The organism is Kitasatospora sp. NPDC101447, assembly GCF_044767225.1.
Taxonomy (GTDB): Bacteria; Actinomycetota; Actinomycetes; order Streptomycetales; family Streptomycetaceae; genus Kitasatospora.
Genome location: NZ_JBIWNL010000006.1, coordinates 119,855 through 235,197 on the forward strand (window position 1 = coordinate 119,855; position 115,343 = coordinate 235,197).

At 75.2% G+C, this 115,343-nt stretch carries 89 protein-coding genes and 1 pseudogene (1 of these 90 cut by a window edge); 36 read left to right on the top strand and 54 right to left on the bottom strand.

All coding sequences use genetic code 11. The annotated features are described in order from the left end of the window. Positions 1-264: 264 nt before the first annotated feature. On the bottom strand, positions 265-957 hold the full coding sequence (locus ACIRST_RS11465; RefSeq protein ID WP_402801837.1) for a response regulator: 693 nt from the start codon (positions 955-957) through the stop codon (positions 265-267). A 283-nt stretch (positions 958-1,240) separates the two neighbouring features. On the opposite strand from ACIRST_RS11465, the gene ACIRST_RS11470 reads away from it, so the two are divergent. Then, the gene (locus ACIRST_RS11470; RefSeq protein ID WP_402801839.1) at positions 1,241-3,334 is read left to right on the top strand and encodes an ATP-binding protein; all 2,094 of its coding nucleotides are present in this window, start codon (positions 1,241-1,243) and stop codon (positions 3,332-3,334) included. A gap of 235 nt (positions 3,335-3,569) precedes the next feature. On the opposite strand, the gene ACIRST_RS11475 is transcribed toward ACIRST_RS11470, so the two are convergent. From ACIRST_RS11475 to ACIRST_RS11490, 4 genes are read right to left on the bottom strand one after another with little or no spacing between them, the layout of a single operon-like run. Next, a complete protein-coding gene (locus ACIRST_RS11475; RefSeq protein WP_350519057.1) occupies positions 3,570-3,797 on the bottom strand; it encodes a hypothetical protein in 228 nt (75 codons plus the stop codon). 53 nt (positions 3,798-3,850) lie between these two features. Further along, positions 3,851-4,516 (bottom strand): cupin domain-containing protein, encoded by a 666-nt coding sequence (locus ACIRST_RS11480; protein WP_402801842.1) that lies wholly within the window; start codon positions 4,514-4,516, stop codon positions 3,851-3,853. Positions 4,517-4,565: 49 nt separating this feature from the next. Beyond that, positions 4,566-4,976 (bottom strand): hypothetical protein, encoded by a 411-nt coding sequence (locus ACIRST_RS11485; protein ID WP_396547508.1) that lies wholly within the window; start codon positions 4,974-4,976, stop codon positions 4,566-4,568. Continuing rightward, positions 4,973-5,446: a hypothetical protein gene (locus ACIRST_RS11490; protein ID WP_350519060.1), complete on the bottom strand. Its 474-nt coding sequence runs from the start codon at positions 5,444-5,446 to the stop codon at positions 4,973-4,975. The genes ACIRST_RS11485 and ACIRST_RS11490 overlap by 4 nt, the downstream gene beginning before the upstream one ends. Positions 5,447-5,805: 359 nt before the next feature. Here ACIRST_RS11490 and ACIRST_RS11495 point away from each other — a divergent pair, with 359 nt between their 5' ends. The 7 genes from ACIRST_RS11495 (at position 5,806) to ACIRST_RS11525 (ending at position 14,363) form a co-directional block, all read left to right on the top strand. Next, a complete protein-coding gene (locus ACIRST_RS11495; protein WP_402801845.1) occupies positions 5,806-7,266 on the top strand; it encodes a phosphoribosyltransferase family protein in 1,461 nt (486 codons plus the stop codon). A gap of 241 nt (positions 7,267-7,507) precedes the next feature. After that, the gene (gene hppD / locus ACIRST_RS11500) at positions 7,508-8,722 is read left to right on the top strand and encodes a 4-hydroxyphenylpyruvate dioxygenase (RefSeq protein ID WP_350519062.1); all 1,215 of its coding nucleotides are present in this window, start codon (positions 7,508-7,510) and stop codon (positions 8,720-8,722) included. 42 nt (positions 8,723-8,764) lie between these two features. Next, a complete protein-coding gene (locus ACIRST_RS11505) occupies positions 8,765-9,967 on the top strand; it encodes a cupin domain-containing protein (RefSeq protein ID WP_350519063.1) in 1,203 nt (400 codons plus the stop codon). Then, positions 9,964-10,899, top strand: a complete 936-nt coding sequence (locus tag ACIRST_RS11510) for a hypothetical protein (protein WP_350519064.1) — start codon at positions 9,964-9,966, stop codon at positions 10,897-10,899. Before ACIRST_RS11505 ends, ACIRST_RS11510 begins: the two co-directional genes overlap by 4 nt. Then, positions 10,896-12,116: a fumarylacetoacetase gene (fahA, locus tag ACIRST_RS11515; protein ID WP_402801849.1), complete on the top strand. Its 1,221-nt coding sequence runs from the start codon at positions 10,896-10,898 to the stop codon at positions 12,114-12,116. The genes ACIRST_RS11510 and fahA overlap by 4 nt, the downstream gene beginning before the upstream one ends. Before the next feature lie 210 nt (positions 12,117-12,326). Then, positions 12,327-13,439 (top strand): enoyl-CoA hydratase/isomerase family protein, encoded by a 1,113-nt coding sequence (locus tag ACIRST_RS11520; protein WP_402801851.1) that lies wholly within the window; start codon positions 12,327-12,329, stop codon positions 13,437-13,439. Positions 13,440-13,577: 138 nt separating this feature from the next. Next, entirely contained in the window at positions 13,578-14,363 is a 786-nt protein-coding gene (locus ACIRST_RS11525) for an enoyl-CoA hydratase (protein ID WP_402801853.1), read from the top strand. Between the two features lie 163 nt (positions 14,364-14,526). Here ACIRST_RS11525 and ACIRST_RS11530 read toward each other — a convergent pair whose 3' ends face one another. Continuing rightward, positions 14,527-16,344 (bottom strand): NAD-binding protein, encoded by a 1,818-nt coding sequence (locus ACIRST_RS11530; protein WP_350519068.1) that lies wholly within the window; start codon positions 16,342-16,344, stop codon positions 14,527-14,529. A 175-nt stretch (positions 16,345-16,519) separates the two neighbouring features. Here ACIRST_RS11530 and ACIRST_RS11535 point away from each other — a divergent pair, with 175 nt between their 5' ends. After that, positions 16,520-17,119 (top strand): HdeD family acid-resistance protein, encoded by a 600-nt coding sequence (locus ACIRST_RS11535; protein ID WP_396547492.1) that lies wholly within the window; start codon positions 16,520-16,522, stop codon positions 17,117-17,119. Positions 17,120-17,187: 68 nt separating this feature from the next. On the opposite strand, the gene ACIRST_RS11540 is transcribed toward ACIRST_RS11535, so the two are convergent. Both ACIRST_RS11540 and ACIRST_RS11545 read right to left on the bottom strand, forming a co-directional pair. Next, positions 17,188-17,826, bottom strand: a complete 639-nt coding sequence (locus tag ACIRST_RS11540) for a DUF6461 domain-containing protein (protein WP_402801856.1) — start codon at positions 17,824-17,826, stop codon at positions 17,188-17,190. Positions 17,827-17,914: 88 nt separating this feature from the next. After that, the gene (locus tag ACIRST_RS11545) at positions 17,915-19,432 is read right to left on the bottom strand and encodes a CoA transferase (protein ID WP_402801858.1); all 1,518 of its coding nucleotides are present in this window, start codon (positions 19,430-19,432) and stop codon (positions 17,915-17,917) included. 299 nt (positions 19,433-19,731) lie between these two features. Here ACIRST_RS11545 and ACIRST_RS11550 point away from each other — a divergent pair, with 299 nt between their 5' ends. Continuing rightward, a complete protein-coding gene (locus ACIRST_RS11550) occupies positions 19,732-20,418 on the top strand; it encodes an N-acyl homoserine lactonase family protein (RefSeq protein ID WP_350519273.1) in 687 nt (228 codons plus the stop codon). Between the two features lie 127 nt (positions 20,419-20,545). Here the strand turns inward: ACIRST_RS11550 and ACIRST_RS11555 are convergent, their stop codons facing one another. Further along, positions 20,546-21,793 carry a cytochrome P450 gene (locus tag ACIRST_RS11555; RefSeq protein ID WP_402802171.1) on the bottom strand — a complete coding sequence of 416 codons (1,248 nt, stop codon included), beginning with the start codon at positions 21,791-21,793 and terminating at the stop codon, positions 20,546-20,548. A gap of 400 nt (positions 21,794-22,193) precedes the next feature. Here ACIRST_RS11555 and ACIRST_RS11560 point away from each other — a divergent pair, with 400 nt between their 5' ends. Further along, complete coding sequence (locus ACIRST_RS11560; RefSeq protein ID WP_402801860.1) at positions 22,194-23,123, top strand: hypothetical protein; 930 nt, start codon at positions 22,194-22,196, stop codon at positions 23,121-23,123. A gap of 290 nt (positions 23,124-23,413) precedes the next feature. Here the strand turns inward: ACIRST_RS11560 and ACIRST_RS11565 are convergent, their stop codons facing one another. Continuing rightward, on the bottom strand, positions 23,414-23,707 hold the full coding sequence (locus ACIRST_RS11565; RefSeq protein WP_350519073.1) for a zf-HC2 domain-containing protein: 294 nt from the start codon (positions 23,705-23,707) through the stop codon (positions 23,414-23,416). Between the two features lie 55 nt (positions 23,708-23,762). On the opposite strand from ACIRST_RS11565, the gene ACIRST_RS11570 reads away from it, so the two are divergent. From ACIRST_RS11570 to ACIRST_RS11585, 4 genes are all read left to right on the top strand, one after another. After that, entirely contained in the window at positions 23,763-24,326 is a 564-nt protein-coding gene (locus ACIRST_RS11570) for a sigma-70 family RNA polymerase sigma factor (RefSeq protein ID WP_350519074.1), read from the top strand. Positions 24,327-24,604: 278 nt separating this feature from the next. Continuing rightward, positions 24,605-26,005: an MFS transporter gene (locus tag ACIRST_RS11575; protein WP_402801863.1), complete on the top strand. Its 1,401-nt coding sequence runs from the start codon at positions 24,605-24,607 to the stop codon at positions 26,003-26,005. A 31-nt stretch (positions 26,006-26,036) separates the two neighbouring features. Beyond that, a complete protein-coding gene (locus ACIRST_RS11580) occupies positions 26,037-27,440 on the top strand; it encodes a cytochrome P450 (protein WP_402801865.1) in 1,404 nt (467 codons plus the stop codon). Positions 27,441-27,523: 83 nt separating this feature from the next. Beyond that, on the top strand, positions 27,524-28,525 hold the full coding sequence (locus tag ACIRST_RS11585; protein WP_402801866.1) for an L-tyrosine/L-tryptophan isonitrile synthase family protein: 1,002 nt from the start codon (positions 27,524-27,526) through the stop codon (positions 28,523-28,525). A 30-nt stretch (positions 28,526-28,555) separates the two neighbouring features. Here ACIRST_RS11585 and ACIRST_RS11590 read toward each other — a convergent pair whose 3' ends face one another. Genes ACIRST_RS11590 through ACIRST_RS11600 form a run of 3 tightly spaced genes read right to left on the bottom strand, consistent with a single transcriptional unit; the run spans position 28,556 to position 31,533 of the window. Further along, positions 28,556-29,356: an ABC transporter ATP-binding protein gene (locus ACIRST_RS11590; RefSeq protein ID WP_350519078.1), complete on the bottom strand. Its 801-nt coding sequence runs from the start codon at positions 29,354-29,356 to the stop codon at positions 28,556-28,558. Further along, a complete protein-coding gene (locus ACIRST_RS11595; protein WP_402801868.1) occupies positions 29,353-30,441 on the bottom strand; it encodes a FecCD family ABC transporter permease in 1,089 nt (362 codons plus the stop codon). The genes ACIRST_RS11590 and ACIRST_RS11595 overlap by 4 nt, the downstream gene beginning before the upstream one ends. Positions 30,442-30,444: 3 nt before the next feature. Beyond that, positions 30,445-31,533 carry an ABC transporter substrate-binding protein gene (locus ACIRST_RS11600; protein ID WP_350519080.1) on the bottom strand — a complete coding sequence of 363 codons (1,089 nt, stop codon included), beginning with the start codon at positions 31,531-31,533 and terminating at the stop codon, positions 30,445-30,447. Positions 31,534-31,676: 143 nt separating this feature from the next. On the opposite strand from ACIRST_RS11600, the gene ACIRST_RS11605 reads away from it, so the two are divergent. Further along, positions 31,677-32,507, top strand: a complete 831-nt coding sequence (locus tag ACIRST_RS11605; protein WP_402801871.1) for a helical backbone metal receptor — start codon at positions 31,677-31,679, stop codon at positions 32,505-32,507. 94 nt (positions 32,508-32,601) lie between these two features. On the opposite strand, the gene ACIRST_RS11610 is transcribed toward ACIRST_RS11605, so the two are convergent. The 3 genes from ACIRST_RS11610 to ACIRST_RS11620 all read right to left on the bottom strand — a co-directional run bounded on the left by ACIRST_RS11610 (position 32,602) and on the right by ACIRST_RS11620 (position 38,192). Beyond that, positions 32,602-34,908, bottom strand: a complete 2,307-nt coding sequence (locus tag ACIRST_RS11610; protein ID WP_402801873.1) for a hypothetical protein — start codon at positions 34,906-34,908, stop codon at positions 32,602-32,604. 204 nt (positions 34,909-35,112) lie between these two features. Further along, positions 35,113-36,699 (bottom strand): lipase maturation factor family protein, encoded by a 1,587-nt coding sequence (locus ACIRST_RS11615; RefSeq protein WP_402802173.1) that lies wholly within the window; start codon positions 36,697-36,699, stop codon positions 35,113-35,115. Between the two features lie 416 nt (positions 36,700-37,115). Beyond that, positions 37,116-38,192, bottom strand: a complete 1,077-nt coding sequence (locus ACIRST_RS11620) for a GAF domain-containing protein (RefSeq protein ID WP_350519083.1) — start codon at positions 38,190-38,192, stop codon at positions 37,116-37,118. Between the two features lie 422 nt (positions 38,193-38,614). Here ACIRST_RS11620 and ACIRST_RS11625 point away from each other — a divergent pair, with 422 nt between their 5' ends. The 5 genes from ACIRST_RS11625 (at position 38,615) to ACIRST_RS11645 (ending at position 44,237) form a co-directional block, all read left to right on the top strand. Further along, on the top strand, positions 38,615-39,883 hold the full coding sequence (locus ACIRST_RS11625; RefSeq protein WP_396547472.1) for an acyl-CoA dehydrogenase family protein: 1,269 nt from the start codon (positions 38,615-38,617) through the stop codon (positions 39,881-39,883). A 472-nt stretch (positions 39,884-40,355) separates the two neighbouring features. Continuing rightward, positions 40,356-42,656 carry an ATP-binding protein gene (locus ACIRST_RS11630; RefSeq protein ID WP_402801876.1) on the top strand — a complete coding sequence of 767 codons (2,301 nt, stop codon included), beginning with the start codon at positions 40,356-40,358 and terminating at the stop codon, positions 42,654-42,656. Next, positions 42,656-43,087, top strand: a complete 432-nt coding sequence (locus tag ACIRST_RS11635) for a roadblock/LC7 domain-containing protein (protein WP_350519085.1) — start codon at positions 42,656-42,658, stop codon at positions 43,085-43,087. Before ACIRST_RS11630 ends, ACIRST_RS11635 begins: the two co-directional genes overlap by 1 nt. Beyond that, positions 43,084-43,467, top strand: coding sequence for a DUF742 domain-containing protein (locus ACIRST_RS11640; protein WP_396547468.1), 384 nt, complete (start codon positions 43,084-43,086; stop codon positions 43,465-43,467). Before ACIRST_RS11635 ends, ACIRST_RS11640 begins: the two co-directional genes overlap by 4 nt. 194 nt (positions 43,468-43,661) lie before the next feature. After that, positions 43,662-44,237, top strand: a complete 576-nt coding sequence (locus ACIRST_RS11645) for a GTP-binding protein (RefSeq protein WP_402801877.1) — start codon at positions 43,662-43,664, stop codon at positions 44,235-44,237. 178 nt (positions 44,238-44,415) lie between these two features. Here ACIRST_RS11645 and ACIRST_RS11650 read toward each other — a convergent pair whose 3' ends face one another. The 9 genes from ACIRST_RS11650 to ACIRST_RS11690 form a co-directional block, all read right to left on the bottom strand. Further along, positions 44,416-44,868: a MarR family transcriptional regulator gene (locus ACIRST_RS11650; RefSeq protein ID WP_350519088.1), complete on the bottom strand. Its 453-nt coding sequence runs from the start codon at positions 44,866-44,868 to the stop codon at positions 44,416-44,418. 104 nt (positions 44,869-44,972) lie between these two features. Beyond that, entirely contained in the window at positions 44,973-46,916 is a 1,944-nt protein-coding gene (locus ACIRST_RS11655; RefSeq protein ID WP_402801879.1) for a hypothetical protein, read from the bottom strand. Further along, complete coding sequence (locus ACIRST_RS11660; RefSeq protein WP_402801881.1) at positions 46,913-50,698, bottom strand: DUF5682 family protein; 3,786 nt, start codon at positions 50,696-50,698, stop codon at positions 46,913-46,915. Before ACIRST_RS11660 ends, ACIRST_RS11655 begins: the two co-directional genes overlap by 4 nt. A gap of 4 nt (positions 50,699-50,702) precedes the next feature. Next, positions 50,703-51,848, bottom strand: a complete 1,146-nt coding sequence (locus ACIRST_RS11665) for an AAA family ATPase (RefSeq protein WP_402801884.1) — start codon at positions 51,846-51,848, stop codon at positions 50,703-50,705. After that, positions 51,845-56,956, bottom strand: a complete 5,112-nt coding sequence (locus tag ACIRST_RS11670; protein ID WP_402801885.1) for a hypothetical protein — start codon at positions 56,954-56,956, stop codon at positions 51,845-51,847. The genes ACIRST_RS11665 and ACIRST_RS11670 overlap by 4 nt, the downstream gene beginning before the upstream one ends. Continuing rightward, positions 56,953-57,810, bottom strand: a complete 858-nt coding sequence (locus tag ACIRST_RS11675) for a DUF4132 domain-containing protein (protein WP_402801886.1) — start codon at positions 57,808-57,810, stop codon at positions 56,953-56,955. Before ACIRST_RS11675 ends, ACIRST_RS11670 begins: the two co-directional genes overlap by 4 nt. 313 nt (positions 57,811-58,123) lie before the next feature. Continuing rightward, positions 58,124-59,236, bottom strand: coding sequence for a PQQ-dependent sugar dehydrogenase (locus ACIRST_RS11680; protein ID WP_402801887.1), 1,113 nt, complete (start codon positions 59,234-59,236; stop codon positions 58,124-58,126). Between the two features lie 176 nt (positions 59,237-59,412). Further along, on the bottom strand, positions 59,413-60,195 hold the full coding sequence (locus tag ACIRST_RS11685; RefSeq protein ID WP_402801889.1) for an ABC transporter ATP-binding protein: 783 nt from the start codon (positions 60,193-60,195) through the stop codon (positions 59,413-59,415). A gap of 53 nt (positions 60,196-60,248) precedes the next feature. After that, entirely contained in the window at positions 60,249-61,265 is a 1,017-nt protein-coding gene (locus tag ACIRST_RS11690) for an ABC transporter substrate-binding protein (protein ID WP_402801891.1), read from the bottom strand. Positions 61,266-61,383: 118 nt separating this feature from the next. On the opposite strand from ACIRST_RS11690, the gene fhuB reads away from it, so the two are divergent. Together fhuB and fes are read left to right on the top strand one after the other, a co-directional pair. After that, positions 61,384-63,651 (top strand): Fe(3+)-hydroxamate ABC transporter permease FhuB, encoded by a 2,268-nt coding sequence (gene fhuB / locus ACIRST_RS11695; protein WP_402801893.1) that lies wholly within the window; start codon positions 61,384-61,386, stop codon positions 63,649-63,651. A 34-nt stretch (positions 63,652-63,685) separates the two neighbouring features. Continuing rightward, positions 63,686-64,810, top strand: a complete 1,125-nt coding sequence (gene fes, locus ACIRST_RS11700) for an enterochelin esterase (protein ID WP_402801894.1) — start codon at positions 63,686-63,688, stop codon at positions 64,808-64,810. Between the two features lie 80 nt (positions 64,811-64,890). Here fes and ACIRST_RS11705 read toward each other — a convergent pair whose 3' ends face one another. From ACIRST_RS11705 to ACIRST_RS11720, 4 genes are all read right to left on the bottom strand, one after another. After that, complete coding sequence (locus ACIRST_RS11705) at positions 64,891-65,439, bottom strand: Uma2 family endonuclease (RefSeq protein WP_402801895.1); 549 nt, start codon at positions 65,437-65,439, stop codon at positions 64,891-64,893. A 68-nt stretch (positions 65,440-65,507) separates the two neighbouring features. Beyond that, on the bottom strand, positions 65,508-66,866 hold the full coding sequence (locus tag ACIRST_RS11710) for a DHA2 family efflux MFS transporter permease subunit (protein ID WP_402802175.1): 1,359 nt from the start codon (positions 66,864-66,866) through the stop codon (positions 65,508-65,510). Positions 66,867-66,976: 110 nt separating this feature from the next. Further along, positions 66,977-67,162: an MbtH family protein gene (locus ACIRST_RS11715; protein WP_402801896.1), complete on the bottom strand. Its 186-nt coding sequence runs from the start codon at positions 67,160-67,162 to the stop codon at positions 66,977-66,979. Beyond that, complete coding sequence (locus ACIRST_RS11720) at positions 67,155-74,714, bottom strand: amino acid adenylation domain-containing protein (RefSeq protein WP_402801898.1); 7,560 nt, start codon at positions 74,712-74,714, stop codon at positions 67,155-67,157. Before ACIRST_RS11720 ends, ACIRST_RS11715 begins: the two co-directional genes overlap by 8 nt. A 118-nt stretch (positions 74,715-74,832) precedes the next feature. Here ACIRST_RS11720 and ACIRST_RS11725 point away from each other — a divergent pair, with 118 nt between their 5' ends. Continuing rightward, entirely contained in the window at positions 74,833-76,098 is a 1,266-nt protein-coding gene (locus tag ACIRST_RS11725) for an amidohydrolase (RefSeq protein ID WP_402801900.1), read from the top strand. Positions 76,099-76,170: 72 nt separating this feature from the next. Here ACIRST_RS11725 and ACIRST_RS11730 read toward each other — a convergent pair whose 3' ends face one another. The 8 genes from ACIRST_RS11730 to ACIRST_RS11765 form a co-directional block, all read right to left on the bottom strand. Continuing rightward, positions 76,171-77,040: an AMP-binding protein gene (locus tag ACIRST_RS11730; protein WP_402801902.1), complete on the bottom strand. Its 870-nt coding sequence runs from the start codon at positions 77,038-77,040 to the stop codon at positions 76,171-76,173. Next, positions 77,040-77,264, bottom strand: coding sequence for a phosphopantetheine-binding protein (locus ACIRST_RS11735; protein ID WP_350519279.1), 225 nt, complete (start codon positions 77,262-77,264; stop codon positions 77,040-77,042). The genes ACIRST_RS11730 and ACIRST_RS11735 overlap by 1 nt, the downstream gene beginning before the upstream one ends. A gap of 5 nt (positions 77,265-77,269) precedes the next feature. Then, positions 77,270-77,995: an isochorismatase family protein gene (locus ACIRST_RS11740; protein ID WP_402801904.1), complete on the bottom strand. Its 726-nt coding sequence runs from the start codon at positions 77,993-77,995 to the stop codon at positions 77,270-77,272. A gap of 29 nt (positions 77,996-78,024) precedes the next feature. Continuing rightward, entirely contained in the window at positions 78,025-79,686 is a 1,662-nt protein-coding gene (locus ACIRST_RS11745; protein ID WP_402801906.1) for a (2,3-dihydroxybenzoyl)adenylate synthase, read from the bottom strand. Next, on the bottom strand, positions 79,683-80,894 hold the full coding sequence (gene dhbC, locus ACIRST_RS11750) for an isochorismate synthase DhbC (RefSeq protein ID WP_402801908.1): 1,212 nt from the start codon (positions 80,892-80,894) through the stop codon (positions 79,683-79,685). The genes ACIRST_RS11745 and dhbC overlap by 4 nt, the downstream gene beginning before the upstream one ends. Before the next feature lie 244 nt (positions 80,895-81,138). Then, positions 81,139-81,921, bottom strand: coding sequence for a 2,3-dihydro-2,3-dihydroxybenzoate dehydrogenase (locus ACIRST_RS11755; RefSeq protein WP_350519105.1), 783 nt, complete (start codon positions 81,919-81,921; stop codon positions 81,139-81,141). 181 nt (positions 81,922-82,102) lie between these two features. Next, entirely contained in the window at positions 82,103-82,726 is a 624-nt protein-coding gene (locus ACIRST_RS11760) for a class IV adenylate cyclase (RefSeq protein WP_402801911.1), read from the bottom strand. Between the two features lie 116 nt (positions 82,727-82,842). Next, a complete protein-coding gene (locus tag ACIRST_RS11765) occupies positions 82,843-83,994 on the bottom strand; it encodes a CapA family protein (RefSeq protein WP_402801914.1) in 1,152 nt (383 codons plus the stop codon). A 242-nt stretch (positions 83,995-84,236) separates the two neighbouring features. Between ACIRST_RS11765 and ACIRST_RS11770 the strand changes: the two genes are divergently transcribed. From ACIRST_RS11770 to ACIRST_RS11785, 4 genes and pseudogenes are all read left to right on the top strand, one after another. After that, positions 84,237-84,689 (top strand): dsRBD fold-containing protein, encoded by a 453-nt coding sequence (locus ACIRST_RS11770; RefSeq protein WP_402801915.1) that lies wholly within the window; start codon positions 84,237-84,239, stop codon positions 84,687-84,689. Between the two features lie 129 nt (positions 84,690-84,818). Further along, on the top strand, positions 84,819-86,189 hold the full coding sequence (locus ACIRST_RS11775; protein WP_402801917.1) for a M48 family metalloprotease: 1,371 nt from the start codon (positions 84,819-84,821) through the stop codon (positions 86,187-86,189). Between the two features lie 30 nt (positions 86,190-86,219). Next, complete coding sequence (locus tag ACIRST_RS11780; protein WP_350630433.1) at positions 86,220-86,642, top strand: MarR family transcriptional regulator; 423 nt, start codon at positions 86,220-86,222, stop codon at positions 86,640-86,642. Between the two features lie 293 nt (positions 86,643-86,935). After that, positions 86,936-88,063 (top strand): annotated as a pseudogene (locus tag ACIRST_RS11785) (PP2C family protein-serine/threonine phosphatase); the annotation flags it as partial. Between the two features lie 271 nt (positions 88,064-88,334). On the opposite strand, the gene ACIRST_RS11790 reads toward ACIRST_RS11785, so the two are convergent. Both ACIRST_RS11790 and ACIRST_RS11795 read right to left on the bottom strand, forming a co-directional pair. After that, the gene (locus ACIRST_RS11790; RefSeq protein WP_402801920.1) at positions 88,335-89,771 is read right to left on the bottom strand and encodes an ABC transporter substrate-binding protein; all 1,437 of its coding nucleotides are present in this window, start codon (positions 89,769-89,771) and stop codon (positions 88,335-88,337) included. Next, the gene (locus tag ACIRST_RS11795) at positions 89,762-90,355 is read right to left on the bottom strand and encodes a hypothetical protein (protein ID WP_402801921.1); all 594 of its coding nucleotides are present in this window, start codon (positions 90,353-90,355) and stop codon (positions 89,762-89,764) included. The genes ACIRST_RS11790 and ACIRST_RS11795 overlap by 10 nt, the downstream gene beginning before the upstream one ends. Before the next feature lie 945 nt (positions 90,356-91,300). Between ACIRST_RS11795 and ACIRST_RS11800 the strand changes: the two genes are divergently transcribed. The 4 genes from ACIRST_RS11800 to ACIRST_RS11815 all read left to right on the top strand — a co-directional run bounded on the left by ACIRST_RS11800 (position 91,301) and on the right by ACIRST_RS11815 (position 97,204). Next, positions 91,301-93,307, top strand: a complete 2,007-nt coding sequence (locus ACIRST_RS11800; protein ID WP_402801923.1) for an ABC transporter permease — start codon at positions 91,301-91,303, stop codon at positions 93,305-93,307. 373 nt (positions 93,308-93,680) lie between these two features. After that, positions 93,681-94,562, top strand: coding sequence for an ABC transporter ATP-binding protein (locus tag ACIRST_RS11805; RefSeq protein ID WP_402801926.1), 882 nt, complete (start codon positions 93,681-93,683; stop codon positions 94,560-94,562). After that, on the top strand, positions 94,562-95,233 hold the full coding sequence (locus tag ACIRST_RS11810; RefSeq protein ID WP_402801928.1) for an ABC transporter ATP-binding protein: 672 nt from the start codon (positions 94,562-94,564) through the stop codon (positions 95,231-95,233). The genes ACIRST_RS11805 and ACIRST_RS11810 overlap by 1 nt, the downstream gene beginning before the upstream one ends. 144 nt (positions 95,234-95,377) lie before the next feature. Then, positions 95,378-97,204 carry an NACHT domain-containing protein gene (locus ACIRST_RS11815; RefSeq protein WP_402801930.1) on the top strand — a complete coding sequence of 609 codons (1,827 nt, stop codon included), beginning with the start codon at positions 95,378-95,380 and terminating at the stop codon, positions 97,202-97,204. Between the two features lie 45 nt (positions 97,205-97,249). Here the strand turns inward: ACIRST_RS11815 and ACIRST_RS11820 are convergent, their stop codons facing one another. The 4 genes from ACIRST_RS11820 to ACIRST_RS11835 all read right to left on the bottom strand — a co-directional run bounded on the left by ACIRST_RS11820 (position 97,250) and on the right by ACIRST_RS11835 (position 100,500). Further along, entirely contained in the window at positions 97,250-97,552 is a 303-nt protein-coding gene (locus tag ACIRST_RS11820) for a DUF6980 family protein (protein WP_402801932.1), read from the bottom strand. Between the two features lie 13 nt (positions 97,553-97,565). Next, entirely contained in the window at positions 97,566-98,342 is a 777-nt protein-coding gene (locus ACIRST_RS11825; RefSeq protein ID WP_402801934.1) for a GNAT family N-acetyltransferase, read from the bottom strand. A gap of 130 nt (positions 98,343-98,472) precedes the next feature. Further along, a complete protein-coding gene (locus ACIRST_RS11830) occupies positions 98,473-99,264 on the bottom strand; it encodes an SDR family NAD(P)-dependent oxidoreductase (RefSeq protein WP_402801936.1) in 792 nt (263 codons plus the stop codon). Positions 99,265-99,573: 309 nt separating this feature from the next. Further along, positions 99,574-100,500, bottom strand: a complete 927-nt coding sequence (locus ACIRST_RS11835) for an NADP-dependent oxidoreductase (protein WP_402801938.1) — start codon at positions 100,498-100,500, stop codon at positions 99,574-99,576. A 149-nt stretch (positions 100,501-100,649) separates the two neighbouring features. Between ACIRST_RS11835 and ACIRST_RS11840 the strand changes: the two genes are divergently transcribed. From ACIRST_RS11840 to ACIRST_RS11850, 3 genes are all read left to right on the top strand, one after another. After that, positions 100,650-102,155 carry a LuxR C-terminal-related transcriptional regulator gene (locus ACIRST_RS11840; RefSeq protein WP_402801940.1) on the top strand — a complete coding sequence of 502 codons (1,506 nt, stop codon included), beginning with the start codon at positions 100,650-100,652 and terminating at the stop codon, positions 102,153-102,155. Positions 102,156-102,246: 91 nt separating this feature from the next. Then, complete coding sequence (locus ACIRST_RS11845; RefSeq protein WP_402801943.1) at positions 102,247-102,774, top strand: protein phosphatase; 528 nt, start codon at positions 102,247-102,249, stop codon at positions 102,772-102,774. Positions 102,775-102,779: 5 nt separating this feature from the next. Beyond that, positions 102,780-105,743, top strand: coding sequence for an NACHT domain-containing protein (locus ACIRST_RS11850; protein ID WP_402801947.1), 2,964 nt, complete (start codon positions 102,780-102,782; stop codon positions 105,741-105,743). Here the strand turns inward: ACIRST_RS11850 and ACIRST_RS11855 are convergent. The 3 genes from ACIRST_RS11855 to ACIRST_RS11865 all read right to left on the bottom strand — a co-directional run bounded on the left by ACIRST_RS11855 (position 105,724) and on the right by ACIRST_RS11865 (position 108,261). Next, complete coding sequence (locus ACIRST_RS11855; RefSeq protein WP_402801949.1) at positions 105,724-106,353, bottom strand: restriction endonuclease; 630 nt, start codon at positions 106,351-106,353, stop codon at positions 105,724-105,726. The genes ACIRST_RS11850 and ACIRST_RS11855 overlap by 20 nt on opposite strands. A 536-nt stretch (positions 106,354-106,889) precedes the next feature. Next, a complete protein-coding gene (locus ACIRST_RS11860; protein WP_402801951.1) occupies positions 106,890-107,321 on the bottom strand; it encodes a hypothetical protein in 432 nt (143 codons plus the stop codon). Between the two features lie 16 nt (positions 107,322-107,337). Next, a complete protein-coding gene (locus ACIRST_RS11865) occupies positions 107,338-108,261 on the bottom strand; it encodes an NmrA family NAD(P)-binding protein (RefSeq protein ID WP_402801953.1) in 924 nt (307 codons plus the stop codon). 86 nt (positions 108,262-108,347) lie between these two features. On the opposite strand from ACIRST_RS11865, the gene ACIRST_RS11870 reads away from it, so the two are divergent. Continuing rightward, entirely contained in the window at positions 108,348-108,830 is a 483-nt protein-coding gene (locus ACIRST_RS11870) for a MarR family transcriptional regulator (protein ID WP_350519125.1), read from the top strand. Here the strand turns inward: ACIRST_RS11870 and ACIRST_RS11875 are convergent. The 8 genes from ACIRST_RS11875 to ACIRST_RS11910 form a co-directional block, all read right to left on the bottom strand. Beyond that, a complete protein-coding gene (locus ACIRST_RS11875) occupies positions 108,827-109,879 on the bottom strand; it encodes an urease accessory protein UreD (RefSeq protein ID WP_402801955.1) in 1,053 nt (350 codons plus the stop codon). The genes ACIRST_RS11870 and ACIRST_RS11875 overlap by 4 nt on opposite strands. Further along, on the bottom strand, positions 109,876-110,496 hold the full coding sequence (ureG, locus tag ACIRST_RS11880; protein ID WP_350519127.1) for an urease accessory protein UreG: 621 nt from the start codon (positions 110,494-110,496) through the stop codon (positions 109,876-109,878). Before ureG ends, ACIRST_RS11875 begins: the two co-directional genes overlap by 4 nt. A gap of 86 nt (positions 110,497-110,582) precedes the next feature. Continuing rightward, positions 110,583-111,308, bottom strand: coding sequence for an urease accessory protein UreF (locus ACIRST_RS11885; RefSeq protein ID WP_402801959.1), 726 nt, complete (start codon positions 111,306-111,308; stop codon positions 110,583-110,585). Continuing rightward, the gene (gene ureC, locus ACIRST_RS11890; protein ID WP_402801961.1) at positions 111,305-113,029 is read right to left on the bottom strand and encodes an urease subunit alpha; all 1,725 of its coding nucleotides are present in this window, start codon (positions 113,027-113,029) and stop codon (positions 111,305-111,307) included. The genes ACIRST_RS11885 and ureC overlap by 4 nt, the downstream gene beginning before the upstream one ends. Beyond that, the gene (locus tag ACIRST_RS11895) at positions 113,029-113,586 is read right to left on the bottom strand and encodes an urease subunit beta (RefSeq protein ID WP_350519130.1); all 558 of its coding nucleotides are present in this window, start codon (positions 113,584-113,586) and stop codon (positions 113,029-113,031) included. Before ACIRST_RS11895 ends, ureC begins: the two co-directional genes overlap by 1 nt. 23 nt (positions 113,587-113,609) lie before the next feature. Then, a complete protein-coding gene (locus ACIRST_RS11900; RefSeq protein ID WP_402801964.1) occupies positions 113,610-114,593 on the bottom strand; it encodes a sirohydrochlorin chelatase in 984 nt (327 codons plus the stop codon). Between the two features lie 3 nt (positions 114,594-114,596). Further along, positions 114,597-114,902: an urease subunit gamma gene (locus ACIRST_RS11905; protein WP_363652535.1), complete on the bottom strand. Its 306-nt coding sequence runs from the start codon at positions 114,900-114,902 to the stop codon at positions 114,597-114,599. A gap of 57 nt (positions 114,903-114,959) precedes the next feature. Beyond that, a protein-coding gene (locus ACIRST_RS11910) for an urea transporter (protein WP_402801967.1) crosses the window boundary here: on the bottom strand, positions 114,960-115,343 show its 3' portion. 588 nt of this gene lie beyond the right edge of the window; the window shows 384 of its 972 coding nt (coding positions 589-972); the start codon falls outside the window, past its right edge; it ends in the stop codon at positions 114,960-114,962.

The window sequence follows — 115,343 nt, forward strand, 5'->3', positions numbered from 1 at the left end:
GGGCGGCCCCGGTCGTCCCCGGCGTGGCTGTGGGGGTGGGGGTGGGGGGGGTGCGGCGGGGGGGGGGGGGCCCCCCCCGCGCGGGGGGGCGCCGGCCCCCCCCCCCCCCCCCCCCGGTTCGGCGTCCGCGGGTCCGCCCCGCGGGTCGCCCCGTCCGGGAGGCTCGGCGCCCGCCCCGAGGCCTCGTCCCGGGGCCTCACCCCGGGCCTCGTCTCGGGCCTCGTCTCGGGCCTCGTCTCGGCCAGCCGCCCGGTCGTCGCCGTCTCAGCCGTCGCCGAGGCCCATGTCGCGAGCCCGGGCGACCGCCTCGGCGCGGGTGGCGACGTGCAGCTTCTCGAAGATGTGCGTGATGTGGTTGCGCACGGTCTTCTCCGCGACCACCAGCTCCCGGGCGATCCGCCGGTTGTCGAGCCCGCGCGCCACCAGGTCCAGCACCTCCGCCTCGCGGGCGGTGAGGTCCGGGAAGAGCTGCCCCGCCTCGCGCATCCGGGCCCCCGCCAGCAGGGCGGTGATCCGTCCGGCCACCTCGCCGCCGAACACGGCACCGCCCGCGGCGACCGTCCGCACGGCGTGCAGCACCTCCTCCCGCCCGGCCCCCTTGACCAGGTAGCCGCGCGCGCCCGCCTGGAGCGCGGCGAGCAGGTTGCCGTCGTCGTCCGACATCGTCAGCATCAGCACCGGTGGCGGTGCCTCCTGGGTGGCGAGCCGGCGGACGGCCTCCAGCCCGGACCCGTCGGGCAGCGAGAGGTCCATGATCACCACGCTCGGACGGTGCCGGGAGACCGCCTCCGGCACGTCGGCGACCCGCTCGGCCTCGGCCACCACGAGGACGCCCGCGGCGCTCTCCAGGGCCGCCTTGAGCCCCTCCCGGAAGAGGGGGTGATCGTCGACGATCAGTACACGGACGGGCGGTGCGCCGCCCGGGCCCGAGGGTGCCAACGGCTGTTCTTCATCCACACGGCCGACACTACCAGCAGCAAATCGGCTACTTTCCGTGACATGCTCGGAAGTCGTCCGCGTGGCGGGCGGTGCGGGAACCGATCCGGCACCGGAACCGAGGATCGGGGGCAGGATCCGAGACCACTGCCTCAGGCGCCCGGGACACCGGGCCGTCGAGACTGGAACCTGGCTCGGTTCGCGCCGCCGACCGGCTCGCCGACCGGGAATCCGCACCGCCGGGGGGGGGGTTCGCACCACCGGAGTCCGCCCCACCGGCCCAGCCCGTCTGCGAGGTGGTGCCATGACCACGGTGACCTCCGTCCGGCGCCGTACCCCGGCCCAACGGCAGCTGACCGCCGCCGCGTTCGCCACGGCGCTCTGCGTCGTCGCCTCGACGGTGTGGATCTGCTACGTGCTCGTCCACCTCGGCGATCCGGGCGTGCACCAACCGCGCGACGAACTCGGCAACCTGATCTACGCCCTCCCGACCGCGGGGGCCGGCATGCTGCTGCACGCCCACCGCCCCGGCAACCCGCTCGGTTGGGTGCTGCTCGTCTACGCGCTGACCGAGATCCTGCCGGACGCCGCGGCGGCACCCGTCTCGGTCGAGATCGCCGACCCGGGCATCGTCGGCGCCGTCGCCGCCTTCGCCGCGCTCTGCAGCTCGGTGAACGTGACGATCTTCTACGTGCTCCCGCTCTGGCTACCCGACGGCCGGCTGACGACCCGGCGCTGGTGGTGGTACATCGGCTCCGTCGCGCTGTTCGTGGTCCCGGAGATGTCCCAACGGCTCGACCGCCCCATGCAGTTCGGGCGGCCCAACCCGCTGGCCGGCAACCCGCCCGCGCACTTCTTCGGCGTCGTGACCGACGCCCTCGGCGGACGCGACCTGCTGGTCAGCGAATGCCTGATCGGGATCGTGACCGTCGTCCTGCTGACCCGTCTGCTGCGTCCGCGCCGCCGGACGGGCGACGAGGGCGAGATGCGTCGGCACCGGCTGCGGGTGGCGGCGATGCTCGGCGCCTACCTGCTCTGGGCCGGCATGCAGGACCTGTATTCGCGGAACTTCGAGGAGCACTACTGGCTCAGCTACTCGCTGTTCGCCGCCGCGGGACTGGTCTGGGCGGTCGCGGTGGCCGTCCTGGTCATCCGGGACCACGGCTGGCGGCTCGACCGGGCGGCCCGCAGCGTCCTCATCGGGCTGCTGCTGGGCACCGGGGTCACCGGGCTGTTCGTGGTGGCCGCCGCCGTGCTCTCCACCTGGCTGCTGCCGGGGCGCGGCGGGGCGGCGCTGCTGCTGATCGCCCTGGTGTACGCGCTCGGCGCGGCCCTGCCCCGGGCGGCGCGGCGGGTCGTCGCCCTGGTGGACCGGCTGTACTACGGCGAGCGCGCGCAGCCGTACCAGGTGCTGCGGACGCTCGCGGGCCGGGTGCGCCAGGTCGTCGACCCGGCGCGGCTGCCGGCGGCGCTGTGCGCGACGGTCGCCGAGGAGCTGCGGCTTCCCGGGGTCACCCTCGCCGTCACCACCCGGGCCGGGCGGCGCACCCTGGCCACCGCCGGACGGCTGGACGGGCGCAGCCAGGACTTCGCACTGGTCCACAACGGGCTGCCGATCGGCGAGTTGACCGTCGGACTGCGCGCCGGCGAGGAACGCCTGGAGGCCAGCGACATCGACATCCTGCGCTCGCTCGCCGACCAGGCCTCGCCCGCCGTCGCCTCGCTGCGGCTCCAGGAGGACCTGCAGGCCAGTCGGGAGCAGATCGTCGCCGCGCGGGAGGAGGAGCGGCGGTGGCTGCGGCGGGACATCCACGACGGGCTCGGTCCGGCGCTGGCCGGGTTGCGGCTGCGGGTGGACAACGCGGCCACCTCGGCGGCCGACGGGCTCGCGGACACGCTGCGCGGGGTCTCCGACGGCCTGGGCCTGACGATCAAGGAGGTCCGCCGGATCACCGACCGGCTCGGGCCGGCGCCGCTCGGCGAGTTCGGGCTGACCCGGGCGGTCCGGCAGCTGGCGGACACCTTCGGCGGGGCCGGGTTGACCGTGACGGCGGAGCTCTCGCCGGACCCGCTGCCGGAGCTTCCGGCGGCGGTGGAGGTCGCGGCGTACCGGATCACGGCGGAGGCCCTGAACAACGTGCTGCGGCACGCCCGGGCGCGGACCGCGCGGATCACGCTGCGGGCGGACGAGGAGGCGCTGACGCTGACCGTGCAGGACGACGGGGTGGGGTACCGGGCGGACGGCGGCTCCCCGGCCGACGGCAGCGGGGTGGGCCTGCGGTCGATGGCGGACCGGGCGGCGGAGATCGGCGGGCACTGCACCGTCCGCGCACTTCCGCCGAACGGGGGCACCCAGGTGCTGGCGGTGCTGCCGCGCTCGGCGGCGGCGGACCGGTGACGGGCGGTGCCGGGCGGTGTTGGGCGGTGCCGGGCGAGCGGTGCCGGGGGGCGGGCGAGGAGGTGCAGACATACCGGGAACAGGTAACGCCGAACAGATGACAGAGAACAGACGACAGAGAACAGATGACAGATTTCGAAGTCTGTCATCTGTTCCCTGTCATCTGTTATTCGTTGTCCGTCGGCCGCCGCCCGTCGGATGCCAGCCCCGACGAGTCGCCCGAGAGCGAGCCGGGTCAGGCGTCCGGTCCGGGCGGGGTGGGCGGCACTCCGCAGTTGCCGAGCTTGCAGCCGATGCCACCACCGCCGTTCGGTGTCACGACGGGAGACAGGGCGGAACGGCGACGGGATGCCGAGGCGGAGGCGGAGGCGGAACACGCGCTGCGCAGCGCCATGGCCGCCGCGATCAGGCCTGCCAGCACGCCGGCCGCGCAGATCGCCGTGGTCGTGGTGTTGGTTGCCATGAGGAGGTACTCCCGATTCTTCCGAGTGACCGGTCGTGGTCGATCGATCACGTTCAACTCTGCGGACGAACACGCCCCGAGCGCATGGGCTTGATGTCCCATTCCGGTCCCGACTCGGCGCCGGGGGCGCCGATCCGGCCCAGCACGACGGTCACCGGTTCGTGCGATCCGGCCCGCAGGCCGTAGCGCTCGTGCGCCCTGACGTAGACCAGGTCGCCGGTGCGCACGGGCACCTCGCCGAGCTCGCCGAGGAAGGCACCGGCCCCGGACAGGACCAGCAGGAAGGCGTCGGCCGCACGGTCCTCGTACGGCCCGCAGAGGCCGCCGGGGTCGAGGTCCACGACGCCCACGTCGACCTGCCGCCAGGCCTTGGCGGACTCCGGGCCCGAGCGCTGGGCCGGGATGGCACCCCGGGACGGGGTGGGACGGACGGTGAGCACGGTGGTCGGCGCGCCCCGGACGGCGGTGAGTCGGCAACTGCTGCCGGGCCGGTGGTGCATCGCCTCGCCCGGGGAGAGGATCCGGCCGGCCGCTTCCAGCCGGCCGGAGAGCACCACGGTCACCGACTCGGCCGTCTCGAAGGGGAGTTGGTCGACCCGGACGCCGGGCGGCAGGGTCTCGACGGTCAGCCCGGCGCGGACCGCGGGCCGCTGGTCCGGGTCGATCAGCCGCCGGAGGACGGGTGCCGTGCGGGGGACGGCGGCGGGTACGACGATCACGAGAGGTCTCCTCGGACGGAGGACGTACGGTCCGGGACGGGCAGGAGGGTCAGGGCCGGTCACGGCGTGCGGCGCGGCGGCGGGCCGGAACGGCCCCGGTGCCGGCGCCGCGCCGGGGAACGGCGAGGGTGAGGCAGAGCAGTTCGGCGCCGAGCGGACCGGCTTCGAGCTGCAGCGTGCGGCCCCGGCGGGCCAGCAGCAGATCGCCTTCCGAGGCCAGGTGGTCGGGCTCGTCGGAGAGCCGGCCGACGACGGCGGCGCCGCGCAGCACGTGCAGGACGGTCTCGGCGTCGGGCCGGCCGGTCAGCACGTGGTGGGCGCCCGGACTCAGCCGCAGGTGGTCGAAGGCCTCGCAGGCACTGGTGAGCATCGAGCGGCGGGCCAGGGAGCGGATCCGGACGCGTTCGCCGTTCGGGCCGAGGACGACCATGGCGGCGCCGGTGTCGGTGGTGACGATCATGCGGGTTCATCTCCGCTGGTGGAGGTGCGGACGCCGGCGGGAACGGTCAGGACGGCGTGGAAGTACTCCATCCCGGCGGTGCCGGCGGTGAGGACGGTCCGGGTGCCGAGCGGGAGGACGACGGCGGTGCCCTCGACGAGCGGGATGCCGGCGTCGCGCGGCTCGGGTTCGTACTGCTCGGCGTCGCGCGGCTCGGCGTCACACGGCTCGGGTTCGTACGGCTCGGCGTCGCACCGCTCGGGGTCGTGGGCCTCCGGCGAGGCGTCCCGCCGTACCGCGTACTCGGGCGGTTCGGCGAGGCCGGATCCGGCGGTGACGTAGAGCGCGTGCTCGACGCCGTCGGCGGCCACCTCGGTGCTGTGGCCCGGTTCGAGCCGCTGCAGGCCGACGCCGCGCAGCGGTCCCGCGAGCAGGCGGCCGGGGTCCACGGCGCCGCGTCGGCGGAGATCGGTGATGACGGTGCCCGGCATGTCGGGCGCTCCTTCCGGTCACCGGCGGACCCTTCGGTCCGCCTCTGCGACCCACGGTGCGCCGCCCGCTGTCCCGCCCACACGGGGGTTGCGTCCCGTCCCGCTCCCGACCGCATCCCGGCCCGATCCGGGCCCCCGCCCGGCCCGATCCCGGCCCCGGCCCGGCGCGATCCCGGTCGGATCCCGGGCTGCTCCTGCCCCGTCCCGGGCCGCTCCCGCCCCGGCCGGGCCCCTCCCGGTGCGCGCCCGGCCCGACCTGCCGACTGCCGTCCGCGCCGTCCCGCCCGGGGCGCACGCGTCCGCGGCCGCACCCGCGCGTGCCGCCCGGAACGACGTACGGTGGAACCGGAGGCCGTGTCATGCACGTCACCGGAGCCCACTTCACGCACTTCGCCGACCGCACCGACGCCGGCCGGCGGCTGGCCGCACGCCTCGGTCACGTGGGCGGCCCCGGGACCGTCGTCGTGGCGCTGCCGAGGGGCGGGGTGCCGGTCGCCGCCGTGGTGGCCCGGGCGCTCGACGCGCCGCTGGACATCTGTGTGATCCGCAAGCTCGGTGTGCCCTACCAACCCGAGCTGGGCATGGGGGCGATCGGCGAGGACGGCGTGCGGGTGCTGAACGAACAGGTCATCCGGCTCGCCTCGGTCACCGACGGTCAACTGGCCGAGGTGGAGCGGCGCGAGCGCGCCGAGCTGGAGCGCCGGGCCCGCCGCTACCGGGGCGACCGCCCGAGCGCGGACGTCCGCGGACGCACGGTGGTCGTGGTGGACGACGGCATCGCCACCGGGTCCACCGCCCGGGCGGCCTGCCGGATCGTCCGGGCGCGGGGCGCGGCCCGGGTGGTGCTCGCCGTGCCGGTGGCGCCCCGGGACTGGACGGACCGCCTGGAGGAGGTGGCCGACGAGCTGGTCTGCGTCGACACGCCGTCCCCGTTCTTCGCGATCGGCGAGTTCTACGCCGACTTCTCACAGACCGAGGACGCGGAGGTGCTACGGCTGCTCTCCGAGGCCCGGACCCGGGAGCAGGAACGGGCCCGGGAGCAGGAACGGGAGCGGGAGTCGGATCCGGGGAGCCCGGCTGCGGCCTCCGCCGGGGTCGACCGCGAGCTGGTCCTGCCCGCCGCCGGGGTCCTGCTCGCAGGCCGCCTGACCGTACCGCCGGACGCACGCGGCGTCGTGGTCTTCGCGCACGGCAGCGGCAGCGGCCGGCACAGCCCGCGCAACCGGTACGTCGCCGAGTACCTGAACCGTGCCGGGCTGGCCACGTTGCTGTTCGACCTGCTCACCGAGGCCGAGGAAGCGGACCGCCGCAACGTCTTCGACGTGGGACTGCTGGGCTCCCGCCTGACCGCCGTCGCCCGGCAGCTGAACCCCCGGAGCGACGCCCCGCCCGAGTCCGGCACCGTGCCCGGGAGCGACGCCCCGCCCGGGTCCGCCACCGTGCCCGAGACCCGCGGCCTGCCGCTCGGCCTGTTCGGCGCCAGCACCGGGGCCGCCGCCGCGCTGCACACCGCCGCCGAGCTGGGCCCGGCCGTGCGCGCCGTGGTCTCCCGGGGCGGTCGCCCGGACCTCGCCGGGGCCGAGGTCCTGGGCCGGGTGAGCGCCCCGACGCTGCTCGTCGTCGGCTCCCTGGACACCACCGTGCTCGACCTCAACCGGCGGGCCGGGAGTCGGCTGCGCTGCGAGAGTGAACTGTCGGTGGTGCCGCACGCGACTCACCTCTTCGAGGAGCCCGGGACCCTCGACCAGGTCGCTGAGCTGGCCCGGAACTGGTTCCTGCACCACCTCCCCGAGCGCGGTCCCGGGGCCGGGAACCCGTGAACGACCCCTCGACGGTGATTGCGCAGACTTCGTGTATCCCCGGGAAGCGGCAGCACATTTTGCGCAGTGCGAGGCGGGAAATCCTGACCAGCTTGTACACATTGAGCAGTGAAAAACCGACCTGTTGCCCAACCACCCCGACAGGAGCAAGCTCTCCGCAACCACACCGCCCACCCGTACGCGGTGCGGCCGCGATCCAGCGGAAGCCTCGAAGACGAGGCCCGAAGTGGAGGAACGAGCGATGACCACGCAGTCCCACGCCCTTGAGTTGACCCCCGAGGAGCGCGAGGCCGGTCTTGACGCCGACCAGCTGCGCCGCCTCGTCGGCCTCGTCGAGCACGACCAGGCCACCGACCCGTTCCCGGTGACGGCCCAGGACGCGGTCGTCTTCGTGGTCGGCAACGCCACCCAGACGGCCCAGTTCTACCAGGTCGTGTTCGGCATGGAGCTGGTCGCCTACTCCGGCCCGGAGACCGGCCGCCGGGACCGCAAGGCGTACGTGCTCCGCTCCGGCTCCTGCCGCTTCGTGATCAAGGGCGGCGTCCAGCCGGACAGCCCGCTGCTGGACCACCACCGCCGCCACGGCGACGGCGTCGTCGACCTCGCCCTGGAGGTCCCGGACGTCGACAAGTGCATCGAGCACGCCCGCGCGACCGGCGCCACCGTCCTGGAGGAGCCGAACGACGTCTCGGACGAGAACGGCACCGTGCGCCGCGCGGCCATCGCCACCTACGGCGAGACCCGCCACACCCTGATCGACCGCTCCCGCTACCACGGCCCGTACCTGCCGGGCTACGTCGTCGCGCAGAGCAAGGTCAAGCACCCGGAGGGCTCGCCGAAGCGCCTCTTCCAGGCCCTCGACCACGCCGTCGGCAACGTCGAGCTGGGCCGCATGGACGAGTGGGTGTCGTTCTACAACCGCGTCATGGGCTTCGTGAACATGGCCGAGTTCGTCGGCGACGACATCGCCACCGAGTACTCCGCGCTGATGTCCAAGGTCGTCGCCAGCGGCAACCACCGGGTGAAGTTCCCGCTCAACGAGCCGGCCATCGCCAAGAAGAAGTCCCAGATCGACGAGTACCTGGAGTTCTACACCGGCCCCGGCTGCCAGCACATGGCGCTCGCCACCAACGACATCCTCACCACCGTGGACGTGCTGCGCTCGCGCGGCGTCGAGTTCCTCGACACCCCGGACGCCTACTACGACGACCCGGAGCTGCGCGAGCGGATCGGCAAGGTGCGCGTGCCGATCGAGGAGCTGAAGAAGCGCGGCATCCTGGTCGACCGCGACGAGGACGGCTACCTGCTGCAGATCTTCACCAAGCCGATCGGCGACCGCCCGACCGTCTTCTACGAGTTCATCGAGCGGCACGGTTCGCTGGGCTTCGGCAAGGGCAACTTCAAGGCGCTCTTCGAGTCGATCGAGCGCGAGCAGGACCGACGCGGCAACCTGTGAGCGTCGGAGAGCTCTGACGGACGGTCGAGGAGGACCACGGAGATGGCGTACTACCGGCAGCTGGGCAGCATCCCGCCCAAGCGGCACACTCAGCACCGCACCCCCGAAGGCGGGCTGTACTACGAGGAGTTGATGGGCGAAGAGGGGTTCTCCTCGGACTCCTCGCTGCTCTACCACCGGGGCATCCCCTCGGCCGTGGTCAACGCGGTGCCCTGGGAGCTGCCGGACCAGTCCACGGTGCCCAACCACCCGCTGCTCCCCCGTCACCTCAAGCTGCACGAGCTGTTCGCGGGCCAGGAGTGGAAGTCCGCGGACGTCGTCGGCAGCCGTCGGCTGGTCCTCGGCAACGGCGACGTGCGGATCTCGTACGTCGCCGCCGGGGCCCCCAGCGAGCTGTACCGCAACGGGCTCGGCGACGAGTGCGTGTACGTGGAGTCCGGCGCGGGCACGGTCGAGACGGTGTTCGGCTCGATCGAGGTCGGCCAGGGCGACTACGTGATCATCCCGCGCGCCACCACCCACCGCTGGGTGCCGACCGGCGACGAGCCGCTGCGCGCGTACTGCATCGAGGCGAACAGCCACATCACCCCGGTGAAGCGGTACCTGTCCAAGTACGGGCAGCTGCTGGAGCACGCGCCGTACTGCGAGCGGGACTTCCGCGGGCCGGTCGGCCCGCTGGTCGTCGACGCGCCCGGGGATGTCGACGTGCTGGTCAAGCACCGCGGCCCGAACGGGATCGCGGGCACCCGCTACACCGTGCCGCACCACCCCTTCGACGTGGTCGGCTGGGACGGCTGCCTCTACCCGTACGCCTTCAACATCAGCGACTTCGAACCGATCACCGGCCGGATCCACCAGCCGCCGCCGGCCCACCAGGTGTTCGAGGGCAACAACTTCGTGATCTGCAACTTCGTCCCGCGCAAGGTGGACTACCACCCGCTGTCGATCCCGGTGCCCTACTACCACGCCAACGTGGACAGCGACGAGGTCATGTTCTACTGCGGCGGCGACTACGCGGCGCGCAAGGGCTCGGGCATCGCCCAGGGCTCCATCTCGCTGCACCCCGGCGGGCACACCCACGGGCCGCAGCCGGGCGCGTACGAGCGCAGCATCGGCGCGGAGTTCTTCGACGAGCTCGCCGTCATGGTGGACACCTTCCGCCCGCTGGAGCTCGGCGAGGGCGGGCGGGCCAGCGAGGACGCCAACTACGCCTGGACCTGGGCCGGTCGGGGGCCCGGACGATGAGCGGACTGCCGTCGGGGGGTGTCATCCCCGAGCTGTTCCACGGACTCTTCGACGACGCGGCGGTGTTCCCACCGGGGAACCTGCCGGTCGCCGAGGCCGTGCCCGCACACCGCGTCCACCGCGCGGCCTGGTACGCCGAGGCCGTCGGCCCGCTCCTGTGCGGGGCGGGCCGGCTGGGCGAGTTGGCCGCGGCGGTGGCTGCCGCGGGCGGTCCGGCGGGCGCAGCGGGCGCGACGGGTCCGGCCGCCACGGGCGGTCCGGCGGGCGCGGGCGGCGACTCGCGGCTCAGGGTCGGGCTGGTGCTGCCGGGGGGCAGCGCCGAGCTCGCCCGGGCGCTCGCCGCCGCCGCGTCGTTCGACCTGGCCGGTGTCGAACTGGCCACCCGGGACGCCGCCGAGGCGGTCGCCGAGCTGGACCGGCTGCTGCCGCCGGACGTCCCGGCCGCCGTCGAGCTGCCGCGCGAACTCCTGCGCGGGGACGACCTGGACGCCGTCCTGGACGTGCTGGTGGACAGCCCGTACCGGGCGAAGTTCCGCACCGGCGGGCTGGTCGCCGAGGCGTTCCCGGACGAGGCGGAGCTGGCCGCCTTCCTCACCGGCTGCGCGCAGCGCGGACTCCCCTACAAGTGCACCGCCGGACTGCACAACGCCGTCCGGCACACCGACCCGGAGACCGGCTTCGAGCACCACGGCTTCCTGAACGTGCTGCTGGCCGCGCAGGAGACCGACCGGGCCGCGGCCGCGGAGGTGCTGGCGGAGCGCGACGGCGAGGCCCTCGCCAAGGCGGTGCGTGCACTGACTGATCGTCAGGTTACGGTGATCCGCAACTCGTTCACCGCGTTCGGCACCTGCAGCATCGCCGAGCCCCTGGGCGACCTGGCCTCGCTCGGCCTGCTGTCGTCGCCCACTCCACCGCACCAGGAGGACCGTTGACCACCCCCCGCAGCTGGCTCGCCAGCGCCCAGGACTCGCCGTTCGGCGTGCACAACCTGCCGTACGGCGTCTTCACCGCCGCCGACCAGCCCGGGCGGCGCCGGATCGGCGTGCGCGTCGGGGACTTCGTCCTGGACGCCGGGGCGGCGGCCCGCGCGGCCGGTGCGCCCTCCGCGCTGCTGGACGCGGACTCGCTCAACCCGCTGATGGCGGCCGGGCGGCCGGTCTGGACCCGGGTGCGGGCGGACCTCACCACGTGGCTCACGGACGAGTCCTTCCGCGAGGCCCTGTCGCCGGCCCTGCTGCCGGTGGCCGAGGTCGAACTGCACCTGCCGTTCGAGGTCGCCGACTACGTCGACTTCTACGCCTCCGAGCACCACGCCACCAACCTGGGCCGGATCTTCCGCCCGGGCTCGGAGCCGCTCACGCCCAACTGGAAGCACCTGCCGATCGGCTACCACGGGCGGGCGGGCACGGTCGTGGTCTCCGGCACGCCGGTGGTGCGGCCGCACGGGCAGCGCAAGGCGCCCGCCGACCCGGCGCCGAGCTTCGGGCCCTCGCGCCGGCTGGACATCGAGGCCGAGGTCGGCTTCGTCGTCGGCACGCCGTCCGAACTGGGCAAGCCCGTCCCGCTGGCCGACTTCCGCGAGCACGTGTTCGGCGTGTGCCTGCTCAACGACTGGTCGGCGCGCGACATCCAGGCCTGGGAGTACGTGCCGCTCGGCCCGTTCCTCGGCAAGTCCTTCGCCACCTCGATCTCGCCGTGGATCGTCCCGCTGGACGCCCTGCAGCACGCCCGCGTCACGCCGCCGGAGCGCGACGTCGAGCCGCTCGCGTACCTGGACGACCGGCACGGCGAGCCGTGGGGCCTGGACCTGGCGATGGAGGTGCGGCTGAACGGGCACCCGGTCTCCCGCCCGCCGTTCGCCACCATGTACTGGACGGCGCAGCAGCAGCTGACCCACATGACCGTCAACGGCGCCTCGCTGCGCACCGGGGACCTGTTCGCCTCGGGGACGGTCAGCGGGCCGGAGCCGGAGACCCGGGGTGCGCTGATCGAGCTGACCTGGAACGGCGAGGAGCCGCTGAAGCTCCCGGACGGCACGACCCGGACGTTCCTGGAGGACGGCGACGAGGTCGCCATCGCCGCCACCGCACCCGGGCCGGACGGGGCCGTGGTCGGCTTCGGCGAGGTGACCGGGCGGGTGCGGGGGTAGCGACGGACAGCTGACGGATGACAGCTGACAGATGATGAAATCTGTCAGCTGTCATCCGTCTGCGGTCTGCCGCCTGCCGTCATCCGCTGTGCCGCACCGCGCCGGCGGCAGCGGGCGGGAACGATCTCCGGCCAGGTGATCACAACGGCCCGGCCTCCCCGGTACGGTGGGCGGCGGAAGTCCATCACCGAGGGGACGGGAGCGGGCCCGATGAGCGCAGAGGTGGCAGAGGTCCAGGCATTCCTGGAGGGCGGGATCGGGCGGATCGTGCTGAACCGTCCGCGGGCGCTCAACTCGCTGACCCACGGCATGATCGGTGCCCTGCGCGCGACGCTGGACGACTGGGCCGCCGACGACCGGGTGCGCGCCGTGGTGCTGACCGGCGCGGGCGAACGCGGCCTCTGCGCGGGCGCCGACATCCGCGCGATGCACGACGACGCCAAGGCGGGCGGAGCCGGCACCCGGGCGTTCTTCCGCGACGAGTACCGGCTGAACGCGCTGATCGCCCGGTACCCGAAGCCGTACGTCGCCGTGATGGACGGCATCACGATGGGCGGTGGCGTCGGCCTGTCCGCCCACGGCGCGATCCGGATCGTCACCGAGCGCTCCACCGTCGCGATGCCCGAGACCCGGATCGGGCTCGTCCCGGACGTCGGCGGCAGCCGCCTGCTCGCCCACGCGCCGGGCGAGTTGGGCACCCACCTCGGGCTGACCTCGGCCTCGATGGGCCCCGGCGACGCGCTGCTGTGCGGGTTCGCGGACCACTACGTGCCGTCGGCCCGGATCCCGGAACTGCTCGACGCCCTCGCCCGCAGCGCCTCCGCGAACGCCACGGCCGGCGGCACCACGGCCGGTGACACCACCGCCGATGCCGCCGCCACCGCCGCCGTCAGGGCGGTCGTCACCGCGCACACCGAGCCCGCACCGCCCGCCGCCCTGACCGGGCAACGCGCCTGGATCGACGCCTGCTACGCGGCCGCCACCGTCGAGGAGATCGTCGAGCGCCTGCTGAACTCCGGTGTCGCGGAGGCGAAGGAGGCCGCCGGGCTGGTGCTGGCGAACTCCCCCACGGCGGCCAAGGCCACCCTGGCCGCGCTGCGCCGGGCCCGTACGCTCCCCTCCCTGGAGGCCGTGCTCGACCAGGAGTACCGCGTCTCCTGCGCCGCGCTGGACGGCCACGACCTGGTCGAGGGCATCCGCGCCCAGGTCGTCGACAAGGACCGCAACCCGCGCTGGGAGCCCGCCACCCTCGCCGGGGTGACGGACGCGGACGTCGCCCGCTTCCTCGCCCCGCGCGACGGCGACGAGCTGGGCCTGGCCTGACCCCTCCGGGCCGTCTCCCGGCCCCGTGACCGGCGTCTCGCATGTCAAGACTGGCGCGGAACAGGGCACGTCGTAGATCGTTGGGTGGTCAGGGCGCGCCCGCGCGGCGCCGAGCAGCAGACATGGGAGTCGACGGCGATGACCGAGACCGAGACCTACGAGACGATCCTGGTCGAGCGCAAGGGCCGGGTGGGGCTGATCACGCTCAACCGGCCCAAGGCGCTCAACGCGCTGAACACCCAGCTGATGAACGAGGTGGTCGCGGCCGCCACCGCCTTCGACCGGGACCCGGAGATCGGCTGTCTGGTGATCACCGGCTCGGAGAAGGCCTTCGCGGCCGGCGCCGACATCAAGGAGATGCAGGGCAACCGGTTCCCGGACGTCTACCTGGACGACTGGCTGGGTCCGTGGGACCGGCTCGGTGCGCTGCGCAAGCCGGTCGTCGCGGCGGTGGCCGGGTTCGCGCTGGGCGGCGGCTGCGAGCTGGCGATGCTGTGCGACATCCTGCTGGCCGCGGACACCGCGAAGTTCGGGCAGCCGGAGATCAAGCTCGGCGTCATCCCCGGCATCGGCGGCTCGCAGCGGCTCACCCGGGCGGTCGGCAAGGCCAAGGCGATGGAGCTGTGCCTGACCGGCCGGATGATGGGCGCCGAGGAGGCCGAGCGGGCCGGCCTGGTCTCCCGGATCGTCCCCGCCGACCAGCTGCTGGCCGAGGCCCTGGCCACCGCCGAGACCGTCGCGGCGATGTCCGCTCCGGCGGCGGTCATGATGAAGGAGAGCGTCAACCGGGCGTTCGAGACCACCCTCGCCGAGGGCGTCCGCTTCGAGCGCCGGCTCTTCCACGCGGCCTTCGCCACGGCGGACCAGAAGGAGGGCATGTCGGCCTTCGCCGAGAAGCGCCCGCCGTCCTTCACCAACCGCTGACCGACCGCTGACCGCTGACCGGCGGCGGACGAACGACGACCGACGGACGACAGCTGACAGATTTCAGATGATGAAATCTGTCAGCTGAAGTCTGTCGACCGTCTCCCATCACCCGGCACACCCGCCTCTGCCCGTCCCACCCGTCACCACCCGTTCCGCGCAGTCACTCCTCCAGCGCCACCGTGTTCAGCCGGGCGAGCCCGCTACGGGTGGCGGCGACCACGATGCGGTCGCCGGGCGCGAGCTGCCGGGTGCGGTCGGGGAGGCCCCACTGCAGCTGCGCGCCGCGGGCGAAGCGGACGGCGATCACCCGGACGCCGCCCGGGTCCTCCAGGTCGTGCCGGTTCAGGCCGATCAGCCCGCTGCCGTCCTCCACCGTCAGCTCGGCGATCAGCAGCGCGTGCCGGAACACCGAGAGCGTCCCGCGCACCTCGCGCCCCATCAGCGCCGCCGCGAAGGCCGGCGCGGCCAGGTAGGAGACCGACCGCGAGGCCGCGTTGTCCAGCGTCTTGTAGAAGTGCCCGGCGAAGTCGTCGTCGAACAGCCGCACCACCACCCGGACTTCGGGATTGCCGTGCCGCGCCTCCAGCGCCGCTTCCAGGTTGGTGGCGTCGTCGCCGCTGACCGCCACCAGCGCCCGGCTGTGCTTCAGCCGGGCCCGGCGCAGCTGTTCCTCGAACGGGCCGTCGCCCATCACCACCGGGATCCCGAGCGCCCGGACGGCGGCGACCCCACGCGCCTGCGGGTCCCGTTCCATGCAGACCACCGGCACGCCCAGGTCGTGCAGCTGGGTCGCGACCCGGGTGCCGACGTTGCCCAGCCCGACGACGATCACGTGGTCCCGGGTGCCCGCCCCGGGGTTGCGCGGCTGACCGCGCCGTCCGGAGCCGAGCACCTCGACCGCGATGGCGGTGGCGACCGGCGCGAAGGTGATCCCGCAGATGGTGATCACCACCTGCGCGACCCGCTGCCAGAGCCCTCCGGTGCCCGTCCCGGCGGCGATGTCGGCGAGCTGGTCGGGTTGGGCCGCACCGGCCAGGTCGAGCAGCGAGACGTAGACGGTCCAGCCGAAGTCCCGGTTGAGGTACCAGAGCACACCGAAGGACATCAGCACGGCGGCCAGCGCGGTGAGCAGCACCAGCCGCATCCGGGCGCTGGTGAAGAAGCGCATGGTGTCGAGCAGCCGCCAGCGCAACCGACGCCGCCAGTCGATCGGCTCCCGGGGCTCGATCGGCAGCACCTGCAACGCGGCGGTGCCGCCCGGTTCCTCCTCCGGCCCGGGGCCGGCCTCGGGCACCGGTTCGCGCCGTACCCCGCCGGGGCGGATCGGCCCGTCGTCGCCGAACTCGCTCGCGAGTCGGACGAATTCGGCCGAGTCGCCCTGCTGCGCGGGCAGCAGCCTGATCCTGCTGAGGTCCTGCCGGTCGATCTGGTCGGCGACCACGCAGATCCGGTCGGAGGTGATGGCGTCGTCGAAGGCGATGTGCAGGTAACGTCCTTCGATCTCGACCGAGTTGGGCCGCCCGAGCGCGGCGGCGGCGAAGGCCGGGGCGGCGGTGGCCGATCCGGAGAGCGCGGCGCCGTTCCTGAGCAGCCGTTCGATGTTCTCGCCGAGCCGCTGGTTGAACATCCGGAACACGATGCGGATGTCCGGGTTGTGGTTCTGGGCGCTGAGCGCGGCGTGGATGTTCTCCTGGTCGCTGCCCTCCACCAGGGCGAGTCCGCGGGCGGTGCCGATGGACACCGCCCGCAGGGCCTCGTCGGTGATGCTGGTGTACTCCACGACCGCGGCGACGCCGTCGAGTTGCTCGATCCGTGGCGCGTGGTCGCGGGTCCGGTCGGCGACCAGGACGACGACCGGGACCTCGTAGTGCTCGACGAGCTCCAGGATCAGTCGGTGCGCCAGCGCGTTGCCCCCGCAGACGATGTAGTGCTGGCTGATCGGCTCGACCGGAGGGGTCCCCCACCCTTCAGAAGTCATACCGCCGGATGATATCGACGGCAAGTGTCCGGACGATGTCATTCCGGTGGCCGCGGCGGATCCCCCGAACGGCCTTATCCGACAGCCCTGAACGGCCGAATCCGGCGCGCGGCGGGGCGGCGGCGCGCAGAGGCTGGGGCTCGTCCTCTACCCCCGCCCGAGGAGTTACACCACCGTGGTCTCTCCGATCATCACCCCCGACGGTTCCCCGGTCCAGGGCCCGCTCGGCATGCTCGCCAAGGCCGCTTGGCAGGTCCTGCTCGTCGCCGGGCTCGTCTCGCTCGCCCTCGGGATCGTGGTCTTCGCCTGGCCCGAAGAGACCCTGAGGGTGGTGGGCGTGCTGTTCGGCCTCTACCTGCTGGTCATCGGCATCGTGCAGCTGGTCGCCGCGTTCGGCACCCACGCCGCCACCGCGCTGCGGGTGCTGGCCTTCATCAGCGGCGCGATCTGCGTGATGCTGGGGCTGCTCTGCTTCCGCAGCGCGGCGGAGTCGCTGCTGCTGCTCGCGCTCTGGATCGGGATCGGCTGGCTCTTCCGCGGCATCACGCAGCTGGCCGCCGCGATCTCCGACCCGCAGATGCCGGCCCGCGGCTGGCAGGCCTTCGCGGGCGTGGCCAACACGCTGGCCGGCGTCCTGCTGATGGTCTGGCCGGTCGGGTCGATCAAGGCGCTGACCGTCCTGGCCGGATGCTGGCTGCTGATCCTGGGCCTCATCGAGATCGTGACGGCGATCCAGATGCGCGGCCGCGCCAAGCACATCCCGTCCGGGGTCTGAACCCACGGACCTCCGACCGGCGGATCGCAGGGGCTGCCGCTTCCGGCCGGGGCCGCCCCCAGGCGCCGTTACGGGCGCGGGGCGTAACCGAGCCGGAAGGTGGCGGCCTCCAGCCGTTCCGGATCGAGCCGGACGTCGGTCAGCCGCTCGGCCAGGGCGAACGCGGCCTCGGTGTGCAGATCGTACCGCTCACCGCCGAGGTCGAAGCCGCAGGCCGTCAGCAGCTCGGGGATGCCGGAGGCAGCGGCGTCCGAGCCGTGCCGCTGGTCGGCGAAGAGCGGTTCGAAGTGGAGGCGGCAGCTGCCGTGCTCCCACCAGTGGAAGCTGTCCGCGGCGTTGACGTTGCGGTAGTGCGAGACCAGCCGGGTGCCGTCGGAGAGCCCGGGGACGAGGTCGTGGAGGCTGCCGAGGTACCCGTACGGCTCGACTGCGAGGGCCCAGCCGTCCAGTTCGGTGACGGCGACGAGCAGCTGGTCGTCGTCCTCGCCGAGCAGGGCCGCGGCGTCCTCGTCCTCGCCGTCATCGAACGTCTCCCAGGCCTCGATCACCGCGTCCAGGCCGGAGACCTCGCGACCGGGCAGGGCGTCGAAGCGGCGCAGCAGTTCGTCGGCGGGGATCCCCTGGACGTGGGTGAGGCAGTGGGCCTCGCCCAGGACGGGGTAGCGCTGCTCGAACCAGGTGTAGTCGGTGGCGTGTGCGGCGGTCATGCCCCGATGATGCCGGACCTCACCGACACCACCGGGGCCGGGTCCTCGGTCCCGGGCTCGCCGGGGGCCGCCCCCGCCCGCCCCCGGCTCAGAGCCAGACCGGAGCGTCCGTCCCCCAACGCCCGGGCGGGCGCGACCAGTCGGCGGGCGCGCCCTCGTAGCCGATCGGCGGCAGGGCGTGGCGCAGCTTCCCGTACGCGGAGTCGGTCTCGGCGAGCCACCCCGACGGGTCGTACGGCTCGGACGGGGCCTCACCCGGGGTCTCCGACGGGACCTCCGACGGGACCTCCCGTTCGATGCCGTGCAGCAGCCAGGACGCCGTGCCGGCGAGGGAGAGGCGCAGGTGTCGGCCTCCGGGGCGGCCGGTGTGCCGGTCGGAGAGGGCGCGCAGGACGGCGGCGGCGATGAGGTAGCCGGTGCCGTGGTCGAGTGCCTGGGCGGGCAGGACGCCGGGGTGGCCGTCGGCGGCGGCCTCGTGGGCGGCGATGCCGACACCGGCCTGGACCAGGCTGTCGAAGCCGCGCCGCCCGGCCCACGGGCCGGTCCAGCCCCAGGCGCAGAGTTGGACGACGATCAGGTCGGGGCGCCGGGCGAACAGTGCGTCGGGGGCCAGGCCGTGGGCGTCGAGGGCGCCGGGTCGGTAGGCGCTGACCACGACGTCGGCGGTGGCGAGCAAGTCCTCGAAGACGGCCCGATCGGCGGGATCGGCGAGGTCGAGGCGGGCCGAGCGCTTGCCGAAGCCGGTGTCGGCGTGCGCGTCCTCGGCCTCGGGCAGCCGGGGCGAGTCGATGCGCAGGACGTCGGCGCCGAGCAGGGCGAGGGTGCGGGTGGCGACCGGTCCGGCGATCACCCGGGTGAGGTCGAGGACCCGGAGCCCGGCGGCGGGCCGGTCCACCGGGGCCGCGCCGAGCGGACGGGCGGAGGCGGCGCCGGCAGAGCCTGCGGTGCCGGCGGTACCGACGCTGCCGGTGGTACCGACGGCGACGCCCGCGACGGCGCCGGGGGCAGCGACTTCCCGGTGCTCCACCAGGGGGTGCACGGTCTCGCTCACCGGCGCGACCGCGACCGCCAGCGCCCCCGCCGCGTACGCACGCTCCTGGACCTGCTCGGCCGGCAGACCGGCGAGCACCTCCGCCAGTCGATCGGGCCCGGCGTCCGCGGCGAGGCCGAGGGCCGACAGCAGACGGGTCCGGTGGTGCGGGTAGTTGGCGTGGGTCCGGACCCAGCCGTCGGCGGTGCGCCAGAAGCCGGAGTGCGGGGCGAAGCTGACGGGCGTGCGGCCGTCGACCGTCAGGTGCCGCTCGCTGACGAAGGCCGTGGCCACCGCGCCCTGGTCCACCCGGACGGCCGGAACCGGACCACCGCTGCGCAGCGCGGCCAGCTCGGCGGCGGCGAGCGAGCAGACGGCCACGGTGGCCCGGGCGAGGCGCCGCACCGGCAGTCGGGAGGGCAGGACGCCGTCCGGGCCGTGGAAGCTCACCCGTGACAGCAGGTCGGCCGGGCCGCCGAGGGCCGCCCAGGCGTCGGCGGTGGGGCGGTCGGCGGGCTCACCCCCGCCCGGTCCGGCGGGTCCGACGGTTCCTGCGGGCAGCGGATGATCGGTCATGTCGGCATTGTGCTCCCCTTCTTGGTCGCTCGCCGTGACGCCAGTCACGACCGTCGGTGGCCGCGCCGGAACCTCGGCAACCGGCGTGCGGCGCGCAGCGCCGCCGGGTCCGGCGCCCGGGCACCGGGGGCGCGGACCGGCCCGCCGGTCGGCGGGTGGCGGGCGGGTGAGCGGCGGGTAGGGTGCGAACGCGGGCCGACGGGAGGCCGACCGGGGGACGAACGGGAGCCGCCCGTCCGGGGGCCGCCGGTACCCGGGCAGAGCGACGCACCGCGACATGGGGGAATGACGTGCACGTGATCCGGCGCCTCGACCTGGGGTACTTCGTCCGACCGGCCTCCGAGGTGGGCGGCCCGGAGCCGCGGGTGGAGCCGGTGCTGGCGTACCTCGTCCGGCACCCGGAGGGGCTGCTCCTGTTCGACACCGGGATCGGCGGCTGCGACCCGGAGACCGAGGCGCACTACCGCCCGGTCCGCCGCCCGCTGCCCGAGGCCCTCGCCACGGCCGGGGTCTCCGTCGCCGACATCGACCTGGTGGTCAACTGCCACCTGCACTTCGACCACTGCGGCGGGAACCCGCTACTGGCCGGCACGACCGTCCTGGTCCAGGCGAGTGAGCTGGCCACCGCCCGGCGCGGCGGCTACACCATCGACGCACTGGTCGACTTCCCCGGCGCCGACTACCGGGAGCTCGACGGCGAGGCGGAGATCTGGCCCGGCGTCCGGGTGCTGCCCACCCCCGGCCACACCACGGGCCACCAGTCCCTGCTGGTCGAACGCCCGGGCGGCGGCCCGGTCCTGCTCGCCGGGCAGGCGTACGACTTCGCCTCCGAGTACGGGCAGGCACTGCTCGCCCGGCGGGCGGCGCGCGAGGGCGTGGCGGCACCGCTGCCCGGCTACCGGGCCTGGCTCGACCGGGTGGCGGAGCACCGTCCGCGCCGGGTGCTGTTCGCGCACGACCACGCGGTGTGGGAGCCGGGCGGGTAGCGGTGGGAGCCGGGCGGGTAACGGTGCCCGGCGCCGCGGTGCCGGGGCGCGTGGGCGCCTGGGCGCGTGGGCGCGTGGGCGCGTGGACGCGTGGGCGTCGCAGCCCCGAGGACCGCCGGGGGGACGTTCAGCAGGTGAAGCGCAGCGAGCGGACCCGGTGGTCGAAGCTGGACGGGACGAGCTCCGGCTCGCCGACCGAACGCGCGTCGGGCAGACGGGTGAACAGCTCCCGGAACAGCGCCGTCATCTCCTGCCGGGCCAGGTGCGCGCCGAGGCAGTAGTGCGGGCCTCCACCGCCGTAGCCGAGGTGGGCGTTGGGCGTGCGGGTGATGTCGAAGGCGTCCGGATCGGGGAAGACCGCCTCGTCGCGGTTGGCCGACCCGTAGAACAGCGCGACCTTCTCCCCCGCGCGCAGCAGCGTGCCGCCCGGGCCGCCGAGCTCGTGGTCGACGGCGACGGTCCGGTGGAACTGGATGATCGGCGTGGCGTGACGGACCATCTCGTCCACCGCCCCGCCGAGCCGCCCGTCGAGGTCGGACAGCAGCAGGGCGCGCTGCTCGGGGTGGACGGTCAGGAGGTGCAGACCGTGGGCGAGCGCGTTGCGGGTGGTCTCGACCCCGGCGACCAGCAGCAGGGTGAAGAAGGCGCCGAGCTCGCGGCCGGTGAGCCGACGGCCGTCCACGTCGGCGGTGACCAGCGCGGAGATCAGGTCCTCGGCCGGCCGGCGGCGCCGCTCCCGACCGATCCCGGCGACGATGGCCTGCATCCGGGCGAGCGCCCGCAGCCCGCGCCCGGGCGCCCGCAGCCGGTGGCGCAGCGTGCGGGCCACCCCGATCTCCGCCGAGGTGCGGTTGACCAGGTCGAGGATGGCGCGGCGCGGCTGCTCGGGGATGCCCATCATGGTGCAGATCACCTGGAACGGGAGTTCGGCGGCGACCGCGGACACGAAGTCCTCCGGCCGGTCCCGCTCGACCCGGTCGACCAGGGCGACGCTGATCCGCTGCACGTCGTCCTCGACCCGGCCGAGCAGCCGCGGGGTGAACGCCCGCGAGACGATCCGGCGCAACTGGGCGTGGCGCGGGTCGTCCAGATTGACCATCGAGTCGCCGAACAGCAGCCGGACCCAGCGGGCGGGGGCGGGGGTGGTCACGCCGGGGCCGCTGAGGAAGACGGCCGGGGTTCGGCTGGCCTCGACCACGTCGGCGTGGCGGACCAGGGCGTGGAAGCCCTTGCCGGTGGCGCGGTCGCCGAAGAACAGCGGGCCCGGGAGGCGGCGCAGCTCGGCGAAGGCGGCGGCGCGGGCGGGCGTGGGCAGCCGCCAGAAGCCGGGGTCGGCGAGGTCGGGGATCCCGGGCGCGCCGGCGGTCCTGGGGATCCCGGCCTGCTCGGCCTGCGCACCGGGGCTGTCGGCCGGCGCACCGGGGCGGTCGGCCGGCTCGGCACGGTCGGCGATGGGCTCGGCGGCCTGCGTCGGGGTCTCCACGGCCGGACCTCCCTGCTTCTGGACGGCATCGCTCCGACACGCCCGCACGGAACGCACCGGATCGTGACATCTAGTGAGCATGCGGTGACCACTTGTCAAACCGTGCGGATGGTCGTACGAGCGGTTGTTCGGGTCGGTGCAGCGAGCGGGACGGCAGCCGGGCGGACCTCCGCGCGGGCCGCCCGGCCTGTCGCCTGGCCGGTCACCGGGCGAGCGGCCGGGCATGGTCTCACGGGGCGGAACCGGCCATGACCGGAGGGTGCGGTGCGCACCGGGCGGGGTGGGTGCGACGATGAGTGCCATCGTGATGACCGACCGGATCCGCCTGCTGCGCGCCGTGGTCTTCGCCGCGCTGTGCGTGGCAATGGCCGCCACCGCGCACGTCGCCATGGCCGGGGCCGGTGTCTCGCCGACCGTGCTGGCCGGTGCGTTCGGGGCGATCCTGGGCTTGACCTGGCTGCTCGCCGGGAAGCGCCGCGGGCTCGCTGTGATCAGCGTCTGGATGGTCGCCGCGCAGATCGCGCTGCACCAGCTGTTCGAACAAGCCGGGGTCCTCGGCCGAGGCAGCGGCGGCGGCCTCGGCCGGCTCGCCACCACGGACTGGGCCGCCCTGCTGCTGTGCAACCCGGACCGGGTGCCCGACGGGCTGTCACCGGTCGAGCTGGCGCGGATGGCGGGCATCGACCCGGACGTCCCGCCGTCCACCGGCGGACTGCGCCCGACGGCCGGGATGCACGGAATGCACGGGATGCAGCACGGGGCCGCGGGCGCAGGAGCCTCCGCCGACGGGGCGGCCATGGACCTGGGCCTGCCCGGGACGGCCGGGATGCCCGGCATGTCCCACCCGATGCCCGGCGGGATGCCCGACGCCACGACGGGCGGCCTGCCCCCCGGCACCTCCCACGGGATGGCGCACGGAATGTCCCACGCCATGTCGCCGGGGATGGCCGTCGCCCACGTGCTGGCCGCCCTGGCCTGTGCACTGCTGCTCTGGCGCGGTGACGCGGCGTTGGTCCGGCTCTTCGAGCTGCTCGGTTCGCTCGGCGCCGTCGTCGCGGGAGCCTTGTTGCTCCCCCTGCTGGCGCTCTTCGCCCGGCCGTTCGGCTACCGGGCCCCGGCACCGCCCCGGCCCGTCCCGGACACGGCCCGGCCGCCCCGGTCGGTGCTGCTCACGCATGCCGTGGTCCGGCGCGGGCCGCCGGCGTTCGCCCTCGCCTGCTGACGCGCCCGCCGCCGCATCCCCCGGCCTCCCCCGGTTTCATCCGGCCGCCGGGGCCCCGCGACGGGCAGGTCGCCCCGCCGTACGGCCGCGCCTTCCGCCGCCGTGACGCCGGGGTTCGGGCCCGCGCCGCCCGCCGCCGCTCCCCGGTTTCCCCGGGAGATGTGGGGTGCCGCGCGCACGGCCCATGGACGCCGACGGTGCCGCCCTGAGCGGTGCCGTTCCAGCCTTCCCCTCGGGACCCTTCCATGTCTGACCACGACGACGCGCCGGCTGCGGCCGGCGCCACCGTCCTACCGCTCCGCGGCCTGCGGGCCCTCCGGAGCGCGGCCGTCCGCCCCCTCGGCCGGACCGGCGCCCTTCGACTCGAACCCCTCCGGCCCCGCCGGCAGGCGGACCGACCACTCCGGCGACGGCCCGACGGCGGCGGCCGCCCGGACGTGGCCGCCCAGCCGCTCCGCCCGCTCCAGCCACTCCCGACAACCGGTGCAGCGCGCGACGTGCTTGTCCAGCCGGGCCTCCGGGAGACCGCTCGGTTCGCCGTCGAGGCGGGCGGACAGAGCGGTACGGAACTGCGCGCATCTCATGTGACCATCGTCCCGCACGGCCACTGCGGCGGGACCGGCCGGTCCGGAGGCCGCCGTGGATGACGAGCAGCTCACCGCACTCGCACTGACCGCCCGCTCCGGCCGGGCGGCGGACGTCGAGGCCTTCGTCCGCGCGACCCAGCGCGACGTCTGGCGCTTCGTCGCCCACCTGACCGACGTGCAGTCCGCCGACGACCTCGCGCAGGAGACCTTCCTGCGCGCGCTGCGCGGCCTGCCCGCGTTCGCGGGGCGCTCCTCGGCCCGCACCTGGCTGCTGTCGATCGCCCGGCGCACGGTGATCGACCGGTACCGGATGGCCGCCGCCCGCCCTCGCTGTGCGGCGCTGCCGGACTGGCAGGAGGCGGCGGAGCGGCAGGGCGGCGGCCCGGCGGCCGGGTTCGAGGACGGCATCGCGCTCGGCGACCTGCTCGACCGGGTGCCCGCCCAACGGCGGGAGGCCTTCGTCCTGACGCAGGTGGTCGGGCTGAGCTACGCCGAGGCGGCCGAGGTCGCCGGGTGCCCGGTCGGCACCGTCCGCTCCCGGGTCGCCCGGGCGCGGGAGGAGTTGGTGGCGCGACTGCGGGCGGCCGAGGCCGGGGAGCTCGCGGCCGCCTGCTGAGCGGTGCCGGCACGTGGGCGGCAGGCGGACGGCAGCCGGCGACCGATGACACCCGGCGGATGACGGGGAACAACTGACAGATGACAGATGACAGATGACAGATTTCAACATCTGTCAGCTGTCATCTGTCATCCCTGCCATCCGTCACCCGCCGTCCGAACCCCGCCGAAAAATTCCCCCAAGTGTTCGGAACCGGAGCCGCCGCGCCCCCGACTGCTGTACCGGACCCCGCCGCCGAGGCGGTGTCCCGCACGGCAACCCGGGAACGGAGGGACTCCATGGCAGCACAACAACCCACGTCCGCCGTCGAGCTGACGAACAGTCAGCCCGAGTCGGTCGACCGCTGGAGCCTGGTCGTGGCCGCGGGCCTGCTCTCCTTCGTCGCGATGCTCGACATGAACGTGGTCAACCTCGCGCTCACCGACATCTCGTCCGGCCTGCACGTCTCGCCCGGCCTCGCCCAGTGGGCCGTCCTCGGCTACCAACTCCCGCTCGTGGCCCTCCTCCTGCCCGCCGGTCGGTGGTTGGACCAGGTCGGCACCCGGTCCGCGCTGCTGCTCGCGGTCGGCTGCTTCGCCGCCTGCAGCGTGCTGGCGGCCGCGGCCCCCTGGGCCGGTTGGCTGATCGCCGCCCGGATGCTGCAGGGCGCCTTCGGGGCCGTGCTCTTCGTCCTGATGCCGGTGCTCGCCGCGACGTCCGTCCGGCCCGAGCTGCGCGGGCGGGCGATGAGCGTGCCGGCCACCCTCGGCCCGCTGGGTGCCGTGACCGGCCCGGTCATCGGCGGACTGCTGCTGGACCACCTCGGCTGGCGGGCGGTCTTCCTGGTCAAGCTGCCGGTCTGCCTGGCCGCCGTCCTGATCGTGCTCCGCCACGCCCCGCGGCGCGGCGGACTGCGCCCGCCCGACCGGGCTTCGCTCGGCGACGCCGCCCTGATAGGCGGCGCCGTGGCAGCCGTCCTGCTCGGGCTCACCCTGGCCCCGGAGGCACCGCAGTGGCTGCTGCTGACGCTGCCCGCCGCGCCGCTGGTCCTGCTGTGGCTGCGCCGCCCCGGCGGCCGTCCGGTGGCCGAGGTGCTGCGGACCGCCGGGACCGCCGGGGTCAACGCCTCGGTGCTGTCGCTCGCCGCGGGCTTCGCGGCCTGCCACTACCTGCTCGCCCAGCACCTGCGCGGCCCCCGGGGCGAGAGCGCCACCACCACCGCGCTGACCATGCTGGCGTTCCCGCTCGGCATGGTGCTGGCCGGACGGGTCGGTGGACGGCTGGCCGACCGCTGGGGCGCCCGGCCGACGGCGCTCACCGGCGCCGCCGTCACCACCCTGGGCCTCGCCCTGCTCATCCCGTCGGACACCGGCTGGTCCACCGTGGACATCGCCGCCCGGCTCGCCCTCGCCGGGGCCGGGATGGGCCTCAACGGCGGCCCCACCCAGGCCCTGGTGATGGCCGCGTCCCCGCCCGGGAAGCTCGCCACCGCGGGTTCCGCCGTCCAACTCGCCCGCAGTCTCGGCTTCGCCCTCGGCCCGGCCCTCGCCACCGCCGCCGCCTCGACGGCCGGCGGCGGGGCCGCGAGCGGCACCACCACCGGGACCGGCACGGGAACCAGCGCCGGGATCGCCCTGGCCGCCCTGGTCGCGGCGACCGCCGTCGCCCTGCTCGCCCTGCACCGCCGCCCCAGGCCCTGACCGTCCGCACCCCACCGAAGGACCACCCCGGATGACCGACACGATCCCCTCCCCGGCCACGACCGACGCCCCGACGGTGAACCCGAACCCGGCCGCGACCGACGCCCCGACCGCGAACCCCACCCCGGCCGCGACCGATGACACCCAGCGCTGCCCGTACGGCCACGACCGCCTCCCCTCCCCCGTCCCGCTGTACGGCCCGGCGTACAAGAGCGACCCGTACCCGCTGTACCGGCAGATGCGCGAGGCGGGGCCGGTGCACCGGGTGGAGTTCCCCAGCGGCATCCACGCCTGGCTGGTCACCGGCTACCGGGCCGCCCACGCGACCCTCAACGACCCGCGCCTGGGCAAGAACCACGCGCTGGGCAACGAAGGCTGGCGCCGACTCGCGTCGATCATGCCCGAGCCGCAGCACTCGCAGCTCCAGGTCCACCTGCTCCACCAGGACCCGCCCAAGCACACCGCGATGCGCAGGCTCGTCCTGGATGCCTTCGCCCCGCGCCGGGTGGAGGCCCTGCTCCCCCGCCTGCAGGAGCTGGCCGACGCGCTGGTGGACGAACTGCCCGAGACCGGCGGCGCCGACCTGGTGGCCGGCTTCGCCGCCCACTACCCCTTCCGGGTGCTCGCCGAAGTCATCGGCCTCCCGGCCGACTTGGCGGGCCGCTTCGACCGCGACTGGGGCAAGGTCGTCCAGCCCGTCGGCCCGCAGGACCCCGGCCGACCGGCGTACGAGGCACGGCTGCGCGGCCTGCAGACCTACATCGCCGACGTCGTCGCCCGCAAGCGCGCCGACCGCCGGGAGCCCGGATGGACGGACACCGAGGACCTGCTCGGCCGGCTCGTCGCCGCCCACGACGCGGGCGAGTTGAGCCGCGAGGAGCTCGACTCCATGGTGTTCCAGCTGCTGGTCGCCGGGCAGGAACCGGTGACCAACCAGATCACCACCATGCTGATCGCCCTGCTGCGCCACCCCGAACAGCTCGCCCGCCTGCGCGACGGCCTCGACGAACCCGGCCGGCTCGCCCGGGCGGTGGAGGAACTGCTCCGCCACGACGCCGCATTCGAGCTCACCACCTGGCGCTTCTTCGCCGAGGACAGCGACCTGTTCGGCACCACCGTGCCGGCCGGCGACTCCGTGATCGTCTCGCTCTGCGCCGCCAACCGCGACGACGCGCAGTTCACCGGGGCCGACCGCCTCGACCTCGACCGCTCCCCCAACCAGCACCTCGCCTTCGGCCACGGCGTCCACTACTGCCCCGGCGCCGCCCTGGCCCGGGCCGAACTCCGGATCGCCATCGGCACCCTGCTCACCCGGCTGCCCGGGCTGCGCCCGGCCGAGGCCCCCGGGGACGGCCTGGCCGACCTCGTCTGGATCCCCGCCGTGCTCGCGCGCGGGGTCAACCGACTGCCCGTCGCCTACGACCGCCGCCGCTGACCCCGGGACACCCCGTCGCCGCGACCCGCCCGGCCGCGCCCACCCGAAGCCCGCACCAGACCACCATCCGTGGAGGACCCACCATGCCGCCCGTCGGCACCGCCACCGCTCCCACTCCTGTCACCGACGCCGTGACCGGGCCCGCCACCTCCGCCGGGCCCGAACGCCTGGCCGCCCGCATCCTCGGCCTCCTGCTGCCGCACCGCCGCGCCGCCGACCCGGAGTTCGCCGCCCGCCCCGAGCACTTCCCGCTCCAGCTCGCGCAGTTGGCGGACTTCATCGCCGCCGGTGAGCCCATCGTGTTCACCCTGCCCGGCTTCCCCTGCAAGTCGCCGAACCCGGCGAAGGTGCTGGGCCACCTGCCCGACGAGGGCGAACGGCTGTCCCTGACCTTCCTCGACCGGCTCTGCGCCGAGATCGGACGCCTCCACGAGCCCGGCGCCCGGATCCTGATCTGCTCCGACGGGCACATATTCGGCGACCTGATCAATGTCCCGGACGACCACATCGACGCCTACTCGGACGAGTTGACCACGATGATCGCCCGGGAGGGCCTGCGCCACCTCGCCACCTTCGACCTGCGGGCCGTCCTCGGCGACCTCCCGTACGACGAGAAGCGCGCCCGGGTGCACGAGCGCTACGCCCCCACCGTCGAGGAGTTGCGCGAGCAGGTGCTGACCGAGGAGGAGACCCTGCGGCTCTACCGCGGCATCACCCGTTTCCTCACCGAGGACGCCGTTGGCTTCACCGGCACCCGATCGGCCCTGCAGCGGGAGTGCCGCCGCCGCGCCTACGCCGTGATCCAGCGCAGCCGCGCCTGGGGCGAGTTGATCGCCGAGCACCACCCGCGGGCCGTGCGGCTGTCCATCCACCCGCAGCCGGCCGGGGTCGCCAAGTTCGGCATCCGGCTGCTGGCGGCGGCCGACGCCTGGACCACCCCCTGGCACTCGGCGGTACTCCACCGACCTGACGGCGGCTGGGAGTTGCTGCGCAGCGAGGAGGCCGCACGGCTCGGCCGCGCGGTCCTGCGCGACGGCCGGCCGAGCCACTACGAGGGCCACGCGGACAGCCACGTCGGCCGCTGAGCCTCCCCCCTCCCCCTCCCCGAGGACCGGCTACGTCACCGCCACGGAGGCCACCGCACCGGCCGGGGTGCGGTGGTCGAAGGCGATCAGCGGATCGCCGGTGAGCGGGTGATCGATCACCGCCGCCCGGACGCCGAAGACCTCCGCCATCAGCTCGGGGGTCAGCACCTGGCGCGGAGCGCCGGAAGCCACCAGGGCGCCGCGGTGCAGGACGTGCAGCCGGTCGCACACCGAGGCGGCGGCGTTCAGGTCGTGCAGGGCGACCAGGGTGGTCCGGCGCTGCTCGCGCAGCAGGGCGAGCAGTTCGACCTGGTGCCGGACGTCCAGGTGGTTCGTCGGTTCGTCCAGCACCAGGACGTCCGGCTGCTGCGCGAGCGCGCGGGCCAGCAGCACCCGTTGCCTTTCCCCGCCCGACAGTTGGCCGAACCGGCGGTCGGCGGCGCCCGCCATGCCGACCCGGTCCAGCGCCCCGGCGGTGATCCGGTGGTCCTCGGCGTCGTCGGCGGCGAACGCCCGCTTGTACGGGGTGCGGCCCATCGCGACCACCTCGCGGACGCTCAACTCGAAGTCCCCGCCGCGCTCCTGGGGCAACGCGCCGATGTGCCGGGCGGACTGCGCGGGCCGCAGCTCCGCGAGGTCCCGCCCGGCCAGCAGCACCCGGCCGGCGCTCGGCCGCAGGTGCCGGTAGACGGTGCGCAGCAGGCTGGACTTGCCGCTCCCGTTGGGCCCGACCAGCCCGGCGATCTCCCCCTCCTCGGCGACCAGGTGGACCCCGGCCACCACCGTTCGCCCGGCCAGGGTCACGCTCAGGTCCTCGACGGCGATCCTCACGTGCGCTCCAGTCGTCGGTCCAGCAGGTAGAGCAGGGTGGGGGCGCCGAGGACGGCGGTGACCACGCCGATCGGCAGTTCCTGGCCGTCCAGGGCGGTACGGGCGACGGTGTCGACGACGACCAGCAGCAGCGCCCCGGTGAGCGCGGACAGCGGCAGCAGACGCCGGTGGTCGCCGCCCAGGAGCAGCCGGCACACATGCGGCACCATCAGGCCGACGAAGCCGATCGCGCCGGAGACGGCGACCAGGACCCCGGTCAGCACGCTGGTGACGACGAACACCTCGCGGCGCAGCCGGGCGACGTCCACGCCGAGCCCGGCCGCCGTCTCGTCACCCATCAGCATCGCGTTGAGCCCCCGGGCACGGGCCTGCAGCAGGGCCAGGCCGAGAACCACGGCGACGGTGGGGACGGCGAGTTGGGCCCAGACGGCGCCGCCGAGACTGCCCATGAGCCAGAACAGCACGCCCCGGGTCTGCTGCTCGTCGCGGGTCTGCAGGACGAGGTAGCTGGTGATGCCGCCGAGGAACTGGGCGATGCCGATGCCCGCGAGGACCAGGCGCAGCGGGGAGAAGCCGCCGCCCCGCCGGGCCATCAGCCAGACCAGCGAGAACGCGGCGAGCGCGCCGGCGAACGCCGCCAGCGAGACGGTGAGACCGAGCGCGCTGCCGAAGGAGAGCTGGAGCCCGAAGGTGGTGCCGAGGACGATGGCGGCGACCGCCCCGAGGGAGGCTCCGGAGGAGATGCCGAGCAGGTACGGGTCGGCGAGCGGATTGCGGACCAGGGCCTGGACGGCAGAGCCGACCAGGCCGAGTCCCGCGCCCACCACCGCCGCCAACAGGGCTCGCGGCACGCGCAGTTGCCAGACGATGAGGTCGCGGGTGCCCGGTTCGGCGGCCCGACCGGTGAGTCGGCGGGCGACCACCGACCAGACCTCGCCGGGCGGGATGTCCACCGCGCCGAGCGAGACGGCTGCGGTCAGCGCGAGCACCAGCGCGACGGCGAGGACGGCGGCCGTCGGCCCGGCCCGCAGCGTGCGGGCCGGACGGCGGGTGACGGCGGCCTCCGTGTGAGCGGCCGGAGTCACGTTCTACTGGCCGTTCTTGACGAGGTCGGGGTGGACGGTCGCGGCGATCTGCCGGACGGCGTCCGCGTTGCGCACACCCGCGATGGTGGTCACCTCCGAGCCGAGGCGGACGAAGTGCCCCTCCTGGACGGCCTTCAGGCCCTGGGTCGCGGGGAAGCTCCTGAGGAACGCCTCGGCGTCGTCGAAGGCCTTGCGGGTGGCCTCCTCACTGCCCCGGTTGCGGACGGCGAGCTGGATCCAGTCCGGGTTCTTGGCGACGACGTCCTCCCAGGAGCCGGGCTTGAAGTCGGCGTCGCAGTCGGCGAACACGTTGCGCGCCCCGGCCTGGGTGATCACCGCGTTGGCGACCTGCCGGCCGCAGACCGCCACCGGCTGCTTGGTGCCCGCGTCGAAGTCGAAGACGAAGTAGCTCGGCCGCTGCCCCTCCGGCACGGCGGCGAGCGCGGTGCGCACCTCGCCGATCTGCCGCTCCATCCCGGCCACCAGTTCCTCCGCCCGGGCCGAGGTGCCGGTGACGGCGCCGAGCCGGCGGATGTCGTCCTCGATCCCCGCGAGGTCGGTGCGCGGCGCCTTGGCCGCCTTCGGGGTCCCGGCGCAGGCGGTGGAGAGCAGGTAGACGTGCTGGATGCCGGCCGCCGCGTACTCCTCCTCGCTCGGCCCGGTGGCGCCCCCGCCCATCATCGGCATCGCGCTGAAGGTGTCCACGTAGAGGTCGGCGCCGGAGCCGAGCAGCTTCTCCTTGGGGATCACCTTCTCCCCCAGAACCGGCACCTTGGCGCCCTGGTCGGCGAGGTCCGCCGGCAGGGTGCCCTTGCCGGGCGGGAAGCCCGTCCCGATCACCCGGTCGCCGGCACCGAGCCGGAGCAGCATCTCCAGGCTCGACGCGTTGCTGGTGACGATCTTCGTCGGCGCCTTGGCGACGACGGTCTCCTTGCCCGCGCAGTCCGCGACCTTCACCGGGTAGGCGCCGGCCGGGGCCGCCTGGGCCGCGGCGGTGACGGAGGCACCCTGCGGGCCCCCGCCCCCGCTTCCGCAGGCCGTGGCGAACAGGGCGACGGCGGCCGCGATTCCGCAGACAACGCGTGGGCGCATGACAACTCTCCTGGTCGGTGGTCCGTGCTCGGGCCCGTGCAGCGGACCCGGACCAGGTAGTCGGACGCCCCGGGCACCGGGTTCCCGGGAATCCACCGGAAAGGGCGCCACCGCCCTCCGCAGCACGGACGTAGGCTGACCGGATGGCCGACCCCACCGCCCCGCGCGACGACCTCGACCTCCCCGTCCGGCTCGGGTCGCGCCCACCCCGCCGCGTGGTCTCCCTGGTGCCCTCGCTGACCGAGGCGGTCGCCGCCACCGCGCCCGGACTGCTGGTCGGCGCCACCGACTGGTGCACCCACCCCGCCGAGCTCGCCGTCACCCGGATCGGCGGCACCAAGAACCCCGACGTCCCCGGTGTCCTCGCGCTCGAACCCGACCTCGTCATCGCCAACGACGAGGAGAACCGGCGCCCCGACCTGGACGCGCTGCGGGCGGCGGGCGTCCCCGTCTGGGTCACCGACATCCGCACGCTGGACGACGCCTTCCGGTCCCTGGACCGGCTGCTCACCGTCGCCTGCCGACTGCCGCGCCCCGGCTGGCTGGACGAGGCGGAGGCGGCCTGGGCGCCGCCCGGACCGAGCCCCGACGACGCCGAGAGCTCCGACATCTCCGAAGGCCCGACGGCGGTCGTGCCGATCTGGCGCCGCCCGTGGATGGTCCTCGGCCGCGACACCTTCGCCGGGGACCTGCTGCGCCGCCTGGGCCTGCGGCTCGTCCACGCCGACCACCCCGAGCGCTACCCCGCCGTCCCGCTGCCCGAACTGCTCGACTGTCGAGCAGAGTTGGTGGTCCTGCCGGACGAGCCGTACCGCTTCACCGCCGAGGACGGCCCCGAGGCCTTCCCCGGCACGCCGGTCGCACTGGTCAGCGGGCGACACCTGACCTGGTACGGGCCGTCCCTCGTCACCGCACCGGCCGTCCTGCGGCAGGCGATCGCCCACCCGTTCACACCAGGCGCGGCCGACGCCTGACGGACGGAGATCCGCCCGGCACCGCGGGACCGCCGACGACATGGAAGAGCCCGGGACGCGAAATCGCGTCCCGGGCCCTGTGGGGCAGGCGAGGTCAGCCGCGTGCGGCGGTGACGGCGGCGCCCAGCGCCTCCTTGATACGGGGGCCGAGACGGGCGAAGCCCAGCTCCTTCATGGCCGCGCGCAGCAGCTCCTCGTCACTCCGCTCGACGCCGTCGCCGTCCACCCACCGCACGACGGCGAGCAGCTCGTCGGCCGAGTAGGCGGTCACGGGACGACCGGGCGTGAATTCCGGCTTCACTCGACCGGCAGCGGGCTCGGCCTCGGGCTCGACCTCGGGTGCGGCCTCGGGTGCGGCCTCGGGCTCGGCCGCGGAGGTCTCCGCCTCGACGACGGGCTCCTCGACGGCCGGCTCCTCGACGACGACCTCGGCAGCGGGCTCCTCGGCCACGACCTCGGCCACCGGGTCGGCCTCGGCAACGTCCTCAGCAGCCACGGCCACCTCGGCGACGGGCTCCTCAACGACGGCCTCGGGCTCGGCCTCAGCCTCGGGCTCGGCCTCGACAACCGGCTCCTCGGCGACGGGCTCCTCGACAGCGGCCTCGGGCTCGACCTCGGCAACGGCCTCCTCGGCGACAACCTCGGTCACCGGCTCAGCCTCGGCAACGTCCTCCTCGGCCACCGGCTCAGCCAGCGCGGCCTCGGCCTCGACGACCGGCTCCTCGGCGACGACCTCGGCCACCGGCTCAGCCTCGGCGACATCGTCAGCAGCCACGGCCACCTCGACAGCCGGCTCCTCGACAGCGGCCTCGGGCTCGACCTCGACCTCAGCCTCTACCTCGGCCTCGGGCTCGGGCTCGGGCTCGGCCACCAGGGCCTCCGCCTCGACGGCGGGCTCCTCGATGACGGCTTCGGTCTCCGTCACGTCGGCCTCGGCGGCGGGCTCCTCGACCTCGACGGCCGACTCCGCGTCCTCGGCCGCCGTCTCCTCCACCGCTGCGACCTCGGCCAGGGCGGCCGTCGCCGCGGCGACCAGGTCGTCGGCGGCCGGGGACGGGGCCGGGAGGGAGACCACGGCAACCGGGGTCTCTTCCGTCAGCTCCTCCGCGGCAGCCGTCTCGACGGCGGCGGCGTCCGTGTCGGAGTCCGAGCCCGACACCGCCTCAACACCGGTCTCAGCCTCGGTCACGTCCTCGACCTCAGCCTCGGCCTCGGCCTCGACGTCGACAGCCGCATCGACCTCGACGGTCTCCCCGGCGGGAGCGGTCACCGGGGCCGGGACCTCCTCCACGAGACCGTCCCGCTGCCCACCGGCGAGCGCCTGACGCGCAAGCGCTTCAGCGTCGGCCTCGGCACCGGCCTCGGTCTCGGTCTCGGCAGCCGATTCCTCGAACGCCGACTCTTCGACCGCCGACTCCTCGACCGTCGGCTCCTCGGCGACGGTCTTCTCCGCCAGCCCGTCCCGCTGCCCGCCCGCGAGCGCCTGGCGGGCCGAGTACGCGGCCTCGGCGGCGCGGCGGTCGGCCTTGGCGGCGGCGAGTTCGGTGAGCAGTTCGCCGAGACCGGCCTCCTCCAGCGTGGCGCGCAGGCCGCGGATGGTGGGGAGGCGGTAGAGGGTGCCCTCGTCGGCCGCGAGCCGCTCGACCAGGTCGATGAGCTCGGCGAAGGGCAGCCCGTCCAGGTCGTGGTCGGGCAGGAGGCGGGAGAGCTCGCGCAGGCCGGTGTTGATCGCCTCGAAGGCCTGGGCGGTGCGGTCGATGAGGGCGCCGTCGGCGGGCGCCACCGGGAGGCTGCCGGCCGGGGCGAGGGCGGCCCAGGCGCGGCGCTCGATCTCGGCGGAAGTGAGCGCCTCGTGCAGGTCCTCGCGGCGGACGCGCCGGTCGGTGGCGAGGGCGGCGGCCTGCTTGCGCAGCGAGCGGCCGCGCAGCCAGGAGAGCTTGACGCCGTTCTCGCGGCGCCAGGCGCTGTCGGCGGTGGCGGCGGCGAGGGCGCCGAGGTCGGCGTCGTACGCGGCGGTGGTGAGGGTGGCGGAGGTGCGGTGCACCCGCTGGAGCATCTCGACGAGGAGCGCGGTCTTGGCGACGGTGTCCGGCTCGTCGAGCTTGACCTCGGCGGCCAGGGCGGTGACGGCCTCCCAGGTCTGCTGCAGGTCGCTGCCGCGCAGCTCGGCGAGCGCGGTGGAGGCGGCGCGGGCGTCCTCCGGGGTGGCGACGGTGTCGACGGCCGCGTACCAGGCGTGGGTGTCGGCGGTGAGGGTGAAGGCCCCGAGTTCGGCGTAGCGGCCGAGGTCCTCGCGGAGGTCGGGCTCCGCGGCGGCGTCCTGGGGGTCCTTGACGTCTGCGGCGTCGGCGACGTCCGCCGGGTCGGCTGCGTCGGCGTTGCGCGAGTGAAGCACTGTCATGTGAGGTCCGGTTCTGGGCGACGACGGCGGGGCTGGCGGCGAGGGGCGGCGGACCGGTTGCGCGGGGGTGCCCCGGGGAGGGGCGAGGGGGCGCGCGGGCGGGCTGCCGGTGTGGAGGCCCAGAATACGGGTGCCCGTTCGAGCCATGCACGCACCCACCGCCCCGACGGGCCGGTGTCGTGTGCCATACCGCCCGCCCGGCCGCTACTCGGGGGACCCTCCCGGGTGGTCCGGCGCTGGTCCGGACGGGTGTCCCGGCCTCCGAACGGCGGACGGACCGGGGCGGCGGCCGGGCCGTCGCAGCCGTTCCAGCGGGACCTCGCGGACGCCGCGGCGCGGCCGGCCGAGCGGTGGCCGGTACCCGGCGCGGCCGAGGGCGGGCAGGTCGACCGGCGCGAGGTACTCGCTCAGAGCGGTGCGGCGCCACCACGCGCCGGTTTCCCGCAGTTCGCGCCAATCGGTGAACCGGTAGAGGTAGAGGGTCGCCCGGACGTGGGTCGGTGGGGCGTCCGGAAAGGGGTTGTGGCGCAGCAGCCGGAGCGTGGCCGGGTCGCCGGCGAGCAGGCGGGCGACGAGGGGCAGGAACCAGGGGCGGGCGTAGCCGGGCGAGATGCCGGCGAACCACATCAGCCAGTCCAGCCGCAGGTGGTAGGGGGCGTACTGACGGGGCAGGCGGCGCACGTCGCCGGGTTTGCCCTTGAAGCCGTACTCCCGCCACACGGTGCGCGGGGTGAGGACCGCCTCGTCGGTGCCCTCGACCACGACCTCCTGGCGCAGGCGGTTGACGCTGCCGAAGGCGCCGTAGGTGTTGACGAGGTGGAGGCGGTTGAAGGAGCGGTTCATGACCTGGCCGCGGGAGACCATGTTCCGCACCGGCCAGTAGCTGAGGACGACGACGGCCGCGGTCAGCGCGATCACCAGCGCCTCGTACCAGAGCGGGGTGCCGGGGTAGGCGCGGGCGTGGACGGGCAGGCCGAGGCGGGCGGGTTCCACGGCGGCGATGGCCAGGGTCACGGTGAGCCAGTTGAGCCAGGCGAAGTTGCCGGAGGCGATCAGCCACAGCTGGGTGGCGATGACGGCGCAGGCCGCGTAGCTCGCGACCGGCTGCGGGAGCAGCAGGGCGAGCGGTACGACGAGTTGGACGAAGTGGTTGGCGGCGACCTCGACCCGGTGCAGCGGGTCGGGCAGGTGATGGAAGAACCAGCTGAGCGGTCCGGGCATCGGCTGGGTCTCGTGGTGGTAGCGGAGGCAGGTCAGGTCGCGCCAGCAGCTGTCGCCGCGCAGTTTGATCAGTCCGGCGCCGAACTCGACGCGGAGGACCAGCCAGCGCATCAGCCACAGCACCGGGGCGGGCGGTGCGGTGTCGGCGTTGCCCAGGAAGGCGGCGAGGAAGCCGGCTTCCAGCAGCAGGGACTCCCACCCGAAGGAGTACCAGGTCTGCCCGACGTTGACGATGGAGAGGTAGAGGGTCCACAGCACGGCCCAGAGGAGGATCGAGGCCCAGAGCGGCACCGCGTCGCCGAGCCCGGCCGTGACGGCGGCGGCGAGGGCGGCCCCGCTCCAGGCGACGGCGGCGAAGAAGCGGTCGCTGTAGTGGAGGTGGAAGAGGCCGGGTGACTGCCGGAAGGAGACGCGCGCGGTGAAGCGGGGCACCGGCAGCATGCCGTGCTCGCCGATGAGGGCGCGGAACTGCGCGGCGGCGTTGAGGAATCCGATCAGGTAGAGCGCGGCGAGCAGGCGTTGGACGAGCAGCCGGCTCAGCCAGTAGTCGGGGGCGGCGAACCAGTCCATGCGGCCCATGCCTACCACCGCCGTCCGGCGGGCGGGCCCGGCCGGGGCGCGGGCGGCGGACGGTTCACCCGCTCGGCCCGGCCGGGGCGCGCGGCGCCGCGGGTGGCGGAGTTCCGGCGGTACCGGGACGGCACTGTGGCGGGGAGCCTCTCATCGGGGGTGAGAGGCGCCCCGCCACGGTGGTGGGTGGTGCGGGTGGCGATGACGGCGCGGATGGTGCGGATGGTGCAAGTCGCGCAAGTCACGCAAGTGGTACGAGCAGTACGACTGGTGGACGGACTGTGCGTAGTGCCTGTCGTGCGGGGGACGTGGGTGATGCGGGTGATGCGGATGATGCGGGCCAACCGGCCCGCACGGACGGATCGGGCGGTTCGGGCGCGGGCCTCGATGCCGCACGCGGGCGACCGGTCGGCGGCTCAGCCCGGAAGGACGAGTCCGGCTCCGCCGGCGATGCCCGGACGGCCGGTCGCGGTCGCGGCGCCGTTCTGCTGCAGCCGGTCAACCAGCAGCGCGGCCAGCGTGCCGAGTTCCTCCTCCGTGCGGGACTGTGCGGTGACGTCCATGCCGACGGTGAGGACACCGTTGACCTGGCCGGTGCGCGCGGCCCGCAGCGGGGTGCAGGTGAAGCTGAAGATCTGCTGGATGCGCTGGGCGTCGGGGCTGGTCGACTGCACCCGGACGTCGTTGAGGACGGTGGTGCGGCCGGTGCGGTACGCCTCCGAGACGGCCTGCTGCAGGCCGGCCACGCCGAGTTGCGGGTAGGCCTGACCGATCGCGCCGTACGCCACCGGGGCACCGAAGGCGTTGGCGTGCTGGGCGTTGGCGTAGCGGATCTCCTGGCCGGGGCCGTCGGTGAGCATGATGGGGAACGGGGAGCCGTCGAAGGCGGCGAACATCTCCTGCTGCTGGGCGAGCAGGTTGTCGCGCAGCCGGATCTCGGAGAGCAGCGCCTCGGCGAGGTGCTGGATGTCGCGCAGCCGCTCGCGGCCCCACTGCCGGGGTTCCCGGTCGAGGACGCAGACGGTGCCGATGACGGTGTTGGTGTCGTCGACGAGCGGGGCGCCGAGGTAGGCCCGGACGCCGAGTTCGTCCACGACGGGGTTACCGGCGAACCGGGGGTAGGCGAGGATGTCGTCCAGCGCGAGGGGCGAGCGCTGGGCGACCACGTGCGGGCAGAAGCCGTGGCTCATCGGCATCTGACGGGTCGGAAGGTCGAAGGCGATGCCCCGGTCCGCCCACGAAGCTCCCTCTTCGGCCGCGATCTCGGCCGAGTTTGGCGGAATGTAGAGCCCCCGGAACATCTGGCGCTCGTCGTTGATGAAGTTGACCATCGCGATGGGAGCGCGGGTGATGCTGGCTGCCAGGTGCGCGAAGCGGTCGAAGGCCTCGTCCGCGGACGGTTCGTTCAGACCCAGGCTGCGCAGCCTGCGGGTCCGCTCGGACTCCCCGGCGGCACCCGGGAACTGGCCTTGAGTGCTCATCACATCAGTCATGGCGCACATGTAATCAGACATCCGGGCCCTTCGGTGCTACCGGTACCGGTCACCAGCGTTGCTGATGCACAGTCAAAGCCGCATGTGAACGGGCGCTCAGCCGGGTTGCGAGGAGGGGAAAGATCATTCCCCTACCCACATGGGAACGAAACCCGTGAGTAACTACGACGCGCCGAATCTCGCCATTCCAAGATCAACTAGCTGTGAAGGGGGTGTTCACATATGACAATGAGCCCTGCCGGAGACACGGACGGTATTCCTCTCCCCCCGGGAAACCGCGCCAGGGTCCGCATGCACCGATTGCAAGGGAGCGATCGGCCGCCACACCTCCACACCCCCACCCGATATCCCCGGGGCGCGGCCGGAGCGGCATCGACGGCATGAACGGAGGCACGACACCCACTGGAACGAGAGGACCAAGCATGGCTATGGACTACTTCACCGACGAGCGACACGAGAGCCTCCGGGCGGAGGTCCGTGAGTTCGCGGAGAAGGAGGTGCGTCCGCAGGTCGCCAGAATGGAGGCCGACCGGGAGGTCGAGTTCGAGCTCTCCCGGGAGATCGCCCGCCGCGGCTGGATCGGCGTGACCATCCCCAAGGAGTTCGGCGGCCTGGGGCTGGGCCACCTGGCCAAGACCATCATCGTGGAGGAACTCGCCCGCGTCAGCGGCGCGATGGGCGCCATGGCGCAGGCCTCCCAGCTCGGCGTCGCCAAGGTCATCCACTTCGGCTCGGACGCGCAGCGGCGCGAGTGGCTGCCGAAGTTCGCCTCGGGCGAGTCCCTGCCGACCATCGCGGTCACCGAGCCGGAGTCGGGCGGGCACGTGCTCGGCATGGCCGGCACCGCCCGCCGCGAGGGCGACGAGTACGTGATCAACGGCCGCAAGTGGTTCGTCGGCAACTCCCACATCGGCGACGTGCACGGTGTGGTCTTCCGCACCGACAAGGGCAGCGGGGGGCTCTCCGCCTTCCTGGTCGAGAGCGACCGGCCGGGCTTCCGCACCGGCACGCTCGGCACCCAGGGCGGCCTGCACGGCTTCAGCTTCGGCGAGCTGATATTCGAGGACTGCCGCATCCCGGTCGGCAACCGGCTGGGCGAGGAGGGGCAGGGCCTGGACGTCGCCTACTCCTCCTCCACCCTCTACGGCCGCCTCAACCTGGGCGCCGTGGCGCTCGGCATCCACGTCGCGATCGTCGAGGACGTCGTGCGCTACGCCGAGGAGCGCGTCCTGTACGGCAAGCCGCTCAACCAGCTGAACAGCGTCGCGCTGAAGCTGGGCGAGCTGCAGTCCAAGCTGATGACCGCCAAGCTGGCCGCGTACCACGCCTCGCACCTGCTGGACAACGGCAAGCCGTGCGACGCCGAGCTGATGAACGCCAAGCTCATCAACACCGAGTACGCGATGGACTCGGCTCGCAGCGCGATGGAGATCCTGGCCGCCCGCGGCACCCAGGAGGAGTTCAACATCATCCGCTACCTGCGCGACGCGACCCACATCTACGCCCCGGCCGGCACCTCTGACGTCCAGAAGCTCCGGCTCGGGCAGGTCGCCTCGGGCACCTACGGCAAGCAGTGGTCGGCCGAGCTGTCCGACCTGGCGAGCTGGGCGTGGACCGAGCTGAACCAGCTGGAGGCCGAGGGCCGCGACGAGAAGGACGGACGGGTGGTGCCGATCTCGCTGGCGGGCTGATCACCGGTACCGGTCCGGGCACCCCCCGCACCTGACCGGGCTGATCAGCGGCACCCGACCTCCGGCCAGGGCCCGGCCGGGACAGACGGTGACGATCCTTCAGCATACGATCGTTTGACCTGTTCCTGACGGCTCTCCGGGAAGCGCACCCCGCCTCCCGGAGGGCCGTCCGCATGTCACGACGAAGGCGCTGAGCTGCGGCGATCCGTCGGCGAACGCTCCGGTCGCCGAGAACCTCCCGGGTCATCAGCCGTTCACATATCGTCAGTTGATGTTGCGATGAGGCCACCTGGGACTGATAGGTTTCCTGCCGTCGGCGGCCGTGGCTGTACACCGCCCGGACGGTGACACCGCGTCACCCCGTCCGGCGGCCCCGGCCTCGGCGCCCTGAAGCCCGCCCGGGCCGCACGGGCCGATCCGTCGTTCGGACCCGCGACCCGGCCTGCAACTCGGCCCTGCAACAAGGAATCAGATGCCAGGCATATCGGCCCCCCGCACGGGCCACCGCGCCGGCCGGTCCGGCTCCCTCCGCAGCTCGCTCCTCGCCCTCGTGCTGGTCCCCAGCCTGGGCCTCGCCGCAGCCTGGGGCTACGCCGCCTACCTGCTGCGCGACGCCGGAAACCGCACCGCGCTGCTGATCGGCACCGCCGTCGTCGCCGTGGTCCTGCTGTTCAGCCTCATTCGCGGCATCCGGGCCGCCCGGGTGCTGTCCGGCCGCCTCTCCGGGCTGCGCGCCGACACCCTCGCGCTCGCCCAGCAGGAGATCCCCGAGGTGGTCGGGCGACTGCGCGCCGGCGAGCCGGTGCCCACCCCGCCCGCCTGGGCGCCCTCCCGCCGGATCGGCGACGAGGTCCAGCAGACCGCCGACGGCCTCGCCGCCGTCCGCCAGGCCGCCGTCGCCGCCATCGTCCACCAGGCCCAGGGCCGCGAGGGGACGAAGAAGGTCTTCCTCAACATCGCCCGCCGCACCCAGATCCTGATCCACCGCCAGATCAGCATGCTGGACGCGCTGGAGCGCGAGCACGAGGAACCCGAGCTGCTGCGCGAGCTGTTCGCGGTCGACCACCTGGCCACCCGGATGCGGCGCAACGCCGAGAACCTGGTCATCCTCGGCGGCGCGCTGCCCGCCCGCCGTTGGCGCAACGCCGTTCCCATGGTCAACGTGCTGCGCAGCGCCGTCTCCGAGACCGAGAACTACGCCCGCGTCGTCGTCCAGGGCGTGCCGCGCGCCTCGCTCAGCGGACAGGCCGTCGCCGACGTCATTCACCTGATCGCCGAGCTGATCGAGAACGGCACCACCTTCTCCCCGCCGTACACCCAGGTGCAGGTCTCCGCGCAGGAGGTACCCAAGGGCCTGGCGGTCGAGGTCGAGGACCGCGGCCTCGGCATGGGCGAGGAGGAGTACGAGCGGCTCAACGAGTACCTGGCCAACCCGCCGGAGCTGGACGTCTCCGCGCTCGGCGACGACCTGCGCCTCGGCCTGTTCGTCGTCGCGCGGCTGGCCGCCCGGCACGACATCCAGGTCACCCTGCGGCCCTCGCCGTACGGCGGCACCCGGGCCGTGGTGCTGGTGCCCTCGGCCCTGCTGGAGCAGGCCGAACAGCCGGCCGCGGTGCCCGGACTGCCGTCCGGCGCACGCGTCACCCGCACCCCGGTGCCGGACGCCCGGGCGACGGCGGACGGCGACCTCGGGGAGGTCGACGAGGAGCTCTCGGGCGCGCTCGCCGGAGTGCTCAGCGGACTGCTGGGCAACGGGCCGACCGGACCCACCGGGCCGGCCTCCCCGGAGACCGGGCTCGACGGTGCTCCGGGAACGACCACCGGGGCCGTCGCGGGCGACGGCACCGTGATCGCCGGCGAGCTGGTCGACCCGCGACCCGCGGACGGCGGCCGCGCGGACGGCCACCTGCCGGACGGCGGTCTCCTCGACGGTGGACTGATCGACGGCGGGCTGCTGGAGGGCGGTCTGCTGGACAGCGGGCTGATCGACGGCGGACTCCTCGACGGCGGGCCGCGGGACGGTGCTCCTGCGGCACCGGCCAACGGCGGTCTGCCCGTCGGCGCCCGGATCCCCGGACTGCCCGGTGCCGTGGTCGTCCCGAGGCCCGCCCTGCCGCGCCCGTACGACGTCCCCGGCGGCGCGGGTGGCGACGTCCCCGCGGACGCCCTCGCCGAGGGCCCGTCGGCGGGCCACTACGGCGCGGAGCTCGTGGGCGAGCCGGCCGCGGCGCCCTTCGACCCGGCGCCGTTCGACCCGGCGCCCTTCGACCCGGCGCCGTTCGACCCGGCGCCCGCCGACCACTCCGTGACGACCCACGAACGCCCGCAGGAGGACCGCGTGGAGCACGGCCCGGACGGCGAACTGCGCACCCCGCGGGTCCTGCCGCAGCGGGTCCGCAACGCCAGCCTCGCCGAGCAGCTCCGCGAGGCCAACGCGCCCGGCGCCCTGCTCCCGCCGTCTCTCGGCCACACCGGCCATGCGGGCCCCGCCGGCGCCGTCCGACCTGCCGCGCCGGGCACCCCGGCGGCTCCGGCCGCCCCGCTCGCGCCCCGGTACGGCGGTGCCGAAGCCGACGCCGAAGCCGAGGACCCGTCACCGCAGCGCTCCCGCGCCACCATGGCCGCCATCCAGCGCGGCACCCGGACCGCCCGCGCGGCCGCCACCGAACCGGGCGCCCCGGCCTCCCCGGCGCCCGCCGCCCCCCGCACCCCGGCCGCACCTTCCGCCGCTCAGGAAGCCTCCGCCGCTCAGGAAGCCAAGGAACAGCAGTGATGACGCAGCACACCGAAACCCAGCGCGACCTCAACTGGCTGCTGGACCAGCTGGTCGCACGGGTCCCCGAGACCCGGCACGCCATCGTCCTCTCGGAGGACGGCCTGCTGGTCGGCATGTCCCAGGGCCTCGACCGGGCCGACGCCGAGCACCTGTCCGCCGTCGCCTCCGGCCTGCAGAGCCTCGCCCGCGGCGCCGGGCACCGCTTCAACGGCGGACGGGTCCGGCAGACCGTGGTCGAGATGGACCAGCTGTTCCTGTTCGTCACCACCGCCGGGCAGGGCGCCCGGCTCGCCGTCCTGACCAGCGAGCAGGTGGACGCCGGACTGATGGCCTACGAGATCAACATGCTGGTCAAGCAGGTCGGCCAGTACCTCACCGCGGCGCCGCGCAGCGATGCCGGCCAGGTCGGCGTGGGTGGCGGTGCGTGACCACCGCCGACACCGACGAGGGCTGGTTCTACGACAAGGACGCCGGCCATCTGGTCCGCCCCTACGCGATCACCAACGGGCGCACCGGGCCGGTCCGTGACGGCTTCGCACTGATCACCCTGGTGGTCACCGCCGACCCGCGCACCGACACCACCCGGCTCTCGCCCGAACCGGCCGCGATCATCGACCTGTGCCGCGAACGCCCGCTGGCCGTGGCCGAGATCGCGGCCACCCTCGACCTGCCGGTCAGCGTGGTCAAGGTGCTGCTGGACGACCTGGCCGAGGCCCGGCTGATCCTCACCCGTGCCCCGGTCCAGCTCGCCGAAGCGCCCGACATCTCGCTGATCCAGGCCGTGATCGAGGGAGTCCGCAGACTCTGAGGGGCGGTGCCCCCGCCGCGGCCGTACCGACGGCCGGCGGGGGCACCGCCCGACGCGGCTCCGGTCGCGCCGACGGCCCGGTTCCCCGGTCGGCTCCGGTCGGCTCCCGTCAACCCGGGCGGCCCGGCCGGCCCCAGGCGGACCGGCTGCCCCAGTTGCCCCCGCTCTCCCAGTTCCCTTCCAGGAGACCCGAATTGACGACCAAGAGCCTGGTGCCCGGCGCGGTCAAGATCCTCGTCGCCGGCGGCTTCGGCGTCGGTAAGACCACCATGGTCGGCTCGGTCAGCGAGATCGAACCGCTGCAGACCGAGGAACGGATGACCCGCGCCAGCATCGGGGTCGACAGCCTCGACGGCATCCAGGACAAGTCCACCACCACGGTGGCCATGGACTTCGGGCGGATCACCGTCCGCGAGGACCTGGTGCTCTACCTCTTCGGCACGCCGGGCCAGTTCCGCTTCTGGTTCATGTGGGACGACCTGGCGCTCGGCGCCCTCGGGGCGATCATCCTCGCCGACACCCGACGGCTCGAATCCAGCTTCGCCGCCGTGGACTTCTTCGAGCAGCGCGGCATCCCGTTCGCGATCGGCGTCAACTGCTTCCACGGCCGCCGCGACGCCACCCCCGACGAGGTGCGCCGCGCCCTCGACCTCGGGCCGGAGGTCCCGGTCGTGCTGTGCGACGTCCGGGAGCGGGCGTCCAGCAAGGAACTGCTGCTCGCGCTGCTCGACCAGGTGCACCGCAACGCCCTGGCCTCCGGGCGGCGGTGACGGCGGTCGCCCGCCCCGCGGGCGGCCCTGGCTGCGCGTTCCGCTACGGACGTACCGGCCGCTGCGGCCGCGCGGGTGGCCGTGGCCGTACGGGTGGCCGTAGCGGTACGGGTGGCCGTGGCCATGCCGTCGGCCGCGGGCTGCGCGGGCGGTCGGTCCCGACTGCGGAGCCGTGCGGCTAGGCGTGCGCCGGGTCGAGCTCGGCGAGCGAGCCCACCAGCGGAGCGAGCTCGGGGACCTCGGTGGCCCGGGCCAGGGTCGCCTCCAGGACGGCGTCGTGCACGGGCCGGGCGACCGCCAGCAGGTCGCGGCCCGCCGGCGTCAGCTCGGTGTAGATGCCGCGCCGGTCGTCCGCGCAGAGGTAACGGCCCAGCAGGCCCCGGTCCTCCAGCCGGCTGACCAGCCGGGTGGTCGCGCTGCTGCTGAGCGCCGCCGCGCGGGCCAGCTGCTGCATCCGCATGTGCCAGCCGTCCTGGCGCGAGAGCGCCTCCAGCACGGTGTACTCGACCACCGAGAGCTTGCACTCGGCCTGGAGCGCCTTCTCCAGCGCGGTGTCGATCATGCCGTGCAGGGCGGCGAGCGTGCGCCAGCCGCGGGCCCGGATCTCGGCCGCGTCGTCCCGGATCCCCATGGCGCGCCGTCCTTTCCGCTGCACCGCGTGGTCGGTGCCTCCTGGGCGACAAGTATGCCAGTCAGCGCGGATTACCGGTCCCTGCAAGCAGTTCGGCCGATGGCTCACCCCTCCCCGGTCCAGGCCGCCGCGCAGAGCGCCGTGGCCAGCTCCTCCGTGTACCAGGCAGCCGCCAGCCAGGCGGCGGCGAAGGCGTCATGGTCGTCCACGACGACCCGACCGAACACGTCACGCCGCTGGTCGGCCGCGGCGGCCCGCAGGCCGTCCAGCAGCTCGGCGGCGGTGGTCAGCCCGGCGGCGCGCAGCAGGCCCCGGTCGGCCGCCGCCGTGGCCCCGCTCGGGCCGAGGGCGTGCCGGCCGGTGGTGACCGTCTGCTCCACCCGCCGGCCGAGCACGTGCACGGGCGGACCGTACGGCGCGGGGGCGTCGGAGCGCTCGGGAGCCGTACGGTCCGTCACGCCGGGGAGCGCGTCGGCGGTCGGAGGGTCCGTCGCCATGGGGACGGTGAGGTCGGCGGTCTGCAGGCGTTCGAGGCCGAGGTTGACCCGGCCCGCGCCGTCGGCCACGGCCAGCGGGTCGGGCGCCTGCGGCGGCGTGCCGATCGCGAGCAGACGCAGCTCCGCGCGGTCCGTGCGTTCCAGCCGGCCGACCACCCGCAGCCGCAGGCCGGGCACGGTGGCGAGCAGCGCGAGGTTCGCCCGGAACGGCAGGTCGGGGTGCTCGTGCGCCGCGCGCAGGGCGATCACCGGCCCGTCCTCCGCGCACCGCGCCAACAGCTGCGGCGCCCCGCCCGGCCCGGTGGGGGCCGGGCCCAGCAGGGTGACGTCCAGGAAGAGCAGGTCGCTCCCGGCCGACCGGCTCTCGTACGGGAGGTCCTGCGCCGCGAGCGCCCGTGCCACCTGGGCCGCTGCGGGTTCGGCCCAGAGCCGGGCCGCCGGCTCGGCCGTCCACGCCGCGCCCGCCGCGCGGACGGCCCGGACGGCGGCGCCGGCCCCCAGCCGCCCGGAGGCGGACCGGGTCGCGCCCTGGACGACCAGCCCGGCGCGGCTGAACTCGCGGTGGCTGAGCGCGGCGTCGCCCAGCCGGACCGTCCGGTTGCCGGCCCCGACCGCCTGCGGGGCGGCCGCCGCCGCGTCGTCGTGCGGCATGACCTCGGCGATCGTGCTGAGGCGCCCGTCCGCGTCCACCGCCCAACTGACCGCGCCCGCGTGGGTCGCCGTCAGCACCGGCTCGGCGAACAGTCCGTAGAGCCGCAGGCCGCCCTCCTCCCGGTAGGCCTGGCGCGCGGTGCCGCGCAGCTCGGCGACCGGGCCGACGCCCGCGGTCAGCGCGGTGGTGAGGCCGAGCAGCTCGCGAAGGCCGGCCACCAGGTCCGCCAGCCGGTGGTCGGGCGCGCCGGTCCGGGCCGCCCGGATACCGGTCACCACGGCGACGGCCGCGGCGGCCGGTCGGTGCAGGCCGGCGAGCCGGGCCCGGTGGCCGGCGCGCAGGAGTTCGGCCTGGGCGACGGCGCCCGCACCGCTCACCCCGGCGGCGAGGACGGCGGTCGCGGCCCGGTGGAGGTGGCGGGCGGCGTCGAGCTCGGCGGTGGTGAGCGGGGTGAGGGGGGTGACGGGGGCCTGCGGTTCGACAGGCGCCGGGCCTGCGGGCGCGGCTCCGGCCGGGGCGGGTGTCCCGGGCTGTCCGGGTGTCCCGGGCTGTTCGGTCGTCCCGGTCGTCCCGGGCGGCTCCTCCTCCGCGGTCGGCTCGGCAAGCGGGCAGAGGGTGACGGCCGCGGCCCGGTGCACGCAGGCCGGGGCGAGCAGGCAGCCGCAGCGGACGTCCGCCTGGTCGGCGACCGTACCGCCCGGCGCGTGCAGGACGAGCACCGTCTCCTCGTCCACCTCCACCCGCCACTCGTCGCCCTCGCGGGCCACCGGACGCTCCGCCAGCTTCGCCGCCGCACCGTCCAGCCGTTTCTGCAGCCGGGCGCTCAGCCCCGCCACCACCTCGGCGACCACCTCCGGCCGCACACCCGGCCAGTCACTCGTCCGCGCAATCACGCTCATCGCACCTTCTCCCCCACCCAGCGGGCCAGTTCCAGCGGGCTCAACGCCGCCACGGGCATTCCGGCCGCGACCAACCGGCTCGCGACCGCCTTCGAGTAGCGGGCCGTCCCGGTGTCGTCCAGCGCCGCGCAACCCAGCAGGTGCACACCGGAGTCCACCAGCGCCCGGGTCTGCGCCAGCAGCCCGGCCACCGGCCCGCCCTCCTCGAAGTCGCTGACCACCGCGACCAGCGTGCGGGACGGCACCGTCACCAGCTCCCGCGCGTAGCGCAGGCCGCTCGCGATGCTGGTACCGCCGCCGATCCGCACCTCCAGCAGCAGGCTCAACGGATCCTCGACGCGCTCCGTGAGGTCGACCACCTCGGTGGAGAACGCGACGAAGTGGGTGCTCAGCGAGGGCACCCCGGCCAGGATCGAGGCCGTCAGCGCCGCCCAGACCGTGGAGGCCTCCATCGATCCGGAGACGTCGACGACCAGGATCAGCCGCCAGTCGTTGGCCTGGCGCGCCCTCGTCCGGAACACCGGGCGCTCGGGCACGATCAGGGTGCCGCCGTCGGGCGAGGGACGGGCGGTGGCCAGGTTGGCCCGGATGGTCCGGTCCAGGTCCAGCCCGCCGCCCGGCCGCCGGGACGGGCGCGGTACCGCGATCCCGGTCAGTGCCGGGCGCAGCGTGGTCGCCAGCTGCCGGGTCAGCTCGTCCACCAGCCGCCGCACCAGCGGGCGCAGCCGCGCCAGCCGGGCCTCGGGCAGGCCGCCCGCGTGCTCCAGGACGGTGCGCAGCAGGTCGACGGACGGGCGCACGGCGGACGGGTCGATCGCCTCCAGGACGTCGGTGCGGCCCTGCGCGACGGCGGTGGCCAGCACCTCCTCCCGCAGGCCCGGTCCGAACAGCGACTCCAGTTCCTCGGCCCACTCCCGCACGCCGGGGTAGGGGGCCTCGCGGCCGCCCCGGCCGCCCCGGCTCTCCAGTCCGGGGCCGGAGCCCTCGCCGTGCCCGCTGCCGTACAACTCGTCCAGGGCGGTGGCGATTCGGGCGCTCCGGCCGCTCAGGCCGCCGCTGCCGGGGCGGCCGAGGAGCAGCCGCCAGCGGTCGGCGGGGGCGAGGGTGTGCCGGGCCGGGTCACCCACGGGGGTGGGCCCCGGCGCGTGGGCCCGCTCGGCGTCCCGCTCGGGGTCCGCCTCGGGGGTCGCCTCGGGGACCGGCGGCGCCGCCGGCAGCAGGCCGCGGCGGGCCAGCGCGGAGCGGGCCGCGAGGTCCGCCCGCACCCAGCCGGCGACCACGGCGGGGCCGGCCTCCTCCGGCAACGCGGTGAGGCGGGTGCCCAGGCGCTCCTCGACCAGGGCCAGCAGCCGGTCGCGGGCGGCCGGGCTGAGCGTGTCGAAGCCGCCGCGCAGCGCGGGTAGCCGGTCCAGGAAGGCGTCGTCGGGCAGCGAGGTGACCCGCTCCAGCACCGGCTCCAGCGCTTCGGGAGCGGAGTCGAACAGTCCCTCCGCCGCCGTCAGCAACCCGACCAGCGCCCGGGCGAGCGCGTGCCGCGCCTCCGGGCCGGTCGCGCCGTCGACCCAGGAGGCCGCCCGGCCGCCCAGCTCCCCGGCCGCGTCCTGCCCGAGCAGCACCCGCACCGCGCCGGCCGCGCCCCGCACCAACGGGCTCCCCCGCTCGGCGAGTTCGGCCAGCACGTACGCCAGCCGCACCCCGCCCAGCCGGTCCGCCCGCCGCACGAGTTCCACCAGCGCCCGGGCGTCCTGCGGGTCGTCGGACCCGCCCAGCCCCTCCAACTGCCGTACGGCAGCGACCGTCAGGACCTCCCCGGCGGCTGCCAGGGGGGCGGCCGAGAGCGGCTCGACCGGGAGGGGGGAGGAGGATCCGGACTCCTGGGCGCGATCGGCGTCGACCGCGCCACCGGAGGGCTCGGACTCCCCCGACGGACCGGCGGTCGTCGCCTCGGCCAGGGTCCGCGGAAGCGCAGCTCCGCCCGGCGCAGGGGTGGCCGCCGCCGGTGCCGTCCCCTCGCTCGGGGCGCAGCCCGGGAAGTGGCCGGCGGCGAGGCGGTCCAGGAGGGAGAGGGCGTCGAGGAGGTCGGGGAGGGTGGCCGAGGTGGGGAGGGTGGTGGTGAGTTGGGTGAGGCGGGTCGCGGTGAGGGTGGGGAGGGCGCAGGAGGCCGCGGCGGTGAGGCCGTCGATGATCTCGCGCGGGGACGGGTCGGCGGTGAGGCGGCTGCGCAGGGCGCCTTCGGCGGCCTGCGCAGGGGTGACGCCCCGGGTGCCGGCGACGGTGAGCATGGCGGCGGTGGCGGGCGTCCAGTGGAGGTTCCAGCGGGTGCCGAGGGCTTCGGTGCCGCCGGCGCCGGTGGTGGCGACGGGCTCGGCGTAGGGGACGTCGCAGGCGGTGAGGCGGTGGAGGAGGATCTCGCGGCGGCGGTCGAGGGGGCTGCGCAGCGGGTCGAGGCGCAGGTCGCGCGGGCCGGGGTCGCCGGGGCCGGGGAGGCCGAGGTCGGCGAGGAGGGTCTCGACGGCGGGGGCGAGCCCGCTGCGCGGGGCGGCGGGGGTGGGACGGCCGGTGCGGGTGCCGATCAGGACCTGTTCGAGGGCGCGGGCGACGGCCCGGCCGCGGCCGAGGGGTTCGCCCTGGGCGAGGACGGTCTGCACCGCCTCGACCAGTTCGCCGCGGCCGGGGGCGGCGTGGCCGCGCAGCCGGGCGAGGTCGCCGGCCAGGCGGACGATCTCGCGGGCGTCCGCCGGGCCGCTGGGGTGGTCCTGGGCGCGCAGGGCGGCGCAGATCCGGACGGCGGTGGTGGTGAGTGCCTCGGCGAGCCGTTCGGGGTCGCCGCCGGCGTCGAGGACGGTGTGCTGCCACTCCGGGTCGCGGATGCCCGCCGGGTAGCCGGAGCGGGCGTCGAGCAGCGGGTAGGTGTAGGGGATCAGGGACAGGACGTGGCCGGGGTCGTCGGGCGTCGCTTCGTCGGCGGCGACCGGCCCGTCCAGCAGGGCGGGGGCGTGGAAGGCGCCGATGACGGCGGCGATCCGGCGCCCGCCGGCCGAGGCGGCGCGGATGCGGGCGCGCATCCAGGCCTCGCGGCGCAGGTCGTACGGGTCGACGCCGGGACCGGTCTCGGCGTCGTGGCGCAGCGCCCAGCCCACGAGCAGGGCGGCGCGCCGGACGGCCTCCGGGCTGGAACCGGGGGCGGCGGTCTCGACCAGGCGGTCCCACAGGTCCTCGTCGGAGTCCCGGCCGGTGAGGCGGTGGCGCAGCGCGTCGGCGACGCCGGGCGCACCGGCCGTGCCGGGCTCGGCGGCACCGGGCTCGGCGGTACCGGGCTCGGCGGCAGTGGGCTCGGCGGTACCGGGCCGGCCTGCCGCGGCCCGGGCGGAGCGGTGGGCGAGCGGGAGGTCACAGGCGATGGCCTCCACGCCGTTGCGCCGGGCCCACCGCAGGGCGGCGAGTTCCGGGGAGAAGTCGGCGAAGGGGTAGAAGGCGGGCCCGCCCGCCTCCTCGGGCCCGGCCGGGGCGGCCGCGAGGGCGACCGGGGCTTCGGTCGCCTCGTCGGCGAGCCAGTCGAGCCAGGGTTGGAACTCGGCGGGCAGTTCGACCAGGACCGCCTCCGGCCGGGCGGCGTCGAGCAGCGCGGGGACGGCCGCGCTGAGGGACGGCGCGTGGTGGCGCACGCCGATCAGGTAGGGCCCCGGTCGGCCGGTGCCGGAGGCGGCCAGCCGGTCGGCCTCGGTCCGGACCGTCCGGTCCGCGTCGTCCGGGGCCGGTGTCACCGCGCTGCTCGTGCTCATCGGCTCAGGCCTCCAGTGCCGAACGGAGGTCCCACAGGGTGCGCCAGGTGGCGGCGCCCTGCTCGGCGCGGCGCCGCACCGGCCCGTCCCAGTAGCCGAGCAGGCGGGCCGCGTCGGCCGGGTCGTCCTTGCGGACCACGCCGAGGAGTTGGCCGGGGAGGCGGCCGAGGAGGTCGCCGCCGTCGGGCAGGTACGCGGCGGTGACGCCGAGCGCGGTGGCGACGGAGACGGCCTCGGCGGTGCTCATCACGGTGGACGGGCGCTCGACGTCCCAGCCCTCGGTGGAGCGGCCGCTGCGCAGGTCACGGAAGGCGGTGACCAGGGCTTCCAGGACGGCGTCGTCCACCGCGTAGGCGGCGCCGGCCCGGGTGACGGCGACGGTGGACTGGCGGCGGACCAGCTCGACCTCGGCGGTGAGGCTGCCGATCGGGCCGACCGTCTCGAAGTTGAACCGCCGCTTGAGGGCCGCGGACATCTCGCTGACGCCCTTGTCCCGCAGGTTGGCGGTGGCGATCAGGGTGAACCCGGCCGCGGCGTGCAGCTGCCCGTCCGGGCTGCCCGCAAGCTCGGGGACGGCGACGCGCCGCTCGGAGAGCAGGGAGACCAGGGCGTCCTGCACCTCGGGCAAGCAGCGCGTCACCTCCTCGACCCGGGCGACCGCGCCGGTGGTCATCGCGGTGAGCACCGGGGACGGGACGAGGGCGTCGCGGCTGGGGCCCTTGGCGAGCAGCAGGGCGTAGTTCCAGCCGTACTTGAGCTGGTCCTCGGTGGTGCCGGCGGTGCCCTGGACGGTGAGCGCGCTGGTGCCGCAGACGGCGGCGGCGAGCAGTTCGGAGAGCATCGACTTGGCGGTGCCGGGCTCGCCGACGAGCAGCAGGCCGCGCTCCCCGGCGAGGGTGACGACGCAGCGCTCGACCAGGGCGCGCTCGCCGACGAACTTGGGCTCGACGGCCAGGCTCCTGCGCCCGGCCTTGAGCTTCTCGCCGTCGCTGCCCATCACGAAGGTGACGACGGCGCGCGGGGTGAGCCGCCAGCCGGGCGGGCGCGGGCCGCTGTCGTGCGCGGCGAGGAACTCCAGTTCGGCGGCGTACTTCTCCTCGGGCGGGACGATCTGCCGCTCCGCGGGGGCGGGGACGGTGGTGGTGCTCATCGGCGTGCCTTCCTGCGCTTGCTGGTCTGGAGCTCTTCGTAACCGGGGGCGTCGCCGTCGAGGGTGCGCTGCCAGGCCCGGGCGAACAGTTCGGGGACGGGCAGGGGCACCAGTACGGGCCGGTGGGTGGGCAGCCCGTACAGGGCGGCCTTCCAGGTCTCGGCCGGCAGGGCCGGGGATTTGGCCTCCTGCCAGCCGCCGGGCAGGAAGAGGCTGCGGCCGGCCCGGGAGCGCTTGGCCTCCAGCACCAGGGCGGTGGCGGCGAGTTCGGCGCGGGCCCGCTTCAGCCGGGCGGGCTTCCAGCCCGTCCAGCGGGCGACGTTGCGGTCGGTGGGGTCGGGCAGGGCGAGCAGTTGGAGGTAGAGCGCGGCGGCGTCCTCGCCGAGGCCGTGGGTGCGGGACACCTCGGTGACCAGCTCGGGGGCGGACAGCTGCGGGTCCTGCAGCCAGGCCGGGCCGTCGCCGCCGCCGGCACCGCCGCTGCTGTCGCCGTCGGCCGTCGCGGCGGCCGAGGCGGCCAGTCGCTCCGGCTCGCCGCGCAGGACGGAGGAGATGGCGGCCCGCTCGCTGCTGAACCAGTAGCTGACGGCGAGCCCGTCGAGCAGGTCGAGCAGCGGGTCGTCCGGGCCGGTGAGGGCGGCCGGTCGCAGCCAGACCCGCTCGTACGCCTCGTGGTTCGGGGTGAAGACCAGCGCCGGGCCGCAGCGGACCACGCCGTCCGGGTCCGCGCCGCCCTCGGCGGGCAGGCCGAAGTGGGTGCGCAGCACGGGGGCCAGCGGAGTGTTCTTCGTGGTGCCGAGGAGGTCGAAGTCGAGCAGCAGCTCCGGGTCGGCCAGGCGCTCGCGCAGCGCGGTGGCGGCCCGGGGCAGCAGGGCGCGCAGCGGGCTGTCCGCGGGCAGGTGGTAGGCGAGCCAGCGGATGGCGTCGATGGTCTGGTCCAGCGCGCCGGAGTCGGGCAGCGCCGTGACGTCGTCGGCGACCAACCGGGGCGTGCCCTGGGCGTCCTTGTGGATCCGGAAGGCGGTGGTGCGGGTCAGCCACGGGGTGTGGGAGGGGTTGAGCACCGCCTCGACGGTGTCGATGGACACGCCCTGGACGGTGGCGTGGGCCTCCTCGGGGAGGGTGACGAGCCGTCCGAAGCGACGGATCCAGGCCTCGGCGCCGGCCGCGAGGTCGGGGCCGTCGGTCCACAGCGTCTTCGGGTCGTCGGGCAGCAGGGCGCTCCAGACGTCGGCGACGCCGGCGTGGTCGTGTCCGCGCAGCCAGCGCTGGGCGGCCCGGACCGCGGCGGGCTTGGCGCCGTACTCCTCGGGCAGCTCGGCGTTGCCCCAGTGCAGCAGGCCGGGGGGCGGGCTGAGCAGCAGGGTGGCGCGGGTGGTGCCGATGCCGGTGAGTTCGGAGAAGGCGGCGGCGCGGGCCGCGTCCCACGGGACGCTGCCGTGCAGGGCGGCGACCCGCCAGAACGTGGCGATCCAGGCGGCGGTGACCCGCTCCTCGGTGCCGCGCTCCTCGACGGTGGTGAAGTGCGCGACGGGGCCGAACTCCCCGCTCGGGTCGTGGTCGACGGCGAGCCAGTGCACCGTGCCGTCGTTGAACTGGCGCCGGTGGCCGAGGATGACGACGGTGCGCTCGCCGTGGCGCAGCACCTCGCCCTGGCGGTGAGTGACCGGCCGGTCGGCGGCGGCGCTGTCCGCCGGCTCGCCGAGGACGATCTCGCGCAGGGTGGTGCCGCGGTCGGCGAGCGGCCCCTTGGTGAGTTCGCCGAGCAGCAGGACCAGCGTGGAGCGGTGGGCCTGCTGGGTGAGCGGCGCGGCCACCGCGTGGGCCAGGACGTCGACCCGGCCGAGCAGGTGCAGCCAGCCGTGGTTGGCGTCGCCGCCGTGCAGGGCGACGCTCGCCGGGCTGCTCCAACCCTCGCCGGTCGCGGCGGGCGGGGCGGCGAGGACGGCGCTGACGGTGCGCAGGTTGTTGAGCACCCAGCATCGGTCGGAGGTGCCCCAGCTGTTGCCGAAGCCGCCGATCTCGGGCAGGACGTTGCGGACGGCGTCGCGCAGCTCGTCGTCCCGGCCGTGCTCGGGCCGCCACTGGGCGGCCTCCGCCTTGCTGGGGCGCTCGGCCTCCGGCTGCGGGAGGAAGCGGGCGATGCGGTCCAGCAGGTCGGCGGCGGCGCGGGCGAATCCGGCGACGCCGGCGCGCAGCAGCGGGTCGGCGATGCCGGGCAGGGTGGCGCCGACCGCCTCGACGGGCAGGCTGTTGCGGGCCTCACCGCGCTGGGCGAGCGGGCGCCGCACGCCCTGGACGGTCAGCCAGCGCTGCTCGTCCTCCGGGACGGGCTCGGCGTCGACGGGCCAGGCGAGGTCGATCAGCCGGGCGGCCTGCTCGGTGGTCACGCCGCGCAGCGCACGGGATCCGGCCTCGTCCCGCGGCCGCAGGGCGTGCCAGTGGTCGTACGGCGGGACGAGGGCGGTGCCGGCCGCGGAGAGCTCGCCCGACCGGCAGGGGCGCAGGTCGGCGGTGCGGTCGCCGCGGTCGGCGAGGTCGGGCAGGTTGAGGGACAGGTGCTCGCCGCCGGGGCGGCTGACCACCGGGCGGCCCTCGCCGGGCAGGGCGAGCCGGCCGACCGGGACGGTGTCCGGCTGGTGCCGTCCCTCCAGCGGCAGGACGATGCGCTGCCCGTCGGCGGTGAAGGTGGTGACGGCGCGCCCGGGCTCGGCGCGCACCCAGCTGCCGAGCACGGTGCCGTCGGTGCCGAGCGGGGTCCGCTCCAGGCCGGGCCGCAGCGGCAGCAGGCGGGTGCGGCCCTCGACGAGCCGGCCGGCCGCGGCGGTGGCGGCGATCACGGGCGGCTCGGCGGCGCGGCCCAGGGTGCCGGTGACCGGGTCGAGTTCGCGCAGGACCGGGCCGTCGGTGCCGTGGCGCAGCGTCCAGTAGCCGGTGCCGTCGCCGAGGACGGGGTGTTCGTTCGGCATCCGGGTGTCGCCGGGGTGCAGCGGGCGCTCGCCGGTGGTGCGGCCGCCGCCGGGCAGCGGCAGGGACGGCTCCTCGGGGAACCGCTCGCCGTAGTGGTAGCCGGCGATGGTGCGGCCTTCGAGCTCGAAGGTGTGGTCCGGGCGGCCGGACCAGTAGGCCGTCTGCTTGCCGTCCTGGTACCAGGCGACCAGGAGTTCGCCGTCGACCAGGCGCAGCCGGGGCCGGTTCCAGTTCTCCGTCAGCTTGGGCAGGCGCAGGGTGTGGTCCAGCAGGATGCCCTCGGGGCCGACCACGACGGCGCGGTCCAGGCGGGCGAGGATCAGGTACGGCCAGGCGTCCTCGACGATCAGGCCGGTCAGGCCCTTGGTGCGCAGGCCGGGGGCGGTGGTCGGCGGGGCGTCGGCGGCGGGCGGGTCGGCGAGCTTGGCGAGCGCGTCCTCCAGGGCGGGCCAGCCGAGTTCGTCCAGGATGCCGGCTCCGAGGGCCCGGGCGAGCAGGCCGCTGACGTCGAGTGCGGCGATCTTCTCGGCGACGGCCGGGGCGACCGTGCGGATGGCGGTGCGGTGCTGGCTCAGCGAGCGGACCAGGTCGGCGGCGCCGGCCAGACCGCGGGCGGCGGCGACCTCCTCGGCGCGGGCCTCGGCCCACTCCGCGAACAGCTCGTCGAGCAGCGGCCGGACGGACACCTGGCGCTCGACGGCCGTCTCCCAGGCGGGCGGCGTGGCGCGGCGCAGCAGCGGCCGGAAGCGGGCGTCGGCGGCGACGGCGTCGAGGCCGGCGCTGTCGGGGCCGCACTGGCCGACCCAGTCCCGCAGGTCGAAGCCGAGGCCGGCCGGCGGGTCGGCGACGGGGATGCCTTCTGCGAGCAGGAGCTCCAGCAGGTCGAGTCGGGTGTGGCTGGCGCGGATGCCGGTGAAGAGGTCGACCGGGACGGCGTCGGCGCGCAGCCGCTCGACCATCCGGCCGGCCAGGGCGAGGGTGGCGGGGCAGCTGGGCCGGCTGCGCCAGCCGCGGCCGAGGTGGTCGCACCAGCGCCGGAGCCAGGCGGCGGCGGGCTCGGCGCCCTCGGCGCGGGGGCCGGTGAGCAGGTTCTCGGCGCCGGTCTCGGCGAGGACCGCCAGCCAGGCGGTGTCGTGCGGGGCGGGGTCGGAGCCGGAGGCGGCCGGGTCGGGCAGCAGCTCCAGCAGGCGGGTGCGGACCTCGGCGTCGCGCGTGCCCAGCTCGACCAACGCGCCGTGCCAGGACTTCCAGAACGCGGCGGGCGCCCGGTTGACCGCCGGGGAGTCCAGCAGCTCGGCGAGCAGCGCCTGTTCGTGCTCGACGCGGTCCAGTCCGGCGGCCCGGACCAGCGCGCGGGCGTCCTCGGCGACCCCGGCGTACGGGGCCATGCCGGCCGCGGAGCGCTCGGTGCACAGCTGGCGGAAGCGCTGCCAGGCGGTCGCCGGGTCGAGCCGCTGGGCGAGCTCCTTGACGTACTGGCGCAGCGACTTGACGGTGAGCGCGCCGGCCAGGGCGAACTCCAGGAAGACGGCGCGCAGCCGCTCCTCGTCCACCGTCAGGCCGTGGGTGCGCTCGGCCTCGCGGGCCTTGCCGAACCAGGCGGCGGCGTAGGTCTGGTTGCCGTGGTCCAGGAAGATCCGGCCGACCTCCTCGCAGAAGGTGGGCAGGAAGTGCGGGACGGCGCGGCCGAGGCGGGTGGCGAGCGCGTCGAAGCCGTCCTTGGCGGCGCCGGGCTTGGAGGCGGCCTGGCGGGCCAGCCGCTCCACCTCCTTGACCAGGGCGAGCGCGTGGTGGCCGTTGGCCGGGTCGTGGACCAGCGCCCAGGCGGGGAAGCCGAGCGCCTCCTGGCGGACCTGGCCGACCTCGGCGGGCTCGGCGTCGGGCGCCAGGCCGAGGAAGTCGAGGGCGAGGTCCTCGGCCCCGCCGAGCGCGCCGGGGACCAGTCGGACAATCCGGCGGCCGTCGAGCGCGGGGTGGGTGTAGCTGCGGGCGGTGAGCACGTCGGCGGCGCTGTCGGGGCGGCCGGCGTCGGCCAGGGTGCCGGCCGGCAGCACGGCGCCGGCGTCGAGCAGGGCCTCCGGCGTGGCGGGCGTGGCCGTGGTGGTGGTGGCGTCGGTGTGCGAGCCGGTGGCGGTCATGCGGCGTCCTCCCCTTCGAGCGTGCGGCCGGCGTACAGGGCGGCGGCCATCCGCATGCCCTCGGACCAGGCGACCGGTCCGACCTCGGTGAGCGGCAGGGCCCGGCCGTCGGCGCCCGCCCAGGTGAGTGCTCCGGTCTCGCACTCGTCGTAGTCGTAGTAGTCGCCGACCCACACCCGGGCCTCGACGGTGCGCCCGCCCTCGGTGATCGACTGGACGGCGGAGCCGCCGCGGACCCGGCAGCCGAGCCGGTTGCAGCGGCCGACCAGCTCGCGCAGCTCGCGGTAGCGGCCGCCGGCGTAGGTGGTGACGTCGGTGCCGCGCGGCAGCTCCGCCGGCCGGTGCCAGACCTCGCGGTAGAGCTGCTGGACGCGCTGGGAGACGCCGAGTTCGACGGCGAACTCGCGCAGCTCGTCGAGGTCTTCGAGGAGGACCGGGTGGGGTATCAGGACCTCGCCGTCGGTGAGGCGGACGGTGTCGCCGTCCAGGTCGACCAGACCGAGGCCGCGCTCGGCGTCCGCGCCGCGCAGGAAGCCGGCGACCGAGCCGTCCGCGCCGGTGACCACCAGGTCGCGCAGCACGGCCTGCCAGGCCTCGTCCGGCCACACCGCGGTGATCACCGCGGCGGGCACCGGCAGCGAGCGCACCATCCAGCGCTCGACGTCCTCCTGGCAGCTCCGCTCGTGCGCGGACAGCCACTCGGCGAGCTGCCTGAGCTGGGTGACCACCGGGTCGTCACCGAGCTTCGACGGAACGGACTTGAGGTCGCGGCCCGCAGCGTTGCGGCACACCACCCTGCCCTCCCCGTCGAGCGCGACGCGGTACCCTCCCGCGCCCGTCTCCACCCATGCCACGGCCGTACTCCTCCCACCCGGGAAGCACCCGGGAACCACGTCGAGATCGCCTGCTGACCAGCGATGCGAGGAACGTAGCGAGGCCCACTGACAACGCGACGGGCGGGGGCGGGTGGTCGATGGCCGGCGGGGCTCAAACCCCTCGAACGAGTGAACGAACTCGCTCGGATCCCGACTCCGGCACGGCCCGGGACGCAAGCACGACTAAGGACCCAGGCACGGCTCAGGATGCAGGCACGGCTCAGGATGCAGGCACGGCTCAGGATGCAGGCACGGCTCAGGATGCAGGCACGGCTCGCGACCCAGGCACGACTCAGGACCCAGGCACGCCGAGCCGCAGGATGCGGTCGTCACCCGGGCGCGGGTCGCCGCGGCCGTCGGTGTTGCCGGTGGCGAGCAGCAGCGTGCCGTCCCGGTCGGTGACGACCGTGCGCAGCCGCCCGTATGCGCCGTCGAGGTAGGACTGCGGGCTGCCTGCCAGGTGGTCACCCGCGATCGGGACGTACCAGAGCCGGGTGCCGCGCAGGGCGGCCATCCACAGGGCGCCGCCGGCGTACGCGAGCCCGCTCGGGGAAGCGTCGGCGGGGTGCCACTGGGCGACGGGGTCGAGGAATCCGGGGCGGTGGCCGGACCCCTCGACGGTGGGCCAGCCGTAGTTGCCGCCGGGCCGGATCAGGTTGAGTTCGTCCCAGGTGTCCTCGCCGAACTCGCTGGCCCAGAGCCGCCCTTCGCCGTCCCAGGCGAGACCCTGCACGTTGCGGTGGCCGTAGGAGTAGACCGGCGACCCCGGAAAGGGGTTGCCCGGGGCGGGGGCGCCGTCGGGGGTGAGCCGGAGGATCTTTCCGCCGAGCGAGCCCTTGTCCTGGGCGAGTTCGGGGTCACTGCTGTCACCGGTGGTGACGTAGAGCATGCCGTCCGGGCCGAAGGCGATCCGGCCGCCGTTGTGCCGGGGCCCGTGCGGGATTCCGCTCAACACGTCGACCGGTGCTTCGAGTCGGGAGCCGGCGGGCCGCTCCGGGTGGTAGCCGATGCGCACGACGCGGTTGTCCTCGGCGGTGCTGAGGTAGGCGTAGACCAGGTGGTCGTCGGCGAAGGACGGGGAGAGGGCGAGGCCGAGCAGCCCGCCCTCCCCGCCGGCCGTGATGCCGGGTACGACACCCTCCTCGCTCGTCGTGCCGCCGGTCGCGGCGACCCGCACGATCCGCGCGGTGTCCCGTTCCGAGACCAGCAGGTCCCCGTCGGGCAACACGGCCACGCCCCAGGGGACGGCCAAGCCCTCCGCGAGGGTGGCCCGCACCACCGGCCCGGCGGACGCCGGGGCGGAAGCGGTGGCGGAGGAGGCGGAGCCGCGGACGGGAGCGGAGGAGCAGGCGGCGGGCAGGAGCAGTGCGCCCAGCAGCAGGACGGCGAGACGACGACAGCGCACCGGGGACCTCTCGGCGGACGGGATGCCCAGCACACCACATCCGCCCAGCCTTGCCCCGCTGCCCCACCGCCTGGCCCGCCCTCGGACCACCACCCCCACCGCCTGGCCCGCCCTCGGACCACCACCCCCACCGCCTGGCCCGCCCTCGGACCACCACCCCGCCCCCTGGCCCGCCTTCAGACCGCCGGCGCCCGGGGCACGATGACCGGCGCGCCGTCGCCCGGCGCCGTGAGGACGTGGCTGTCGATGTCGTAGAGCGCCCGCACCAGCGGCGCGTCCACCACCTCGCGCGGCGGCCCGCAGGCCACCACCGCGCCGTCCCGCAGGGCGACCAGCAGGTCCGCGTAGCGGGCCGCCCCCGCGAGGTCGTGCAGCACCATGACCACGGTCCGGCCGCCCGCGGCGACCTGGCGCACGAGTTCCAGCACCTCGACCGCGTGCCCGAGGTCGAGCGCGCTGGTCGGCTCGTCGAGCAGGACGACCGGGGTGTCCTGGGCGAGCACCATGGCGAGCCAGCAGCGCTGGCGCTGGCCACCCGAGAGGCGGTCGAGGCGGCGCTCGGCGAGGTCCTCGACGCCGGTGGCGCGCAGGGCCTCGGCGGTGAGCCGTTCGTCGTCCGCCGACCACTGGCGGAACAGGCCCTGGTGCGGGTGGCGGCCGTAGCGGACGAGCCCGGCGACGGTGACCGCCTCCGGCGCCTGCGGGCTCTGCGGCAGCAGGGCGATCCGGTGGGCGGCCTGCCGCGGCCGCAGCCGCCAGACGTCCTCGCCGCCGACCAGGACCCGCCCGCCGTCCGGGCGGTGCAGCCGGGCGACGGCCCGCAGCAGGGTGGACTTGCCGCAGCCGTTCGGCCCGACCACCGCCACCACCTTCCCGGCCGGGACGGTGAGGTCGACCCCGCCGAGCACGGGGCGGCCCGGGCCGTAGCCGGCGGTGAGCCCCTCGATCGTCAACTCCACAGCGTCAACTCCCCTGTTTCCCCTCCATGGTGACTCCCCGGTCCGGTGCGCGCTCAGTTGCCGGCGAGCGCCTTGCCGATGTCGCCGATGACGGCGTCGGCGGCGAGCGGGCCGCCCCGGGTGGACCAGACCGAGCCGTCCACCGTCACGACGTGGTTGTTCTTCACGGCGTTCAGTTCCTGGTAGGCGGGCTTGGACTGGACGTCCTTGAGCGCGGACTTGCCGTCGTCGGTGAGGGTGGACAGGAACAGCCAGTCGCCGTCGATCTCGGAGAGCTTCTCCAGGCTGAGCGCCGGGCTGTGCGCGTTGCCGTCCTTGTCCTGCGCGGCCGGGCGGGTGAGGCCCATGTCGAGCGCGACGCCGCTCGCGAACTGCTTCTTCTCCATCCAGCTCGGGCCGGTGGGGTTCCAGCGGACGATGGAGACGGCGGCGCCCTTGTTCCGGGTGAGTTCCCCGCCGGCCTTGACGGCCTTGGCCTCGTAGTCGCCGATCACCTTGTTGGCCTGGTCGAGCTTGTTGACGGCGTTGCCGATGCCCCGGAAGGCGAGCTTCCAGTCGTCGGTGGGCGCCATGGTGACCAGCGTGGCCGGGGTGATCTCGCGCAGCTGCTTGAGCACCTGCTCGTCCTGCATGTCACCGGCCAGGATGAGGTCGGGCTTGGCGGCGATCACCTTGTCCATCACCGGCTGCAGCAGGTTGCCGACCACCGGCACGCCCTGGACCTTGTCCTTCAGGTACGCGGGCGGCTCGTTGAGGCCCTGGCCGTTGGTGATGCCGGCCGGCTTGACGCCGAGGGCGAGCACCGCGTCCAGGTCCTCCTGGGTGAGCGTGACGATCCGCTTGGGCTCGGCGGGGACCTCGACGGCCTTGCCGGTGGCGTCCTTGACGGTCCGCTTGCCACCGCTGCCGCCGCCCGCGGCGTCCGCCGCCGGGGAGGAGGCGGCTGAGGAGGAGCCGGAGGTGCCCGAGGAGCCGCAGCCCGTGAGCAGCAGGGCGGCCGCCCCGGTGACGGCCAGCGCCTGGGCCGCGCGGCGGCGGACGGGGCTGAGCGGGCGACGGGTGAACGGCATGGGTGCCTCCGGGCAATGGTGGTACGGGAGTTGAGCGACGTGCGGGCAGCCCGACAGGACGGAGGTGCCCTGCCGGGCGCCCTGCGGGGCGACTCGGCCATTAGGTTAGCCTTACCTTATGACATTGTCGCAAGCGGGCGCCCACGAAGCGTCCCCCGCCGCCGCGCCGGACACGTCGCCGACGGGGGAGCCACAACGCTCCGAACCGCACCGGTCCGAGCCGAACCGGCCCGATCCGAACCGGTCCGGGCCCCGCCGGTCCGGATCCGACCGACCCGGGTCCGACCGGGCCGAGCCCCGGCGCCCCGCCTGGCCGGTCATCGTCGGGGCGCTGGCGCTCCTGCTCGCGCTGGCCGCACTGTCCCTGTCGATCGGCGCCGGCGAGGTCGGCCCCGGACGGGTGCTGGACTACCTGCTGAACCGCGACGGGGCCCGCGCCGACGGCCGACTCGCCCTGGTCGTCGGCGACCTGCGACTCCCCCGCACCGTCACCGCCCTGCTGGTCGGCGCCGCGCTCGGCGTCGCCGGGGCGCAACTGCAGTCCGTCACCCGCAACCCGCTCGCCGAGACCGGACTGCTCGGCGTCAACGCCGGCGCCTCCCTCGGCGTCGTGCTCGGCATCGCCGTGCTCGGCGTGCAGACCTCCTACGGGTACCTCGCCTTCGCCTTCGGCGGCGCCGTGCTCGCCAGCACCCTGGTGCTGCTGATCGCGGGCAGTCGCGGCGGCGGATCGCCGATGCGGCTGGTCCTGGGCGGCTCCGCGGTCGGCGCGACCTTCGGCGGCCTCACCGGTGTGCTGATCGTCAACTCCCCCGAGGCGTACGACCGTTACCGGGTGTGGGTGCTCGGCTCGCTGTCCGGGGTGGAGGGCTGGACCACGCTGCGCCAGCTCGCCCCCGTCCTCGGCGCCGGCTTCCTGCTCGCCCTGCTCACCACCCGGCCGCTCACCGCGCTGGCCCTCGGCGACGACCTCGCCCGCGGCCTCGGCCACCGGCCCGGCGCCACCCGCGCGGCGGTCGCCGCCGCCGTCACCCTGCTCACCGCCTCGGCCGTCGCCCTGGCCGGGCCGATCTCCTTCCTCGGACTGCTCGCCGGATTCCTCGCCCGGGCCGTCGCCGGGCCCCGGGTCGGCCGACTGACGCTGCTGGCCGGCCTGTTCGGCGCCGCCGTGCTCACCGGCGCCGACGTGCTGGCCCGGGTGGTGGCCCGGCCCTTCGAGGCACCGGTGTCGGTGATCGTCGCCCTCGTCGGCGCCCCGGCGCTGATCGCCATCGTCCGCTCACGGCGCTCCGCCGCCCTCGCCATGACCGACCCGGCCGAGGCCGCCGCCCCGCCCGTACGGCACGCCGAACCGCCCGCCCCGAAGCCGGACACGGCACTGCGGTACGGCAGTTGGTCGCTGCTGATCCCCCGCCGGGCCCTGGCGGCCTCGCTCGGCCTCGCCGCGGCGCTGCTCGGCGCCGTCGTGGTCTCCGCGCACGCCGGGCAGAGCGAACTCGACCTCGGACGCACCTTCCAGGCCGTGTTCGGCTACGGCGACCGCCTCGACGTCCTGCTGGTGCAGAAGTTCCGGCTCGGCCGGATCGTCGCCGGGCTCGCCGCCGGGGCCGCGCTCGGCCTGGCCGGCTGCCTCACCCAGACCCTCGCCCGCAACCGCCTCGCCACCCCCGAACTCCTCGGCGTCAACGACGGCGCCACGGCCGCCGTGCTGGTCTCCGCCACCGCCTCGGGCACCTTCGGCGCCTGGTGGGCCGGGCCGCTCGGCGCGCTCGCCGCCGTCCTGGTCGTCACCCTGGTCTCCGGCGGGCTCGGCGCCCGCGGCTACCGGGTGCTGGTCGTCGGGCTCGCCATGTCCGCGCTCGCCTCCGCGGTGATCCAGGTCGCGCTCGCCCGCCGCTCGCTCAACTCCGCCGGTTCGCTGTACGTCTGGACCTCCGGCAGCCTCAACGGCCGGGACTACGCCATCGCCACGCCCGTCCTGATCGGGCTCGCGGTGCTGGTGCCGCTCGCCCTGGCGGCGGCCCGGCGGCTCGCGGTGCTGCGCTTCGACGACAACGTCGCCTCCGCGCTCGGCGTCGACCCCGGCCGGGTCCGGCTGACCTGCCTGCTGCTGGCCGTGGCACTGGCCGGGCTGGCGGTCGGCGTCTGCGGACCGGTCGGCTTCGTGGCACTGGCCGCGCCGGTGATCGCCGGACGCCTGGCCGGGCCCGCCCGCGTCCCCGTCCTCGGCTCGGCGCTGACCGGCGCCCTGCTCGTCGTCCTCGCGGACACCCTGGGACGCGTGCTGATCGGCGGGGTCGAGATCCCCGTCGGCATCGTCACCACCGTCCTCGGCGGCCCCTTCCTGCTCTGGGTGCTGCTCGGCCGCAACGGCCGCACCGCGTAAGCCTCTTCGCAAGCCTCTTCAGGAGACCACGACCATGGAAACCCCTCCCCTCGTCGCACCCGACCCGCACGACCCCGCCCACCGCCTGGTCACCTTCACCCACCGGGACGACGAGTGCGACGGCGTCCTCGCGCTGCTGCACACCGTGACCGACAAGGACCGCCACGACGGCGACCTCACGCCGCACCTGATGGCACGCCGGGACGACGGAACGTGGTCGATCAGCTACCGGCTGCGCGCCGACCACCGGGCCTCCTACCAGCTCTACCCGTTCCGCGGCGACGCCCCCGGCACGACCCGCTCCGACTGGCTGCGCGTCCTCGACCACGCCCGCCCCGACCCGTACGACACCGAACCCCGGCTGCCCGCCCGCGACGGCCGCCACCCCGCCTCGGTGCTCAGCCTGCCCGACGCGCCGCCGCAGCCGTACGTCCGGCGGCGCCAGGGCGTGCCGCGCGGCCGCACCGTGCCGCACACCGTCGCCGGGCGGCGGGTGGACGTCCACCTGCCGGCGGAGCACGGGGACGGCCCCCACCCGGTCGTCGTGCTGCTCGACGGCGAGATGTGGGGCGAGGTGCTGTCCGTCGGCGACACGCTGGACAACCTGGCCGCCGCCGGCGCGATCCCGCCCACCGTGGCCCTGCTCGTCCACACCATGGGCCCCGAACGGCCCGCCGACCTCAGCTGCAACCCCGCCTTCGTCGACCTGCTCGCCGACCGCCTCCTCCCCTGGGCCGCAACGGAGTTCGGCGCGACCACCGACCCGGCCGGCACCGTGATCGCGGGCCAGAGCGCGGGCGGGCTCACCGCCGCCTACGCCGCCTACCGCCGGCCGGACCGCTTCGGCAACGCACTCTCCCAGTCCGGCTCCTTCTGGTGGCCGGACGAGACGGAGTTCGACGAGGGCAGCGAGTGGCTGACCCGGCAGTTCGCCACCGGGGAACGCCGCGCGGCCCGCTTCTACGTCGAGGTCGGGCTGCAGGAGTGGATGCTGCTCACCCAGAACCGACACCTGCGGGACGTGCTGTGGGCGCGCGGCTACGACCTCGCCTACCGCGAGTTCAACGGCGGTCACGACTACGCCTGTTGGCGCGGCGGACTCGCGGACGGGCTGGCGCACCTGCTGGGGAACGGCACGCCGCCCGGGACGGCGACGTAGCACGGAGGGGCCCTGGTCGCCCGGCGGCCGGGCCCCTGTCGATCTGCGAGCCCGCCGGATCCGCGCAGCGGCGGGTGAAGTCAGTCCCGGTACGGGACGAGCCGGGACAGGTCCAGCTCGAAGGCGAACGGCTCGGGGATGCGGAGGGTCTCGCCGAACTCCCGTTCCGTCCTGGTGTGGTAGCGGTCGCGATTCGGCTCGGAGAACAACGTCACGGTCTTCTGCCGCGGGTCCACGATCAGGTAGAGCGGGAAGCCCATCCGCGGGTAGTCGCGGACCTTGCCGGTCCAGTCGTTCTCGGGGCTCGAAGGCGACACCACCTCGACGGCGATCAGCGCCAGTTCGGCGGGGACCTCGCGGCCCAGCTCGATGACGCCCTCGGGCAGGTAGGTGAGGTCGGGGTTCCGGACGGAGCCGACCTCGGGCGAGGAGAGGTCGCTGTTCCCGGTCGGGAAGTAGCCGGGTGGGCAGTGCGCCTCGAACTGGCGCTGGACGATCGCGAGGTCGAGCTGGTGGATCGGGGACGGCGGCGCCTGGATGACGACGGTGTCGCCGGACAGCTCGGCCTTGAAGCCGTCCGGGACGGCGCGGCGGGCCTCTTCGAGCAGGTGGTGGCGATCGGGATCCATGCGCTCTCCTCCGGTGCTCCGGCCACCGTACGGCAGCCGGAGCACGCGGAGCGGGATCCACGCGGCGCTCAGTCCTCCGGGGGCGGGCCCGGGGCCTCGGCCGGGAGGCGCGCGGCGAGGACGGCTCCGGCGGCGACCAGCAGGGCCGTCAGAAGGAGGGCGAGCCGGTAGGGGGTGGTGCCGGAATCGGCGGGGAGGGCGCCGATGAGGGCGGCGGCGGCGCCGATGCCGAGGGCGCCGCCGAGGGTGCGGAGGATGGTGAACAGGCCCATCGCCCGGCCCATCGCGGGCGGCGGGACGTCGGCGAAGCCGGCGATCTGGACGGTGAGGACGGCGGTGCCGAGGATCAGGCCGACGCCGAACATCAGGGCCCGGACCAGCCACGGGTCCTCCGCGAAGCCGAGTGCGGCCAGCACCGCCGCGGCCAGCAGCAGCCCCGGCAGGGCGAGCCGGCGCGGCCCGAGGCGGGGCAGCAGGCGGTCGACCACCTGGGAGGCGGCCATCAGGCCGATCGCCTCCGGGAAGACGCTGAGCCCGGCGTCGAGAGCGGAGGCGCCGAGGGCCGCCTGGTAGAGCAGCGGCAGGGTGAAGAGCGCGCCCATCAACCCGGCCGAGGTGAGCAGGGCCAGTGAGCTCGCCGCCCCGAAGGTCCGGTCGGCGAGCAGCCGCAGGTCCACCAGCGGTTCGTCCGTGCGGAGTTGGTGCCGCACGGCAACGCCGAGCAGGACCAGGCCCGTCACCCCGCTGACGGCGACGCCCGGCGAGGACCAGCCGTGCGCCGGGCCGAAGCCGAGGGCGTAGGTGAGCAGGCCGAGACCGGGGGTGGCGAGCAGGAAACCGGTGGTGTCGAAACGGCCGGCCGGGGGTTCCTCGGCTCCCCACAGGCCGAGCAGGCCGATCGCGACGGCCGCGGCCCCGATCGGCACGTTGACCAGGAACAGCCAGTGCCAGGAGAGGTGTTCGGTGAGGAAGCCGCCGAGCGGCGGCCCGAGGGCGGGCATCAGCGCGGTCGGGACGATCAGGATCCGGCCGAGGCCCGCCCGTTCGTGCGGGGCGAAGGCCCGGAACAGCAGGGTCATCCCGACCGGGGTGAGCAGACCGCCCGCCACGCCCTGGACCGCCCGTGCGGCGGCCAGCGGGCCGAGCCCGGGGGCGGCGGCGCACAGCGCGGAGGCGAGGGTGAAGGCGGCGAGCGCGCCGAGGAAGACCCGCTTCACGCCGTACCGGTCGCCGAGCCAGCCGGCCACCGGCAGGCCGAGGGCGAGGCCGACCAGGAACGCGGTCTCGACGGCGTTGGCCGCCGAGACCGGGCGGCCGAAGTCCTCGGCGATGCTGAACAGCGCGGGGTTGACGATGGTCGAGTCCAGGCCGTTCATGCACATCGCGGCCGTGTAGACGACGACCACCGCGGCGCGCCCCCTGAGCAGGGGACGCGCCGGGCCCCGGGCACCGGGTGCCCCGGGAGCGGCCTCGGCGGCGGCGTCGGCGGCCCCGGGAGCGGCGTCGGGCGTGGCCCCGGGAGCGGCGTCGGGAGGGGTCACAGGGCGGTCCAGTGCGCCGTGATCCACTCCAGGGCGGCGGCCCGCTCGCACGGGCCGTGGGCGACGCCCCAGCCCGCCGGGACGGCGGCGAAGGCGGGCCAGAGGGAGTGCTGCCCCTCGGGGTTGACGAGCGCCAGGAACTCGCCTTCGGCGTCGAAGGGGTTGACGGGGGCGTCACTCATCGGAGGTCTTCTCCAGGTGGTCGGCGATCACGCTCGCGATGTGCGCGATCGGGGCGGGCAGGGTCATGTCCTTGTGGGAGCAGGCCACGTCGGTGTCGGCGATCCGGCCGGTCACGTACGGGGCCCACAGCTCGGGCACCAGGGCGTCGTCGATGGTGTCGACGGTGGCGCGGAAGAACAGCACGTCGCCGTCGTAGCGCCGGTGGTCGTAGCCGCGCACCAGGTGGTTGGTGTTGAGGTAGATCCGGTTGAGCGCGGCCACGGTGGCGTCGTCGAGGCCGGCGAGCGGGCTGCCCTCGCGGCGCAACAGCTCGGTGACGGCGTCGAGTTCGAGCGGCCGGCCGTCGAGGTCCGCGGGGCCGAAGCCGCCCATGGTGAGCAGTGCTTCGAGGGCCTCGGCCTGGTCGGGCACGGGCAGCTCGCGGAAGCCCTCGGCCGGGTAGGCGTCCAGGATGGCCAGCAGCTCGACGTCCTGGCCGAGTTCCTGGAGCCGGACCGCCACGGCGTGCGCGATGATCCCGCCGGTGGACCAGCCGAGCAGTCGGTACGGTCCCTCCGGCTGGACCTCGCGCAGCCGGTCGACGTAGTGCGCGGCGAGCTCCTCCATCGTGCCGGGCAGCGGTTCGGCGGCGGTGGCGGCGCCGACGCCCTGGGCCTGGAGGCCGTAGATCGGGACGTCGCCGGGCAGGTGGCGGATCAGGCCGGTGTAGCACCAGCTGAGGCCGCCGGCCGGGTGGACGGCGAACAGCGGGCGCTGCCGTCCGGGGGCGGCGAGCCGCAGCGGGAGCAGGACGTCCAGCGCGTCGGTCGACTCGGCGCCGGCCGCGAGCGAGGCGTCGAGAGCGGCCGGTGTGGGGGCCTGGAAGAGCGTGCCGATGCCGACCTCCAGCCCGAGCACCTCGCGGATCCGCCCGGCGAGGCGCACCACCAGCAGGGAGTGCCCGCCGAGGGCGAAGAAGTCGTCCTCGACGCCGACCGCGGCCACGCCCAGCACCTCGGCGAAGAGTTCGCACAGCTGCTGCTCGCGCAGGGTGCGCGGCGGCCGGCCGGCGCCCGCGGACGGCGCCTCGGGGGCGGGCAGGGCGCGGCGGTCGAGCTTGCCGTTGGCGGTCAACGGCAGGCGGTCGAGCAGGACGACGGCGGACGGCACCATGTGGACGGGCAGTTCGGCGGCGGCGTGGGCACGCAGCTCCTCCGGCTGCGGAGCGCCGTCCGCCTCGCCGCCGGCCACCGCGTAGGCGACCAGCCGCTTGTCCCCCGGCGTGTCCTCACGGACCACGACGGCGGCGTCGGCGACGGCCGGGTGGGCGGCCAGCACCGCCTCGATCTCGCCGAGTTCGATCCGGAAGCCGCGCAGCTTGACCTGCTGGTCGGCGCGGCCGAAGTACTCCAGGACGCCGTCGGCGCGGCGGCGGGCGAGGTCCCCGGAGCGGTACATCCGGGTGCCGCGCTCGTCGAAGAGCTCGGCGTACGGGTCGGCGACGAAGCGGGTGGCGGTGAGCTCGGGGCGGCCGAGGTAGCCGCGGGCGAGGCCCGCCCCGGCCACGTACATCTCGCCGGTGACGCCGGGCGGGACGGGCTGCAGGTGCCCGTCGAGGACGTAGACGCGCAGGTCGGGGATGTTGACGCCGATGGTGCTGCTTCCGGCGGCGGCGCTCGCCCGGTCGAGGGCGATGTGGGAGACGTGCACGGTGGTCTCGGTGATGCCGTACATGTTGACCAGCGTCGGCGCGTCCTCGGCGTGCCGGGAGTACCAGTCGTCCAGGCGGGCGAGCTCCAGCGCCTCACCGCCGAACACCACGTAGCGCAGGGCGAGTTCGCTGCCGGGGCGGTCCCGGTCGGCGGCGCTCAGCTGGTAGAACGCGGACGGCGTCTGGTTGAGCACGGTGACGCGTTCGCGGGCGAGCAGGTCGAGGAAGGCGGCCGGGTCGCGGCTGACCAGGTGCGGGACGACGACCAGCCGGCCGCCGTGCAGCAGGGCGCCCCACAGCTCCCAGACGGAGAAGTCGAAGGCGTAGGAGTGGAACAGCGTCCAGACGTCCTCGGCGCCGAAGCCGAACCAGTGGTCGGTGGCGCCGAACAGCCGGACGACGTTGTGGTGGGTGACGGGCACGCCCTTGGGACGGCCGGTGGAACCGGAGGTGTAGATGACGTACGCGGTGTCGTCGGCGCGCAGCGGGCGGGTGCGCTCGTGCCGGCCCAGCGGGACGGCGGGGTACCGCTCGGCCTCCGGTCCGTCGACGAGGATCTGCGGCACCTCGTGGGCGGGCAGCCGGGGCGCGGTGGCACGGTCGGTGAGCAGGGCGGCGGGGGTGGCGTCGGCCAGCATGTAGGCGAGCCGGTCGGCCGGGTAGTCGGGGTCGAGCGGCAGGTAGGCGGCACCGGACTTGGTCACCGCCAGCAGGGCGACGACGAGTTCGACCGAGCGCGGCAGGGCGAGGGCGACGATGGTGCCGGGGCCGATGCCCTGGGCGGCCAGCAGGCGGGCCAACCGGTCGGCGCGGGCGCCGAGTTCGGTGTAGTCGAGCCGGTGCCCCTGGTAACTCACGGCGATGGCCGTCGGGTTGGCCTCGGCCGCCGCTTCGAACAGCTCGGGCAGGGTGGCGCCGGGCGTGGAGCCGGGAGCGGCGCCGGCCCGGGCCGCCGGCGCCGGGGCGGTGTTCCACTCCACCAGGGCGCGCAGCCGCTCCTCCTCACTGATCAGCGGGAGCCCGCCGATCGGGGTGTCGGGCGCGGTGGCGGCGGCGGTGAGCAGCCGGGCCAGGCGCTCCCCGAGCGCGGCCACGGTGGCGGCGTCGAAGAGGTCGGTGCGGTACTCCAGGAAGCCGCCGATGCCGCCACCGGGCAGTTCGCCGGCGTTGAGGGTGAGGTCGAACTTGGCGGTGCCGCTGGGCACGGCGGCGATCTCGGCGGTGAGGCCGCCGCCCAGGTCGATGGGCTCGTCGGGGCGGCTCTGCCAGGCGAGCATCACCTGGAACAGCGGGTGGCGGGCGAGTGAGCGCGCCGGGTTGAGCTCCTCGACGAGGCGGTCGAAGGGCAGGTCGGCGTGCTCGTGGGCGTCGAGGACGGCGGCGCGCACGCGGGTCAGCAGCTCGCGGAAGGTCGGTTCGCCCGACGTCGGGGTGCGCAGCACCACGGAGTTGACGAAGTAGCCGACCAGGTCCGCGGTTCCGTCGTCCTCGCGGCCGGCCACCGGGGTGCCGATGGGGATGTCGGTGCCGCAGCCGTGCCGGGTGAGCAGGGCGGCGAGCCCGGCCTGGACGGCCATGAAGACCGTGCTGTCGGCGGCCCGGGCCATGGCGGCGAGGGCGGCGTGCGCCTCGGCGCCGAGGGCGAACGGCACGGTGGCGCCGCGGTGGTCGGCGACGGCCGGGCGGGGACGGTCGGCGGGCAGCTCCAGCTGGTCGGGCAGGCCGGCGAGCGCGGTGCGCCAGTACTCCGCCTGCCGGACGGCGAGCGGGCTGGGCGCGTCGGCGGTGCCGAGGCGCTGCCGCTGCCAGGCCGCGTGGTCGGCGAACTGGACAGCAAGCGGCGGTAGTTCGGGTTCGTCTCCGGCGAGCCGGGCGGCGTAGGCGGCGGCGAGGTCGCGGATCAGCGGGGTGGTGGAGGCGCCGTCGCCGGCGATGTGGTGGAGCAGCAGGAGCAGGGTGTGCTCGGTCGGCCCGGCGGAGAACAGCATGGCCCGCAACGGCGGTTCGGCGGCGAGGTCGAAGGCGTACCGGACGGCGTCGGCCAAGTCCCCCGAACCGTCGTGCAGTTCGAGGGGCGCGGCGGGCAGGATCCGCTGGTACGGCGTGCTGTCCGGCTCCTCGCCGTAGACGGTGCGCAGGACCTCGTGCCGGGCGACGAGGTCGCCGAGGGCGCGGGTGAGCGCGGGCCGGTCGAGCGGGCCGGTGAGGGTGAGCACGAGCGGGATGTTGTAGGTGGGGCTGGGGCCTTCGAGCCGGTGCAGGAACCAGAGTCCGCGCTGGGCGGGCGAGAGCGGCATCCGCTCGGTGCGCGGAACGGGCACGAGGGCGGGGCCCGGTCGGGGGGCGGGGCCCGGTCGGGGGGCGCCGCGGCGGCCGACGGCGCGGCCGGCCCCGTCGGTGGCGGCCTCGTTCGACGTGGCCCCGTCGGTGTCGGCCCCGTCGGTGTCGGCCTCGTCCTGGGCGGTTCGCTCGGTGAGCAGGGCGGCCAGGCCGGCCGGGGTCGGGTGGCGGAACACGTCGGCGAATCCGACCGGCGTGGCGAAGGTCTCGCGCAGCCGGGCGGCGAGTCGGCCGGCGAGCAGCGAGTGGCCGCCGAGGTCGAAGAAGGAGGCCTCCCGGCCGGGCGCCCGCGGCAGGTCGAGGACGTCGGCGAACAGGCCGCAGACCAGCTCCTCCTGCGGTGTGGCCGCGGCGGTGCCCTCGGTCTCCGCAGCCGGCTCGGGCAGGGCCCGGTGGTCGAGCTTGTCGTGGGCGGTGCGCGGCAGTTCGTCCAGCAGCAGCACGGCCGACGGGACCATGTGCGCGGGCAGCCGGGCGGCCAGCGCGGCGCGCAGTCCGGCCGGGTCGGGGGCGCCGCCGACGGCGGGGACGGCGTAGCCGAGCAGGCGCGTGCCCTGCGGGCCGGGGCGGGCGATCACCACGGCCTGGGCGACGCCGGGCAGTTCGGCGAGGACCGCGGCGATCTCGCCCGGCTCGACGCGGAAGCCGCGGATCTTCACCTGGTCGTCGGCGCGGCCGAGGAACTCCAGGGTGCTTCCCCCGGCCTCCGGCCGGGGGGACCCCCCTGAGCGGCGGCGGGCGAGGTCGCCCGTGCGGTACATCCGGCTGCCGGGCGGGCCGAAGGGGTCGGCGAGGAAGCGTTCGGCGGTGAGGTCGGGGCGGCCGAGGTAGCCGAGGGCCAAGCAGGCGCCGGCGACGTACAGTTCGCCGGTGACACCGTCGGGCACGGGGCGCAGCGAGCCGTCCAGGACGTAGGCGCGGGAGCCGCGCACCACCCGGCCGACCGGGGCGCCGTCCGGGCCGGGGGTCCAGGCGTAGGCGTCGACGGTGGTCTCGGTCGGGCCGTAGAGGTCGACGGGGTGCAGGCCGGGGACGGCGGTCAGGCGCTGCCAGAGGGCCGGCGGGGTGGCCTCGCCGCCGACCACCAGGACGGACGGGCGGTGCCGGCCCTCGTCCAGGATCCCTTCGGCGATGAGGACTTCGAGGTAGGAGGGGGTGAGGTCGAGGTAGTCGATGCGCTCGCGGTCGAGGTGGGCGGCGAGGGCGGCCGGGTCGCGGTAGGTGGCGTCGTCCAGCACGTGGAGCTCGTGGCCGTGGACCATCCAGAGCACCGGGTCCCAGGAGGCGTCGAAGGCGAACGAGGCGCTGTGGGCGACGCGCAGGCGCTCGCGGCCGGTGCGGCGCAGCGCGGGGGCGATGTGGTCCTCGCCGAGGCCGGCGTGCAGGTTGGCCAGTGAGGCGTGGGTGATCACCACGCCCTTGGGGCGGCCGGTGGAGCCCGAGGTGTGCAGCACGTAGGCCGGGTCGGCCGGCCGGGGTGCCGGCGGGGCGTCGTCCGGCTCGCCGTCCGCCTCCCCCGGGCGGACCGTGGGCAGGTCGGCGGGCAGGTCGAGCGCGGCGAGGGCCTCGGCGGTGCCGACCGCGCAGACCGGACGGGCGTCGGCCAGCACGGCGGCGAGCCGCTGCCGCGGGTGGGCGAGGTCGAGGGACACGCAGGCACCGCCGGCCTTGAGGACGGCGAGCATCGCGACGAGCGTGTCCGCGCCGCGCGGCAGGGCGATCGCGACCGGCGCGCCGCCCCGAACACCGAGCGCGGCCAGGCGGTGGGCCAGCCGGTTGGCCGCGATGTCGAGCTGCCGGTACGTCAGGGCGTCCGCGCCGCTGCGGACGGCGACGGCCTCCGGGGTGCGGGCGGCACGGGCGGCGAACAGCTCGGGCACCGTCGACTCGGCCGGGGGTTCGGTCCGGCCCGCGGTGGCCCGGCCCAGGGCGTCCGCGTCGAGCAGGTCGATCCGGGCGATCGGGGTCTGCGGGGCGGTGAGCAGCAGGTCGGCGAGGGCGTCGAGGTAGCGCAGCAGGCCGTCGCGGTGGGCGGCGACGGAGGCGGCGCCGTGGCGGGCCGGGTCGGCGTCGATGACCAGGCGCAGCGCGCCGTCCGGGCCTGGCGAGACGTTCAGGGCGAGGTCGTCCACGGGGCCGGCGGCGAGGTTGCGGACGGTGCCGGGCAGACCCGCCAGGTCGAGGTCGCCCTCGAAGGCCTTGATGTTGACCATCGGGCCGAACAGGGCGCGGCCGTCGGCGGTGCGGCCGAGGTCGCGGCGCAGGTCCTCCAGCGGGTAGCGCTGGTGGCGGCGGACGGCGCGCAGTTCGCGGACCACCCGGCGCAGCAGGGCCTCGGCGCTGTCGGCGGGGCGGACGGCGAGGCGCAGCGGCAGCACGTTGGCGGTGGCGACGGGGGTGCGCAGGGCGGCCGGGCCGCGGCGGTTGGCGAGCGGCAGGCCGAGGACGACGTCGCGGCTGCCGGAGAGGCGGTGCAGGTAGCCGGCGGTGGCGGCGAGCAGCAGCTCGGCCCAGGTGGCGCGGACGGCGCCGGCGGCGCGCTCCAGGCGGTCCCGGGTGCCGGCGGGGAGGTCGGCGGTGTGGCGCAGCGGGGCCGGGCGGGGGTCGCGGGCGGGGGTGCTGGGGAGAGCGTTGGGGAGGGTGCTGGGGAGGGTCGGCGGGGTGTCGGCGTCGGCCATCCGGGCGGTCCAGTAGGCGCGGTCGGCCCGGTAGTCCTCGCCGGCGCGGTAGGCGGCCTCCTCGGCGGCGGCCTCGGAGAGGCGCGCGAACGGGCTCGGGGCGGGCTCGGCACCGGCGGGCTCGGCGGCGTCGGCACCGGCGCGCTCGGCACCGGCGGCGGCACCGACAGGCTCGGCACCGGCGGCGGCACCGACAGGCTCGGCGGCGTCGGCACCGGCGGCGCGGTACAGCTCGGCGACCCGGTCGCCGAGGAGGGTCAACGCGTAGGCGTCGACGGCGAGGTGGTGGATCCGCCGGTACCAGAGGCGCCGGTCGTCGGCGAGGCGGATGAGCGCGTGGGCGAACAGCGGGCCCTCGGCGAGGTCGACGGGGCGGGCGAGGTCGGCGCGCATCCAGGCCTCGGCGGCCTCGGCGGGGGTGACGACCTCGGGGGTGACGACCTCGGGGGTGACGACCTCGGCGGGGGTGACGGCGACGCGCAGGTCGAGCCGGTGCAGCGGCCAGTGGCGGCCGGGCTGCAGACGCTGACGGGGTGTGCCGTCGGGGCCGGTGACGACGACGGCGCTCAGCGCCTCCGCCTCCTCCACCGCCTGCCGCAGGGCCCGTTCGAACCGGTCCTCGTCCAACGGCCCGACGATCTCGACGGCGTCGCCGGTGTTGTAGACCGGGCTGGCGGGGTCGAGCTCCTGGGCGTACCAGATGGCGGCCTGGGCGGCGAGCAACGGGACATCGGCGGCCAGGGTCTCGACGGTCCCGGTGTCGACGGTGTCTCCGGGCTGGGTGTCGCCGGTCTGGGTGTCGCCGGTCTGGGTGTCGCCAGGGTGGGTCTCGGCGGCGGGCATGGTTCGGAAAGCTCCTCGGGATCCGGAACGCCTTACTTAGGTTAGCCTAATCTAACTTCATATGATCTGGTCAACGGCCCGGGACCAGCCGGGCCCTGACACCCCGGAGGCGCCACCCATGCCCCTGTCCACACCCCCGCCCGGAAGCGCGACCACGCCCGGAGCGACACCCCCGCCCGGAAGCGCGACCACGCCGACCCTCGACGCGACCAAGCAGGCCGTCCGCGAGCGCGTGCACGCACACCGGGAGGAGCTGCTCGCCCTCAGCCGACGCATCCACTCCCACCCCGAGACCGCCTTCGAGGAGCACCGCGCCGCCGCCTGGTGCGCCGAACTGCTGCGCGGCCACGGCTTCACCGTCACCGCGCCCGCGCACGGCCTGGCCACCGCGTTCAGCGCGACCCTCGGCAGCGGGCCGGTCACCGTCGCCCTGGTCTGCGAGTACGACGCGCTGCCCGGCCTCGGGCACGCCTGCGGCCACAACCTGATCGCCGCCGCGGGCCTGGGCGCGGCCATCGGGCTCGCCCCGTACGCCGACCGGCTCGGGCTCACCGTACGGGTGATCGGCGCGCCCGCCGAGGAGCGCGGGGCCGGCAAGGCGCTGCTGCTGGAGGCCGGCGCCTTCGCCGGAGCGGACGCGGCGATGATGGTGCACCCCTGCCCGGTCGAGGTCGCCGACTTCCGTTCCTTCGCGCTCGGCACCCTGTCCGTCCGCTACACCGGGCGCGCGGCCCACCCCAGCCTCAACCCGCACGACGGCCGCAACGCCGCCGACGCGCTCACCGTCGCCCAGGTCGCGATCGGGCTGCTGCGTCAGCAACTCCCGCCGCACTGGCGGGTGCACGGCATCACCACGGCGGCCGGCACGGCGCCGAACCTGATCCCGGACAGCGCGAGCGCCGAGTACGAGATCCGGGCCTCGGCGGCCGAGGACCTCGCGGAGCTGCGCTCCCGGGTCGAGGACTGCTTCCGCGCCGGGGCGCTGGCCACCGGGTGCGAGGTGGAGCTGTCCCGCCCCGAGCCGGACTACCTGGACATGCGGTCCGACCCTGGACTGCTGACCCTGTGGCGGGCCAACGCGGCGGCCCTCGGCCGGCCTGAGCCGGTCGAGAGCGGGCCGTTCGCCTGTACGGACATGGGGAACGTGTCGCACGTGGTGCCCTCGATCCATCCGGTCCTGGACATCACGGGCGGTGCCTGCGCCCCGCACGAGGCGGCGTTCGCCGAGGCGGCGCTGGGCGCGGAGGCGGAGCGTGCGGTGCTGGACGGCGCGGTCGCCATGGCGTGGACGGCGGCGGACCTGGTCGCCTCGGCTCCGACCCCGGCCGCGGCCTCGGCTGCGAGCTCGGCTGTGGCCTCGACTGTGGCGAGGGCGCACACGTGACGGTCGACAACTTTCAGCGAACAGATTTCATCATCTGTTCGCTGAAAGTTGTCATCTGAAACCCGTCCGCCGTCACGCGCCCAGCAGGGCGGCCGGTGCCACCCGCACCGCCGTCACACCCAGCTCCCGGACCACCGCCCCGACGTCCCCGTCCCGCTGCGGGTCGGCGAGCACCACGGCCGCTCCCGTCCGCAGCGGCCAGAGGAACTCCCAGAGCGGCAGCCCCAGCTGCAGCACCCGGTCGCCCGGGCCCAGCGGGTGCTCCGCCTGCAGCTCGCGCACCCGGCGGTCCGCCTCGGCATGGGTGAGCCGGACGGCCGTCGGGCGCCCGCCCGGGCCGTACCCGACGCACAGCAGGTGCTGCGGGGTGAGCGCCCGCGGCGGGTCGACGGCCGGCGCGCCGTCCACCTCCAGCCCGGCGAGCGCCCCCGGCACCCCCTCCCCCAGCACGCACACCGGCGCGTTCTCCGCGAGCAGCCGCTCCCGTCGCCCGGGCGCGTCCGCCGGGTCCAGCGGCAGGTACGCCGCGCCCGACTTCACCACCGCCAGCAGCGCCGTCAGCAGCTCGGCCGGGCGGCGGAACGGCGCCAAGCCGACCACCGTGCCGGGGCGGGCCCCACGGGCGGCCAGGGCGCGCGCCAGCCGGTTGGCGGAGGCGTTCAACTCCCCGTACGTGACGGTCAGTCCGCCCGCGAGCACCAGCGCCGGCGCGTGTGGCGTCCGGGCCGCCTGCGCCTCCACCGGCCCGACCAGGGTGGTCGCCGGATAGGTCACCGTACGGCGGGGCAGGGACGGCACCAGGGTCGGCGCCTCCTCCCGCACCGGCCCCCGGACGGTCTCCCGCTCCGGCTCCCGGACGACCGTTCCCGCCGGCTCCTGAACCGGCCCCCGGACGCTCTCGCGCACGGCCCCCCGGGCCGCCTCCCGCACGACCGCCTCCATCAGACCGCGCCCAGCAGCTCGACCCAGGCCTCGACCGCCGGACGCTCCGCGAGCCGGACGAACGCCACCTCGGCGCCCTCCGCCCGCCAGCGCTCGGCGAGCGTCATCAGCCGGATGGAGTCCAGCCCCCAGTCCACCAGGTCCTCGTCCAGCGGGATGTCCGCCGGGTCCTCGCCGAGCACGTCGGCGACCTCGGCCCGGATCCGCTCCACCGTGAAGCCCATGCCCGTCACTTCCCCTCCACCTCGTCCGTCCCGTCCACAGCGTCCGTCCTGTCCACCACGAGCGTCCCGCCCACCGGGACCGGCCCGTCCGTGCCGCCGTCGAGCATCGCGAGCACGGCCGCCGTCGTGGTCACCACCCCGCAGCGCCCGGCCACCCAGGCCAGCGCGGCGCGGTGCTCCGCCGGGCCGAAGTCGGCGACCGCGTCGGCCACCACGAAGGCCTGCACGTCCCGCATCCAGGCGTCGCAGGCGGTGGCCTGCACGCCGATGTGCGCGTACACCCCGGTGATCACCAACTGGTCCCGGCCCTGCTCGTGCAGCAGCCGCTCCAACTCGGTGCGCACGAAGGCGCTGTACTTCCACTTGGTCAGCACGGTGTCGCCCGGCGCCGGCGCGACGGCGTCGGCGATCGCGGTGGCCCGCGGGTCGTCCGGGATGCCCGGCCCCCAGAAGTCCTGCTGCAGGCCGCGCTCGGCCGGGCTCTGTCCGCCCGGCTGGGCCGAGTAGACGACCGGCACGCCGGCGGCGCCGGCAGCCTTGGCCAAGTCCGCGACACCGTGCAGGAGTTCGGGAACGGGAGCGGCCGCGGTGTCGAAGGCGTCGAGGAAGTGGTTCTGCAGGTCGTGGACCAGCAGGACGGCGCGTGCCGGGTCCACCGTCCAGGCGACCCGGTTGGCGGGCAGCTCCTCGGCGGCGGGCATGGGATAGGAGGGAATGCGGGGCAGGCCCACGATGGTCGTTCCTTAGCAGTCGGGGGGAATCAACGGGCGGCGGTCAGGGAGGCCGCGATGGCGGCGCGCAGGTCCTTCTTGCTGACCTTCCCGATGCCGGTGGCCGGGAAGGCCTCGACGAACTCGACCCGGTCCGGCACCTTGTAGTCGGCCAGTCCGCGCTGTCGCACGAACCTCTTCAACTCGACGCCCTTCGGGGGCTGTTCGAGGTGCTCGGCGCGGAGCACCACGTACGCGCAGGTGCGCTCGCCCAGGTAGGGGTCGGGCATCGAGACCACCGCGGCGTCGTGCACGGCGGGGTGCGCGAGCAGGTGGTTCTCGATCTCCTCGGCGGCGACCTTCTCGCCGCCCCGGTTGATCTGGTCCTTGGCCCGTCCCTCGACCACCAGGTGGCCGGTCGGGGTCCGCCGGACCAGGTCGCCGGTGCGGTAGAAGCCGTCCGCCGTGAAGGAGGCGGCGTTGTGCTCGGGCGCGTTCCAGTAGCCGCGGATGGTGTACGGGCCGCGGGTGAGCAGGTGACCGGTGGCACCGTCGGGCAGGTCGCGGTCCTGGTCGTCGACGATGCGGACCTCGTCGTCCGGGGAGATCGGACGGCCCTGGGTGGTGGTGATCAGCTCCTCCGGGTCGTCCAGCCGGGTGTAGTTGACCAGCCCCTCGGCCATCCCGAACACCTGCTGGAGCGTGCAGCCCAGCACCGGCCGCACCCTGCGGGCGGCCTCCGTGCTGAACTTGGCGCCGCCGACCAGCAGGACCTCCAGGCTCTCGTACCCCCGGGCGCCGCGCTCGGCGGCGTCCAGCCAGAGCAGGGCGAGCGGCGGCACCAGGCCGGTGACGGTCGCGCCCTCGCGTTCGATCAGCGGGAAGGCCGTCTCCGGAGCGGGCTGCGGGCAGAGCACCACCCGGCCGCCCGCGTACAGCGCTCCGAGCGAACCCGGCGAGCTGAGCGGGAAGTTGTGGGCGGCGGGCAGGACGCACAGGTACACGCTGTCCGCGTCCAGCGCGCACAGCTCGACCGATCCGCGCAGCGAGTAGATGTAGTCGTCGTGGGTGCGCGGGATCAGCTTCGGCACGCCGGTGCTGCCGCCGGAGAGCTGCAGGAAGGCGACGTCCCCCGGCCGGGGCTCGTCCGAGGGGCCGGGACCGTCGCAGGGCACGTCGGCCAGCCGGACGTGCTCGCCCGCGTCCTCCCCGGCCACCAGCACCAGCCGTAGCGCGGGGTTCTCCGCCCGTACCCGGGAGGCGAGTTCGCGGTAGTCGAAGCCGCCGTCGACGGCGGCCACGACGTACGCCGCCGCCCCGGTGAAGGAGCAGAAGTACCCGATCTCGGTGTACCGGTGCGCGGGCAGCGCGAAGACCGGCAGCGCACCGATCCGGAACAGCGCGAAGACGACCTCGAAGAACTCGGCGGCGTTGGGCAGTTGGACCACCACGCGGTCCCCGGCCCGGATGCCCCGGGCGAGCAGCCCGGCGGCCATCCGGTCGGCCCGGCGGTCGAGTTCGGCGTACGTCCAGCGGCGCTCCTCCCCGGCCGCGCAGTGGCCGCCCGGGTCGACGACGGCGATCCGCCCGCCGTGTGCGGCGGCGCGCTCGCGCAGCATCCGACCGAAGGTCTCGCCGCGCCAGTACCCGGCGGCCCGGTAGCGCTCGGCGAACTCGGCGGGGTACGGGGTGAACCCGTCCGCCGGCGTCACCGGGACACCCCCGCGGCGTCCAGGAAGGTCCGGAACTTGGCGCTGGTCTCGGCGAGTTCGGCCTCCGGGAGCGAGCGGTCGACCACCCCCGCACCGGCGTACACCCGCAGTGTCCGTTCGTCCGCCTCCGCGCACCGGATGGTGACCACCCACTCGCCGTCGCCCGTCGCGTCCTCCCAGCCGACCATGCCGGTGTACAGCCCGCGGTCGAAGGGCTCGACCTCGCCGATCACGCGGCGCGCGACGTCGGTCGGCGTGCCGCAGACGGCCGGGGTCGGGTGCAGCGCGCAGGCGAGTTCCAGGGCCGAGACCGCTGGGTCGGCCAGTTCGCCGCGGATCGTGGTGGCCAGGTGCCACATCGCGGCCGTCCGCACCAGGGTCGGCCGTTCGGGCACCTCCAGGGTGCGGCAGTACGGCGCCAGCGCCTCGCGGATGGCGTCCACCACCACGGCGTGCTCGTGCAGGTCCTTCGGGGACTCCAGCAGGGCGGCGGCGCGCCTCACGTCCTCGCCGAGGTCCTCGCTGCGCGGCACCGAGCCGGCCAGCGGGTTGGCCAGCACGGCCGTTCCCCGCCGGGAGAGCAGGAGTTCGGGGCTGGCACCGATCAGGGTCCGGCCGCCGCCGGCCGGGACGGCGAAGGTGTAGCCGCCCGGGTCGCGCCGAGCCAGCCGCTGCAGGATGGCCGGCAGGTCGAGCGGCTCGGCGGCGCTGAGCTCCAGCGTCCGGGCGAGCACCACCTTGCTCAACTCGCCGCCGCGCAACCGCTCGACGGCCGCCGCGACGCCGGCGCCGTACGCCTCCGGCTCGGGCACCGGGCGGATCCGCCAGTCGACCCGCTCGGCCGGCGGCGCGGGCAGCGCGATCAGCGGGTCCTCACCCAGCGCACCGGCGGTCCGGACCCGCTCGGGCACGGCGAGTTCGACCCTGCTGTCCCGGTCGAACGCCACGGCGCCGACCACCAACGGCCGTTCGCCCCCCGTGCGGCCGGCCTCGGCCAGCGTCTCGGCGACCCGCAGGGGCAGCGGCCGCCCGTCCTGCGGCACCTGGGCCCGCACGCCGGAGGTCAGCAGGGTGCGGGTCGGCGAGGCGAAGAACGCGTCGTCGGAGGCGGCCCGGTACTGGCCGAGCAGTCCGCTGGCCGCGCCGATGACGGCGTGGTCGGGGCCGCCGGCGAGGGGGGCCGCCGGGGCGTGGTGCACCGTGGTCACGGTGGAATCTCCAGTCTGGGACGGGTCTGCGGGGGGGTGATCGCAGCTCTACGGGGAGTCGGCGGATCCCGGGGGCCGGCACGTCTTTCGGGGACCGGCATGTCTTCGGGGGCCGCGGGTCTCGGGGGCGCCGGCGAAACCGCGGGCGCCGACCGAACTCGGGGCCGACAGGACTCGGGGCCGACAGGGCTTGGGGCGCGGGCGGAACCGCGCGGAGGCAGCGGTTCGACGGGGCCGAGGCGGCTCAGGCGCGCAGGGTCGCGCCGCCGTCGACGTACAGGTCGTGCATGGTGATGTGCCGCGCCCGGTCGGAGGCCAGGAACACCACGGCCTCCGCGACGTCGGCGGGTGCGGCGATCCGGCCGAGCGGGATGCCGACCCGCCAGGCGGCCAGGTCGCCCTCGATCACCCGCTGTTCGGCCGCCGCGGCGTCCTCGCCCCACAGCGCGCGCTGCATCTCGGTGTCGGTCGACCCGGGTGACACGACGTTGCACCGCACCCCGGAGCGGGCGAGCTCCAGCCCCAGGCAGCGGGTGAACATGGTGGCCGCGGCCTTGGACGCCGCGTAGGCGGCCATCCCGGCCCGCGGCACGCCGGCGGCGTTGGAGCCGACGGTCACGACGGCTCCGCGCCCCCGGCCGGCCATCCGCCGAGCGACGGCGCGACCGGTGTGGAAGACGCCGGTGGTGTTGACGGCGAAGGTGTCCGCCCAGTCGGCGTCGGTGAGTTCGACGACCGGCGCAGTACGCAGGATGCCCGCGACGTTCACGAGCGTGGCGATCGGGCCGAGTTGACGTTCGATCAGTTCGACGGCGTCGTCGACGGCTTGGGCATCGGACACGTCCAGCACGTACGGTCTGACGGCCGGGAGCTCCGCCGCCAGCGCATCGAGCGGACCGGCACGGCGGTCCACCGCCGCAACGACGGCTCCTTCGGCCACCAGCGCCCGCACCACGGCCGCGCCGATGCCCTGCCCGGCTCCGGTGACCATCGCGACGGTACCGGTGAATTCGGACTGCTGCTGCACAGGACATCCCCTCCGACCAGCAAGATTAGGCAAGCCTAACCTAACACAGTTGTTCGCCTACGCCGAGAGCCTGTGCGACCGTCAATTCGAATGCCGACGCCCGAGGGGCAGGTGAAAACGAGACGGTTCGTCTCGCAGAGTCCTCGTGCCACCCCCCGAACCACCGCGCGGACCGCCGCGGCTACCGGCGGTCGCCCGCACCACCCTCGCCATCGGTACCACCGGCACCACCGGCACCACCCGCGCCGCCGGCGCGCAGGACCGCGTCCGTGTACAGCTCGCCGGTCACATCCGCGTCGCCCACGCCGAGTTCGCCCAGGACTGCCCGCACGGCGGCCAGCGCCGGGGCCAGTTCGTCCACCCGGGCGGCGGCCGTCTCGACCTCCAGGAACACCCCAGCCAGCTGCGGCACCCGGACCAGCGTCGCCAGGAACCGGCGGCCGTCGCGCTCCAGCGTGTAGTTCCGGCAGTGCTTCTCGAAGGCGAGCCGCGGGAGGTACCCGAGGCCGCGGAGGATCGCGTGCGCCGCCCCGGCCTCCGCCACCGCGGTCTCGTGCTCCGGCTTCGAGCCGGACGCGTCGTCGACCCGCGCACCCTTGTGGGTGAGCAGCGCACGTCGACCACCGTCCGAGGACTCGATCTCACGGATGCGCAGCTCGCGGTCGGCGGCGAGGAGGCTGCCGTCGGGGAGGTCGTAGTAGGTGTCCCGGTACACCTCGGCCCGACCGGGTCCGTGCAGGCCCTCCAAGTGGCGCAGCAGCACACCGGGGTGGCGCACCAGCGCCTTCAGCTCCGCCTCGATCACCGCTCCGCCCCGATCACCGCTCCGCCCCGATCATCGCTCCGCCCCGATCATCGTGCAGCCCCGATCATCGTGCAGCCCCGATCACCGTCCCGCCGCGATCACGGTGCGTCCTGACCTCACGGCGAGGCCGAGGGCTCCGTCGGCGCCTTCGGTGCGGGGGAGAGTCCCGCGCAGCCGCGCAGGCCGTCGCGGCGCTTGAGGGCGGCCGCTGCGGCGGCGCCGGTGACCGGCTCGGGGATGCCCTTGTCGTCGATGGCGGCCGGGGCGAAGGCCTCGCCGGTCACCTTGCCGTCGGCGGTGAGCGTGAGGGTGGTGACGCCGGTCTCGTTGGAGTTCGGGTAGTCGGAGGTGCCGTACCAGAGGAAGTTGCCGAAGCCGTACCCGACGTAGGTGTTGCCGAGCATGCCCGAGCCGACCATGGTGTGCGCGTGGGTGCCGACCACCGCGGTAGCGCCGGCGGTGGCGAGCTTCTTGGCGATGGTGGTCTGCGCGGCGGTCGGGCAGGCCTTGCCCTCCTCGCCCCAGTGCAGGTAGACGAGGACGACCGGGGCCTGCTGCTTCGCCCCCTCCACCGCCTTGACCAGCGCCGGGACGTCCAGGGCGGAGGCTATGCCCGGCTTGTTCGCGCCGGCCCGCCACTTCTGGTTGGTGAGGTCCTCGACCTGGCTGGCGGCGACCACGGCGACCTTCACCCCGCGCACGGTGGTGACGTACGGGGCGTACGCCTCCTTGGCGTTGCGGCCGACGCCGACGACCGGGATCGGCGAGGAGTCCTTGGCGGCGAGGGTGTCGGCGAGGCCGTCCGCGCCGAAGTCCACGGCGTGGTTGTTGGCCATCGACACGACGTCGACGCCCGAGTCCTTGAGCACCGACAGCGCCTTGGGCTCGGTGCGGAAGGTGTAGAGCTTGGGCTCCGGGGCGCCGCGCCCGGTGATCGCGGTCTCCAGGTTGAGGACGGAGAGGTCGGCGTCGGCGAGGTTGCGGGAGATCGGGCCGAGCGCCGGCTCGGGCGGCTGGACGGCCAGCCGGGCCTCGGTGCGCCCCTCGAAGTGGACGTCCCCGGCGAAGGCGACGGTGATGGTGCCGTCCGGCCGGGGCGCGGCGCTCTTGCTCGGGGCCGCGACGGTGGTCGGGGCACCCGTGGTCGGGGACGCGGCCGTGGGAGCCGGGGCGGCGCCCGCCGGGGCGGGGTCGGGGTCGTCCGGACCACAGGCGGTGACGGCGGTGAGTCCGACGAGCAGCGCGACGGCGGCCGCGGCACGGCGCATGAGTGGTTCCCCCCGAGGACGGTGCAAGAGCGGTCAGCCTACGCCACGGAATCACCACCACTTGAGCCCGCAGCCGCAACATTCCGGCCACAAAAGGGCGCCGACGGACCCACCCCTGGCCCGCCCGTCCCAATCACCCCACCCGTCCCGGCCACCGTGTCCCTGGTGCGGCGGCGGGGAGGGCGCGCAGCGTGGTGGTACGGGGAACCGGTCCCGCGCGGGAGGTCCGGAGGTGTGACGTGATGGGCAGCAACGTGAGCGGCGCGGCGCACGGCGACACGGGCGGCGCCACGTCCGGCGGCACGAGCCGGGCCACGCCCGGCGACACGGGCGGGGCCACGGCCACCGGGCCGTCGGGGGCCGCGGCAGCGGCAGAGGCAGCGGCGGCAGCGACGACAGCAGTGGCGGCGGAGTCGGCGGCGAGCGGTGGTGGGGGCGGTGGGCGGGCCGTCCGCACCAAGGACTGGCAGCTGAGCCTGCACGTGGTCGAGGACCGGGACACCACCCGGGTGCACGCCGTCCTGGACGCCGACGGCAACGTCCTGCACAGCGACGCCCGTTCGCGCCGCAACCCGCGCGACACCCCGGCTCCGCAGGTCGGCGACGAGTTCGCGGTCGGCCGCGCCCTGGTGGACCTCGGCCACCAGTTGCTGCGCGCGGGCGTCCACGGCGCCACCGGCCCCGCGGAGGAGTGACCGGCACCCGGCTGGACCGCGCCACGACCGTGCCCGGCGCAGGAGTGCGCACCGCCCGTCCGGGTACGCCATGCTGAACCGCGACACCCGACCGGAACACCGGACGACCGGAAGAGCCGTACCCCGCCCATGGACACCTCCCCCGACCGCCGGCCCACCCCGGGCCCCGACGCGGACCCGGCCCCCGGCCCTGCCTCCGCGTCCGCCTCCGCTCCGGGCGGCCCGGCCCCGTCCCCCGACTCCACGCCCGACTCCGCCGACCGCATGCCCGGCTCCGCCTCCGACGTCACCCCCGACACACCCGACGTCACACCCGGCTCCTCCCCCGACTTCACCCCTGCCGAGCGCGCCCGGGGCCGCGCGCTGCGCCGCGCCCAGCTGCCGTGGGCGCTGGGCGGCCTGCTGGCGGGCCTGACGCTGACCCTACTGCTCGGCCTCACCCCGGCCGGCGCCGCGCTGGTCACCGCCGTGGGCGGCTGGTTCGGCGGTTCCCGCACGGCCACCGTCCTGGCCGGCGCGGCGGCCCTGGTGCTCCTCGGCCGACTGCTGCAGCTGCCCTTCGACGCCCGGGTGCGGTCGGTCCGGGCCCGGTACGGGCTGGTGACCCAGGGCTGGGCCGGCTGGGCACTGGACGCCCTGCGCGGCCTGCTCCTCGCCCTCGTCCTCTTCCTTCCGCTCGCCCTCGGGCTGTTCGCGCTGACCGCCCGGTCGCCGCAGCACTGGTGGCTGCCGGCGGCGGGCGCGGCGGCGCTGCTGACCGTCGCCCTCTCCTTCCTCCACCCGCTGCTGATCGAGCCGGTGTTCAACCGCTTCGCCCCGATGCCGCCGGGCGAGCTGCGCACCGCGCTGCTGGCGCTGGCCGAGCGGGACGGCGTCCGGGTGCGGGACGTCCTGGTGGCAGACGCCTCCCGCCGGACCAGCGCGCTCAACGCGTACGTCTCCGGGTTCGGCGCCACCCGCCGGATCGTCGCGTACGACACGCTGCTGAGCACCGCGGAGCCGAGCGAGGTGGAGCTGGTGGTCGCGCACGAGCTGGGCCACGTCAAGCACCGGGACGTGCCGCTCGGCACGGCGCTGGGCGCGGTCGGGGCGGCCGTCGCGGTGGCCGTCATCGGCCTGTCGGCCGACTGGCAACCGCTGCTGGACGCGGCCGGCGCGACCGATGCGGCGGACCCCCGGGCGCTGCCGCTGCTGGCGGCGCTCGCGGCGCTGCTGGGTGCGCTGTCGGGTCCGGTGCAGTGCGCGGTGAGCCGCCGGATCGAGGCCCGGGCCGACCGGCACGCGCTCGAACTGACCGGCGATGCCGAGCAGTTCGTGGCGATGCAGCGCAGACTGGCACTGGCGAACGTCTCCGATGTCGACCCGCCCAGGCTGCTTGGGCTACTGTTCGCCACTCACCCGAGTGCGACCCGAAGGATCGCCGCCGCCCGCGCCTGGCAGGCCGCGCGAGGACGGCCGGCGTCGGAGCGTCGCGGCACACCGGGCGAATCCGTTGTATAGTGCAACAAATATCGAGGAGGTAGGAACGCCGTGCCCGGCCGCGAGTCGTCCATCGACACCATCCAGCGCGAGCTGACCGCGTTCGCCCGCCGCGCCCGGCACAAGGCCTCCCAGCTGCACCCCGACCTCTCCCTGGTCACCTACAGCATCCTCGACCTGATCACCGAGCGCGGCGGCTGCCGGGCCGCCGACGTGGCCGCGCACTTCATGCTCGACAAGTCCACCGTCAGCCGTCAGGTCACCGCTCTGGAGAAGCTCGGCCTGCTGGCCCGCGAGGCCGATCCGGACGACCAGCGCGGCCAGATCCTGCGCGCCACCGAGGCCGGGCTGACCCTGCTGCGGGACGCCAACGAGCAGCGCCGGCTGGCCTTCACCACCCGCTTCACCGACTGGTCCGACGAGGACATCGCCCGGTTCGCCGCCTACCTGGCCCGCTACGGCGAAGAGGGCTGACGGAACACAGCCGACGGACGAAGCCGCCGGACGCGGCCCGACGGACACGGCCGACCGACGCGGCCCGGGGACGGAGCCCGACGGACGCCGACCGGCTGCGCGCCGGGGGCGGACGACGACGGAGCGCTCCCGGCGGTCGACGGTGGCGGACCGACGGCCGTCTCGGGGTGCGCCCCGCCGCCCCCACGGTGTACAGAGGAGAGGTGCCCCTCCGGCAGCGTCCCGATGCGCCGTTCCCGCCGCACGCGCCGCATCCCCCCGACCGCCGCCGCACCTGGCGACCCGACCCCCGGGTGCTGACGGCGCTGACGCTCGCGCTGATCGCGCTGATCACCGTCGTCGACATCCTCGCCCCGCCGGACATCCACCTCGGCCCGCTGCTGATCGTCGCCCCCGCCCTGACCGCCTCCTTCGCCGGTCCCCGGGCCACCGCCGCAGTCGCCCTGATCGCGTTCGCCGCACTGACCGTCATCGGCTCCGTACGGGACAGCCTGACCAGCGCCAACATCGAGACCCAGCTCAGTGCGCAGGCCGTCGTCTCCGCACTGATCATCGGCCTGCGGGTGCTGCGCGAGCGGCACGAGCGGGAGCTGGCCCGGGTCCGGTCCGTCTCCGAGGCCGCCCAGCGGGTGCTGCTGCGCCCACTGCCGGACCGGATCGGCCCGCTGCACCTGGCCTCCGTCTACCTGGCCGCCGAGGCCGAGGCACAGGTCGGCGGCGACCTTTACGCGGCCGCCCGAACCGCCACCGGCACCCGGCTGCTGGTCGGGGACGTCCGCGGCAAGGGCCTGTCCTCGCTCGGCGACGCGGCCCTGCTGCTCGGCGCCTTCCGCGCCGCCGCCCACCTGCACGCCGAGCTGCCCGACCTGGCGGCCTACCTGGACGGCAGCGTCAGCTGGGACCTCGCCCAGCTCGCCGAGCAGTCCCGGCAGGCCCGCCGGACGCAGCAGGATCGGCGCGCCCTGCCCCGGGCGTCGTCCCACGGCGCCGACGAGGAGCCCCACGAGTCGGGCGAGGCCGGCGAGTCCTTCATCACCGCCGTCCTGCTCGACATCCCCGACGACGGCTCACCGGTCCGCCTGATCGACTGCGGCCACCCGCCCCCGCTGCTGCTGCGCCCCGAGGGCATCACCACTCTCGCCGCCCGCCAGCCCTCGCCGCCCCTGGGTCTCGGCGACCTCGCCCCGGTGCGGTACGAGGTGGAGACCTTCCCGTTCCGCCCGGGCGACCGGCTGCTGATCTACACCGACGGCGTGATCGAGGCCCGCGACGCCCAGCGGCGCTTCTACCCGCTCACCGAGCGGGTCACCGCCTGGCGCGCCGACCGCCCCACCGTCCTCCTCCACCGCCTCCGCCGCGACCTGCTCGCCCACGTCGGCGGCCGGCTGGACGACGACGCGGCCATGGTCGTGGTCGAGCGGCTCCCGGACGACGACGGACCGCAGCACGGCAGCCGCTCCACCGCCCGCCTCGGCGCCCCGGCCGGCCTCGGCACTCCGGTCGGGCTCGGGAGTGCGGCCGGGGCGGGGGCCGCCGCAGGGCTCGGGTCGACCGCAGGGCTCGGCCCGGCGGCCACCGGCTCGGGGCCCACCGACTCGGGGGCAACGGACTCGGGGGCAACGGACTCGGGGGCGGCCGGGCCGGGGCCCACCGAGCCACGCTCCGCCGGGCCGGGGTCCGCCGCCGGCAGCGCTACGGCTTGTACGGCAGCTGCGGCACGTCGTAGCAGTTCGTCGTCATCGACGGCACCTGGGTGACCCAGCCGCCCAGCCCGCCCTGCGCCGAGTCCTGCCAGCGGGCGGCGTTCAGGCAGGCCCGGGTCGGGCCGGACGGCGGCGGCTGCGGGACGAAGGAGGCCGGCAGGATCAGGCCGTGCGCGTCGTACGGCTCGGCACGGTTCATGAACGCCTCGACGCAGGAGCGGGTCGGCGCGGCGCCGCAGGAGTCCAGTGCGTCGGTCAGCCACTGCGCGCCCGCCCAGCCCTCCAGCTCCCAGGCGGACAGCTGACCGGCGCGGTCCGGGTAGTAGCGGGCCATCGCCGTCCGGAAGTCGTGCACCGCCGGGTACTGCTGGTCCTCGTAGTTCAGGCTCGACGAGGTCGCCCAGAGCACGTTGCGGCAGTTCGGCGAGGCCTGGTAGTCGCTGCGCACCGACTCCGACCAGTTCTGCACGTTGGTGACCTTCGCCTCGACCGTCACCCCGGACTCGTCCAGCGCCCTGCACAGCGCCGCGTTGCCCCGGGTGTCCATGGCGTCGAACAGCAGCTGCGAGCCGTCGGCGCGCACCGCCGCCGCCACCGCCTGGAAGTTCGGCAGCGCGAAGTCCACCGTCTGCAGCAGCACCCGGTAGCCCTCCGCCTCCAGCCCCGCCTTCAGCTGTCCGGCGTAGCGGGCCGAGTCGGCCTGGTTGTACGCGACCACGGCGGCACTGCTCGCACCCAGGCGCTGCTTGAAGAAACGGAACACCTCGGTGCTCTGGTAGAGCGTGCCGTTCCAGCCGACCGAGCGGCCGTCGCGCGGCGCGGCGTTGCCGTAGATCTCGTAGAGGTGCGGCCAGCGGTCGTACGCCGTGCCGATCGGCTGTCCGCCGATGTCCGGCACCGCCTTGCCGCTCACGTACGGTGCGCCCGCGTAGTCGAGGACGCTCCCGCTGACGAAGGCGAAGACGTGGTCCTGGTCGATCAGCCGGTGAACGCAGTCCTGGTTGCCGACGCCGCTTCCGCCGTCGTCGCAGGTCACCACCCGGACGGTGCGCCCGTGCAGGCCGCCGCGGTCGTTCAGGGACCGGAAGAAGGCCAGGGCGCCGTACCGGGGACCGCTGAACACCTCGCTGCCGACCGGGCTGGTGAGGGAGGTGACGATGCCGATCACGATCTCGCCGGCGGTGACCCCGGTGTCGGAGGTGGCATTGGTGCTGCCGGTGCCCCCGCTCACCCCGCCGCCGGTGCCCCCGCTCGCCCCGGAGGTGGGGGTCGCGCGGGCGGTGAAGGCGTCGGCGGGCAGCCGGGTGCCGCAGCCGGCCGGCAGCGCGAGCAGGAGGAGGGCGAGCACCGCCGCCACGACGCGGCCGGGCCGCCGGCGCGCGAACGCGTCGGCGGCCCGGCAGCACGAGCGGGGCGTCAGCTGCATCCGGGGACCGGCGTGCCACTGGCACCGCCGGCCTGGGTCAGCAGGCCGCACAGGGTCGAGCGCGACACCTTCCAGGTGCCGTTCTCCAGGACGGCCTGACCGGACGCGCTCGGCTCGACCACCGTGCCCTGGAGGGACAGCGAGTAGGTGACGGTCGCGGTGGAGGCGTCGACGAACGAGACGTCGGTGACCTTCGCCTGCACCTGGCCCACCCGCGGATCCTGCGAGAAGCCCTGCAGCACCGGGAGCAGCGCGTCGCCGCCCTGGAGCAGCGCGGCCTTGTCGGCGATCGGGGTGGCGGGGTCGAAGAACTTCTCCCAGTTGGTGGTGATCGCGGTCTTGGCGGCGGCCTGGTCGGCCGGGGCGGAGCCGGTGGCCCCCGGGCTCGCGGTGCCGGTCGCGGTCGGGCTCGGGCTCGCGGTCGGACTCGCCGGGGAGGCTGCCGGGGAGGTCGCCGAGGAGCTGGACTTGCCGCTGCTGCTGCACCCGGCCGCCGTACCCGCCAGCACCAGCGCGAGCAGCACGCTCGCCGTCCGCAGGGCCCGGCCGCCGCCCGTGGGGGTGCCGCTTCGCGTCACGTGCATGGTGTTCCCTCTCGACTGCGCCGCCCGGGCCGGTGTCTCGGTGTCCCGGATGCTGTTCCAGGCCGATCCTGGAAACGTCTCAAGTGACACCATGAAGGCGGATCCATGGACGAATCGCAATCTGACGGAGAAATCACCCGTAACGCCCCAAAGGGTTCCCCCGTCCGGGGCGGCGTGCTCCGGGGCAGCCCGGCGGGCGGCCGCGCCCCGGGTCGTGGTGCCCCCCGGGGTGCGCGCGAATGGGTCGGCTGGCTGCTCGTCGCGGCCGGCGCCGTGCTGTGCGTGCTCGGCTGGTACGGGGTCTCCGGAGAGCGCTTCGTCGAACAGCAGGTCCCCTACCTGGCCTCCTCCACCGTCCCGGGCGCGGCCCTGATCGTGGCCGGGACCCTCCTGGTCGCGCTCCGACCGCCGCCCCCGCCGGAGCGCGAGGACCTGACCGACCGACGGGTGGAGCGGCTGTACGAGCTGCTCGTCGAACCGTCCGGCACGGCACCGCCCGACGCCGGGGCGGTCGCCGAGCCCGACGCCGGTTCCCGTGCCGGACCGGGTTCCGGACCGCGTTCCGGACCGCGTTCCGGACCGCGTGCCGGACCCGCTGCGGCGGATCGGGCGGGAGGGGGCGCCGGGGGGTGGCTGGCCGTTCCCGAGGGGAACCGCTACCACCGCCCGGACTGCCCGCTGGTCACCGGCAAGGCACGGGCCGAACCGGTGGGCCGGGGCGCCGTTCGGGACCGGGGGCTGACGCCCTGCCCGCTCTGCTCACCGCCCGCGATCGGCCCCGACCCGGGCCCCGGTCGCGATCCCGAGCGCGGTCCCGACCCCGGCCGCGGTCCCGGCCCAGACCCAGGCCCAGGCCCAAGTCCTGGCCCTGGCCCTGGCCCCGGCTCAGGCCGGGGTCCCACCACCCGTCCGGGCGAATCCGCCCCGCCGACCGGCTGACCGCCCATGACCGCCACCGCGCTGCTCACCACCGCCCCCGAATCGTTCGACCTCACCGTCGACCTCGCCCTCGCCGGGCTCACCGTCGGCAGCGCCGCCGCGCTCAGCGGCATCGGTCTGGTCGTCTGCCACCGCGCCACCGGCGTGCTCAACATCGCCCAGGGCGCCCAGGCCATGGCCATCGCCTACCTGCTGCGCGACCTCGTGGTGGTGCGGCACTGGCCGGTGTGGCCCGCCGTCGCCTGCTGCCTGCTGGTCGTCGCCCCGGCGCTGGGAGTGCTGCTCGACGTCCTCGTCTACCGCCCGCTGCAGCGGCGCGGCGCCGGACCGGCCGAAACCGTGGTCGCCGGGCTCGGCGTCTTCGTGCTGCTCATCGGCGTGGCCGTGCTGCTGTGGGGCCCGGCACCACTGGCCGGCGCGCCCTCCCCGCTCGGCGGCACCCCGATCCACCTGCCCGGCGGGCACAGCCTCCGGCCCGACACCGTCGCCCAGCTCGCCGCCATCCTCGTGCTCGGCCTCACCGTCTCCGCCGTCACCCGGTGGACCCGCTTCGGCCTCCAGCTGCGCGCCGTCGTCGACGACCGCCACCTCGCCACCCTCGCCGGGGTCGACGCCGACCGGCTCTCCGCCACCGGCTGGGCCTTCGGCACCTTCACCGCCGGGCTCGTCGGCATCGCCCTCGCGCCGTACCTGCTGCTCGATCCGTACGGGCTGCCGCTGCTGGTGATGGAGACCATGGCGGTCGCGGTCGCCGCCCGGCTGCAGAGCATCCCGGTCGCCGTCGCCACCGGACTGGCCCTCGGCGTCGCCCAGTCGGAACTCACCCGGCTGCACCCGTCCGGGCAACTGCTGCCGCTGGTGCAGGCGGTGCAGTCCAACCTGTTCGTGATCGCGCTGCTCGCCACCGCCCTGCTCGCCGGGCCGCGCATCGGCGGACCGGGAACCGGCGGGCCACGCACCGGCGGGAACCGGGCCGGCACGGCGCCGCTGGACCTGCGCCGTGCCGGAAGCGGGGGCGGACGGCTCGCGGGGGCCGTCTGCCTGGTGCTGCTCCTGCTGCCGCTCGGCTTCCGCGGCAACGACCTGCGCAGCGCCCTGCTCGTCCCCGCGCTCGCGCTCGTGCTGCTGTCCATCGTCGTGGTCACCGGCTACGGCGGGCAGATCTCGCTCGGCCAGGCCGGCTACGCGGGCCTCGGCGCGCTCGGCACGGCGCTGTTGATGTCCGGCCGCATCCCCGGCATCCCGGCCATACCCTCCGTACCCGCGCTGCTGATCGCGGTCCTCGCCACCGCGCCACTGGGCTTGCTCACCGGTTGGCCCGCGATCCGGCGACGCGGGCTCGCCCTGGCCCTGGTCACCTTCGCGGTGGGGATGGCGATGAGCCGCTTCGTCTTCCAGCAGCCGTACGCCACCACCGGGCTGGTCCTCGACCGCCCGTCCTTCCTGGCCGGCGACCGTGTCTTCTACCTCGCCGAACTCCTGCTCCTCGGCCTCGGCCTGCTCGCCGTACGCGCTCTGCACCGGGGCCGCCTCGGCCGGGCCCTGACCGCCATGCGGGACCACGAACCGGGCGCGGTCGCGGCGGGTGTGGACGTCCCCGGCCTCAAGCTCTTCGCCTTCGTCGCGGGCGCGGCGCTCGCCGCCCTCGGCGGCGGCCTGATCGGCCTCGCCGGACGCGCCTTCGACCCCGGCGACTTCGACCCGGTGCGCGGGCTCCTCTGGTTCGCGGCCGTCGTCGTCGCCGGCGCCGACAGCGCCCTCGCCGCCGTGCTGGCGGCCGCCCTCCTCATCGGCCTCGACGCCGGGACCGTCGCCGGCGTCTCCGCCGTCGCCGTCGGTGCCCTCGCCGCCGTCATCGGCCGCCTCCCCGGCGGTCTCGCCTCCCTCCCCCTGCACCCCCGCCGCGACGGCCGCCCGCCCCCGCCCCTCCCGCCGACCCGCCTCACCCCGACGGGACGCCGGGTACGAGCGGCCATCGCGGCGAGGCAGGCCGGCGAGGAGCAGGCATCATGAGCGACTCTCATGCCACCTCACCGGCCATGCGGAGCCGCAGCCATGAGCAAGTCTCATCCCACCAACGGGGCGAGGAGCCATGAGCAACACGCATGTCGACCCACCGAGCTGCTCCGGGCGACAGGTCATGAGCGACTCTCATGCCATCTCGCCGACCATGCGGAGGAGCAGCCATGAGTAAGTCTCATGTCGGCCTACCAACCCCCTCCGGCCGCAGGCCATGAACAACACTCATGCCACCTCGCCGACCATGCAGAGGAGCAGCCATGAGCAACACTCATCCCACCACCCGCGCGACAAGCCATGAGCGACTCTCATGCCATCGCCCGTCCCTTGACCGAGCGGCACTCCTCGGCGCACGGAACGGACAGCCATGAGCGACTCTCATGGCCGCCACCCCGCCTCCCATGCCGCAAACCACCCCGCCACCCACCCCGCTGCCCGGCTCACCGCCCGGGGCATCGTGCGGCGGTACGGGGGGATCGAGGCGGTGGCCGGGGTGGACCTGGTGGCGTTGCCGGGGCGGATCACGGCGTTGGTGGGGCCGAACGGGGCGGGCAAGAGCACCCTGTTCGACTGCCTCGCCGGCACCGCGCGTCCGGACGCCGGGCGGGTGCTGCTGGGCGGGCGGGACGTCACCGGGTTGCCCGCCCACCGGCGGGTGCGGCTCGGGTTGGCGAGGACCTTCCAACAGATCGCCGTCTTCCCCACCCTCTCGGTGGCCGACAACGTCCGGGTCGGCGCCGAACAGCGGACGGAACGACGGGCGGAGCAACGAGCGGAAAATCAACCGGAGCAGCGAACAGGAATACGGACCGAGCAGCGACCCCACCGGCCCGGACGGCCCCGGCGGAGCGGGCGGGTCGAGGCCCGGGCCGTGGCCGAGCGGACGGCCGGGGCGCTGCGGCTGTTCGGGCTGCAGGACGTCGCCGCCGAGCCCGCCGGGGCGCAGCCCACCGGCGTGCTGCGGCTGGTGGAGCTGGCGCGGGCGCTGGCGGGCGAGCCCCGGGTGCTGCTGCTGGACGAGCCGGCCGCCGGACTCGACGCCGCGCAGACGACCCGTCTGGTGTCCGTGCTGCGGAGCCTGGCCGGGCGCGGCATGGCGCTGCTGCTGGTCGAGCACGACGTCGAGCTGGTCGCCGAACTCGCGGACTCCGTCTACGCCATGGCCGAGGGCCGGATGGTGGCGGGCGGCCCGACCGCGACCGTCCTGGCCGATCCCCGGGTCACCCGGGTCTGGGGGGCGGTGACCTGATGCCCGTCGAAGCCGCGCTCCGCGCCGCCCGGGTCCGGTACGGCCCGCTGGAGGCACTGCACGGGGTCGACCTCGCCTTCCCCTCCGCCGCCCTCACCGTTCTGCTCGGCCGCAACGGCGCCGGACGGACGAGTGCGCTGCACGCCCTGGCCGGGGTCGTACCGTTGTCGGGCGGGCGGGCGCTGTGGCGGGGACGGGACATCGGCGGGCTGTCGGTGTACCAGCGGGTACGGCGGGGGCTGGCTCTCGTCCCGGCCGAGCGCGGGGTGTTCGGGTCGCTGACCGTCGCCGAGAACCTGACCCTGGGCGGCCCGGGCCCGGCCGAAGTGCTGGAACTCTTCCCCGAGTTGACCGCGCTGCTGGACCGCCGGGCCGGCAGTCTCTCCGGCGGCCAGCAGCAACTGGTCGCCGTCGGGCGGGCGTTGGCGGCCCGGCCGACGTTCCTCCTGCTCGACGAGCCCGAGCGGGGCCTCGCCCCCGCCGTCGCCGCCCGGCTGCACGCCCGTCTGCTGGCGGACGCCGCCGCCGGCCGCACGGTGGTGCTGGCCTCGCAGTCGCTGCCGCGCACGCTCGCCGGGGCGGCCGTGGTGCACGTGCTGCACCGGGGCGAGGTGGTCTTCTCGGGTGAGCCCGGGGAGCCGTTCCCGGGGCGGTTCGTAGTCACCCGATGACCGGCACCGGCCGGGCCCACCCCCAGCCGGGAGGGAGGCCGTCCCACTTCGCACAGGCGGTCCAACTTCCTTCCCCCGCCGGTACGCTGAGGAACCGTGCGGGACGAGGTTCACAACGATGCCCGGGGCAGGGCGAAGCAGAGCGTGACGTCCAACCGGTTCTCCGGCGGACAGGCGCGCACCGTCCACCAGGCCGAGGTGATCAACCTCTACGGCGGGCCGCAGCCCACGACCACCGACCCCGACGCCCGCCGACTGGCCCTCGCCGTCGCCCGCCAGTGGCGCGACGAGGCGGCGGCCCGGGGGCTGTTCGGCCCCGTGCCGCTGCCGGTGCCGTGGCGGGCGGACCGGCACCTCGCCGACCGTACGGAACTCGCCGGAGCCCTGCCCGAGGGGTCGTCCGCCGACCTCGCCGCGTTCGCGGAGGCCTTCCTGGCGCTGCCGGAGCGGCGCCTGGTGGTCCTCGGGGACGCCGGCTCCGGCAAGACCTCGCTCGCGGTCCTGCTGCTGCTCGCCCTGATCGACCGGCTCGGCCCCGACGACCCCGTCCCGGTCCTCGTGCCGCTCGCCTCCTGGAACCCCGCCCGGCAGGGTCTGCGCGACTGGCTCGCCGAGCGGCTGCGCACGGACTACCCGTCCCTGCCGGTGCCCCGGCTGCTCGCCGAGGGCCGCGTGCTGCCCGTCCTGGACGGCTTCGACGAACTCCCGCCCGCCCAGCAGGCACCGGCGCTCCGGCTGCTGAACCGGACCCTCGCCGCCGGCGACCCCGTGGTCCTCACCAGCCGCACCGACGAGTACCGGCAGGCCGCCAAGGAGGCTCGGGTCCTCAACTCCTCCGCCGCCGTCCGGGCCCGGCCGATCACACCGGCGGGCGTCGCGGAGACCCTGCGTGACCACGCCGGGCCGCAACACCTGCCGCGCTGGCAGCCGCTGATCGACGGGATCACCACCGACCCCACCGGTCCGCTCGCCCGCACCCTCGCCAATCCCCTCCTGCTCGCCCTCACCCGGGAGATCCACGACCGTGCCGGCTCCGACCCGGCCGACCTCCTGCGGTTCGACGACCGCACCGCGCTCACCCGGCACCTGCTCGACCGCTTCGTCCCCACGGTGATGCCGGACGCCGTACAGGTGCTCGCCGAGATGGCCCGCGCCGACGGGCCCGACCTCGCCTGGTGGCGGTTGCACCGCCGGCTGGTCCGCCCCAGCGACAACAGAGCCAATTTCTTCGGCTCCATGCTGGTCGCGGGCTTCTTCTGGCTGCCCTTCAGCGCCTTCGTCCCGGGTCGGGCTCCGCTGCACCACGCGCTTCTGGCGGTACTGCTCGGGGCCGCGTTCGGCCTGAGCAGCGGCGGTTACGAGCACCTGGGCCGGGCCCCAGGGACCCGCAGCAACCACCCCTGGCCCGACGTCCGCAAGGGACTGCGCTTCCTGATCCCCATGGCGTTGATGAGCACGGCAGCCACCCTGGCCGCCAGGACCCACGGCCTCGTCATGGCGGCCGCCCTCCCCGGCGCCCTCCTGGCGGCCTACCTGACAGCGTCCGGTCTGAAGAAGCTGGCCGCCCTCTGGATCCGCCGGGTAGCCCGTTCCCTGTCGGCCGCGCACGACAGCGGCCCCGCCGCGGCACTGGCCGGCGGCCGCGGCCGGGCCGTCCTGACGGCGCTGCCGGTGGGGGCCGCCGTCGGGCTCCTCGTCGCCGTGACCGCCCCCGGGGACCGGCCGCCGGAGGCGGTCGGCGCGGTGTACTTCCTCGCCTACGCCCTCACGGTGCTCCTCGCCACCGAGTGGGGCGCCTACTCCCTCGCCCGGCTCCTGCTGGCCGCCCGCGGCCGGATCCCGCTGCGCTACGCGGCGTTCCTCGCCGAGGCCCGCGCCAGGGGCGTGCTGCGGCAGGCCGGTTCGGTGTACCAGTTCCGCCACGAGGCCCTGCGCGCACGGCTGGCACACCGGGGTGAGGCGCAGGAGTAGGGCCGGTCCTGGGAGGCGGGTCGACGAGCGGACCGACGGCTGCCCTCACCCCTGACACGGCGGACCGAGCCGGGCCCCGTCCTGGAACTCGGCGAGGACGTCGTCCTTGGAGGGATCGATCCCGCGGCGCTCCGTCTCGTCGAACCAGCGGTCCCGTCGGGAATCGAGGAGGCGCTGTCCGCACCGGGAACAGAAGTCGATCCCGATGCTCGCCGCGCCGCCGTCGTGGACGATCAGCCCGTACCTGGCTCCTGGTTGATCAGAGGGAACGGCCGGAAGTGGATCACGGGCCGGGATCACCTCCCAGGACGGCCACCGGCCGGGAGATCCGCGATCCGACGCACGCACCGCGGACCGGGCCCTACGGCCGGTGCACGTACGGCGTCGTCGTGCTCAGCCGGACGAAGCCGAGGCGCTGGAGGATGGGGCGGCTGTCGTCGCTCGCGTCGACCTGGAGGTACCGGTAGCCGTGGTCGGCGGCGACGCGGGCGCGGTGGGCGACGAGGGCGCGGTAGATGCCCCGGCCGCGCCAGTCGGGGGCGGTGCCTCCGCCCCAGAGGCCGGCGAAGCCGGTGCCGGGGTTCAGTTCCATCCGGGCCGCAGACACCGGGCGGTCGCCGGCCAGGGCGACGACCATGCTGACGGTGTCGCTGCCGTGCCGGAGGTGGCCGAGCATCCGCTCGCGCAGGCCCGGGAGGTCGGTGCCGAAGGCCTGGGCGTGGGCCTCCACCATCAGGTCCACCCCGGCCGGGTCGGTCACCGGGTGCAGCCGCACGCCTCCGGGGAGGACCACCTCGGTCGGCAGGTCGGCGATCCGGGCGACCATCAGCGCCTCGTCCGGTTCGGGCTCGAAGCCGGCCGCGAGCAGCCGCTGCCCGAGGTCCGAAGGGCGGTCGTGGGAGTAGGCCTTCCACTCGAACTCCAGGCCCAGTTCGGTGAAGTGGCGCACCTGCGCGGCGATCGCCGCGTCCGCCCCGGCCTCGTCCAGGCCGGACCACACCACGCCGTTCCAGTCGCCCGGCCCGCCCACCAGCCGCACCACCGCACCGTCGTGCTCGACCCGGACACCGGGGCCGTCGGACTGTGCGTTGCGCCGGATTCGCTCGTCGAACAGGGCGAGCACCTCGTCATGATCCATCCGCTCACTCCAGCACGGCGCGGCGGCGCACGCCACCGGGTTTCCGCCCGACCGTCCGCGCGGCCACGCGGGCCGCCCGACCGACCCGCAAACCGGGTGGGCTGCCCGGCGGGGCGGCTCCGCGCGGGCGCTACTGCGCCAGGTACCCGCCGTCGACGGGCAGGACGGCGCCGGTGATGAAGGAGGCGTCGTCGGAGGCCAGGAAGAGGACGGCGGCGGCGACCTCTTCCGGGGCGCCGAGGCGGCCCATCGGGTGGAGCTTCTCGATCGCCGCGAGGTACTCGGGGCCGCCGGGCTCGTCGCGCAGACGGGCGACGCGCTCGGTGGTGATGGTGCCGGGGGCGACGGCGTTGACCCGGATGCCGCGGTCGGCCCACTCGACGGCGAGGTGCTTGGTGAGGCCGGAGGCGACGAACTTGGCGGGCCCGTACACCGCTTGGCCGCGCTGGCCGGCCTCGCCGGAGATCGAGGAGAGGCAGACGATCGCGCCGCCCGGCCGCTCCTGGGCGGTCATCGCCCGGATCGCGTACTTGCAGGTGAGGAACATGCCGCGGCCGTCCACGGCCATCACGCGGTCCCAGTCCTCCGCGGTGGCCTCGGTGATCTCCATCAGCGGGATCACCCCGGCGTTGGCGACCAGGACGTCCAGTCGGCCGTGCCGCTCGACGGCGGCCGCGACCATCCGGCGGGCGTCCTCGTCGTCGGCCACGTCGCCGACCACCGTGCTGACGGCGCCGGGGAGTTGCCCGGCCAGCCGGTCCAGCCCCGCGGCGTCGACATCGGCGGCGACGACCGCCGCGCCCTCGCGGACGAACCGCTCGGCGACGGCCCGTCCGATGCCGCTCGCCGCACCCGTCACCACGCAGGAGCGGCCGGCCAGCCGACCGGTCGCAGGGCTTCCCGCCGCGTCCACCGTCACCATGGGCGTGACTCTACCGACCGGAGCGGGTGGAAGCCGGGCTTCCGCCGCCGCGCACGGTCGGCGCGTCGGCGTTCCGCCCTACGACGTCGCGGCGCGCCTCGGCGCCGGAGCGTCGCCGGGCGGCCCGCCCCGGGGAAGGGCCGACTGCGAGGTCAACGGCCGGACTGCCAAACGCCGTTGCCGCCCGCACCCGGCACCCGCGTCCCCGGCCCGGCCCCGGCCCACCCCGGGTCCATTTCGGGGGACCGGTACCTGCCGCTCCGCACAGGTGCGCGAGCGCCGGGGTACGGGCGGCCGCCGGACCCGGCGTCAGACCGTGAGGACGATCTTGCCGCGCAGGTGCCCCCGCTCGCTGACCCGCTGCGCCTCGGCCGCCTCCGCCAGCGGGAACACCCGGTGCAACGGCAGCCGCAGCGTCCCGGCCTCGTGCAGGGCGAGCGCGGCGGCGTAGGCCCGCTGGTGGTGGAACTCGACCTCGCCGCCGCCGGAGACGCGGACGCCGTACTGCTGCGCGCCCGCGAAGTCGGCGATGGTCAGGACCCGGTCCGCACCGCCCGTCAGCTCGATGGACAGCGGCAGCACCCCGCCCTGCCCGACCGCGTCCAGGGCCCGGTCCACCCCGCCCGGGGCGGCCTTCCGCACCCGCTCGGCCAGGCCCTCGCCGTACGTCACCGGGATCGCGCCGAGCTCGCGCAGGTGGTCGTGGTTGGCCTCGCTCGCGGTGCCGATCACGGAGATCCCGCGCGCCCGGGCGAACTGCAGGAGCACCGTCCCGACCCCGCCGGCCGCGCCGTGCACCAGCAGGGTCTCGCCCGACCGCGCACCGAGGATGTCGAGCGCCCGCTCGGCGGTCTCGGCCGCCACCGGGATCGCCGCGGCCTCCTCCCAGCCGAGCGAGGCCGGCTTGTGGCCCAGCATCTCGGCGGGCACCAGCACGTGCTCGGCGTAGCCGCCGCCCATCACGGCGCCGAACACCTCGTCGCCGGGCGCGAATCCGCTCACGCCCTCACCGACGGTCTCCACCACACCGGCCACCTCGTAGCCGTTCACGGCCGGGAAGACGACCGGGAAGAAGTCGGCCATCGCGCCGCTGCGCACCTTGTGGTCCAGCGGGTTGACGCCCACCGTGCGAACCGCGACCCGCACCTGGCCGGGGCCGGGGGCGGGCAGCTCGATGTCGATCGGGCGCAGCACGTCCGCGCCGCCGTACTCGTGGAAGGCGATCGCCTTGGTCATGGAAGCTCCTCGGGGTTTCGGTGATGTGGCACTTCCGACGGTTCCCATCGTGGTCCCGGAGCCCTGGCCCGGGACCCTGCCCGTTCGGACGGTTCGACCTGTCCGAACGGCCAGGCGGATCCGATCGCGACCGGACTAGGCTCGACGGCATGGATGGTGTGGACGGCGTGCGCGGGACGAGCGGCAGGGACGACCAGGTCGGCACGGGCGGCGCCGGCGGCGCGGACGAGGGGTGGCGGGAGGCCTGGGGCCGCCCCGAGGACGCGCTGGCGCGGGCCGTGGAGGTGCTGCGCACGCCCCGGCCGGAACTCCTGCTGCGCCTCTCCACGATGCTCGGCACGCTCGTGCCGCACGTGGCGGTCGCCCAGCTCAGCGGCGTGTGCACGCTCTCCCCCACGTACGCGTACGGCCTGCCGGAGCTGACCGAGGGGGTCAGCAGCCTGGAGCTGTCCCGACTGGCCGAGCGCACCACCGCGACCACCTCGGCCGGCCGGCCCTGGCAGGGCGAGGCCGAACTCGCGGGCCGCATCCGACCGGTGGTCGTCGTCTCGACCAGCACGGGCGGCGGCGCCCCACCCGTGGCCGGCACCACCCCGAGCACGAGCGGCGGCAGCAGCGGCTCGGACGGCGGCGTGTCGGGCGCCGGCCCCGCACCGGGCGCCGGCCACGGCGCCGTCCTGGTGCTCGTCCGGGCGAACGCCGACCCCGTGGCACCGGGGGCCCTCGCCGTCCTGCAGCAGCTGTGGGACCTGGTCATCGCCCACTCCGACCACCGCGCCACCGACGCGGGCCCCAAGCACGCGGCGGCCTCCCGCGCCTCCGCCAACGCCCGCGCGCGGGCGATCGCCGAGTTCACCGGCACCCACAGCGCGGCGCTCAGCGCCATCCTGGCGCCGCTGCGATCGACCGACCTGGACGACGCGACCGCGCGCCGCACGGCCACCGAACTGGCCGTCACCGCCCTGCTCGACCTGCGCCGGGGTGCCGACCTGGACCGCACGCTCAGCGAGGAGCCGGCCGACGCGGCCTTCGCCCGGCTCGCCCGGGAGCTGCGCCCGCTGCTGCGGCACACCCGGGTGCGGCTGGACGCGGCGCCCCCGGCGGAGGCCGGCCGCTCCGTCCCGGCGGACGCCGCGCACACCGCCCGGGACGCCGTCCGGGTGGCCGTCCTGGTGATGCTGGAGCAGGACAAACCGAGCCGCCTGCACGTCAGTTGGCAGTTCACCCCGGACGGCGCCGCCCTGCGGTCGGTGGTCCGCGGCGACGGCCTGGGCGTGCTGGCCGCCGACGCCCTCGCCGTGCACCGCACCGCCGACCGCATCACCGCGCTCGGCGGCCGCTGCACCGTCGAGGCCGTCCCCGGCTGGGGCACCACGGTGACGGTCGACCTGCCGCTCGCCCTCCCCGAGCCAGCCCTCGCCACCGACCCCCTGGACGGCCTCCAGCCGCGGGAGTCGGAGGTCCTCGACCAGCTCGCCCAGGGCCGGCGCAACCGCGACATCGCCGCCGCGCTGCACATCAGCGAGTCGACGGTGAAGTTCCACGTCGCCAACATCCTGGCGAAGCTGGGCGTGGCCTCGCGCGGCGAGGCGGCGGCGCTGGCCCACCGCGCCGGGATGCCGGGCGGCACGCTGGGCCTGTACGTGGCGTCCTGAGCCGGGCGCCCGCACCCCGCCCCACCCGCGCCACCCGCCCCGCCCGCACCACCAGCGCCGCACGGCCGCCAACTCCCCGGAGAGCCACCACATGACCGAACCGACCCACCCGACCCACCCGACCCACCCGGCCGACGCCTCCGACGCCTCCGACACCTCCGACCCGACCCTCCCCGCCGACCCCGCCGGGCCGCCGACCCCCTGGGCGCCCGGCACCCCCGGTCTGCTGCGCCTGCCCTCCGGCCGCCTGCTGCGCGGCCGCGGCCTGAGCCTCCCGCTGCCGCCCGGGCCCCGACCCACCTTCGGCCTCTACCTGTTGGGCCGGCCGCCGAAGGGCATCGCGTGGGAGCACCGCTGGGTGCGCTGGCCCGACTTCCGGCTGCCCGGCGACCGCGCGGACGCGGCCGACGCCTTCCGTGAGGCCTGGGAGCGCGCCGCCACCGAGCGGGTCGAACTCGCCTGCGCCGGCGGGCGCGGCCGCACGGGCACCGCGCTCGCCTGCATCGCGGTGCTGGACGGCGTCCCGGCGGCGGAGGCGGTCGCGTACGTGCGCGAGCACTACAGCCGGCACGCCGTCGAGACGCCGTGGCAGCGGAAGTTCGTGGAGCGGCTAGCCTAGGCGGCATGGGTGGGGATCCTGAGGTTTCGGCGGTCAACCGGGTCACCGTCGACACGATCACCGGCGACGTCTACCAGGCCGGGACGATCAATCTGACCCGCGCCGACAGGCCGGAGGTCAGCGCCGGGTCGACGGCGGCCGCCTGCGCCGCGTACGCCCGCCGCGTGCGGGAGACGTACGGCCGGCTGGACCTTGAGGTGCTCACCCCGCTGTCCGAACAGGGCGAGCACCCGGCCGTGGAGCTGCGGGAGGTGTTCGTCACCCCGCAGGTCCGGGAGGATCCGCCGCCGGTGGAGCTGCCCCGTGAACTGGTCCAACGGCTGGCGGTGTACGGCGAGTTCGCCGGGGACGCGCTCCCGCCCGGGCTCGGCCGGCCGGCCGTCGAGCAGCTGTGCGACGACTACCTGGACCGGCCGACCGAGGACGCGCTGTCCGTCCTGACCGGACCGCGCGGCCGTCGGGTCGTCCTGCTCGGCGACCCCGGCTCCGGGAAGTCCACCCTCGCCCGGTACCTGGCCCTCACCCTCTGCCAGGGAGCTGCCGGGCCGCTCGCCCCGCTGGACGGGCTGGTGCCGCTGGTGGTCGAACTGCGCCAGTACGCCGAAGGGCACTGGCGCGACGGCACGTTCGAGGACTTCCTCGACCACCGCCACCGCGTCGCCGGGATGTCCCTCCCCCGGCCCGAACTGCTGCGGCTCCTCGACGAGGGCCGGGTGGTGATCGTCTTCGACGGCCTCGACGAGCTCTTCGACCCGGGGGTGCGCGCCGCCACCGCCGAACGGATCGCCGCCTTCGCGGCCCGCTACGAGCGGGCGCGCGTCGTCGTCACCTCGCGGGTCATCGGCTACCAGCGCGCGGCCCTCGGCGGCGCCGGCTTCACGCACTTCATGCTGCAGGACCTCGACCACGGCCGGATCGCCGACTTCGCCCGCCGCTGGTACGCGATCGCCTGCCCGGCGGACCCCGAACTCGCCGCCCGGCTGGTCGAACGCATCACCGACGCGGTGGACGCCTCCCGGCCGATCCGCGAACTCGCCGGGAATCCCCTGCTGTTGACCGTCCTCGCGATCATCGGCCGGCGCCGCACCCTGCCCAGGGACCGCCGGGGCGTCTACGAGCACGCCGTCCGGGTCCTGGTCGCCCACTGGGACCGCGACACCAAGCACCTGAGCACCCCGCTGAAGCCCGGCGCCGCCGAGGCCATCGACCTCCTCGACGACCGCGAGCGCCTGGAACTGCTGCGCCTGCTCGCCCGCCGGATGCAGGAGGGCACCGGAGGCATCGCGGGCAACCACATCCACGCCGAGGAGCTGGAGTGCGTCTTCCGGGACTACTTCGGCCAGTTCGGGCTCCCGGTGCACCAGTGCCTCGCCGCCGCCCGCGCCCTGCGGGACCAGCTGCGCGAGCGCAACTTCATCCTGGCGAGGTACGGCGGCGAGGTGTACGGCTTCGTGCACCGCGCGTTCCTGGAACACCTGGCGGCGGAGGACATCGTCCACCGCTACACCGTGCAGCGGGAGTGGACGCCGGAGGGCCTGATCGAGGAGGTCTTCGCGCGCAGGGCCGACGACCCGGCGTGGCACGAGGTGCTCCTGCTGGTGGTCAACCACCTCAGCGAGCACGACGCGGCGACGGCGATCGACCACCTGCTCGACCGGGGCGACGACACCTCACTGGTCCTGGCGATCCGGTCCCTGGCCGAGGTGCGGAAGGTCGGACTGCTGCGGGCCCAGAGCGACCGGGCGATCGACGGCCTCACCGGCCGCCTCGCGGGGTACACCACCATGGCCTTCAGGACCGATCCGCTCCTGGCCCCGCTGGCCGCGCTGAGCGCGGTTCCCGGCTGGACGGGGCGCGAGCGCTACCTCCGCTGGTTCCACCTGCACGGGCAGTTCGCCTCGTCGACCAGTGCGAGGGTCACCGTGGCGGTCGCCCTCCACACCGACATCGAGACCTCCCTGGCCCTCGCCGCGTTCGGCCCCGGGGACAACACGCACGCCGCCGTCACCGCGCTGGCCCGCCGGTGGAGCGCTCATCCCGGCATCGTGCCGGCGCTGCTGGCGATCGCGGCCGAGCAGTCCTTCTTCCCGCTCCGGATGAGGGTGCTGTTCGAGCTGGCGGACGGATGGCCCGATCACCCGGACGTCGTGCCACTGCTGCCGGAGGTCGAGGCGGCCCTGGCCACGCCGATGTTCGTCGGCCGCGACGTGGTCGACATCCCGCCCATGACCACGCTCCCCGGTGCCGCGGGCGACCCGGTGCAGCTGCTGGACCTCGCCGCCAACGGCACGACGGGGTCCGTCCGGTGCGACGCCCTCCAGTCCCTCGCCCGGTCCTGGCCCGCGCACCCCGAGGTGCTGCCGCTGCTCCTCGACCGCGCGGCGGGCGACCTGCAGATCAGCGTCCGGGAGACCGCCGTCCGCGAACTGGCGCGCCGGCGGACCGACGCCCGGGCCGTCCTGCCGGTTCTGCACGACCGGGCGCTGCACGACCGCAGCCCCAGCACCCGCCGCCGCGCCCTCGAAGGCCTCGCCCACCTGGACGCCGACAACCCGGCGACCGCCGAACTGCTCACCCGGTTCGCAACCGGCCCGGAGAACTCCGAACTGAGGCTGAAGGCGGTCAACCTCCTGGCCCAGTACCGGGGTTCGCACCCCGAGACGGTGCTGCTCCTCCTGGACCGGGCCACGGCGGACCCGGACCAGGGAGTCCGTGGCGCCGCACTGGGCCACTACGCGGTGCTCGCCCCCGACGACGCCGAGTCCGTCGTCCACGCGCGGGCGCAGGACGATCCCGGCCGGGAGGTGCGCCGCCGGGCGCTGACCATGCTCGCCTGGCAGTGGCCCGACCGGCCCGGGACCCGGACCGTCCTGGAGCACGCGGCGGCCGCGGACACCGAGCAGGCCGTCCGCGACGCCGCCCGGTCCGGCCTGGCCGCCGTCGCCCGCCTCACCTCCGCGTGCGCCTGAGCCGCAGCACCTCCTCCAGCGGCACCCCGCCCTCCGCCCAGGCCGCCAGCCGCGCCCGGTCCAGCCAGTGGACGGCGTGCCGATCGCCCCAGGCCTTGGCGTCCCGGGTCAGACCGCCGTTGGTCACCACCACGGCCACGTCGGCGCCGTGGGCCGGGCCGGCGGTGCCCTTCACCTGGTACATCACGTGCACGCCGACCTTGGCCGCGACCCTGGTGTGCTTGGCCTGCAGCACGATGCGGCCGAGCCGCGGGTGGTGGCCGATCACGTCGGCCGCCTGGTCGCCGTGCCGACCGACCTGCCGCGCGCTCCAGCCGTCCCGGACCAGCAGGTCGCGCAGCGCGAACTCGAAGGCCCGGTCGTCCATGGCGTCGACGGTGGCCAGCGGTATCCGCAGGGCGGCGAGCCGCCTGGTCCGCGACCGGTCGAGGGCGGGACCGCGGGCGGCGGACAGCAGGCAGCCGGCCGAGACCACGGCGAGGAACACCCAGGACCGCAGCAGCGACTGGAGCACGCCGACGACGAGCACGGCGGCCGCCACCGCGACCAGGGCGGCGCCCAGCCGCTCCCCCGCACCGCGCGGGCTGCGGACGCGGACGGCGCGGGCCATCAGGGCGCGCCGATCTCGGCGGGCACGGAGGCCGTGGACGCTGGCGCTGGCGCGGAGGCCGTGGACGTGGACGCGGGCGGCGCGCCGGTCGACACCGCCCCCGGCGCGGCGGTGGACGCCGGGGTCGGCGGCGGGGCGGCGGGCGGGGTGTCGGAGAACCCGACGAAGCGGCTCCAGAGCCACAGTGCCGCCACCACCCCGGCGATGAGCCAGCCGCTGCCCCGTGGGGCGGCCCCGCCGCCCGGTCGCGGCCGACGGCGGAGGTGTGCCCGTACGAAGACCCGGTCGTCCCGGCCTGCCACTGCGCCTCCCGAGCGGGGGACGGCGCCCGGTGCGCCGCCGACCCCGTCCCTCGATGTAGCAGCGGTTCCTCGGCACACGCACGACCGCACCGTCCGGAACCGGACACCCGACACTCCGGCCGACTCCCGGCGGAGCGCCCCGGCACCGCCGCCGAGCAGCACCGATGCCGTGCCGTCAGGTTGGCGCGAAGGCACCCGGCTCGTACGGTGCACTTCCCGGCGCCCGTCGGCCGTTCACTCCTCCCGGTGGAGCGTGAAGTCGGCCGGCCCGCCGTCCATGGTGAAGCGCCGTGGCGCGCCCTGCTGCTCGGGCCGCCAGCCGGCGGCGAGGCCGGCCCGGACCAGGGCGGCGGTCAGGGCGGGGGTGACCGGGGCGAGTTGGAAGACCTCGGCGATGCGCTCGGCGGGGGCGGTCAGCAGGACGCCGTAGTGGAGCCAGGGGTCGTCGAAGCGGAGGGTGACCTCCAGCGGGCGGCCGGCGCCCCCGGTGCGGCCGAGGCGGCTGCGGCTCCGGCCACCGGCGTCCTCGGAGCCCTCGCAACGCCCGGCGCACTCGGGGGTGTCCGGCCAGACCCGGACCACGACGTGCCCGGCGTCCCGGGAGCGGACGGTCCAGCGGTAGTCGCGGCCGTCGACGTGGATCCTGCGCAGTGTCCTGCGGGCCATCCCGCCACGGTACCCGTCAGAGGTCCCACGTCCGGGCGGCGGCCCAGGCCTCCAGCGACTGCCAGTCGATGTCCGGGTGGGCGGCGTGCAGGCCGTCGGTGTCGATGTCGAGGCCGGACTCCTGGAAGTAGCGGAACATCGCGGCGAGGTCCTCGGAGTAGGTCTCGACGACGGTCAGCGGCACCTCCTCGCAGCGGATCGGGCGTCCGCCGGCGGCGGTGATCGCGGCGGCGATCTGATCGCCGGTGCACCACTGGGAGGCGATGTCGATCCGGCGGCCCGCGTACGCGTCGGGGTGGGTGAGGACGTGGGCGGCGAAGGCGCCGATGGTCTCGACGGCGATCACCGGGATGGGCACGCCGGGCGGCATGGGGAGGTGGAAGACGCCCTCGCGCAGGGACCGGAGGGTCCAGTCGTTGTCGTAGTTGTCCAGGAAGGCGGCCGGGCCGATGACGGTCCAGGGCAGGTCGAGGCCGGCCAGGTGCTGTTCGATGCGCTGCTTGGAGTCGAAGTGCGGGATGCCGGTGGAGCGGTCGGCGTTGGTGGCGGAGGTGAGGAGCACGTGCCGCACACCGGCGGCGGCCGCCGCGTCGAGCAGGGCGATGCCCTGGCGGACCTCGGTGTCGAGGTCCGTGCCGAACGGGGTGGACATCGCGAACAGCGCGCCCGCGCCGTCCAGTGCCGCGGCCAGCGTGGCCGGGTCGTCGAAGTCGGCGTGCACCACGTGGGCGCCGAGCGCGGCGAGTCGGGCGGCGGCCGGCGATCCGGTGTCGCGGGTGAGGGCGCGGACCGGACGGCCTGCGCGGAGCAGGGCGCGGGCGGTGGCACCGCCCTGGGCGCCGGTGGCGCCGGTGACGGCGACGGGGAGCTCGGAGACCTCGGGGAACCCGGGGAACTCGGAGACCTCAGGGAACTCGGGAAGGCCATTTATCTGCGTCATGCAGACAACATAGAAAGAGATGTCTGTGTCACGCAACCAATTATCCGGCGGGCTGCCGCCGACGGACGGCCGGTTACCCTTCCCCCATGACGACCCGCGACGAACTGATGGCACGGCTGTGGCCGGTCTCGCGCCGCTACCTGGCCTCCTACGTGCTGTTCAACCAGGCCGTCGCCGACCATCTCGGCATGCACCCCACCGACGTCCAGTGCCTCAACCTGCTCACCCTGGAGGACGGCCCGGTCACCACCGGCCGGATCGCCGAGCTGACCGGCCTCACCAGCGGCTCGGCCACCCGGCTGGTCGACCGCCTGGAGAAGGCCGGCCTGGTCGCCCGCCGGCGGGACGAGGCCGACCGCCGCCGCGTCCTGGTCGCCGTCCGCCCCGAGGCGCTGGAGCGCTTCGGAGCGGTGTGGCGCACCCTGGGCGCCGACTGGGCGGCCGCCTTCGCCGACGACAGCGAGGACGAACTCGCCTTCCTGCTGCGGCACATGAACCGCACGGTGGAGCTCAGTCACCGCCAGATCGCCCGCCTGACGGGAAGCGACGACGCCCCGGCCGCCTCCTAGGTCTTGCGGAGTTCCGGCGCCGGGGCCCCGATCAGCAGCCGGCGCACCGCGTCCCAGGCCGAGCGCAGCGCGGCCGCGCAGGCGCGGGTGTCCGAGCCGAGCAGGCGCAGCCAGGCGCCGCTGTCCTCCGGTAGCACGCTGACGCCGCACAGCAGGCCGGAGCCGGCCAGCGCCTCGTGCAGGGCGTCCGCGACCAGCGCGGGCGGCGCGAGCGGGGTGAGGACGTAGAGGCTGGACATCACGTCGTGGCCGGCCAGCACGGCCGGACCGTCGACGCCCCTTCCACCACCGACGCCGCCTGCACCACCAGCGCCGGTTCCACCACCGCCACCGCCTGCACCGCCGACGCCCGCCCCCGACCCGCCGCCGGAGCGCGCGGGTTCCAGCCGTACGGTGTCCAGGGCCACCAAACGGCCGTCCGGGCGGCGCACTTCGAGGTCCGAGGCGAACACCCGGTAGGCGTTGCGCTCGCCCCGCGCGAGGCGGCCGGCCAGCACCGTCTCGCTCGCCAGCACCGTCGCTCCCGGGTCGACGGTCAGGACGGTGCGCTGGTAGAGGCGGGAGTCGACGAAGGGGATCACCGGCTCGGGCAGGTACTCGACGTAGGCGCCCGGGCCGGCCGCCAGGGAGAGGAGCTGCGTCGCGTAGTCGTGCTCCATCCGGTAGACCTTGGTGGCCGCCTGGGTGGTGAGGTGGACGGCCGTGTCGGCGCCGCAGCGCACGTCCGTGCGCAGCCGGTCGGCCTGCAGGATGCCGCCGCCGGTGGACATCAGGAAGGTGACGGCGAGGTCGGGGCGGGCCGGGTCGAAGTACAGCGGGCGCATGATCTGCAGCGGCGACTTCTGGTAGTGGCCGGTGAGTTCGGTGCGTCCGCCGATCCGCTCGAAGGCCAGCTCCAGCAGCCCGACCTTGCCGGGGCGCCCGACCGCGAGGGTGTCGGGCGTCCCGGCGTGGCGGCGGACCTCGTACGGGACGCGGGCGGGCTCGTAGTGCCGGGGGTCGAGTCGGGGCACCGCCGGCGGTGCGACGCGCGACCGCGCCCCGGTCACGCCGGCACCTTCCGGAAGGTCTCCAGGAACGCGGCGATCTCCTCCAGCCCCTCCCCCGTCAGGCAGTTGGTGAGCACCACGGGGCCGCCCTCGCGCACCCGGCGGGCGTCGGACTCCATGATGCCGAGGTCGGCGCGGACGTACTGGGCGATGTCGATCTTGTTGATGACCAGCAGCTCCGACTCGGTGATGCCCGGGCCGCGCTTGCGGGGCATCTTCTCGCCCTCGGCGGTGTCGAGGACGAACAGGAAGAGGTCGACCAGCACCGGGCTGAAGGTCAGCGTGAGGTTGTCGCCGCCGGACTCGAACAGCAGGGTGTCGACGTCCGGGAAGCGTTCCAGGAGTTCGGCGCCGGCCGCGAGGTTCATCGTCGGGTCGTCCCGGACGGCGGTGTGCGGGCAGGCGCCGGTCTCCACGCCGACCACCCGCTCCGGGTCCAGCAGCCCGGCCAGGGTGCGGCGCACGTGCTGGGCGTCCTCCTGGGTGTAGATGTCGTTGGTGACGACGGCGGGGCGGTGGCCGCGCGCGATCAGCACCGGGACGAGCGCCTCGATCAGCGCCGTCTTGCCGGAGCCCACCGGCCCGCCGATGCCCACGCGGAGCACGTTCTCGGTCAACTCTCCTCCTCTGGTGCGACGTTGTTCACGTCGCGTTGTGGTGCGTACGTCAGGTTGTGGTCGTCACGTCGTGCACGTCCGGGGGTTCAGCTCGCGAACAGCCGGGCCTCGGCCCGTTCGTGGCGTCCGGACATCGCGTCGGCCACCGGCACGCAGCCGCCCAGGTCGGCCGACTCCCGCACCAGGGCGGCCGAAACGACCTCCCGGATGACCGGCGCGACCGCCCGCAGCACCACCTGCGCCCGGCGGTGGTCGGTCAGCCGCAGCCGCAGCGCCGCGCCGACGAAGCTGCTGCAGAACGCGAACAGGTCGCCGGTGACAGCCTGTTCGACGGGAACGGCGGCCGAGGCGTAGGCCACCCCGGCGGCCACCGCCTGGCAGCCGGGCGCGCGTTTGTCCGCGACCAGCGCGGCGTACCGCTCCAGTGGCTCGCCGCCCACCGACTCCCGTGCGATGTCCAGGAGTTGGCGCCCGGTCCGGGTCGCGGCCAGCCGCAGCTCCCGGTTGAGCTTGGTGGCGTGCAGCCGCTGGTCGGTCTCGGCGAGCAGGTCCCAGTCGCCCGCCGAGGCGGCCCGGTGGGCGACGGCGAGCGCGGTGGCGTCGGACGGTCCGACGCCGTGCCGCAGCAGGTCGGCGAGCAGTTCGGGCAGCGTGTCCGGGGTGACGGCCTTGGCCTGGGCGTAGCCTTCGAGGCCGTGCGAGAGGGTGTAGAAGCCGCTGGGGAAGGCGGAGTCGGTCAGTTGGAGGCAGACCAGCAGGGCGTCCAGCCGGTCCTCGGGAACGCCGCCCGGGCCTCCGGAGTCGGCACTCACGCGAGGTAGAACAGGTGGTTGAGCGGCAGTTCGCGGGCCGGCTCGATGGTCGCCGGCTCGCCGTCCAGGGTGACCCGGTAGGTCTCCGGGTCGACCGCGATCTTCGGCAGCGCGTCGTTGCGCACCATGTGCTGCTTGCCGACCGACCGGCACCGCCGCACCGGCAGCACCCGGCTGTCCAGCCCGAGCTGTTCCGGGATGCCGAGGTCCACCGCCGCCCGGGACATGAAGGAGACCCGGGTGGCCTGCTTGGCCCGCCCGTACGCGCCGAACATGGGGCGGTAGTACACCGGTTGCGGGGTGGGCAGCGAGGCGTTGGGGTCGCCCATCAGCGCCCAGTTGATCACCCCGCCCTTGATCACCATCTTGGGCTTGGCGGCGAAGGAGTTGATCGGCCACAGCACGATGTCGGCGAGCTTGCCGGGCTCCAGCGAGCCGATGTGGTCGGCGGTGCCGGAGGCGAGGGCCGGGTTGATGGTGAGCTTGGCGAGGTAGCGCAGCACCCGGACGTTGTCGTGGCGTTCGCTGTCGTCGGCGAGCTTGCCGCGCTGGTCCTTGCAGTGGTGGGCGGTCTGGAAGGCGCGGGTGAAGGACTCGCCGATCCGGCCCATCGCCTGCGAGTCGGAGGAGAAGATCGAGATGACGCCCTCGTCGTGCAGGACGGTCTCGGCGGCGATGGTCTCGGCGCGCACCCGGGAGTCGGCGAAGGAGACGTCCTCGGGGATGTCGTGGCTGAGGTGGTGGCAGACCATCACCATGTCCAGCAGTTCGTCGACCGAGTTGACGGTGTAGGGCAGCGTCGGATTGGTGGAGGACGGCAGGACGTTGGGCTCGCCGGCGATCCGCATGATGTCCGGGGCGTGGCCGCCGCCGGCGCCCTCGGTGTGGAAGGTGTGGATGGTGCGGCCGTCGATCGCCGACAGGGTGTCCTCGAAGTAGCCGGACTCGTTGAGGGTGTCCGTGTGGATGGCCACCTGGACGTCGTACTCGTCGGCGACGCCCAGCGCGCTGTCGATCGCGGCCGGGGTGCTGCCCCAGTCCTCGTGCACCTTGAGGCCGCACACGCCCGCCTCGACCTGTTCGCGCAGCGCGCCCGGGAGCGAGCCGTTGCCCTTGCCGAGCAGCCCGACGTTGACCGGCAGGTCCTCGACGGCCTGGTACATCCGGCCGATGTTCCACGGACCGGGAGTGCAGGTGGTGCCGTTGGTGCCGTCGGAGGGGCCGGTGCCGCCGCCGATCAGGGTGGTGATGCCGTTGCTCAGCGCCTCCTGCACCTGCTGCGGGGAGATGAAGTGGATGTGGGTGTCGATGCCGCCCGCGGTGGCGATCAGGTGCTCGCCGGAGATCACCTCGGTGCCGGGGCCGATCACCAGCTCGGGGTGCACACCGCTCTGGGTGTGCGGGTTCCCGGCCTTGCCGACGGCGGTGATGAAGCCGCCCTTGACGCCGATGTCGCCCTTGACCACGCCGAGCACCGCGTCCATGACGACGACGTTGGTGATGACCAGGTCGAGCGCGCCCTGGACAGAGGTGGCGGCGGGGTCCTGGGCCATGCCGTCGCGGATGCCCTTGCCGCCGCCGTAGACGGCCTCGTCGCCGTAGTGGCCCTGGTTGAAGTCCTGCTCGACCTCGACCACCAGGTTGGTGTCGGCGAGGTGGAAGCGGTCGCCGACGGTGGGGCCGAACAGGTCGGTGTACTGCCTGCGGGAGAGGATGGCCATCAGCGGGCGCCTTCCTGGTGGGTCGCCGGGTGCGTCTCCGGGTGGACCTTCGCGTGGACCTTCGGGTGGATCTCCGCGTGGAGGTCCGGGTGGATCTCCGCGTGGGAGTTCGGGTGGAGGTCCGGGTGGATCGCCGTGTGGAGGTCCGGGTGGGGGTCCCGGGGCCGGTCCTCCTTGAGGTCGAGGTTGGTGCCCTTGAAGCCGAGGGCGAGCGCCCGGTCGATGGCGCGGGCCCGGGTGGCGGGCGCAGTGATGCCGCCGTCCACCAGGTTGCTGAAGCCGACCAGACGGCGGTGGCCGCCGAACTCGGCGAGCGTGACGTCCTTGGTGTCGCCGGGCTCGAAGCGGACGGCGGTGCCGGCCGGGATGTCCAGGTGCTTGCCGAAGGCGGCGTTTCGGTCGAAGTCGAGCGCGCGGTTGGCCTCGAAGAAGTGGTAGTGGGAACCGACCTGGATCGCCCGGTCTCCGGTGTTGCTGACCGTGATGGTGGCCTTGGCGCGGCCGGCGTTGATCTCCACCGGGTCGTCGCCGTACAGGTATGCGGCGCCACCAGACATGGCTGGCCTTCCTCTCTGCCGGTTCAGTGGGGGGTGTGTGCGGGTGCGTGGGGGTGGTGCCGGTGGGGGTGCTGACCGGGGTGCGGGTGGCCGTGGGGGTGGTGGGCCGCGCCCGGTCCGTGGCTGTGCGGGTAGCCGTGCCCGTGCTCCGCGTCGAGGCCGGCCCGGATGCCGTCCTCCCCGTGCCCGAGCGTGTGCAGCGCGGCCGCCGTCCGCGCCGCGATCACGCCGGCGATCGCCGACGGGCGCAGCAGCGGGCCTCCGTCGCGGATGCCGGCGGGCGCGACGGCGGGCTCGCCGTCGCGCGTGCCGTCCCGCGAGCCCTTCCCTGCGCCGTCCCGCGAGCCCACCCCTGCGCCGTCCCGCGAGCCCACCCCGGCGCCGTCCCGCACGCCGTCCCGGACGCCGGGCAGCGCTCCGTCCCGGACGCCGGGCAGCGCAGCACGCAGGGCCGGGCCGAAGGAGGCCGGAACGGCCGTCACCTCGCGGGCGCCGAGCAGGCGGCAGCGTTCGGCGCCCTCGGCCGGGTCGGGGTCACCGCCCTCGAAGGCGACCTCCACCCAGCGGTGCCGTCCGTACTGGCGGACCAGTCGGGCGATCCGGAACAGTTCGGCGTCCTCGAAGGGACCGGCCGTCGGGGCGGTGACCAGCAGGGCGCCGTCGGGGGCGGTGCGGGCGGCGGCCCGCAGCCAGCCGATGAGGTGCTCGGCGGCGCCGAAGGGCGCGGCCAGCGCGAGCCGGCCGCGGCCCTCGCCGGCGGCGAGCCAGCGCAGTGCCCGGGCGCTGTCGGCCACCAGCCGGGGGTCGCGGCCGAGCGTCATCGGCACGACGCAGACCGGCCGGTCGTCGGCGGCCAGCGCGCGCCGGACGGCCTCGGCGAGCGGGCGGCCCGCCGGGGCGGCGGCGTGGACGGCGGGGTCGGCCGCCACCAGCGGGGCGAGGTCCCGGCCGCCGTCGCTCTCGTGCCCGCCGGCCAGCACCACCGTGGCGGACTGCGGTGGCGTCATGGCTCAGGCACCCACCGGGTCGTGGCAGGAGACGAGCTTGGTGCCGTCCAGGAACGCGGCCTCGACCTGGAGCAGCGGCAGCATCTCGCGCACGCCGGGCATGACGTCGGCGTTGCCGACGACCTGCTTGCCGATCTCCATGCATTCGGCGACGGTGCGGCCGTCCCGGGCGCCTTCCATGATGGCTTCGCTGATGAGTGCGCAGGCCTCGCTGTAGTTCAGCTTGACGCCGCGGTCCCGGCGTTTGCGGGCCAGATCGGCGACGACGTAGATGTATAGCTTGTCCATCTCACGGGGCGAGAGATTCACGGGAATCACTCTTCCTTTCCGAGGATCCGATGAAATGCAAGGGAGTTGGACGGACAATCAGACCCGGCGCAGGCGGGGAACGGCCGGCACGGCCGCCAGGAACAGCATCGTGGTCAGCACGAACGGCCAGGTGAAGGCGTGGCCGCCGAAGGGCGCGCAGATCGCCGCGAGCGCCGGGGTCAGGACGGTGGCGGTGGCCGCACCGAGCAGGGCGTAGCCCGCGCTCCAGCGGCTCGGGGCGACGAAGACCCCGCACAGCGCGAGCGCCACCAGCACGCCGCTGTAGCCGAGCAGCCCCTGCCCGACCGCCTCGGCGGGCGCGCCGAGACCCCAGGCGGCGAGCAGACCGGTGGCGCTGCCCGCACAGGCCATCAGGCCCGCGAGACGGCTCGCGGCGAAGAGGCCGGCCAGGAACAGCAGGCCGACGTACCACTGGGGCAT

Coding starts and splice junctions, on each gene's coding strand:
- ACIRST_RS11470 (WP_402801839.1), top strand. CDS start 1,241: ATGACCACGGTGACCTCCGTCCGGCGCCGTACCCCGGCCCAACGGCAG.
- ACIRST_RS11475 (WP_350519057.1), bottom strand. CDS start 3,797: ATGGCAACCAACACCACGACCACGGCGATCTGCGCGGCCGGCGTGCTG.
- ACIRST_RS11485 (WP_396547508.1), bottom strand. CDS start 4,976: ATGATCGTCACCACCGACACCGGCGCCGCCATGGTCGTCCTCGGCCCG.
- ACIRST_RS11490 (WP_350519060.1), bottom strand. CDS start 5,446: ATGCCGGGCACCGTCATCACCGATCTCCGCCGACGCGGCGCCGTGGAC.
- ACIRST_RS11495 (WP_402801845.1), top strand. CDS start 5,806: ATGCACGTCACCGGAGCCCACTTCACGCACTTCGCCGACCGCACCGAC.
- hppD (WP_350519062.1), top strand. CDS start 7,508: ATGACCACGCAGTCCCACGCCCTTGAGTTGACCCCCGAGGAGCGCGAG.
- ACIRST_RS11505 (WP_350519063.1), top strand. CDS start 8,765: ATGGCGTACTACCGGCAGCTGGGCAGCATCCCGCCCAAGCGGCACACT.
- ACIRST_RS11510 (WP_350519064.1), top strand. CDS start 9,964: ATGAGCGGACTGCCGTCGGGGGGTGTCATCCCCGAGCTGTTCCACGGA.
- ACIRST_RS11520 (WP_402801851.1), top strand. CDS start 12,327: ATGAGCGCAGAGGTGGCAGAGGTCCAGGCATTCCTGGAGGGCGGGATC.
- ACIRST_RS11525 (WP_402801853.1), top strand. CDS start 13,578: ATGACCGAGACCGAGACCTACGAGACGATCCTGGTCGAGCGCAAGGGC.
- ACIRST_RS11530 (WP_350519068.1), bottom strand. CDS start 16,344: ATGACTTCTGAAGGGTGGGGGACCCCTCCGGTCGAGCCGATCAGCCAG.
- ACIRST_RS11540 (WP_402801856.1), bottom strand. CDS start 17,826: ATGACCGCCGCACACGCCACCGACTACACCTGGTTCGAGCAGCGCTAC.
- ACIRST_RS11545 (WP_402801858.1), bottom strand. CDS start 19,432: ATGACCGATCATCCGCTGCCCGCAGGAACCGTCGGACCCGCCGGACCG.
- ACIRST_RS11560 (WP_402801860.1), top strand. CDS start 22,194: ATGAGTGCCATCGTGATGACCGACCGGATCCGCCTGCTGCGCGCCGTG.
- ACIRST_RS11565 (WP_350519073.1), bottom strand. CDS start 23,707: ATGAGATGCGCGCAGTTCCGTACCGCTCTGTCCGCCCGCCTCGACGGC.
- ACIRST_RS11575 (WP_402801863.1), top strand. CDS start 24,605: ATGGCAGCACAACAACCCACGTCCGCCGTCGAGCTGACGAACAGTCAG.
- ACIRST_RS11580 (WP_402801865.1), top strand. CDS start 26,037: ATGACCGACACGATCCCCTCCCCGGCCACGACCGACGCCCCGACGGTG.
- ACIRST_RS11585 (WP_402801866.1), top strand. CDS start 27,524: ATGCCGCCCGTCGGCACCGCCACCGCTCCCACTCCTGTCACCGACGCC.
- ACIRST_RS11600 (WP_350519080.1), bottom strand. CDS start 31,533: ATGCGCCCACGCGTTGTCTGCGGAATCGCGGCCGCCGTCGCCCTGTTC.
- ACIRST_RS11605 (WP_402801871.1), top strand. CDS start 31,677: ATGGCCGACCCCACCGCCCCGCGCGACGACCTCGACCTCCCCGTCCGG.
- ACIRST_RS11610 (WP_402801873.1), bottom strand. CDS start 34,908: ATGACAGTGCTTCACTCGCGCAACGCCGACGCAGCCGACCCGGCGGAC.
- ACIRST_RS11615 (WP_402802173.1), bottom strand. CDS start 36,699: ATGGACTGGTTCGCCGCCCCCGACTACTGGCTGAGCCGGCTGCTCGTC.
- ACIRST_RS11620 (WP_350519083.1), bottom strand. CDS start 38,192: ATGACTGATGTGATGAGCACTCAAGGCCAGTTCCCGGGTGCCGCCGGG.
- ACIRST_RS11625 (WP_396547472.1), top strand. CDS start 38,615: ATGGCTATGGACTACTTCACCGACGAGCGACACGAGAGCCTCCGGGCG.
- ACIRST_RS11630 (WP_402801876.1), top strand. CDS start 40,356: ATGCCAGGCATATCGGCCCCCCGCACGGGCCACCGCGCCGGCCGGTCC.
- ACIRST_RS11635 (WP_350519085.1), top strand. CDS start 42,656: ATGACGCAGCACACCGAAACCCAGCGCGACCTCAACTGGCTGCTGGAC.
- ACIRST_RS11650 (WP_350519088.1), bottom strand. CDS start 44,868: ATGGGGATCCGGGACGACGCGGCCGAGATCCGGGCCCGCGGCTGGCGC.
- ACIRST_RS11655 (WP_402801879.1), bottom strand. CDS start 46,916: ATGAGCGTGATTGCGCGGACGAGTGACTGGCCGGGTGTGCGGCCGGAG.
- ACIRST_RS11660 (WP_402801881.1), bottom strand. CDS start 50,698: ATGAGCACGAGCAGCGCGGTGACACCGGCCCCGGACGACGCGGACCGG.
- ACIRST_RS11665 (WP_402801884.1), bottom strand. CDS start 51,848: ATGAGCACCACCACCGTCCCCGCCCCCGCGGAGCGGCAGATCGTCCCG.
- ACIRST_RS11670 (WP_402801885.1), bottom strand. CDS start 56,956: ATGACCGCCACCGGCTCGCACACCGACGCCACCACCACCACGGCCACG.
- ACIRST_RS11690 (WP_402801891.1), bottom strand. CDS start 61,265: ATGCCGTTCACCCGTCGCCCGCTCAGCCCCGTCCGCCGCCGCGCGGCC.
- fhuB (WP_402801893.1), top strand. CDS start 61,384: ATGACATTGTCGCAAGCGGGCGCCCACGAAGCGTCCCCCGCCGCCGCG.
- fes (WP_402801894.1), top strand. CDS start 63,686: ATGGAAACCCCTCCCCTCGTCGCACCCGACCCGCACGACCCCGCCCAC.
- ACIRST_RS11705 (WP_402801895.1), bottom strand. CDS start 65,439: ATGGATCCCGATCGCCACCACCTGCTCGAAGAGGCCCGCCGCGCCGTC.
- ACIRST_RS11715 (WP_402801896.1), bottom strand. CDS start 67,162: ATGAGTGACGCCCCCGTCAACCCCTTCGACGCCGAAGGCGAGTTCCTG.
- ACIRST_RS11720 (WP_402801898.1), bottom strand. CDS start 74,714: ATGCCCGCCGCCGAGACCCACCCTGGCGACACCCAGACCGGCGACACC.
- ACIRST_RS11725 (WP_402801900.1), top strand. CDS start 74,833: ATGCCCCTGTCCACACCCCCGCCCGGAAGCGCGACCACGCCCGGAGCG.
- ACIRST_RS11730 (WP_402801902.1), bottom strand. CDS start 77,040: ATGGAGGCGGTCGTGCGGGAGGCGGCCCGGGGGGCCGTGCGCGAGAGC.
- ACIRST_RS11735 (WP_350519279.1), bottom strand. CDS start 77,264: ATGGGCTTCACGGTGGAGCGGATCCGGGCCGAGGTCGCCGACGTGCTC.
- ACIRST_RS11765 (WP_402801914.1), bottom strand. CDS start 83,994: ATGCGCCGTGCCGCGGCCGCCGTCGCGCTGCTCGTCGGACTCACCGCC.
- ACIRST_RS11770 (WP_402801915.1), top strand. CDS start 84,237: ATGGGCAGCAACGTGAGCGGCGCGGCGCACGGCGACACGGGCGGCGCC.
- ACIRST_RS11775 (WP_402801917.1), top strand. CDS start 84,819: ATGGACACCTCCCCCGACCGCCGGCCCACCCCGGGCCCCGACGCGGAC.
- ACIRST_RS11790 (WP_402801920.1), bottom strand. CDS start 89,771: ATGCAGCTGACGCCCCGCTCGTGCTGCCGGGCCGCCGACGCGTTCGCG.
- ACIRST_RS11795 (WP_402801921.1), bottom strand. CDS start 90,355: ATGCACGTGACGCGAAGCGGCACCCCCACGGGCGGCGGCCGGGCCCTG.
- ACIRST_RS11800 (WP_402801923.1), top strand. CDS start 91,301: ATGACCGCCACCGCGCTGCTCACCACCGCCCCCGAATCGTTCGACCTC.
- ACIRST_RS11805 (WP_402801926.1), top strand. CDS start 93,681: ATGAGCGACTCTCATGGCCGCCACCCCGCCTCCCATGCCGCAAACCAC.
- ACIRST_RS11810 (WP_402801928.1), top strand. CDS start 94,562: ATGCCCGTCGAAGCCGCGCTCCGCGCCGCCCGGGTCCGGTACGGCCCG.
- ACIRST_RS11825 (WP_402801934.1), bottom strand. CDS start 98,342: ATGGATCATGACGAGGTGCTCGCCCTGTTCGACGAGCGAATCCGGCGC.
- ACIRST_RS11830 (WP_402801936.1), bottom strand. CDS start 99,264: ATGGTGACGGTGGACGCGGCGGGAAGCCCTGCGACCGGTCGGCTGGCC.
- ACIRST_RS11835 (WP_402801938.1), bottom strand. CDS start 100,500: ATGACCAAGGCGATCGCCTTCCACGAGTACGGCGGCGCGGACGTGCTG.
- ACIRST_RS11840 (WP_402801940.1), top strand. CDS start 100,650: ATGGATGGTGTGGACGGCGTGCGCGGGACGAGCGGCAGGGACGACCAG.
- ACIRST_RS11845 (WP_402801943.1), top strand. CDS start 102,247: ATGACCGAACCGACCCACCCGACCCACCCGACCCACCCGGCCGACGCC.
- ACIRST_RS11850 (WP_402801947.1), top strand. CDS start 102,780: ATGGGTGGGGATCCTGAGGTTTCGGCGGTCAACCGGGTCACCGTCGAC.
- ACIRST_RS11855 (WP_402801949.1), bottom strand. CDS start 106,353: ATGGCCCGCGCCGTCCGCGTCCGCAGCCCGCGCGGTGCGGGGGAGCGG.
- ACIRST_RS11860 (WP_402801951.1), bottom strand. CDS start 107,321: ATGGCCCGCAGGACACTGCGCAGGATCCACGTCGACGGCCGCGACTAC.
- ACIRST_RS11865 (WP_402801953.1), bottom strand. CDS start 108,261: ATGACGCAGATAAATGGCCTTCCCGAGTTCCCTGAGGTCTCCGAGTTC.
- ACIRST_RS11870 (WP_350519125.1), top strand. CDS start 108,348: ATGACGACCCGCGACGAACTGATGGCACGGCTGTGGCCGGTCTCGCGC.
- ureC (WP_402801961.1), bottom strand. CDS start 113,029: ATGGCCATCCTCTCCCGCAGGCAGTACACCGACCTGTTCGGCCCCACC.
- ACIRST_RS11895 (WP_350519130.1), bottom strand. CDS start 113,586: ATGTCTGGTGGCGCCGCATACCTGTACGGCGACGACCCGGTGGAGATC.
- ACIRST_RS11900 (WP_402801964.1), bottom strand. CDS start 114,593: ATGACGCCACCGCAGTCCGCCACGGTGGTGCTGGCCGGCGGGCACGAG.